The organism is Paenirhizobium cremeum (assembly GCF_047553425.1).
Lineage (GTDB): Bacteria > Pseudomonadota > Alphaproteobacteria > Rhizobiales > Rhizobiaceae > Allorhizobium > Allorhizobium cremeum.
In genome coordinates this window covers 170084-260340 of sequence record NZ_CP180219.1, presented here as the reverse complement: position 1 = coordinate 260340, position 90257 = coordinate 170084, and the positions used below count along the sequence as shown (strand labels likewise).

79 protein-coding genes and 5 pseudogenes (1 of these 84 cut by a window edge) are annotated in these 90257 nt (G+C 61.3%); 57 read left to right on the top strand and 27 right to left on the bottom strand.

Going from position 1 to position 90257, the window contains the following annotated elements; genetic code table 11:
• Both argE and ACLBKR_RS22665 read right to left on the bottom strand, forming a co-directional pair.
• Positions 1-1125 carry an acetylornithine deacetylase gene (gene argE / locus ACLBKR_RS22670; RefSeq protein ID WP_113446818.1) on the bottom strand — a complete coding sequence of 375 codons (1125 nt, stop codon included), beginning with the start codon at positions 1123-1125 and terminating at the stop codon, positions 1-3.
• Positions 1126-1132: 7 nt separating this feature from the next.
• Entirely contained in the window at positions 1133-2461 is a 1329-nt protein-coding gene (locus ACLBKR_RS22665; protein ID WP_113446819.1) for an NAD(P)/FAD-dependent oxidoreductase, read from the bottom strand.
• A 260-nt stretch (positions 2462-2721) separates the two neighbouring features.
• Between ACLBKR_RS22665 and ACLBKR_RS22660 the strand changes: the two genes are divergently transcribed.
• A complete protein-coding gene (locus tag ACLBKR_RS22660) occupies positions 2722-3624 on the top strand; it encodes a GNAT family N-acetyltransferase (RefSeq protein WP_113340085.1) in 903 nt (300 codons plus the stop codon).
• Here the strand turns inward: ACLBKR_RS22660 and ACLBKR_RS22655 are convergent.
• Positions 3594-4039 (bottom strand): annotated as a pseudogene (locus ACLBKR_RS22655) (IS6 family transposase); the annotation flags it as partial. The gene ACLBKR_RS22660 and the pseudogene ACLBKR_RS22655 sit on opposite strands and share 31 nt — an antisense overlap.
• Before the next feature lie 131 nt (positions 4040-4170).
• Entirely contained in the window at positions 4171-5073 is a 903-nt protein-coding gene (locus ACLBKR_RS22650; protein WP_113446820.1) for a LysR family transcriptional regulator, read from the bottom strand.
• A gap of 176 nt (positions 5074-5249) precedes the next feature.
• On the opposite strand from ACLBKR_RS22650, the gene ACLBKR_RS22645 reads away from it, so the two are divergent.
• The 6 genes from ACLBKR_RS22645 (at position 5250) to ACLBKR_RS22620 (ending at position 11938) form a co-directional block, all read left to right on the top strand.
• Positions 5250-6341 carry a hypothetical protein gene (locus ACLBKR_RS22645; protein WP_113446821.1) on the top strand — a complete coding sequence of 364 codons (1092 nt, stop codon included), beginning with the start codon at positions 5250-5252 and terminating at the stop codon, positions 6339-6341.
• A gap of 113 nt (positions 6342-6454) precedes the next feature.
• Complete coding sequence (locus ACLBKR_RS22640) at positions 6455-7642, top strand: MFS transporter (protein ID WP_113486430.1); 1188 nt, start codon at positions 6455-6457, stop codon at positions 7640-7642.
• Between the two features lie 48 nt (positions 7643-7690).
• Complete coding sequence (locus ACLBKR_RS22635; RefSeq protein WP_113486428.1) at positions 7691-9178, top strand: carotenoid oxygenase family protein; 1488 nt, start codon at positions 7691-7693, stop codon at positions 9176-9178.
• Positions 9179-9317: 139 nt separating this feature from the next.
• Positions 9318-9980 carry a glutathione S-transferase family protein gene (locus ACLBKR_RS22630; RefSeq protein ID WP_112829710.1) on the top strand — a complete coding sequence of 221 codons (663 nt, stop codon included), beginning with the start codon at positions 9318-9320 and terminating at the stop codon, positions 9978-9980.
• Positions 9981-10034: 54 nt separating this feature from the next.
• Positions 10035-10469, top strand: a complete 435-nt coding sequence (locus ACLBKR_RS22625; protein WP_112829711.1) for a GlcG/HbpS family heme-binding protein — start codon at positions 10035-10037, stop codon at positions 10467-10469.
• 23 nt (positions 10470-10492) lie between these two features.
• Positions 10493-11938, top strand: coding sequence for an aldehyde dehydrogenase (locus tag ACLBKR_RS22620; RefSeq protein ID WP_113486426.1), 1446 nt, complete (start codon positions 10493-10495; stop codon positions 11936-11938).
• An 80-nt stretch (positions 11939-12018) separates the two neighbouring features.
• On the opposite strand, the gene ACLBKR_RS22615 is transcribed toward ACLBKR_RS22620, so the two are convergent.
• The gene (locus ACLBKR_RS22615; RefSeq protein WP_113426675.1) at positions 12019-12720 is read right to left on the bottom strand and encodes a GntR family transcriptional regulator; all 702 of its coding nucleotides are present in this window, start codon (positions 12718-12720) and stop codon (positions 12019-12021) included.
• A 124-nt stretch (positions 12721-12844) separates the two neighbouring features.
• On the opposite strand from ACLBKR_RS22615, the gene ACLBKR_RS22610 reads away from it, so the two are divergent.
• The 6 genes and pseudogenes from ACLBKR_RS22610 to ACLBKR_RS22585 all read left to right on the top strand — a co-directional run.
• Positions 12845-13888, top strand: a complete 1044-nt coding sequence (locus ACLBKR_RS22610) for an amidohydrolase family protein (RefSeq protein WP_113426676.1) — start codon at positions 12845-12847, stop codon at positions 13886-13888.
• Positions 13889-13892: 4 nt separating this feature from the next.
• Positions 13893-14786 carry a VOC family protein gene (locus ACLBKR_RS22605; protein ID WP_113426684.1) on the top strand — a complete coding sequence of 298 codons (894 nt, stop codon included), beginning with the start codon at positions 13893-13895 and terminating at the stop codon, positions 14784-14786.
• Positions 14787-14817: 31 nt separating this feature from the next.
• Complete coding sequence (locus ACLBKR_RS22600) at positions 14818-16395, top strand: bifunctional 3-(3-hydroxy-phenyl)propionate/3-hydroxycinnamic acid hydroxylase (protein WP_113446824.1); 1578 nt, start codon at positions 14818-14820, stop codon at positions 16393-16395.
• Between the two features lie 52 nt (positions 16396-16447).
• The gene (locus ACLBKR_RS22595; protein ID WP_113340076.1) at positions 16448-17758 is read left to right on the top strand and encodes an MFS transporter; all 1311 of its coding nucleotides are present in this window, start codon (positions 16448-16450) and stop codon (positions 17756-17758) included.
• A gap of 37 nt (positions 17759-17795) precedes the next feature.
• The gene (locus tag ACLBKR_RS22590) at positions 17796-18644 is read left to right on the top strand and encodes a fumarylacetoacetate hydrolase family protein (protein WP_112829717.1); all 849 of its coding nucleotides are present in this window, start codon (positions 17796-17798) and stop codon (positions 18642-18644) included.
• A gap of 30 nt (positions 18645-18674) precedes the next feature.
• A pseudogene (locus ACLBKR_RS22585) lies at positions 18675-18861 on the top strand (DDE-type integrase/transposase/recombinase); the annotation flags it as partial.
• A 391-nt stretch (positions 18862-19252) separates the two neighbouring features.
• Here the strand turns inward: ACLBKR_RS22585 and ACLBKR_RS22580 are convergent.
• A pseudogene (locus ACLBKR_RS22580) lies at positions 19253-19513 on the bottom strand (acetamidase/formamidase family protein); the annotation flags it as partial.
• 176 nt (positions 19514-19689) lie between these two features.
• A complete protein-coding gene (locus ACLBKR_RS22575) occupies positions 19690-20433 on the bottom strand; it encodes an SDR family oxidoreductase (RefSeq protein ID WP_113466136.1) in 744 nt (247 codons plus the stop codon).
• A 139-nt stretch (positions 20434-20572) separates the two neighbouring features.
• On the opposite strand from ACLBKR_RS22575, the gene ACLBKR_RS22570 reads away from it, so the two are divergent.
• Positions 20573-21466 carry an AraC family transcriptional regulator gene (locus tag ACLBKR_RS22570; protein ID WP_112829719.1) on the top strand — a complete coding sequence of 298 codons (894 nt, stop codon included), beginning with the start codon at positions 20573-20575 and terminating at the stop codon, positions 21464-21466.
• Between the two features lie 60 nt (positions 21467-21526).
• On the opposite strand, the gene ACLBKR_RS22565 is transcribed toward ACLBKR_RS22570, so the two are convergent.
• The 4 genes and pseudogenes from ACLBKR_RS22565 to ACLBKR_RS22550 form a co-directional block, all read right to left on the bottom strand.
• Positions 21527-22360: an oxidoreductase gene (locus ACLBKR_RS22565; RefSeq protein WP_113486418.1), complete on the bottom strand. Its 834-nt coding sequence runs from the start codon at positions 22358-22360 to the stop codon at positions 21527-21529.
• A gap of 50 nt (positions 22361-22410) precedes the next feature.
• Complete coding sequence (locus ACLBKR_RS22560) at positions 22411-22557, bottom strand: putative quinol monooxygenase (RefSeq protein ID WP_414902238.1); 147 nt, start codon at positions 22555-22557, stop codon at positions 22411-22413.
• A gap of 86 nt (positions 22558-22643) precedes the next feature.
• Positions 22644-22736, bottom strand: a pseudogene (locus tag ACLBKR_RS22555) (SDR family NAD(P)-dependent oxidoreductase); the annotation flags it as partial.
• A 77-nt stretch (positions 22737-22813) separates the two neighbouring features.
• The gene (locus ACLBKR_RS22550) at positions 22814-23275 is read right to left on the bottom strand and encodes a VOC family protein (RefSeq protein WP_112829884.1); all 462 of its coding nucleotides are present in this window, start codon (positions 23273-23275) and stop codon (positions 22814-22816) included.
• Between the two features lie 117 nt (positions 23276-23392).
• Between ACLBKR_RS22550 and ACLBKR_RS22545 the strand changes: the two genes are divergently transcribed.
• From ACLBKR_RS22545 to ACLBKR_RS22500, 10 genes are all read left to right on the top strand, one after another.
• Positions 23393-24277: a LysR family transcriptional regulator gene (locus ACLBKR_RS22545; RefSeq protein WP_113446828.1), complete on the top strand. Its 885-nt coding sequence runs from the start codon at positions 23393-23395 to the stop codon at positions 24275-24277.
• Between the two features lie 252 nt (positions 24278-24529).
• Entirely contained in the window at positions 24530-25045 is a 516-nt protein-coding gene (locus tag ACLBKR_RS22540) for an RNA polymerase sigma factor (RefSeq protein WP_414902144.1), read from the top strand.
• A gap of 155 nt (positions 25046-25200) precedes the next feature.
• Positions 25201-26193 (top strand): FecR family protein, encoded by a 993-nt coding sequence (locus tag ACLBKR_RS22535; RefSeq protein ID WP_113446829.1) that lies wholly within the window; start codon positions 25201-25203, stop codon positions 26191-26193.
• 178 nt (positions 26194-26371) lie between these two features.
• On the top strand, positions 26372-28828 hold the full coding sequence (locus ACLBKR_RS22530) for a TonB-dependent siderophore receptor (protein ID WP_244711524.1): 2457 nt from the start codon (positions 26372-26374) through the stop codon (positions 28826-28828).
• Between the two features lie 2 nt (positions 28829-28830).
• Positions 28831-29805, top strand: a complete 975-nt coding sequence (locus tag ACLBKR_RS22525) for an ABC transporter substrate-binding protein (RefSeq protein WP_112829723.1) — start codon at positions 28831-28833, stop codon at positions 29803-29805.
• A 1-nt stretch (position 29806) separates the two neighbouring features.
• Positions 29807-30649, top strand: a complete 843-nt coding sequence (locus ACLBKR_RS22520; RefSeq protein ID WP_162748332.1) for a siderophore-interacting protein — start codon at positions 29807-29809, stop codon at positions 30647-30649.
• A gap of 17 nt (positions 30650-30666) precedes the next feature.
• Positions 30667-31722: an iron chelate uptake ABC transporter family permease subunit gene (locus tag ACLBKR_RS22515; protein ID WP_113340071.1), complete on the top strand. Its 1056-nt coding sequence runs from the start codon at positions 30667-30669 to the stop codon at positions 31720-31722.
• Positions 31719-32804: an iron chelate uptake ABC transporter family permease subunit gene (locus ACLBKR_RS22510; protein ID WP_113340070.1), complete on the top strand. Its 1086-nt coding sequence runs from the start codon at positions 31719-31721 to the stop codon at positions 32802-32804. The genes ACLBKR_RS22515 and ACLBKR_RS22510 overlap by 4 nt, the downstream gene beginning before the upstream one ends.
• On the top strand, positions 32801-33655 hold the full coding sequence (locus tag ACLBKR_RS22505; protein WP_113340069.1) for an ABC transporter ATP-binding protein: 855 nt from the start codon (positions 32801-32803) through the stop codon (positions 33653-33655). The genes ACLBKR_RS22510 and ACLBKR_RS22505 overlap by 4 nt, the downstream gene beginning before the upstream one ends.
• The gene (locus ACLBKR_RS22500; protein ID WP_113486416.1) at positions 33652-35382 is read left to right on the top strand and encodes an ABC transporter ATP-binding protein; all 1731 of its coding nucleotides are present in this window, start codon (positions 33652-33654) and stop codon (positions 35380-35382) included. The genes ACLBKR_RS22505 and ACLBKR_RS22500 overlap by 4 nt, the downstream gene beginning before the upstream one ends.
• Before the next feature lie 409 nt (positions 35383-35791).
• Here the strand turns inward: ACLBKR_RS22500 and ACLBKR_RS22495 are convergent, their stop codons facing one another.
• Positions 35792-36508 (bottom strand): FadR/GntR family transcriptional regulator, encoded by a 717-nt coding sequence (locus ACLBKR_RS22495; RefSeq protein ID WP_112829728.1) that lies wholly within the window; start codon positions 36506-36508, stop codon positions 35792-35794.
• Positions 36509-36665: 157 nt separating this feature from the next.
• Between ACLBKR_RS22495 and gudD the strand changes: the two genes are divergently transcribed.
• From gudD to ACLBKR_RS22465, 6 genes and pseudogenes are all read left to right on the top strand, one after another.
• Entirely contained in the window at positions 36666-38039 is a 1374-nt protein-coding gene (gudD, locus tag ACLBKR_RS22490; protein WP_113444183.1) for a glucarate dehydratase, read from the top strand.
• A gap of 77 nt (positions 38040-38116) precedes the next feature.
• Positions 38117-39085: a tripartite tricarboxylate transporter substrate binding protein gene (locus ACLBKR_RS22485; RefSeq protein WP_113446832.1), complete on the top strand. Its 969-nt coding sequence runs from the start codon at positions 38117-38119 to the stop codon at positions 39083-39085.
• A gap of 100 nt (positions 39086-39185) precedes the next feature.
• Positions 39186-39650 (top strand): tripartite tricarboxylate transporter TctB family protein, encoded by a 465-nt coding sequence (locus ACLBKR_RS22480; RefSeq protein ID WP_414902136.1) that lies wholly within the window; start codon positions 39186-39188, stop codon positions 39648-39650.
• Between the two features lie 10 nt (positions 39651-39660).
• Positions 39661-41160, top strand: coding sequence for a tripartite tricarboxylate transporter permease (locus ACLBKR_RS22475; protein WP_113446834.1), 1500 nt, complete (start codon positions 39661-39663; stop codon positions 41158-41160).
• Positions 41161-41321: 161 nt separating this feature from the next.
• Positions 41322-42227, top strand: coding sequence for a 5-dehydro-4-deoxyglucarate dehydratase (gene kdgD / locus ACLBKR_RS22470; RefSeq protein WP_414902134.1), 906 nt, complete (start codon positions 41322-41324; stop codon positions 42225-42227).
• A 121-nt stretch (positions 42228-42348) separates the two neighbouring features.
• Positions 42349-42795 (top strand): annotated as a pseudogene (locus ACLBKR_RS22465) (substrate-binding domain-containing protein); the annotation flags it as partial.
• A 167-nt stretch (positions 42796-42962) separates the two neighbouring features.
• Here ACLBKR_RS22465 and ACLBKR_RS22460 read toward each other — a convergent pair.
• Positions 42963-44042, bottom strand: a complete 1080-nt coding sequence (locus ACLBKR_RS22460) for a LacI family DNA-binding transcriptional regulator (RefSeq protein ID WP_414902132.1) — start codon at positions 44040-44042, stop codon at positions 42963-42965.
• Between the two features lie 115 nt (positions 44043-44157).
• On the opposite strand from ACLBKR_RS22460, the gene ACLBKR_RS22455 reads away from it, so the two are divergent.
• The 8 genes from ACLBKR_RS22455 to kduD all read left to right on the top strand — a co-directional run bounded on the left by ACLBKR_RS22455 (position 44158) and on the right by kduD (position 54095).
• Positions 44158-45258 (top strand): glycoside hydrolase family 88 protein, encoded by a 1101-nt coding sequence (locus tag ACLBKR_RS22455; protein WP_113340062.1) that lies wholly within the window; start codon positions 44158-44160, stop codon positions 45256-45258.
• Positions 45255-46091, top strand: a complete 837-nt coding sequence (gene kduI / locus ACLBKR_RS22450; protein ID WP_113340061.1) for a 5-dehydro-4-deoxy-D-glucuronate isomerase — start codon at positions 45255-45257, stop codon at positions 46089-46091. Before ACLBKR_RS22455 ends, kduI begins: the two co-directional genes overlap by 4 nt.
• Entirely contained in the window at positions 46088-48574 is a 2487-nt protein-coding gene (locus ACLBKR_RS22445) for a hypothetical protein (protein ID WP_414902129.1), read from the top strand. The genes kduI and ACLBKR_RS22445 overlap by 4 nt, the downstream gene beginning before the upstream one ends.
• 89 nt (positions 48575-48663) lie before the next feature.
• Entirely contained in the window at positions 48664-49932 is a 1269-nt protein-coding gene (locus ACLBKR_RS22440; RefSeq protein WP_113444189.1) for an ABC transporter substrate-binding protein, read from the top strand.
• A gap of 247 nt (positions 49933-50179) precedes the next feature.
• A complete protein-coding gene (locus ACLBKR_RS22435; RefSeq protein WP_113425657.1) occupies positions 50180-51208 on the top strand; it encodes a carbohydrate ABC transporter permease in 1029 nt (342 codons plus the stop codon).
• Positions 51205-52257 (top strand): carbohydrate ABC transporter permease, encoded by a 1053-nt coding sequence (locus ACLBKR_RS22430; protein WP_113446838.1) that lies wholly within the window; start codon positions 51205-51207, stop codon positions 52255-52257. Before ACLBKR_RS22435 ends, ACLBKR_RS22430 begins: the two co-directional genes overlap by 4 nt.
• Before the next feature lie 10 nt (positions 52258-52267).
• Positions 52268-53353, top strand: a complete 1086-nt coding sequence (locus ACLBKR_RS22425; RefSeq protein ID WP_113446839.1) for a sn-glycerol-3-phosphate ABC transporter ATP-binding protein UgpC — start codon at positions 52268-52270, stop codon at positions 53351-53353.
• On the top strand, positions 53337-54095 hold the full coding sequence (kduD, locus tag ACLBKR_RS22420; protein ID WP_113340057.1) for a 2-dehydro-3-deoxy-D-gluconate 5-dehydrogenase KduD: 759 nt from the start codon (positions 53337-53339) through the stop codon (positions 54093-54095). The genes ACLBKR_RS22425 and kduD overlap by 17 nt, the downstream gene beginning before the upstream one ends.
• A gap of 118 nt (positions 54096-54213) precedes the next feature.
• Here the strand turns inward: kduD and ACLBKR_RS22415 are convergent, their stop codons facing one another.
• On the bottom strand, positions 54214-55338 hold the full coding sequence (locus tag ACLBKR_RS22415) for an ROK family transcriptional regulator (protein WP_113446840.1): 1125 nt from the start codon (positions 55336-55338) through the stop codon (positions 54214-54216).
• 111 nt (positions 55339-55449) lie between these two features.
• On the opposite strand from ACLBKR_RS22415, the gene ACLBKR_RS22410 reads away from it, so the two are divergent.
• The 5 genes from ACLBKR_RS22410 to ugpQ all read left to right on the top strand — a co-directional run bounded on the left by ACLBKR_RS22410 (position 55450) and on the right by ugpQ (position 60734).
• Complete coding sequence (locus ACLBKR_RS22410; RefSeq protein WP_113446841.1) at positions 55450-56823, top strand: extracellular solute-binding protein; 1374 nt, start codon at positions 55450-55452, stop codon at positions 56821-56823.
• A 67-nt stretch (positions 56824-56890) separates the two neighbouring features.
• A complete protein-coding gene (locus tag ACLBKR_RS22405) occupies positions 56891-57802 on the top strand; it encodes a carbohydrate ABC transporter permease (protein WP_113425651.1) in 912 nt (303 codons plus the stop codon).
• Positions 57802-58881, top strand: coding sequence for a carbohydrate ABC transporter permease (locus ACLBKR_RS22400; protein ID WP_113446842.1), 1080 nt, complete (start codon positions 57802-57804; stop codon positions 58879-58881). Before ACLBKR_RS22405 ends, ACLBKR_RS22400 begins: the two co-directional genes overlap by 1 nt.
• Positions 58882-58886: 5 nt before the next feature.
• The gene (locus ACLBKR_RS22395; protein ID WP_113486412.1) at positions 58887-59999 is read left to right on the top strand and encodes an ABC transporter ATP-binding protein; all 1113 of its coding nucleotides are present in this window, start codon (positions 58887-58889) and stop codon (positions 59997-59999) included.
• Between the two features lie 12 nt (positions 60000-60011).
• Positions 60012-60734, top strand: a complete 723-nt coding sequence (gene ugpQ / locus ACLBKR_RS22390) for a glycerophosphodiester phosphodiesterase (RefSeq protein ID WP_113340053.1) — start codon at positions 60012-60014, stop codon at positions 60732-60734.
• Between the two features lie 345 nt (positions 60735-61079).
• On the opposite strand, the gene ACLBKR_RS22385 is transcribed toward ugpQ, so the two are convergent.
• Positions 61080-61766 (bottom strand): TetR/AcrR family transcriptional regulator, encoded by a 687-nt coding sequence (locus ACLBKR_RS22385; protein ID WP_113486464.1) that lies wholly within the window; start codon positions 61764-61766, stop codon positions 61080-61082.
• Between the two features lie 183 nt (positions 61767-61949).
• Here ACLBKR_RS22385 and ACLBKR_RS22380 point away from each other — a divergent pair, with 183 nt between their 5' ends.
• From ACLBKR_RS22380 to ACLBKR_RS22365, 4 genes are read left to right on the top strand one after another with little or no spacing between them, the layout of a single operon-like run.
• Entirely contained in the window at positions 61950-63014 is a 1065-nt protein-coding gene (locus ACLBKR_RS22380) for an efflux RND transporter periplasmic adaptor subunit (protein ID WP_113444196.1), read from the top strand.
• A gap of 1 nt (position 63015) precedes the next feature.
• Positions 63016-64116 (top strand): efflux RND transporter periplasmic adaptor subunit, encoded by a 1101-nt coding sequence (locus tag ACLBKR_RS22375; RefSeq protein WP_113457702.1) that lies wholly within the window; start codon positions 63016-63018, stop codon positions 64114-64116.
• Positions 64109-67159 carry an efflux RND transporter permease subunit gene (locus ACLBKR_RS22370; protein WP_113457703.1) on the top strand — a complete coding sequence of 1017 codons (3051 nt, stop codon included), beginning with the start codon at positions 64109-64111 and terminating at the stop codon, positions 67157-67159. The genes ACLBKR_RS22375 and ACLBKR_RS22370 overlap by 8 nt, the downstream gene beginning before the upstream one ends.
• 59 nt (positions 67160-67218) lie before the next feature.
• The gene (locus ACLBKR_RS22365; protein ID WP_113446846.1) at positions 67219-68436 is read left to right on the top strand and encodes an alpha/beta hydrolase; all 1218 of its coding nucleotides are present in this window, start codon (positions 67219-67221) and stop codon (positions 68434-68436) included.
• Positions 68437-68497: 61 nt separating this feature from the next.
• Here ACLBKR_RS22365 and ACLBKR_RS22360 read toward each other — a convergent pair whose 3' ends face one another.
• Complete coding sequence (locus tag ACLBKR_RS22360; RefSeq protein WP_113446847.1) at positions 68498-69382, bottom strand: MurR/RpiR family transcriptional regulator; 885 nt, start codon at positions 69380-69382, stop codon at positions 68498-68500.
• 572 nt (positions 69383-69954) lie between these two features.
• Here ACLBKR_RS22360 and ACLBKR_RS22355 point away from each other — a divergent pair.
• The 7 genes from ACLBKR_RS22355 (at position 69955) to ACLBKR_RS22325 (ending at position 76478) form a co-directional block, all read left to right on the top strand.
• A complete protein-coding gene (locus tag ACLBKR_RS22355) occupies positions 69955-72108 on the top strand; it encodes a TonB-dependent siderophore receptor (RefSeq protein ID WP_414902121.1) in 2154 nt (717 codons plus the stop codon).
• Between the two features lie 223 nt (positions 72109-72331).
• Positions 72332-73813: a nitrogenase cofactor biosynthesis protein NifB gene (nifB, locus tag ACLBKR_RS22350; protein ID WP_113446848.1), complete on the top strand. Its 1482-nt coding sequence runs from the start codon at positions 72332-72334 to the stop codon at positions 73811-73813.
• Positions 73814-73855: 42 nt separating this feature from the next.
• Positions 73856-74050, top strand: coding sequence for a 4Fe-4S dicluster domain-containing protein (locus ACLBKR_RS22345; protein ID WP_112829755.1), 195 nt, complete (start codon positions 73856-73858; stop codon positions 74048-74050).
• Between the two features lie 142 nt (positions 74051-74192).
• Entirely contained in the window at positions 74193-74978 is a 786-nt protein-coding gene (locus ACLBKR_RS22340; protein ID WP_113340046.1) for a 4Fe4S-binding leucine-rich repeat protein, read from the top strand.
• 6 nt (positions 74979-74984) lie between these two features.
• Complete coding sequence (locus ACLBKR_RS22335) at positions 74985-75296, top strand: nitrogen fixation protein NifZ (protein ID WP_112829757.1); 312 nt, start codon at positions 74985-74987, stop codon at positions 75294-75296.
• Entirely contained in the window at positions 75293-75505 is a 213-nt protein-coding gene (gene nifT, locus ACLBKR_RS22330) for a putative nitrogen fixation protein NifT (RefSeq protein WP_112829758.1), read from the top strand. Before ACLBKR_RS22335 ends, nifT begins: the two co-directional genes overlap by 4 nt.
• 43 nt (positions 75506-75548) lie before the next feature.
• Positions 75549-76478, top strand: coding sequence for an SIR2 family NAD-dependent protein deacylase (locus tag ACLBKR_RS22325; protein ID WP_113446849.1), 930 nt, complete (start codon positions 75549-75551; stop codon positions 76476-76478).
• Here the strand turns inward: ACLBKR_RS22325 and nifA are convergent.
• The 11 genes from nifA to ACLBKR_RS22270 form a co-directional block, all read right to left on the bottom strand.
• Positions 76465-78201: a nif-specific transcriptional activator NifA gene (nifA, locus tag ACLBKR_RS22320; protein ID WP_113446850.1), complete on the bottom strand. Its 1737-nt coding sequence runs from the start codon at positions 78199-78201 to the stop codon at positions 76465-76467. The genes ACLBKR_RS22325 and nifA overlap by 14 nt on opposite strands.
• Positions 78202-78351: 150 nt before the next feature.
• On the bottom strand, positions 78352-78651 hold the full coding sequence (locus ACLBKR_RS22315; RefSeq protein WP_112829761.1) for a ferredoxin family protein: 300 nt from the start codon (positions 78649-78651) through the stop codon (positions 78352-78354).
• Between the two features lie 42 nt (positions 78652-78693).
• Complete coding sequence (locus ACLBKR_RS22310; protein WP_113486410.1) at positions 78694-80001, bottom strand: FAD-dependent oxidoreductase; 1308 nt, start codon at positions 79999-80001, stop codon at positions 78694-78696.
• A 13-nt stretch (positions 80002-80014) separates the two neighbouring features.
• Positions 80015-81124: an electron transfer flavoprotein subunit alpha/FixB family protein gene (locus tag ACLBKR_RS22305; protein ID WP_112829763.1), complete on the bottom strand. Its 1110-nt coding sequence runs from the start codon at positions 81122-81124 to the stop codon at positions 80015-80017.
• A gap of 13 nt (positions 81125-81137) precedes the next feature.
• Complete coding sequence (locus ACLBKR_RS22300; RefSeq protein ID WP_113486462.1) at positions 81138-81992, bottom strand: electron transfer flavoprotein subunit beta/FixA family protein; 855 nt, start codon at positions 81990-81992, stop codon at positions 81138-81140.
• Positions 81993-82258: 266 nt separating this feature from the next.
• Positions 82259-82642 carry a nitrogenase stabilizing/protective protein NifW gene (nifW, locus tag ACLBKR_RS22295; RefSeq protein WP_112829764.1) on the bottom strand — a complete coding sequence of 128 codons (384 nt, stop codon included), beginning with the start codon at positions 82640-82642 and terminating at the stop codon, positions 82259-82261.
• Entirely contained in the window at positions 82635-83363 is a 729-nt protein-coding gene (gene cysE, locus ACLBKR_RS22290) for a serine O-acetyltransferase (protein ID WP_414902235.1), read from the bottom strand. Before cysE ends, nifW begins: the two co-directional genes overlap by 8 nt.
• An 80-nt stretch (positions 83364-83443) precedes the next feature.
• Positions 83444-84616, bottom strand: coding sequence for a homocitrate synthase (gene nifV / locus ACLBKR_RS22285; RefSeq protein ID WP_113446852.1), 1173 nt, complete (start codon positions 84614-84616; stop codon positions 83444-83446).
• A gap of 10 nt (positions 84617-84626) precedes the next feature.
• Positions 84627-85817: a cysteine desulfurase NifS gene (nifS, locus tag ACLBKR_RS22280; protein WP_414902114.1), complete on the bottom strand. Its 1191-nt coding sequence runs from the start codon at positions 85815-85817 to the stop codon at positions 84627-84629.
• Between the two features lie 12 nt (positions 85818-85829).
• Positions 85830-86228 carry a NifU family protein gene (locus ACLBKR_RS22275; RefSeq protein ID WP_414902112.1) on the bottom strand — a complete coding sequence of 133 codons (399 nt, stop codon included), beginning with the start codon at positions 86226-86228 and terminating at the stop codon, positions 85830-85832.
• A gap of 10 nt (positions 86229-86238) precedes the next feature.
• On the bottom strand, positions 86239-86559 hold the full coding sequence (locus ACLBKR_RS22270; protein ID WP_112829768.1) for an iron-sulfur cluster assembly accessory protein: 321 nt from the start codon (positions 86557-86559) through the stop codon (positions 86239-86241).
• Between the two features lie 391 nt (positions 86560-86950).
• On the opposite strand from ACLBKR_RS22270, the gene nifH reads away from it, so the two are divergent.
• The 3 genes from nifH to nifK all read left to right on the top strand — a co-directional run.
• Positions 86951-87841: a nitrogenase iron protein gene (nifH, locus tag ACLBKR_RS22265; protein ID WP_112829892.1), complete on the top strand. Its 891-nt coding sequence runs from the start codon at positions 86951-86953 to the stop codon at positions 87839-87841.
• Between the two features lie 85 nt (positions 87842-87926).
• The gene (gene nifD / locus ACLBKR_RS22260) at positions 87927-89438 is read left to right on the top strand and encodes a nitrogenase molybdenum-iron protein alpha chain (RefSeq protein WP_414902109.1); all 1512 of its coding nucleotides are present in this window, start codon (positions 87927-87929) and stop codon (positions 89436-89438) included.
• A gap of 153 nt (positions 89439-89591) precedes the next feature.
• A protein-coding gene (nifK, locus tag ACLBKR_RS22255) for a nitrogenase molybdenum-iron protein subunit beta (protein ID WP_414902107.1) crosses the window boundary here: on the top strand, positions 89592-90257 show its start. The gene runs 876 nt beyond the window's last position; the window shows 666 of its 1542 coding nt (coding positions 1-666); the start codon lies at positions 89592-89594; its stop codon lies off the right edge, out of view.

Genomic DNA, 90257 nt, shown 5'->3' with positions numbered 1-90257 from the left:
TCAGGCCCGGCAGCGGGCGGCCAGCGCGCCGATCATCGCCCGGCAGGATTGCAGTTCCTCAATCAGGATGAATTCGTCGGGCTTGTGAGCACGACCGATATCGCCCGGACCGCAGATGATCGCGTCGATGCCTGCCGCCTGGAACAATCCGGCCTCGGTGCCGTAGCTGACCGCCGCGAGCGGAGGCGTTGCCGTGAGTTCAGTGAGCAAGGTGGCGAGCGGAGTATCTGCCGGGAGCGACAGCGCCGGATAGCTGCTGGTCTCGACCCAGTCGACGGCGAAGCCGCAGGAGGAAAGGGCACTGGCGGCAGCCTTCACCGGCGCAAGCAGGGCCGTCGGATCGACGCCGGCAATGGCGCGGGCCTCGAGTTCGGCAACGCAGCGGTCGGCAATGATATTGACGGCCTGCCCGCCGCTGATCGTGCCGACCTGAAGCGATGAGTAAGCAGGCTCGAAGGCCGTATCGAACGGCCCCTGCGTCAGCCGCTCGGCCTCCTCGACGGCGGCCGTGAGGATGGAGGCCATGGCATGCACGGCGTTGAGGCCGAGATCGGGACGCGAGGAGTGGCCGGAACGGCCGCCGATGGTGATGCGCGCGGCCGCCTTGCCCTTGTGGGCGAGGATCGCGCGCATGTTGCTCGGCTCGCCGATAATGGCGCCGGCAGGCGTCGCGCAGAGTTCCGGCAGTTTCGCGAGCATGTGCGGCACGCCGCGGCAGCCGGCCTCCTCGTCATAGGAAAAGGCGAAATGGATCGGCCGCGCCAGCGGCGCTCCCGCAATCTCGGGAACGGCGGCAAGCACGGCCGCGAGAAAGCCCTTCATATCAGAGGTGCCCCGGCCATAAAGGCGGCTGCCTTCGGCGCGCAGGCGGAAGGGATCGGAGGTCCATTCCGGTTCGCCGGCGGGAACCACATCCATGTGGCCGGAAAGCACATAGCCGGGCACATCGGCCGGACCGATGGTGGCGAAGAGGTTGGCGCGGTCGCCCTCCGGCCCGTCCAGCACATGGACGCGCGCGCCGTGGCTTTCGAGATAATCCCGCACCCAGCCGACGATTGCGCCGTTCGGCGTTCCGACGACGGAGGGGAAGGCGATGAGGCGTTCGAGTATTTCCGTGATTTGCATTGTCACCTCACAGCATGCCCGGCTTGCCGAGATCGGTGCCGTCGATCATGCGTTCATAGCGATAGGGTTTCGGGTCGACGCAAGGCTTGTCGCCGCGAACGAGATCTGCCGCCAGTTGGCCGGCCGCCGGGCCGATGCCGAAGCCGTGGCCGCTGAAGCCGGACGCGATGAACAGCCCGGGCTGCGACGCGACGGATGAGATGACCGGAATGGCGTCGGGTGTCGAGTCGACCATACCGCCCCAGCTTTCGGCCACCCTGATGCCCGCAAGCGCCGGATAGATCTCCTGAAGCTTCCGCAAGCCCTTGGCCACCAGATGGGCATCCGGCTTCGGATCGAGGATACGGGTGCGCTCGAAGGGCGAAATGCCGTCGGCGCTCCAGCGGATGATTGCCTCCGGCCCATCGAGGAACTGCCGGCCGATGCCGAATGTCAGTCCCTTGCGGCGAAGCTTGAAGGTCGGCCAAAACGGCTTCGCTTGCAGCAGTCCATAAGGCGTGATCTGCAATTGACCCTGTCCGCTGAGACCGACCGTATAGCCGCCGTCCAGCCGGCGGCGCAGCGTGACGTCCTGCATGGATACGCCGCCCTCGGTCACGGCCGGAGCCGCCGTCGTATAGAAGGAGGTCGATTTCACCGAGGCTTGCAGGAACCTGAAGCCGTGGTGGCGCAGGAACATGCCGCTCCAGGCACCGCCGGCAACCACGACCGCGGAGCAGCGGATCAGCCCCTGTTCGGTGACGACGCCCGACACGCGGCCGGCGGTGGTTTCAAAGGCGCGAGCGGCGCAGTTCTCGACGATCACGGCGCCGGCGCGTTGCGCGGCGCGGGCAATGGCGGGAACCGCAAGCTGCGGCTCGGCGCGGCCATCGGTCGGGGAGTGCACACCGCCGCGCCATGTGCGGCTGTTGCCCGGCAGCCGGGCGGAAACCTCCGTGCCTGAGAGCATGCGGGTATCGACCCCGAAACCATGGGCAATCTTGCCCCACTTTTCCCAGGTGGCGATGTCAGCGTCATTGTTGGAGGCATAGACGAGGCCGCTGCGCACGAAACCGGTTTCCTCGCCGGTCTCCGCATTCAGCGTTTCCCATATGCGGATGGCAAGCTGGGCAAGCGGCAGTTCGCGCGGGTCGCGGTTCTGCTGGCGGCACCAGCCCCAGTTCCGGCTCGACTGTTCGGCCGAGACGCGTCCCTTCTCGATGACGGCGACGGAGGTTCCGCGTCGGGCCAGATGCCAGGCGGTCGCGATGCCCGCCATGCCGCCGCCGAGGATGACCACATCGGCCTGGGGCGGGATCCTTGCGGCACTGTCGATGGAAGGAAGGGGAGGCGTCATGCTCGAACTCTTCATTCGTGGCTGCGGGCGGTCGAAAAGGCCCCCGACGGTTGTTTCTGCCCATGAAGCTTAAGGGCGGGGCGCCCGATTGCATGCCGAAAGCGGACTTGTTTTGGTGGATTGTTGTGTATGCTCGGCGCTCTCAAGCAATTTGTGTCGATGACGCCGGCGTATTCTTCGGGAAACTCAGTGAGATGCCGAATTCACCGGGTCGCGCGGCGCGGTACCGGAATGAACGGCACGGGAAAGGGAGATGGCGAATGGAACCCTCGGCGTCCGAGTCTCTGTTGGTCGATACATTTCAGGCGCGGATGGTCGATATCCACGACGCCAGTCTGGAACAGTTGCATGCCCTTTCCATCGCGGTCGGCTGGCCGCATCGGGCGGATGACTGGCAGTTCCTCAGGGAAATGGGTCAAGGGTTCGTGGCGCTGGACGAGATCGACCGTATCCTCGGCTCGGCCATGTGGTTCTCCCATGGCGACAGCTTCGCCACGGTCGGCATGGTCATCTCTTCCCCAAGGCTGCAGACCAACGGTACCGGCAACTGGCTGATGCAGCGGGTCCTGGCCGAGTGCAAGGAACGCGGACTTCGCCTCAATGCCACGCGCGCGGCGCGCCGTCTTTACCAGTCGCTCAACTTCGCGCCGGAAAAGACCGTCTACCAGTGTCAGGGCGAGGCAACGCGGCCGGCGACACCTGTGCCGCTTCCCGGGGGGGCGACGATTTCAACCCTGGGTCCCGAGCACCTGAACCGGGCGATCGAACTCGACGCCGGCGCCTTCGGCGTCGAGCGGCGTGTGCTGATGGAAAAGCTTTTCGAGCAATCCGTCGGCTACGGTCTCTTCCGTGAAGGCCGGCTCGAGGCCTTCGCCCTGTGTCGCCATTTCGGCCGGGGTCATGTCGTCGGCCCTGTTGTCGCCGGCGATGACGAGGATGCGATCGCCGTGGTCCAGCCGCATGTGCTCGACCACGAAGGCGCGTTCCTGAGGCTCGATACCCATCGGGACGGTGGCGCTTTCGCCACCTTCCTCTCCCATGCCGGCCTGCCGGTATTCGACACGGTGCTGACCATGTCGCTCTCCCATGGCAAAGCGGTCCCTCCGGTCGCGACATCCGAGGGACCTAAGACCTATGGCCTCGTCAGCCAGGCGCTCGGCTGAAACAGGCCGCCGGCCGCTGCATTCCACTGCGCCTTGCGCGGATCCGATGAATGTGGATGACGAGGGCTGAGCGTTTCTGGTGCGGCGGGACGAAGAGATTTCGGACTGCTGAAATGACTGAGATGAAACGTTGCAAGGCGCCGGCAGATCGAAATCCCTGCATCATTCGGTCCCGTTTTCGAAGTGGCACATGCAAATTCTCCGCGCGATTGTTCAGCCCCTTGTGCGAGCGATGTTCGACAGCCGACATCACGTCGCGTCTTGCCGCTCCATATGAGCGCAGCTTGTCGGTGAAGATCCGCTTCGGCGCCAAGCCTTGCTTCTTCAGCAGCCTGACCAGCAATCGCTTGGCAGCCTTGCTATCGCGCCGCGCCTGGACGATCTCGTCGAGAACATAACCGTCCTGGTCAACGGCACACCTGACACGGCATCACACTGCAATTTTCAGGAACGAGCGGGTCGAGATCCAGGAGGCCGGCAAACCCGATAATCCTTCGATTGTTGTCGATATTGCCGCCTGTTTCGCCTGCGCGTGCTATTCAGTTTTCAAGATCCAGCCATCTGGACCTCCGTCCGTAGCCATCGGTGCGCTGGATCCTCATCCAGATAGCGTGGCCAGACCATGACCTCACAAAGCGGTTGCATTTCGAAGGGTGCCGGAAACAGAGTAATCGGGAAACGCTTTGCCATCTCCTCTGCCATGCGCCGATGCATGGTTACGATCCGTCCCGTGCCGATGACCAGCAAGGGCGCGATGCTGAACTGGTCCACCGTGCATTCGACACGTCGTTGACGACCGTAGCGCGGGAGGAACCATTCCTCGAAGGCAAGGCTCGCTTGGTTGCCGAGACGTATGGAGATATGGCCTCGATCGAGATACTCCTCCATCGTCAACTTCGTGAGACCTTTAGCATGTTCTGCACACATCATGCAGACATGCTCATCCCGCAGAACTTCGATTTGAGGATGTTGAAGCCGGCTCGCATATTGCTCGGGGATGATTAGCATATCGATGGTTCCCCGCTCGAAGGCTTCCAAGACATCGACCGGCGTCCGCCGGATATCCAGCCGCATGCCCGGCGCGCTGGCAGCGAGACGCCGAACGGCCTCTGCCAAGAGAACATCGAGCATGTAGTCAGACGCGGCGACCGAAAAAGTCCGAGAAATGGCAGCGGGTTCGAAGATCGGCCGGATCGAAATGGCAGAACGTGTCCGCATCAGGGCATCGCGCACTGGACCAATCAGGCTCTGCGCCAGTGGCGTTAGCTCCATTCGTCGGCCGACCTGCACCAGAAGCGCATCACCGAAATAATCCCTGAGGCGAGCAAGCGCTGCGCTGGTCGCCGATTGGCCGATGCAAAGACGCTCGCTGGCACGCGTGACACTGCGTTCATCGAGCAGGGCATCGAGGGCCACGAGGAGATTCAGATCGAACCGATCCAGACGCATACGTTATGACCTCCAGCCATGTATTAACGCCATCGATACATGGAATGAATCTAATCTGATTTTCATTTCTTTGACAGACGTTAATTTTTCCCCGTCGCCCCGGCACTGGAGGATGGTGCCGCGGCTTGGAAAGAACCGATTAAGCGGCTTTCCTGGACTATCAATTGGGAGGGGAAATGAACATTTCGCGTTGGGCGGCTGTTGCCGCCGTTTCATTCTTGTCGACAGATGCCTTCGGCGCCGATGGCGACCAAGGGGGTGGTCAGCCACCGGCATCCGCCGTTGCTTTGTCCACTCTGGGAAATGCCGGCCTGCTCAGGTCGTATTTCGAAAGCGATCAGTTCGGTTCGGTCCAGTGGCGGGTCGGTCAAGGCCGCGTCACGATTGGCGCGGCCGAAACCTCAGGCCTGCCGGACAGCCACTATCGGGACGGCACGACCGACACCGTCGTGCCCCTGAATTTCATATTCGGCTTGCCGGGCGGTCAATCCGCAATTCGTCTCGGCGTGAGGGGCACGTTCTCGAATGGTGCCAACTATCCCGTGGAACTCGACGGTGGGACCGGTCGGGCGGATCTGCAATATCTCTATTTTCCAGATGCCCGCACGATGTGGGGCTTGGGAGGCTTCTACGAACAAACCGATCTCGACATTGAAGGGTCCGGGTCTGTCAAGCGATCAGCGGGTGGCATTCGCGCTGATTTTCTGAACGAGTTCAGCGAGCATTGGGGTGTCGCCGCAAGGGCGGAGTATTCTTGGGGCGAGTCTGATCTCAAGGTCAATGCCGGTCCGGGCCTCGTCATGGAGCACAAGCAGGGAGACGACCATCTCTACACGCAGGCCGAACTGATTGGGCAGTATCGCAGCGAGGATTTCGCGATCATCCCGGAAAACTGGGTTTTCCATCCGGTGCTTGGCATCCAGTTCCAGCGCAGCTTCATCGAGTCGACCGCCAACAGTTTCGGCGCCGTGTCGTCGGGCGTCGTCGGCTCGACCGAGGACTATGGCACGGCCTGGGCGCACATGCGGCTCGAAAAGGAAGTCCCGCCCGGCGGCTGGTCACCCAATTTCCTTCTCGGCGTCGAGCAGGAGTTCGTCAACGATCTCGACGTTGTTGTCGAAGAACCGACCTATGCCGTTTTCGGGGCAGGCATTTCCAAGACCTTCGGTCGGGGGAAACGGTTCGAGGTGTCCTATACCCGCCATCAGGGATTGGAAGGAAACCGGTGGAACGAGGCCATCGTCGGTACGCTGACGATGAGCTTTTGAAAGTTTGACAAGGCTGCCGCTCTTCGAGCGGTGGCCAACATCGAAGGGAGCCGCGCCATGGGCAGGAGACGGCGTGGAGGCAACGGGAACGATCAGCGTTCCGGGAGGATGCAATGACGAAACTGAACAGCTGGAGTGGTCAAGCGACCCTGAGCGTCGGCCACATGGCCGGCATGATCGACCTGGCGGCCTTGCCGCTATGGATCGGCAGTCTGATGAAATTCTATGGACTGGCGGCACCGCAGGCCGGGCTGACGGTAACCGCCTTTCTGGCTGCGGTGGTCGTTTCGAGTGTCATATTCGCGCCGATGTTCACCCGGTTGAGGCATCGCCTTTTCGCGTGTCTCGGCTATTGCGTGGCCGGCTGCGCCTTCCTGGTCGCGTCATGGCAACCAGTGTCACCGGACAGTCTTGTCAATTTCATGCTCCTGCATGCGGTGGCCGGCTTCGGCGTCGGCGCGGCGCTTTCTGTCACCCACGGGGCCATGGGACGCTCGGCCAACCCGCATCGCCTGTTCGGTATTGCCAACGTGGCGATGGGCATTCTGGCCGTCATCATGTTTGCGATTCTGCCGGGCATCATCGCCGCCTACGGCGGACAGACCATCTTTCGAGCCTTTGCCATCACCATGGCTTTCGGTGCCGTCGTGACGCTGCTGTTCTTCCCCGAGGTGCCGCAGGCTGAAGCGCCGGTGTCGGGCAAGCAGGCGGTAATCGTAAAGAAGCCTCTCTCCAAGGCCGCCTGGCTGACGATTGGCACCATCGTCTGCATCGCGCTCAACCAGGCAATGGTTTTCGCCTTCGTGGAGCGGATCGGTGACATGCGCGATTTCGGCGAAGGCGCCGTCCAGAACGTCCTGATCGTCACCGGTTTCGTCAACCTTTTGCCGGGCCTTCTCGCCGCCGTGCTGCAAAAGAAGTTCGCGCCGGCCGATGTCGGCATCGCCGGCCCCATACTTCAGGCGGTATTTGCACTCTCCGTGACCGGAGCAACGACCTACGCCGTCTTCGCGGTTCCTGCGACGCTCTACGTTGCGCTGGTGATCTTCACTCACACCTTCATGTTCGGTCTTCTGAGCCGCGTCGATGAGACCGGACGCGCCGTCGCCGCAACACCCGCGATGATGATGATCGGCTCCGCTGCCGGACCAGCACTCGGCGGTTTCATCGTCGCCGGTGTGGGGTATCCCGGTCTCGGCTGGGCCGTCACCGGATTTGCTCTCGTTGCGGTGATTTTCATGTTGATGACCCGTCGCGAGCTTGCGCGCCAACCAGAACAGGTGGCGGTCGTTGCCACCTGATTTCAAATCCTCCCAAAACTTGAGAACTGTCAAAGATTGGAGTTTGACATGAACCAGCACACAAATTTGAAGCCCGACCTGCAGTTTCCGGATGACGTCGTGTTCAACGGCTATGCCGCGCCGGTACGGATCGAAGGCCAAGTTCACGATCTTGAAGTCATCGGCCGGATCCCGCCGGAACTGGAAGGAATGTATATCCGCAACAGCGCCGACCACACTTACCCGCCACTGCATGGCAAGGACATCTTCCTAAACGGCGACGGCATGGTCCACTCTGTTCGCATCCAGAACGGCCATGCGGATCTCACCATGCGCTATGTCCGCACCCGCAAGTTCCAGCTAGAGCGTGAGGCCCGGCGCGCCCTGTTCGGCGCCTACCGCAATCCCTTCACCGACAGCCCGGAAGTGGAGGGCGAAGATGCCAATACGGCGAACACCTCCATCTTGTGGCACCATGGCAAGCTTTACGCCCTGAAGGAATCCGGGCGCCCTTATGAACTCGATCCCAACGACCTGACGACGCGTGGCGAGGTGGACTTCGGCGGCCAGCTGAAGAGCCGTACCTTCACGGCCCATCCGAAGATCGATCCCGTCACGGGAGAATGCGTGGCCTTCGCCTACAATTGTGAAGGTGTCGCCAGCGACGAGATCGAGGTCTACACAATCGACAGGGCAGGCCAGTTCACGCGCACGGAGCGCTTCAAGGCCCCCTACTGCTCGATGGTTCACGACTTCCTGGTGTCGCGCAATTTCATCGCATTCGTGATTTGCCCGATGGTCTGTGAATGGGATCGTGTGAAGCGCGGCGAATCCTACTGGCACTGGGACAGCCACAAGGAGACGTACATCGCCGTTATCCCACGAGATCGGGGGGTATCCGCCATCCGCTGGTACACGGCGCCAAAGGTCGCCATGCAGACTCATACCTTCAACGCCTGGGATGATGGAAGTCGGCTGGTGCTCGATCATTTCGTCAACGAGTCCGGCTGGCTCAGCCAGTTCCCGGACATCCATAACCCGCATGCGCATGAACTGCCGCCGTTCGGCGAACGCTGGATTGTCGACCTCTCCACGCAGGGGGGCGACGTCAAGGTGGAGCGCTTCATCGACCACATCGGCGAGATGCCGGTGGTCGATTCTCGCTTCTCAATGCGCCGCACCCGCCATTACTGGTTCGGCACCAATCATCCGGAAAAATGGCCGATGCTGCAGCCCGGTCCAAAGGGCCCTCCCTTCACCTGCCTCGGCCATTTCGACGAGGAAATGGGCAAGATCGAGCTCTTCTATGCCGGTCCCGACGCCTCGCCGGAAGAACCCTGCTTCGTGCCGCGTAGCGCGGACGCGGAAGAAGGCGACGGCTGGTTGATGACGATGGTCGGCCGTCGCGCCGAGAACCGCACGGACCTCGTCATCCTCGATGCACGCAATCTGGCCAAAGGTCCGGTCGCCATCCTGAAGTTCCCATGCCGCGTGCATGAGGGCTTCCACGGCATCTGGGTGCCGGGCACCGCGCTGGGCTCGGATCGCGGCTTCTAGGCCGCTTCCGGTTCATGCGCCGACCTCGGCTGGCGCATGAACTCAGGATCTGTTGGCTGTGATTTGGCGCAGGATGCTTGACCCCAATATCGGGCACGGGCTCGGCACTGACTGACCCGCTCTTGAAGGATGGCATGAGATGATTACGCTTTACGGCGACGTGACGAAAACGCGCGCAAACAGATGTAGCTGGATGCTGAACGAGATCGGGATCGAGCATTCCCGTGTGCCGCTCGCCTTCCGGCCCGGCGAAACCAGGCCACCGGAATTCCTGGCTCTCAATCCCAACGGCAAATGCCCGACCCTCGTCGACGGCGACTTCGTGCTGTTCGAATCGCTGGCGATCAACCTCCATCTGGCGCGACGGTATGGCGGCCTGCTCGGGCCGCAAACCCCGGAGGAAGATGCGCTGATGGCGCAATGGTCGCTCTGGGTTGCGACAGAAGTGGAGAAGCCGCTGCTTTTGACATCTGCCGCCAGATACCTTTTCGCGCCTTGCGAGCCGGGAGGGGAAGAGGAGGCCATTGCGTTGAAGAAGCTCGCCCGCCCTTGGTCGGTTCTGGATGCGCATCTGAGAGATCGAGACTTCATTATCGGGGACAGGCTGACGGTAGCCGATATCAATGTCGCCGCCGTCATGCATTTCATCCCCATCGCGGGCGTGGACGTGTCACACTGGCCGGCGATGAAGCGCTGGCTGGAAGCCTGCCTTGAGCGTCCTGCCGCAATCGACCTGAGGAGTGTGGACTTCCGCGTTCCCAGACCCTCGACCTCGCGGGATGTCTTCGCGATGTTCCTTTGATTCCACCGCCTGTGCGGCGCAGATAGTCCCTCAATTCACGGAGTTTGTAAGATCATGCTGCCCCTGTCCAAGGCCAACCAGATCATCGATTTAGCGCTTGAAAAGGCGAGGGCGGAGAACTTCGCGCCTCTGGCGGTCGCAGTCCTCGACGCCGGTGGCCACTTGGTCGCCTACAAGCGCGAGGATGGCGCCGGTATCATTCGTTTCGACATCGCTTTCGGCAAAGCCTGGGGATCGCTCGGCATGGGTTTCGGTTCGCGCGAACTGACGGAACGTGCGGAGAAAAACGCGACCTTTATCGGTGTGCTCTCGACCGTGAGCGGCGGGCGAATGGTGCCGTCACCGGGGGGCGTCCTGATCCTCGACGACAACCGTATCGTCGTGGGGGCCGTGGGAATATCGGGAGACGTTGGTGGCAACGACGAAATCTGTGCCGTGGCCGGCATCGAGCTGTCGGGCTATGCGGCGGCCACCGGTATTCCGAAATAACAACAAAATACGGAGGATCGAACATGAAGATTGAATTGCTGATCGACGGCAAGCAACGGTTCGCGGAAGGCTGCCGGAGCTATGATCGTCTGGATCCGGTCACGGGCGAGGTGGCCACCACTGCGGCGGCGGCGAGTGTCGCCGACGTCAGGCTTGCCGTCGAATCGTCTGCTCGTGCCTTCGAGACATGGTCCAAAACGGGGCCTGGGGAGCGGAGAAAGCTCTTGATGAAGGCTGCGGACATCATGGATGCCAAGGCCGGGGACTTCATCGCGGCGATGATTTCCGAGACGGGTGCGACGGGCCTCTGGGCGGGCTTCAACGTCAAGCTCGCAGCCGGGATGATCCGTGAGGCCGCCGCTCTCGTCACCCAGATCGGCGGCGAAATCATCCCGTCCGACAAGCCGAATACGCTTGCCATGGGCGTACTGAAGCCGAAGGGCGTCTGCCTTGGGATCGCGCCCTGGAACGCGCCGGTCATTCTCGGCACGCGCGCTGTCGCTGTACCGATTGCCTGCGGGAACACGGTGGTGCTCAAGGCCTCCGAACTCTGCCCGGCGACCCATCGTCTGATCGGCGAGTGCTTCGCCGAAGCCGGCATGCCAGAGGGTGTCCTCAATGTCGTCACCAACAAACCGGAAGAGGCAGCGGAGATCGTTGAAGCGCTGATTGCCGATCCGCGCGTACGCCATGTCAATTTTACCGGTTCTTCGAAGGTTGGGCGGATCATCGGCCGGCTCGCCGGCGAACACCTCAAGCCGTCGCTGCTCGAACTCGGCGGCAAGGCGCCGCTGGTCGTCCTCGACGACGCCGATATCGACGGTGCGGTCAATGCGGCAATCTTCGGTGCGTTCATGAATCAGGGCCAGATCTGCATGTCGACCGAACGGATCATCGTCGATGAGAAGATCGCCGACGAGTTCGTTGACAAGCTGGCGGCGCGTGCCGCCGCCCTTCCCGCCGGAAATCCGCGTGAGCATGTGGTGCTTGGCGCGCTGGTAACGCCGGAAGCGGCCTTGAGGATGGAGACGATCATGGCGGATGCGACGGCCAAGGGCGCCAGGATCGTTGCCGGTGGCAAGCGCGACGGGGCCATTGTCGAAGCGACCGTCATCGACCACGTTACCCCCGACATGACGATCTATTCGGAAGAGTCGTTCGGGCCGGTCAAACCGGTCATCCGTGTGAAGGGCGAGGCTGAGGCGATCCGTATCGCCAACGACACCGAGTATGGATTGTCGTCGGCCGTCTTCAGCCGCGATGTCCAGAGGGCCATGCGCGTAGCCGACCAGATCCAGTCGGGTATCTGCCACATCAATGGCCCGACCGTCTCCGACGAGCCACAAATGCCTTTCGGCGGCGTCAAGGCCTCCGGCTATGGTCGCTTTGGCGGCAAGGCCGGGATTGCCGAGTTCACCGACCTGCGCTGGGTGACGATCGAAGACGCCCGGCAGCATTATCCGTTCTGATCCGCTGGCCGGGGTGGCCCGGACGCGGGCACCCTGCCAGCGCCGGATCGGCGCGGACGATGCTGGCCTTGCACGCCTTGTCAGCTGGTTCCATCGGCCTGCAGGTCGGCCCTGATGAATTCGGCCGTCTGCTCGTAGTGTCGCTGCAACAAACGCACGGCTTCTTCCGTATTGTGTTCGAGAACCGCCTTTGCGATGTCGGCATGTTCCTGGCTGACCTTGCGCACCCGGAACGCCTTGCGGCTGGAGAGCGCGCGATAGCGGTTGAGGCGATCCGCCAGCTGCTCGCAGAAGCCGATCAACGGGCGCGAGCCGCAGCCGCCGATCAGAAGCGCGTGAAAGGCCCGGTGCAGCCGCTCCCATTCCGGATTGCTTTCGAAACGGTCCGGATTGAGCGAGCGGGGTGCCCGGTCCAGCCGGTGATGCGCGACGAGAAGGGCTTCCTCCCACGCCGGGTTGGAGTTTGCGATTGACTCGCGCAGGGCAAGCCCCTCGACCCAGCATCGGGTTTTCGTCAACTCCCCCAGCTCTTCCAGGCTGATCGGTTTGACGAAGAATCCGCGTTGCTCTTTGCCGATCACCAGGTCCTCGGTGGTGAGCCTGTTCAGCGCCTCGCGCAAGGGCGTCTGTCCCGCCTCGTAATGCTCCATCAGAAAACGCAGCTGCAGCTTGCGGCCTGGCTCAAGCCGCGCCGAGAGGATATCGGCCTTCAGCCGCTCGTAGATGCTCGTGGCAAGCGTAGCGGGGCTATCCAGTCCCTTGTTCAGCGCATCGACGTTCATGTGGCTCCCACCGGTCAAATCGGTTTTTATATACACGAATATATCGAAATCTCAAAATTTATAAATTATGCCTTTACCGATCGAAGTTTGTATATTATTTGGATGATGAACACAGGAGGAGAGTGTGGGCGAGGAAAAGGCAAAACGCTTTAGAAGCGGTTGCGGTTGCGGCGGCATCGACGTTCACTGTCATGTGGTGCCGGCTCGGTTTCCGCATGCCCCCGGCGGCGCGTCGATCCGCGGCTGGCCTACCATGACGCCCGTCAGCGACTGCCACGCGACGGTCATCATCGACGAAAAGCCCTATCGTGCCGTCAGCGATGCCTGCTGGGTTGCTGAACGGCGGCTGGAAGACATGGACCGCAGCGGCATCGACATGCAGGCGCTGTCCCCGATGCCGGAACTCTTCGGCTACTGGATCGATGCGAAACCGGCCAACGACCTCGTGCGTCACGTCAACGACGTGATTGCGGCGCTGATCGTGAAAGGCAAAGGTCGCTTCGTCGGGCTTGGCGGCCTGCCGATGCAGGACATAGACCTTGCAATCGTCGAACTGCATCGCATCGTCGGCGAACTCGGTTTCCGGGGCGTTGAGATCGGCAGCAATATCAACGGCGTCCCTATCGGCGACCCGCGCTTTCATCCGTTCTTCGCGGAAGCGGAGAAACTGGGCGCCGCCGTCTTCGTTCACGCAGTGCGGCCGACCGGCATGGACCGCCTCGTCGGTCCGGCACCGCTGCAGCAGGTTCTCGCTTATCCGACCGATGTCGGCCTCGCCGCCGCGTCCGTCATCACCGGTGGGCTGCTGTTGAAATTCCCGAAGCTGCGGATCGCCTTCAGCCACGGCGGCGGCACCTTCGCCTCGCTGCTGCCGCGCCTGGAACAGGGTTATTCCACCTTTCCGGCCGTCACGGAAATCATGCCTGAAGCGCCTTCGGCGCAGGCGCGGCGCCTCTACGTGGATACGCTCGTCTTCGACCGGGATACGCTGCAGCGCATCGTCGCCATCTTCGGTGAGGATCGCGTGCTGCTCGGTACCGACTACCCCTTCAATTTCCGTGAAAAGGAACCCGTCGGCCGTATCGAGGAAGCCTTCGTCGATACGGGCCTTCGCGAGCGCCTGACATTTGAAAATGCGCGAGCCTTCCTCGCGCTGGATGAGGTTTGACCCGATGACAGACTTTCCCGTCTCTGCCCTGCGCAGTGTGGAACTGGGCACGCCCGATCTCGCCGGCTCCGTCGACTTCTATACCCGCGTCTGGGGTCTGGAAGCGGTGGCCGAAGTCGGTGACAAGGTCTTCCTGGCGGCAACCGGTGACGATTTTCATGTTCTGGAACTGAAGCAGAGCGACCGTGCGGAACTGCGCAAGATCACCTTCCGCGTCCGCTCCGCCGAAGACCTGGCATCGCTGTTTGCCAAGACCGCCGCTGCAGGCTGCACCGTGATGCGCGAGCCCGAAGCCGCCGACGCGCCCTCCGGCGGCACCCGTTTCGTCATCCGTGAGCCGCAGGGCTCGGTGCTTGAGTTCGTTTTTGGCGACCAGCGCAGGCAAGGCGCGATCGTCGCCAACCGGCCTTATCGCCTTGCCCACGTCAACATAAACAGCGCCCACATCGAAGCGTTGTCGAGCTTTTACAGGGATGTCCTCGGCTTCCGCCTGACGGACCGCTCCAAACTCATGGCCTTCCTGTGCTGCAATACCGACCATCACGCGGTGGTCTTGGCGGAAGCCCCCTCGAACGGCCTGAACCACGTGGCATTCCTGATGCCGGATCTGGAATCCGTGATGCGCGGTTCCGGACTGGTCGTGGACAAGGGGTATCCGATTGGCTGGGGTGTGGGGCGGCATGGGCCGGGTGACAATGTTTTCGCCTATTTCATCGATCCGCAGGGCGTGGTGATCGAATACACCGCCGAGGTCCTGCAGGTCGATGACGGCTACCGTGTCCGAGGGCCGGAAGAATGGGTGTGGCCGCCCGGCCGCACCGACCATTGGGGCATTGCGCCTCCGAAAAGCGACGCCTGCAAGAAGGCGCAGATTTCCATCGGATTTTCCGGCGTCTGACACCGCCGATCCAGTTTGCAGAGGCTTTCCCGTGACGAACGAGACCGATATTTCGAACCGTTATGACGTGCTGGTGGTGGGCTTCGGCCCGGCCGGTGCGGTCGCCGCCGGCATGCTTGGCGCGCGCGGTCACTCCACGCTGGTCGTCGACCGGCTGACCGAGATCTACGACAAGCCGCGCGCCATCGCGCTCGACCATGAGATCATGCGGCACTTCGATAACATGGGCATTGCCGATTCCGTCCTGCCCTATATCGCACCCTTTACCGCGTCCCAGCACTTCGGCGCCGAGGGACAGCTCATTCGCCGCATCGACATGGTGCCGGAGCCCTATCCTCTGGGCTACACGCCGAGCATGGTATTTACCCAGCCGCCGGTTGAGGCCGTGATGCGGAAGCACGCCGAAAGCTTCGATTGCGTGACCGTCGAGCTTGGAATGGAAATGACCAGCCTCGATCCGCACGCGGATGAGGTCGTCGCGGTGCTGAAGGATGCTTCCGGCGAGACCCGCAAGGTGGCCGCGAAATACGTGATCGGCTGCGACGGGGCCTGGAGTCAGGTGCGCGAGCAGTCGGGCATGAAGTTCGAGGATCTTGTCTTCGACGAGCCTTGGCTGGTGGTCGACGTTCAGGTTCATGAAGACGCGCTTGGCAAGCTGCCGCAGACATCCGCGCAGTTCTGCGACCCGGCCCGGCCGACCAGCTACGTCATGGGGCCAAAGAACCATCGCCGTTGGGAAATCATGCTCCTGCCGGGCGAAAACCCGCGCGAAATGGAAAAGCCGGACAATGTCTGGCAACTGCTGTCGCCCTGGCTGACACCGGAGGACGGCAATCTCTGGCGCGCTGCCGCCTATCGCTTCCACGCCTTGGTGGCCGACGACTGGCGCCGTGGCCGCGTCCTGATTGCCGGCGACGCCGCGCATCAACAGCCGCCCTTCATTGGACAGGGCATGTGCCAGGGCCTGCGCGATGTTTCCAATCTCGTCTGGAGGCTCGACCGCATCCTGAAGGGCAAGTCGTCCGAGGACCTGCTCGATACTTACACCGTAGAGCGCAAGCAGCATGTGCGCACGCTCACCGGCAAGATCAAGGCCATTGGCCAGACCATCTGCGAACGCGATCCGGAAGCGGCTGCCGCGCGCGACGCCAAGATCCTCGCCGAGGGTGGCGGCAAGCCGCTCACCATTACCCGTCAGGAAATCGTCCCGCCCATCGAGGATGGATTGATCGCAAAAGAGGGCACCCCGGCACGGGGGCTGCTCTTCCCGCAGCCGGCCATCGTTAAAGGCGATTCTCCGCGCCTGTTGGATAAGTTCACCGGACCGGAGTGGCGGCTGATTCTCGACGGTCGCCGGATCGGCGCAGGAGAGGGCGAAGCACTGGCCAAAGCGATCGACGGCATCGTAGTCAGGGCCGTTGTCCCCCAGGGCGAAAAGAACGCCGACCCGACAGCGCTGCGCGAGAAGGACGGTGTGCTTTCCGCCTGGTTCGACCGGCATGGCGTCATCGCAGCCCTTGTCCGTCCGGACCATTACGTGTTCGGAGCGGCAAGATCGCTCGCCGATCTCACTGAACAGCTTTCGGATCTGCACCGGCGTCTCGCATGAGGCGCGGCGCGATCCGCTGATGTCATCTTGTTACGGTTATTGGGAGGGAAACATGACCGATTCAGCAGTCCAGAAAGGAAGTCCTTGGCGTCCGTTTGCGGTGCTCGTCCTGCTCTTCCTATTTCAAACCCTAAACTTCTTCGACAAGCTCGTCTTCGGCCTATCGGCGGTGCCGATGATGAAGGAGCTGCAGATCACGCCGCAGCAGTTCGGCCTGATCGGCAGCAGCTTCTTTCTGCTGTTTTCGATCTCGGGCGTGCTTGTTGGTCTGTTCGTCATCGGTCGCGTACCGATCAAGTGGATCCTGGTGGCGCTTGCAGCGATCTGGTCGCTGACCCAGATCCCGATCTATTTCACCAGTTCCGTGACGGTTCTGGTGGTCTGCCGTATCCTTCTCGGTCTTGGCGAGGGACCGGGTCTGCCGACAGCGCTTCATGCAGCCCATAACTGGTTCAGTCCGGAGAAGCGAAGCGTTCCAAGCGCTGTCGTTCTGCAGGGCATCAGTGTCGGCCTGCTCGCGGGCGGTCCAATCCTTACCTACATCATTGTGCAGTATGGCTGGCGAACCGGCTTTCTGTTCTGCGGCGTCATCGGCATCTGCTGGATTGTCGCCTGGATGTTCATTGGCGGCGAAGGCCCTTACGCGGCGAGCAACGAAAAGACCGCCGCAAGTCAGCCTTCCGAGGCACCAATCCCCGCCCGCAAGCTGTGGCTCGATCCGACCGTCATCGGTGTCATCATCATGTCGACCATGTCCTACTGGATCGTCGGCATGTCCGCGACTTGGCTGCCGCCATTCCTGCAGCAAGGGCTGGGCTATAGCCAGGTGCAGACCGGCAGCGTGATTTCCGCGGTGTATATCTTCCAGTCGCCGCTTCTGCTGATCGGCTCGTGGATCGCGCAGCGGATGCTTCAGCGCGGTGTCAGCAAGCGTAAGACGCTTGGCAGCGCCTCGGGTTATGCCCTGCTCGTCAGCGGTCTCGCCCTGATCGGCTCCGTCCATGTCAGTGGCGTGTTGCAGCTTGTGTTGATTGCGATCGCCTTCGCGGCACCGAGCCTCACCACCATTTATGGCCCGATCACGCTCGGTGCCGTCGCTCCGGCCGTTCAGCGCGGCAAGCTCATCGTGGTCATCTATTCCGCAAATGCCGTCTCGGCCCTCGCATCGAATGCGATCACCGGCATGATCGTCCAGCAGGCCGGTCCCGAGCATCTGCCTGAAGGCTATGCGAACGCGATGATGTTCACGGCCGCAATCCTTATCATCGGTGCGATTTCTGCCTTCGCGTTGATCTTCCCGGACCGCACCATTCAGCGTTTCAGCGAGCGAAGCCGCGTTTCGGATCACATGCAGCGGGCTTGACGGCCCGCCGCTTCCAAGCACTCAAGGAGAAGACAATATGAGACTGTCAACTGTCAGAATAGCCGGCCGCGCGACTTGGGGCGTGGTCGATCAAGATAGCTTCCGCGACGTCGGAACCGTGCTCGCCAGCCGTTATGCCGACCTCAAGGCAGCCATTGCGGCCGGCCTGGCAGGCGTGGCGGAGGCTGCTGCCTCCGCCGTCGCGACACCGCTTGCGGATATCGAATGGCTGCCCGTCGTCCCTAACCCGGACAAGATCCTCTGCGTCGGACTGAACTACGAAATGCACCGCCAGGAAACCGGCCGTTCCGAGGTCGAGAACCCGACCATTTTCGCGCGTTACGCCAATAGCCAGATCGGTCATCTGGCGCCGATCGTGCGCCCGAAGGTATCGACCGATCTCGATTACGAAGGCGAACTTGCGATCATCATCGGGAAGCCCGGCCGATATATTTCGCGCGACGAAGCGCTCAGCCACGTCGCCGGCTATGCGATCTACAACGATGGCAGCATCCGCGACTTCCAGCGGCATACGCATCAGTTCACCCCGGGCAAGAATTTCCCTGGTACTGGCGCATTTGGTCCCTGGATGATGACGCCGGATGAACTCGGCCCGCTGCCGGATCTGCGGATACAGACACGCCTCAATGGCCAAGTGGTGCAGGATGCGACCTTTGGCCAGATGATATTCGATATCGCCCGCCAGATCGAATATTGCTCGAGCTTTACCCGTCTCGAAGCCGGCGACGTCATTGCCAGCGGAACTCCGGGTGGCGTCGGTGCCAAGCGCAATCCGCCGCTCTGGATGAAGCCGGGCGATGTCGTCGAGGTCGAGATCGATCGCCTCGGGATTCTGCGCAACCCGATCACGGACGAAGCGCACTGACAGAAATTGTTGTGCGTGCCGGTCGGTAGAGGTGGCCGCCCCTCCGTCGGTGTCGACAATACGCTCGACCGGCACCGACATCACCTATATCCGGACCTGCGAGGGGTTTGCCTATCTGGCGGTCGTCATCGATCTCTATTCCCCTCGCGTCATCGGTTGGGCAATGCGGTGCCGTCAAATCACGCACGTCGTGATGCAAGCTCTGTTCATGGCGGTTACGACCGCGTTTTTGAGAGACCCAGTTTCCCGACGACCCGCAACGGCTATCGGTTGATGCTAGCCTGGATGCGGACATTCGGTGAGTTGCAGCATATCGTTGAACGGGCCTGCGGGGTCGGCCCAGCGCACTTGCCGAGGTTGTGGCAATGCTCGCGCGCAATCGCCACGTCAAAACCGCGTAACTGGGGCATAGGAAAGCATCCTCCAGCCACTCGGAATTCTTGCAACAGAACCCTTTGGGTTGCCTCGATTTGAGATCGTGGCAGGCGCAATGGGCCTGGGCGGTCTTGGCACGCTCGCGGACGCCGGTTCCAGACCCCGGAACCGGCAGAGATCGTAAATCCACTCGGACACACCTGCACCGCAGCCAAACTTGGGACTCAATCCGTCTACTCGTACACGATACGCGGGAAATAGAAGCTGACCACCCAGTTCGGCATGTCGACGATTTCGCTGATCCTGAGATCGGCGCAGACCGAACACAGCATGTAGGCGTCGACCGGGTTCAGTCCGTGTTCGGCACAGATGAGGTCGATCATGCGTGAGACGGCCTCGCGGGCGGCGGTCATCAGGTCCGGGCCTATTCCGGTCGTCACCTCGTAGCCGGCGCCATCGAGGTGGCGGGTCACTGGCCCCGGCGTGGTGAAGCGGCCGTTCTTCCCGAAACCCTTGAGGACGGGATCGCCGGGTGCCCCATCCCTCCCGTCATAGTCCAGGCGCTGGGTGATGCCGAGCGGAGCAAGGGTTGCGGTGTAGAAGGCAATCGAGTGTTGGACGCTTCGGAAAAGGTGAGGATGATGTGATCGAGCATCGGGAGCCTCCCTTTTCAGATGATGTAGCCGCCGGCTACTTCGATGTCCTGGGCGTTGACGTATCGGTTGTCATCCGAGAGCAGGCCGGCGATGGCATTGCCTATATCGTCCGGCTCGCCCACGCGGCCCAGCGCGATCATCCCTGCGAGCATGGCTTCAAACTCCTCGTTCAGGCCGCCGCCCAACTCGGTGCGGATGGCGCCGGGCGAGATGGAATTCGCCCGGATCTTCCGGTCGGCAAACTCCTTTGCCATATAGCGGGTGAGGACTTCGAGGCCGCCCTTGAAGGACGCGTAGGGCGCCACGCCGGCAAAGGCGACGCGCTTGGTGGCGCTGGTCAGGTTGATGATATGGCCGCCGTCGGCGATCAATGGCAGCAGGGTCTGTGTAAGGAAGAACGGACCTTTCAGATGCACGGCGAACAGGCCGTCGAACTCCTCTTCGGTGACGCCGACGATCGGATTGTAGAGGCCGTGGCCGGCATTGTTGACCAGGAAATCGAAGTCGACGCGGGCGAAACTTGTCCGCAGAACGGATGCGACCTTGTCCCGAAACTCGACGAAAGAGCCGACATCGCCGACATCGAGCTTGAGTGCGACAGCGGCGCCGCCGCCAGCCACGATCGAGGCGACGACCGCGTCGGCCGCAGCCGGATTGCTGTTATAGGTGAGGATAACGCCCATGCCGCGTGCGGCGCAAATTTTTGCCGTGCTGGCGCCAATGCCGCGGCTGCCGCCGGTTATGATGACCACCTTCATTTCGCTTCTCCATTGTGTCTGTGACGATGTCCAACGGATAATCGCAGCCTTGAAGAGGCGCTGTCCGGATTCTCTTTCGTTATTGCCTATTTCTGCTTCACGCTTGCGGCGGGGCGACGGCCATGCCAGAAATCCGGCCATGAATGACAAGCTCGAAGAATTGAGATCGTTGGCCGCGAGGGCTGAAAATCGCCGCACCGAGACAGGAATTCCTCGCGTCGCGATGGTTCAGGGACGGATACCGGAACACCAATTGGCCACCGTCTATGAACCGATGGTCAACCTGATTCTCTCCGGGTCGAAGACAATGACGGTCGGAGAGCGCACCTTTCGCTATGATCCCGCGACCTATTTCGTCATGTCGGTGGATCTGCCGGCTGTCGGCTCGGTCCATCCAGACGCAGACGGCCGACCTTATCTGGCCGTCAGCCTGACGCTCGATCCGCACGTGGTCGGCAATTTGATTACCGATCTTCCAAAGCCTGTCGGTGGGACGCTCCGTGATGGGGGCTTCTCGGTGGCTCCGATCACTGACGACATGTTGGATGCCTGGCTCCGTATGCTGAGATTGATGCTGCGCCCCGACGAGATCGCGGCGCTGGCGCCGGCCTATGAGCGCGAGATCCTGTTCCGTGTGCTGCAGGGGCAGTTGGGCTGGATGCTGCGTGACATCGCGCTGCCGGAGACGGCACTGTCGCGTATCGGCGTTGCCATCCGCTGGATCAGGGAGAATTTCTCCAGCCCGCTGCGGGTCGATGACCTCGCTGGCATGGCGGCGCTGAGCGTTTCCGCGTTCCATCGTCATTTCAAGGCGGTCACCGCGCTTAGCCCGATCCAGTATCAGAAGCGGGTGCGTCTGCTTCATGCCCGTTCAATGCTGCTGGCAGGGGAGGGCAACGCAACCTCTGTCGCCTTCCGTATCGGCTATGAGAGCGCAAACCAGTTCAGTCGGGAATATGCCAGATTGTTCGGCCGCCCACCCCTGAAGGATATCGCGAACCTGAGCCAAGCGCTGGGACGCAACGCAGCCTGACTTCATGCGGCCGGAACCGGTAGCCCGAAGGCGGATTCTGCTCCGCCTTCGGGCTGTGGCTTACGCGCTAGCGAAGTCGGTCGACATCGAAACGGTGCGCCATTCGGCGAGAATGGCAGCGTCCTGCGCGTGCTTCTTTTCAATCGCGGCCACAGTGTCGCTGCCGAGCGGCAGGCGCACCGGCGGATTGGGAGCTTCAGCGAAGGCGATCAGGACCTCCGCCAGCTTCTGAGGATCGCCGGGTTGATTATGGCTGAGCCCCGCCGCTATCGTGCGCACCTTGCCGGCGGTCGCTTCGTAGTCGCCGATGATGTTGCCGCTGACCGACAAGGACGAACTGTCGAGGAAATCGGTGCGGAAATAGCCCGGTTCGATGACGGTGACATGGATGCCTAGCGGCGCCAGTTCGTCATGCAGAGCTTCGCTCAGCCCTTCGACGGCGAATTTGGTCGAGGAGTAGACACCGAAGCCTGCTGCGCCGCGATAGCCGCCGATCGATGAGATATTCAGGATGCGACCTGAGTGGGCCCGGCGCATGACGGGCAGGACGGCGCGGGTCACGTTGAGGAGGCCGAAGACATTGGTGCGATAGACAGCCTCTATTTCGGATGCCGTCGCCTCCTCGACAGCGCCCATCAGTCCGAAACCGGCGTTGTTGAGCAGGATATCGATCTGGCCGAAGCGATCGATCGCGGCTTTCACAGCTGCGGCCGCCTGCGTGTCGTCGGTCACGTCGAGGGCGACCGGTAGCAGGTTGGGGTGCTCGCCGAACCGATCGGTGATCGCTTTGAGATTGCGGGCGGTCGCGACGACGGCATCGCCCTGTGCGAGCGCGCGTTTGGTGACGAGGGCGCCAAAGCCACGCGAGGCGCCGGTGATGAACCAGATTTTCATGAGAATGTTTCCTTGATGTTGTGTTGATGAGGAAAGTGGCGTGCGGGGCCTCAGAGGCGCGGCGACGTCATCGTGCAGAATGTCAGTTCCATCTCGCGGGCCGGCAGTTCTGGAAAGCGCGCCATGACGGCTTCGGTGTAAGGTTGCTGGAAATGCGCATCGAGATCGGCGCGCGATCGCCAGTTTTCATAGAGAATCCAAACCGTCGGATCATGGTTGTCGCGGTGCAGGTGAGGTGGAGACCCTGTTCGGAAAGGCTTCTGGACAGACCGGCAAGGCGATCGGCATTGCGCGCGGTGAGCACGACATGCCAGCCTTCCCGACCGAATTTCTCCGCGACGGCCTGCCCGATGCCCTGGCCTGCGCCGATAATCATGATGGAGTTCGTCATGGGATGTTCTCCTGATGTGCTGGCTATCGAGATGCCGTGACGGCCAGCCGGGTGAGAAAGGGTCACGGCAGGACTTCTGCCAGCTCGATCAGATTGCCGAAGGGATCGCAGAAGAAGGCGAGGCGGCGGCTGATTGCCAAAAGCTCGAACGGCTCGGTGACGATGGTGACGCCGCGTGCCCGCAGTTCCTCGAGAGTGGCGTCGACGCTTGCGACATTCAGGCAGAAATGGTGGTAGCCGGCATAATTGAGGCTATCGCCGAGATCGGTATAGGGGCGGACGTCTTTCGGCGACGGATCGCCGCCGCCCAGGATTTCCACATAGAAATGGTCGTCGGTGGCGGGCGCCAGATAGGCGAGTTGTTCGTCGGCATAGTCCCATTCGGCGACGACGCGAAAGTCGAGCTTCTCGACATACCAGCGCTTGGCGGTTTCGAGGTCCGGCGTGCGGACGGCGACGTGATGACCACGCATGTCGGCGAAGGGCGATGCAGTGTTGTGGGCGGCAGGAATGAAGTCGGCCATTGTCTTATCTCCTATTTTGTCCGGCGCCAGCGCCGGCTTGCGAGGAGAAATCTGGATCTTTTCGACGATCAGGATTAGAGAGATAATCCTCTTCTCAATGATGAGCAAGATTTGATAATGCGTAGCACGGATCTCTCTGAACTGGCGGCCTTCGACGCAGTTGCCCGTCACCGTAACTTTCGTCGCGCCGGCGAAGAGCGCGGGGTGACGGCTTCAGCCATCAGCCATGCGGTGGGCAATCTGGAAGCGCGCGTCGGCATTCGCCTGCTCAATCGCACGACCCGCAGCGTGTCGCTGACTGATGCCGGCGCAATGCTACATGCGCAACTGTCGCCGGCTTTCGGGGAAATCGGCTCGGCGCTGGATGCGCTCAACCAGTTTCGCGACACGCCGTTTGGAAAGGTTCGCATCAATGCGCCCAATTCAGTCGCGCCTTTTGTCTTCCGATCGGTGATTGGTCCGCTTATCGCAGAAAATCCAGGTCTCCAGCTGGAAGTCGTCGCGACCGACCGCCTTGTCGATATTGTGGAGGAGGGGTTCGATGCCGGAATTCGGCTTGGCGAGAGCCTGCGCGATGGCATGACGGCTGTGAAAATCAAGCCGCGGCTGCGCTTTGCCGTCGTCGGTTCCACGGCTTATTTCGAGCGTCATCCGATCCCCAAAACCCCGGAGGATTTGCGTCAGCATGCCTGTATCCGCAATATCTATCCCAGCGGCAAACCCTATGCGTGGGAGTTCAGCCGCGCCGGCAAAATCATCGAGTTCGAGCCGAACGGAACTCTTTCGCTGGACGATCACGAACTGATGGTCGAGGCGGCTCTATCGGGCGTGGGACTGGCTTATGTCTGGGAGGAACGGGCGCGTCCCTATGTTCAGAACGGCAGCCTGATCGAATGCCTGGCATCCTGGCGTGCGCCCGAGGACTGGCTCTATCTCTATTACCCGACGCGAAAATACCTTTCGGCCGGCCTGCGCGCCGTCATCGATGCGCTCCGTGTTTGAAAGGACTGGTGCGCCGACGGTTCGGTTCCCGTCACGACCTCCGGTCTTCAGACGAAATAACTTGCTTCGAACAGTCAAGTATATGTTGCGCCGTGTTGGTGTGCAATCTATGAAGGAAACACCGACGGCGACAAACAAATGTTTTGAGTTCCAAATGCCCCTGGAGCGGATCAAATGGCGACGGGTACCTCATCGAAGAGATGATTTTATCTTCCCGGATTCGCTGCAACAGAGGCGGGGGAGTCAATAGGCTTGCCTGCCATTCTGAACGCCATTTTTGCTGCCCATCGGCGCTCCCTGCTGTGGACCGTCATGCGCATTGTGCGCGATCCGCAGACGGCGGAAGATTTGGCGCAGGAAACGTATCTGCGGGCCCGCAAGGCGGTCGCGAGCGGCCGGGTCGAGCATATCGAGGGCTTTCTTCACCAGACGGCGCGCAATCTTGCGCTCGATCATCTCCGGCGCCGAAAGACCCGGTCAGGGGCCGAGTTGGAGGGGCTGGACGAAGCTTTCCTGGCCAGCGTCTCGGCCGACATTCCCTCCATCGAGCAGGCCCTGATCGAGAAGCAGATGTTCGGCGTCTTCCAGCAGGCGCTTGCTGCCTTGCCGAAGCGCGCGCAGGCCGTGCTGGTCCTCAGCCGCATCGAAGAGTGGTCGAATGTTCGTATCGCTGAACATCTCGGCATTTCTGAACGTACGGTCTTCAACGATCTGAAACTCGCCATGGCCCATTGCCGGGATGCCATGGCGCGTCTGGACGGGAAGTGAGCAACAGGATGGCGCTTCCTTCAACCGTCTCGACCGAAGAAGCTACCGTGAAGGGAGCCCGGCTGTCCGTTCCAGCAAAGAATTTTGCCGGGTTTGACGTGCTCATGCGTCAAGGTATCAGGAACCCGCAAACAGGCTTCGATCGGATGGGCTAAGTGGGACATCAGGACGCGCAGGACAAGGACCGAATGGTCAGCGACTTCAGCCATGCCGATCCTGTGGCGGATCAGGCTCTGGACTGGTACGTGCGGCTGCGCGATGGCAAGCCGGATGCGGCGACCCGCGCCGATTTTCTCGCATGGTTGGCGGAGGATCCTCGCCATGAGGAGGAATATCGGGGGCTCCAGATCCTGTGGAACTCGAAACCCTTCCTCAATGCGGTGAAAGCACTGCCTGTCGACCGGTCCGAGCTGATGCGACCGAGACGCCGCAGCTGGCCGCTGCGGGTTGCTGCTCTGGCCGCTTCGGTTCTGCTAGCTGCGGGCATCTGGCAATATTCGTCGCTGACGGTCGCGTTCCAGGCAGATTACATCACGGCGACCGGAGCCCAGATGCACATTCCCCTGCCGGATGGTTCAACGATGCTGCTGAATACCGACACGGCGGTGGCGCTCGATTTCGATGCCGGCCGGCGTCATGTCCGCCTGCTACAGGGCGAAGCCTTTTTCGATGTCGTTCACGATCCCGCTCACCCCTTTACCGTCAGCGGCCAATACGGCGAGGTGGAAGTGCTGGGCACCGCATTTGCCGTCAGAACCGGCGCTGACGAAGATGAGGTCGTGCTGGAGCGAGGCCGCGTGCAGGTTCTCTGTCTGTGCGATGGCAAGGACAAGGCGGTGCTGGCGCCGGGTGAGACGGTCAGCATCACGGCGTCGGCCGTGTCGCCCGTTCATGCGGCTGACCCATCCGCGACGCTTGCCTGGCGCGAAGGCCGTATCATCTTCGAAAACGCGCGTCTTGGAGATGTTCTCGAAGAGCTGCGCCGCTATCATCGCGGAGCAATTCTCGTGGCGGACGATCGGGTGAACCAGATGAAGGTCACCGGCAATTATCGCCTCGACGATGTCGAAGGTGCGGTTCGGACTCTCGCCGACGCGGCGGAGGTTGGATTCTACCGCGTTCCCGGCGGGCTTATAATCCTTCGATAAGCTCTCAACTTTTTTTGCCGGTTTTGAAACCCTGCTGCGTCCTTGCTGACGGAGGGGTTGGAAATGCGTGGCGCGCGGCCAATCCCATGTCTTGAATGAGGGTAGGACGAGTATGACAAGGGGCAAGAATTCACGCGTTGGGATCATGACTGGCGAGCGTCGCCGTCAAAGGACAAGGGTGCTTCTCGCATCCAGCATGCTCGCCTGCATGGCCGGCTTTGATCCGGGCGCCGCTTATGCCCAGGCGCGGACTGTCGCTGGCGCCACGGAAACCATCAGCTTCCACATCCCGGCCCAGCCGCTGTCGGCAGCCATAAATGCCTTCATTCGCCAGAGTGGCTGGCAGATCAGCTATTCGGCGAACCTTGCCGCCGGCAAGACCTCGACGGCGGTTTCCGGTAGCATGACGCCCTCGGCCGCCTTGCAGCAACTCGTGCAGGGTACAGGCATTGCGGTCAGGATCAGCGGTGCAGGTTCGGCGGCTCTCGTCGGCCCGCAGGCGACGGACGCAGGTGGAGCGGCGGCCGATGGATCGACGGTACTGGATACGATCACTGTGCAGGGGCAGCGTGGCGGCACCACGGAAGGAACGGGATCTTACACGACAGGTCAGATGAACACGGCGACCGGCCTTCCGCTTTCCATCCGGGAGACCCCGCAATCGGTGACGGTGGTGACGCGCCAGCGAATGGAGGATCAGGCCAGCAATTCGTTGCAGGATGTACTCGAAACGTCCAGTGGCATTTCCATCCAGAAGTATGACAGCGATCGGACCGAATATCTGGCGCGCGGCTTCACGGTTGGAGAGTTCCAGTATGATGGCGTGGTGATCCAGAACGAAGGGATCTACGATTTCGGTCTCACCAATCCCGACACGGCAATCTACGACAGGGTGGAAATCGTGAAGGGGGCGAACGGTTTGCTGCAAGGCTCGGGAAGTCCCGGTGCCGCCGTCAATCTCGTGCGCAAGCGACCGACTGACACCTTCCAGGCCTCCGTCACCGGAACGGCCGGATCCTGGAATGCCTATCGCACGGAGGCAGATGTTTCGGGCCCGCTTAACCCCGATGGATCGTTGCGCGGTCGCCTCGTCGGCTCGTTCGAGGATGCCGAATCCTACCTCGATCATTACGAGAAGAAATCGTTCAGTCTCTACGGCATTCTGGAAGCCGATATCACCGACAACACGACGCTGTCGCTCGGAGCCGACTATCAGCAGACCCGGCCACGGGGCTCGAGCTGGACCGGGCTGCCGATGTTCTTCAGCGACGGCAGCCGGACGGACTTCGACGTTTCGACCAATCCGGCAACCGACTGGAGCCGGCGCGACACCTTTACCAACAATATCTTCGTGACGCTCGACCACGAGTTCGACAACGGCTGGCAAGCCGACCTGACCTACAATCATCGCCGCAACGGGCATGACAGCGTGCTGGGTTCCGCCGGTAGTGGCTACCCGGACCCGGTAACCGGAGAAGGAGTCTATCAATATGTGGGCAAGTATTCCGGCCGACTGGTCCAGGACACCATCGATGCCAAGCTTTCGGGTCCCGTCGAACTTTTCGGTCGCGAGCACGACCTGATGTTCGGCGCAACGGCGTCTCATAAAACCACTAAGGGCCCGCTCTACGGCTATGGCGGCGTCAATTACGACCCCGCAGTCCCGAACTTCTTCACCTGGGACGGCAACACCGACGAGCCTGATTTCGATCTGACGGGGCGATACGAGAACAGCCTGACGCAGTACGGCGCCTATGCCGCAACGCGACTTCGGCCGACCGACGATCTGTCCGTCATCCTGGGCAGCCGCGTCAGTTGGTACGATTACGATGACCAGGGATCTTACGATAACGCTACGGGGACCTGGAGCGGCGCCAGCCAGTATTCGACGAATGGCAAGATTACCCCTTATCTCGGTGTGGTTTACGACCTGAACCAGGACTGGTCGGTCTATGCGAGCTATACTGGCATCTTCAAGCCGCAGGGAAACCAGGACGTCAACGGCGCCTATCTCGATCCTGAAGAAGGCCACAGCTACGAAGCCGGCGTGAAGGCCGAACTGTTGGATGGCAGGCTGAATACAAGTGCTGCGGTCTTCATGATCAAACAGGACAATCTGGCCGAGACGGCCGGTTACGACCCGGTATTGGGGCAAAACTACTATGAGGCTGTAGACGGTGTCACGACGAAGGGCTTCGAAATCGAGGCCTCCGGCGAGATCATGGCGGACTGGAACCTCTATGCGAGCTACACCTATTCCCACGCCCGAAAGGCGGATGGCGAGAGGGTCTATTCCTTCATCCAGACGACGGCCCCGGAAAATGTCGTCAAAATCTACACGACCTACACGCTGCCCGGCGAGTGGGACAAACTGACCATTGGCGGCGGTGTGCGTTGGCAGGACAAGATCTACGGCTATGTGTGGAGCCCGGCGAATGTCTATGAGGACATCACCCAGAAGAACGTGTTTCTGATCGATCTGATGGCCAAGTACAGGCTGAACGAGAAAGTCGACATAACGTTCAACGTGAAGAACCTGTTGAACGAAAAGTATTATGCCGGTCTCGGCAACTTCGACACCGGCTATTACGGCGAACCGCGCAGTTTCAGCGTTTCGACCAAGTACAAGTTCTGATCATGAGGCCGGTGACGCGACGCGCCTTGACGATGAGTGCGGCGGCAATGCTCTTGCCGCCTTGCCTCGCATGCGCGAATGTCGGCACCTATCCGCGGGTTATCGGTCACGCCTTCGGGCGCACCGAACTGCGCTCGGAGCCGCGCCGGCTGGTCACGATCGGATATGGCGACGAGGCGCCCTTTCTCGCACTCGGGCACAGGCCGATCGCCATCGTCTATTCCGGGATGTTTGCCAGCGGCATGACGCCCTGGTGTGAGCAGAAATTCAGCGCCATGAAGCCGGCGCTTCTCGATGGCAGCATCATCGATTTCGAAGAGATCGCGCGCCTCGATCCCGACGTCATCGTCGGGGTCTTTTCGCAGCTCGATGCCGCGTCCTACGACAGGCTGAGCCGGATCGCCCCGACGATTGCCTACCGCAGCGGACCCTATAGGGCAGGCTGGAAGGAACAGACGGAAATCGCGGGTGCGGTTCTGGGACTGGACGAGAAGGCGAGGCAGCTCATTGTCGAGACCGACCGTCTTCTGGGCAGTTATGGCGATGTCTATCCCGGGCTCAAGGGCCGGAGCTTCACCTTCGGTTCCTATTTCGCAGGCAGCAGCCGGATCGTCGTTTATCTGCCCGGCGAAACGCGGGTCGACTGGATGATCGGGATCGGCATGCAGCCGTCCCCGGGTGTTCAACGGCTCGCCACGGCATCTGGCGGTCATGTCTCGGCCGATGCCAGCCTCGAAGATCTGGACAGCGTCGCCGCCGATCTGCTTGTCATGTGGTACGAGCCCGGAGCCCGTACCGCTCTGGAAGGCCAGCGCCTGTTCCAGATGTTCCCGCCCGTCCGCGAAAGACGGTATGTCGGGCTCGATGATCCCGCAGAGATCTGGGCGGCATCCTGGCCGAGCGTTTTGGCCATTCCCTATGCATTCCCCAAAATCCTTCGTCGGATGGAAGCCGCCGTCAAGGCAGAGGCACACTAACATGCATGCAAACGCGCAAGCTCTTTCGGGCGTGCTGGATCACGATCACGATGCCTATGTGGAGGACAACTTTTTGGCCTCCGTGGTGTCGATCGGGCACCTGACGCCGGCGATGATCCGGGTCGTCTTGAGGCTGGAGGGCGGCGAGCGGTTGCTGCCAAGCGGGCATCCGGACGAGTGGGTGCGCCTTGCGGTGCCGGCGGATGACGAGACGCCGGTGGTGCTGCCGGTGCTCAGGGAGAATGGCCGGTGGGAGATGCCGGAGGGGGCGGACTATTCGCCGAACCGACCATACACCGTGCGCCGCTGGTATCCTGAGACCTGCGAGATGGTGCTCGACATGGTGGTGCATGAGGGCGGCGTGGCAGCCAACTGGGCGATGGGGGCCAAGGTCGGGGATATCGTCGGGATCTGCAATCCGGAGGGCCGGTTCTGGTTGCCGAAGGGCAGCCGGTGGCTGTTGATGCTGACGGATATTACGGGCTTGCCCGCGGTCGGCCGGGTGCTGGAGGAACTGCCGGAAGGGTTCAGGGTAATCGTGCATGTGGAGGTCCCGTCCGATGCCGACCGGCAGGAGATCGGGGAGATAATTGAGACGGTGGCGGATTTGGAGATATCTTGGCACACCTGTCACGGACTGAAGCCGGAGCGGCCGGGCTATACCGAACTGCCGCGCATTGCGCGGGAGATCCGGCAATTGCCGGATGGGCCAGGCTATATCTATATCGCAGGCGAAGCCAAGGCGGCGGCCGAGTGCCGCAAGCACTTCAGGGATACGCTCGGCTTCGACAAGCGTTGCATCGATGCCGTCGGCTACTGGATCGAAGGGCAGGCGCGGGTGTGAAGACTTTCCGCACTGCCATGTCTATCGAAACCGCTGCTCGAGCTGCTGCGCCCAAGCCGGGGCGGGCGCCTGGGCTGGCGACGGTAATGCTTGGTCTCGTCCTGCTGGCGGGCCTGTCGATCGCAAGCCTTTCGCTGGGCGTCCGATCGATCTCTGTTCAGACGATGGTCGATACCCTCCTGGCCTTTGACGATCGTCTGGTCGATCATGTCGTCGTGATGGATTACCGCCTGCCGCGGACCCTGCTGGCGCTCTTGTGCGGATCGGCCTTCGGCGTGTCGGGGGCGCTGATCCAGGCGGCGACGCGCAATCCGCTGGCCGATCCGGGGATCTTGGGCGTCAATGCGGGGGCGGCTTTCTTCGTGACGCTTGCGGTCGGGCTTTTCGGCTTTCAGTCGATCAACGCCTATCTGGGGTTTGCTCTTCTCGGCGCGGTACTGGTAACGCTCGCGGTCTACGGGCTGAGCATGATGGGGAGTGGACTGGCCGGGCGCGGTGGCGCAACTCCGGTGCGCCTGGTGCTGGCGGGGGTGGCGCTGTCGGCGTTGTTCGGCGGGATCGGCTCTTCGATCACGCTCTTGAACCCGCAGGCCTTCGATGCCATGCGCCAATGGTCGATCGGCGCGGTCGCCGGGCGCGACATGGCAGTGGTCGCGGCGGTTGCGCCCTTCATCGGGATCGGTCTTCTCATCGCATTGTTGAGCGCCCGCTCGCTGAATGCCGTGGCACTCGGCGAGGATCTTGCCGCCGCGTTCGGGGCCAGTCTTGTCCGCACGCGCATCCTGACACTGATTGCCGTGACGCTGCTGTCCGGAGCAGCCACGGCGGCCTGCGGCCCGATCGGCTTCATCGGCTTGATGGTGCCGCATGCGGTGCGCTGGCTCACCGGGCCGGACCAGCGTCGGATTATCCCCATGACCATGATCTATGCGCCGGTGCTGTTGCTGGCTGCCGATATTGCCGGGCGCTTGGTTCTTTATCCGGGCGAGTTGGAGGCGGGCATCGTCACCGCCTTCCTTGGCTCGCCGGTGCTGATTGCGCTGGCACGGCGCAGACAGGCGGGCGGATTATGACGATGCCATCCTCTCGCTCTCGTTCACCGTGTCCAACCGTACGGCTGGAATCTGGTCGAACCATTCTCACCCTTCGCCTCGCAGGTGATCGTCTGTCGTTCCGGTTCGAAAGACGCTTGCTCGCCATTCTGATGGTGCTGGTCCTGCTCATCGCGTCCCTTGCGGCGCTGTCGCTTCTGAGCGGCAAGTATCCGATTGCACTTGTCGATGTGTTGAGGGCTCTGGCGGGCCGGGGCGAGGATATGGTGCGGATGATCGTGGTGGAATGGCGTCTGCCGCGCGTGGCGCTTGCCGTTCTGCTTGGTGCCGCTCTCGGTGCAAGCGGTGCCATATTCCAGAGCCTGACGCGCAATCCGCTGGGAAGCCCTGATATCATCGGCTTCTCGGCGGGGTCCTACACCGGCGCGCTTGTCGTGATCCTGCTGTTTTCCGGCGGGTATTACGAGACGGCGCTCGGCGCGCTTGTCGGCGGGATGGCAACGGCTGCCGCCGTCTACCTGCTGGCCTGGCGGCGGGGCGTGGAGGGGTTCCGGCTCATCATCGTCGGCATTGGCGTTGCCGCCATGCTGTCTGCCGTCAATGCCTGGATGATCCGCGAGGCGAATCTTCAGGTGGCGATAGCCGCGGCCATTTGGGGGGCGGGATCGCTGAACGGGCTCGGAATCGAGCAGCTTGTGCCCGTCTCGCTGGTGCTCTGCATTCTGTTGCCGTTGACGCTTCTTCTGTCGCGCCCGATGCGCCAGCTGGAACTGGGGGAGGATCTCGCGCGTGCCTCTGGTGTGGATGCAGGCCAAACGCGGCTTTTGCTGATGGTGCTCGGCGTGGCGCTGACGGCGCTTGTGACCGCCACGGCGGGGCCTATTTCCTTCATCGCGCTCTGCGCCCCGCAGATTGCCCGCCGCATGACCCGCTCGGCCGGTGTCGCGCTCCTTCCCTCTGCACTGACCGGCGGGCTGCTGCTGCTGGCCGCAGACTGGGCCGTCCAGCATGCGCTTGGCATACAGCTTCCCGTTGGCGTGATGACGGTCGGCATCGGCGGGTTCTACTTCCTCTGGCTTCTCATTCGCGAGGGTCGCAAATGACCAGTTCCCAATCCGGCTCTGGCCGCCTGCATGCCGATACCATCACCCTGCGCTACGACGAGCGCACGATCTCCCGCGATCTCTCCGTTGCCATTCCCGATGGCGCCTTCACCGTCATTGTTGGGCCGAATGCCTGCGGCAAGTCCACCCTGCTGCGCGCGCTGTCGCGGCTGCTCGCCCCTGCCGCAGGTCAGGTGATCCTCGACGGCCGCAGCCTGCGCGATCACCCGTCAAAGGAGGTGGCTCGTCGCCTTGGCCTTCTGCCGCAGTCTTCCAGCGCTCCGGAGGGCATCACGGTTGCGGATCTGGTGGCGCGGGGCCGCTATCCGCACCAGTCTTTCCTGCGGCAATGGTCGAAGGCGGACGAGGAGGCGGTGGTTGACGCGATGGCGGCAACCCGTGTGACGGATCTCTCCTGGCGGCTGGTGGATGCGCTATCCGGTGGGCAGCGGCAGCGTGTCTGGATCGCCATGGTGCTGGCGCAGCAGACGCCGATCCTGCTGCTCGACGAGCCGACCACCTTCCTCGACATCGCCCATCAGATCGAGCTGATGGACCTGCTGGCCGATCTCAACGCTCAAGGTCGCACGATCGTCGCCGTGCTGCACGATCTCAATCAGGCCTGCCGTTATGCCACGCATCTGATCGCCATGAAGGATGGAGCAGTCCTTGCCGAAGGGCACCCGTCTTCGATCATCACGGAGCGACTGGTCGAGAAGGTCTTCGGCTTGCCTTCCGTCATCATTCCCGATCCCGTCACCGGTTCTCCGCTCATCGTGCCGAAGGGACGCACCATGCTGCCGGACACCTCTTCGGATTTTTGCGTAGACAAGGAAGGGACGGCGTCGTGAAGGACCTCCTAACGCGGTTCGCCGCCTATTACCGCCCCCATCGCGGCCTGTTTGTGCTCGATTTTTCCTCCGCCGTTGCCGCCGGGTTGCTGGAGCTCGCATTTCCCGTGGCGGTGACGGTCTTCATCGACAGGCTGCTTCCCACAAACCAGCTCGGTCTGATCGTGCTGGCGTCGCTCGGCCTGCTCCTTATTTACATTCTCAACGCCGGGCTACAGGTTATTGTCACCTACTGGGGCCATATGCTCGGTCTGAGGATCGAGACAGAGATGCGCCGCAAGGCCTTCGATCATCTTCAGAAGCTCTCTTTCGGGTTCTTCGACAACATGAAGACCGGCCATCTGGTGGCGCGGCTTACCAAGGATCTGGAGGAGATCGGCGAGGTGGCCCATCACGGGCCGGAGGATCTCTTCATCGCCTTGATGACGCTGATCGGCGCTTTGCTGCTGATGCTGTGGGTGCATGTACCATTGGCGCTCATTACAGCGATGCTCGTGCCGGTCACTGCCATTCTCACGACCGTCTACGGTCAGAGGATGACGGAGACCTGGCATGCTCTCTATGGCCGGGTGGCGGAATTCAACGCCCGTATCGAGGAAAATGTCGGCGGTATCCGCGTCGTGCAGGCCTTCGCCAACGAGGATCACGAGCGGGCGCTGTTTGCGCAGAACAACCGCAGCTACCTTGCGACCAAGCTCGAAGCCTACAAGGTGATGGCGGCCTCGATGTCGCTCTCCTATCTGTCGATGCGCTTCGTACAGGTCGTCGTGATGCTGGCTGGCGCATGGTTCGTGATGCGGGGGGAACTGACTGCGGGCGGCTTCGTCGGCTTCCTGCTCCTGCTCAACGTCTTCTTCAGCCCGCTCGAGAAGATCAACTCGATCATCGAGACCTATCCCAAAGGTCTCGCCGGTTTTCAGCGCTATTGCCATTTCCTCGATACGAGACCGGATATTGGCGATCACGACACCGCACAAACCGTCGCGCGGCTGGAAGGAGCCATTGATTACCGTAACGTGAGTTTCGGCTATCAGGCCGAAAGGCCGGTGCTGACGGGGTTGAACCTGTCGATCAAGGCGGGCGAGACGGTTGCTTTTGTCGGTTCGTCGGGGGCGGGCAAGACAACCATCTGTTCGCTTCTGCCGCGCTTCTACGAGGTGACGGAGGGGGCGATCCTGATCGACGGGATCGACATTCGCGACATGACCCTGAAGTCGCTGCGATCGAACATCGGCATCGTTGCTCAGGATGTATTTCTGTTCGCCGGCACGATCCGTAACAACATCGCCTACGGCCGTCTGGACGCCACGGAAGCGGAGATATTCGAGGCAGCCCGTCGTGCGCGGCTGGACAGCCTGATCGCATCGCTTCCGGCGGGCCTCGACACCGTCATCGGGGAGCGGGGGGTGAAGCTATCGGGCGGTCAGAAGCAGCGACTTGCCGTCGCGCGCATCTTCCTCAAGAACCCGCCGATCCTGATCCTCGATGAGGCGACCTCGGCGCTCGACACCGAGACGGAACGCGCCATCCAGCAATCTCTGGCGGAGCTGGCGGAAGGACGCACGACCCTGATCGTGGCCCACCGGCTTGCCACCGTTGCCCATGCGGATCGCATCCTCGTCGTGGAAGACGGCCACATCATCGAACAGGGAACCCACTCCGAGCTGATCGCCGGTGCGGGTGGTCGCTATAGGCAGCTTCACGCAGGGCAATCGCCGGTCAAATGATGGCTGTTAACCATCGGAATCTAACCGCTGCATCGCTTGCGGCTTAGTGTGAGCAAGGGGAGGAATACGACTGAAACGCGGGCCTCCCAGAAATAGTCACCGCCATCCCGTCTTCTTTCGCAGGCGCGGCGCACACAACGGTTCCTAAGTGAGGCACGATGCGCACTGTCCGCCGGGTGACGTCTGACATAGCGTAACGCGACGGCCGCTTGTAGTTCCGGAGCCACATGCGTTGTGTGTTCACCGCATACACCGAAGTCCTGCCAGGAGATTGCCGGACAAAGTCCGTACCTTCGCGTGAACTATCCAAGCGGGTCCCCGGTTCGTATCCCTTCAGACCTTCTAAGGAATGATCCGTCCCTGAAGTGCTGGCGACTGGACAAACAGGCTTCCACGACACCCTGATCAGTCACTCTTCCTCGAGAAGTCGGACCACGCTCTGCTTCATGTGGAAGTTCATGGCCGAACGCGCGCCTTCAACGTCACCGGCCTTGATCGCTTCCAATATAGCTCTGTGCTCGTCAACGACGCGCGGCACGACCTGATCGGGCGGACGATCCTGGAGCTTCCTGGTAAATTCGATGGTGAGGCGGATCTGGTCTTTCAGCGATCGCAAGGTGAAAGCGAAATAGGGATTCGCGGTAGCCTGAGCAATCGCAAGGTGAAAGGCAAAGTCTGCCTCAAAGACGCTTTCTCCCGGAGGCAGCGCAAGCATTCGATCATACGCCGTCTGGATGGCGGCGGTTGCGTGGGGATCATGCACCCTTGCCGCGTCTTCGGCTGCGGCACATTCGATGACCTCGCGGAAACGCAGGCAACGCCTCATGTCGAAAACGGTCTGGATCGACGGGCCCTGTCCGTCGGCGGCAGCCGGCAGGATATCGGCCTTCGGCTGAACGAAATTGGCTGAGCCGCGCCGCGAGACAATCCTTCCCGCGTCACGCATCTGAACAAGCGCCTTGCGCAGCACCGGTCGGGAAACGCCGAACTGTTGCGCCAGTTCTGCCTCGGGCGGAAGGCGTCCCCCATTGTGCCAAGCTGGCTGTGCCAGCATGGTTTCAAGCTGCGCAAGGACATGTGAGGACATGTCCCTCAGGGGTCGAATCTGCTGGCTGCTCTGGTTCATCTTTCCACTCTAACGTCTTCTGGACGAAAGCTCCATAGCTCTCAAATTTACACATTGTAACTAATATTGACAAATTAGTTACGATGCGTAGGATCGGGGCAGCTGATGAGGACATCTCTCTTTCTTGAGATGATTGGAATGACGGAGGAGGACCTAAATGTTTGCGGCGTCAGTAGAAGCGCAGGATAACGCGTTGTATCCAGTAGCGGGCGCTCCGGTCATCAAGTCGTTGAAGGCCATCCCGGTTGCAGGCCGCGACAGCATGCTCCTCAACCTCAGCGGAGCTCACGCACCATTCTTCACGCGCAACCTCGTGGTCATCACCGATAGTGCCGGCAATACGGGAATTGGCGAAGTCCCGGGCGGCGAGGCGATCAGGAAGACGCTCGAAGAGTCCGAGCCCTTGTTGGTCGGGAAATCGATCGGGAACTACAAGGCCCTGCTCGAGGCCGTCCGCGTCGCTTTCATGGATCGCGACGCCGGCGGTCGCGGTCTGCAGACCTTCGACCTGCGCACGACAATCCACGTCGTGACCGCGATCGAGGCGGCGCTTCTGGATCTTTTGGGCAAGCACCTGGACGTTCCGGTCGCGGCGTTGCTCGGCGATGGGCAGAAGCGGGATCGCGTTCAGATGCTCGGCTATCTGTTCTATGTCGGAGACAGTGGTAAGACCGATCTGCCGTATCGCAACGGGGAAGGAGCCGTCGATGAGTGGACCCGGCTCCGTGACCGGGAGGCGCTCACTCCGGAAGCCATCGTTCGCCTCGCCGAGGCCGCACAGGAGCGATACGGCTTCCAGGACTTCAAGTTGAAGGGCGGTGTCCTTGCCGGCGAAAAGGAGATCGAGGCGGTAACGGCCCTGGCCAAACGTTTCCCGGGAGCGCGCATAACCCTCGATCCGAATGGGGCTTGGTCACTCGAGGAAGCGATCCGTCTCTGCAAGGGCCGCAACGATGTCCTGTCCTATGCGGAAGACCCTTGCGGGGCGGAGCAGGGTTTCTCCGGCCGTGAGGTGATGGCCGAATTCCGCAGAGCCACCGGGCTGCCCACGGCGACCAACATGGTTGCAACCGATTGGCGACAGATGGCGCATGCCATCCAATTGCAGTCAGTCGATATTCCCCTGGCCGATCCGCATTTTTGGACGATGCAGGGATCCGTACGAGTGGCTCAGCTTTGCGAAGCATTCGGAATGACCTGGGGGTCACACTCGAACAATCATTTTGATGTCTCACTTGCCATGTTCACCCACGTTGGAGCGGCAGCACCCGGACGGGTCACGGCGCTGGATACCCACTGGATTTGGCAGGACGGTCAGCGGTTGACACGTGAACCCTTCGAGATTGTGGACGGCTATGTGACGGTGCCGACAAAGCCAGGCCTTGGCATCGAACTCGACATGGACCGCGTGGAGGAGGCGCATCAACTCTATCTGAAACATGGGTTGGGCGCGCGCGATGATGCGGGGGCAATGCAGTATCTCGTCAAGGACTGGCGCTTCGACAACAAGCGCCCATGCCTCGTGAGGTAGCCGCCGAAAAGTAATGCCGTGTCGGCGCAAGCCGAAGCGGAACGGGAGACCAGCAACACTTAAGGAGGAGAAGTGGCATGACGAAGAGGACACTACTGGGACTGGCCTTCGGCCTGACGATCGGCTTTGCGGCTCAACTGGTTTCGGCAAATGCGCAGGAACAGGTAACGATTATCGTTCCGTTCCCGCCGGGCGGCGCAACCGACACGACCGCGCGTTTTATCGAGCCGAAACTTTCTGCGACACTCGGGCAGCCGGTCGTCATCGACAACAGGCCGGGTGCCACCGGAGCCATCGGCGCAGGTCTCGTCGCTCAGGCCGCAGCGGATGGAAAGACGCTGCTGGTCGCATCGCTCGGCACGTTTGCAACCAATCCCTTCCTGCAGAAGAACCTCTCCTACGATCCGCTCAAGGATTTCGACCTGCTCACAGTCGCGGTCAGCACGCCGAACGTCTTGGTGACGCATCCCGGCTTTAAAGCGACGACGGTCGAGGAGTTGGTCGCCACCATGAAGGAAAATCCGGATACCGTGAGCTTCGCCAATTCCGGTAATGGCTCGTCTGACCATTTGACGGCCGCACTCTTCTTCCAGGCGACAGACACGAAGGGCGTTCACGTCTCGTACAAGGGCGGGTCTGCTGCGCAGGCCGACCTGATCGGTGGTCATGTCGACGTTTCTTTCCAGAATCTTGGCGCGATCATCAATTACGTCAAGGAAGGGCAGATGAAAGCGCTGGCCCAGACGGGTGAAACCCGTCACCCGCTCCTTCCTGACGTACCGACGCTGACAGAACTTGGCTATAAGGACATCGTTGTCAGCGCCTGGCAGGGTGTTGCAGCGCCGAAAGGTCTGCCTGCCGAAACCAAGGCCAAGCTCAACGAAGGCCTCAAAGCAGCGCTCTCCGATCCGGACGTCATCGCCAAGTTCAACGAGATCGGCTTCCAGGTCGTCGGAAATTCCAACGAGGAGTTCTTGGCCTTCCTTCAGGAGGATATGGCCCGCTGGAAGAACGTCATCGAAACCGGAAACATCACAGCTGAATAAGCTAGGCGGGCGTGGTCGCAGCACGGCGGCCACGCCTCCTCATATCGACAAACGTGGTGAGAGGTCTCTCAGGCCTGCCCGCTGCGAAGGGAGAAATGTGATGCTTTCCTTTGTAAATGGACCGAAAGATTTCTGGGCCGGAATAGTCTACGTCTGCCTCGGCACAGGGTTTGCCCTCGTGGCCCGCGACTATTCCCTGGGAACGGCAACAAGAATGGGCCCAGGCTATTTCCCGACCGTATTGGGAGGCCTCCTCGCATGCGTTGGTCTGATCTCGGTCGTCCGAGGGATCACCCGCAGCGGAGAACCGCTGGAAGCGTTTGCCTGGCGGCCAGTCGTCTTCGTATCGCTCTCCCTCATCTTGTTTGCCGTTCTCCTGATGGGAGCCGGATTGATCCTCGCATTGGCAGCGCTCCTGCTCACCGCTCCCATGGCGGCGCAGTCTTTTAGATACTCCGTTACCGGCGCGTTGGCGGCGATCGCCCTGATTGCATTTTGTGCGTTGGTCTTTGTCGAAGCGCTTGGGCTTCCATTGCCGTTGATCGGCAACTGGCTTGGAGGCTGAGGGAACTGTGATGGACTTTTCAGGGATCATCCTGGGCGCAACCGCGGCCTTCAGCGCCTATAATCTGCTGTATTGCCTGATCGGGTGCTTTCTCGGCACGGCTATCGGCGTTCTCCCCGGACTGGGGCCAGTCGCCACGATTTCGATGCTGCTACCGATCACGTTCGGCCTTCCGCCCGAGACCGCCTTAATCATGCTGGCTGGCATTTTCTACGGCGCACAGTATGGCGGCTCCACGACGGCAATTCTCGTCAATCTTCCGGGCGAAGCCTCCTCAGTGGTCACCGCTCTGGACGGCTACCAGATGGCTCGACAGGGAAAGGGGGGGCAGGCCCTTGCGACTGCTGCCATCGGATCCTTCATTGCCGGTACGCTGGCAACACTGCTGGTGGGGTTTGTCGCGCCGATCTTGTCCCTGTTCGCGCTTAAGTTCGGTCCTGCAGAATATTTTTCGCTGATGGTTCTCGGATTGATCGCGGCGATCGTTCTCGCTCACGGCTCGGTGCTGCATGCTTTCGGGATGATGCTGCTTGGTCTGCTTCTTGGCCTTGTCGGAACGGACGTCAATTCCGGCGTGCAGCGCTTCACCGGCGGGACGCCGCAGCTTCTGGATGGCATAAGCTTTGTGATCGTTGCGATGGGCATATTCGGCATCGGCGAGATCATCGCCAATCTCGGTGACCGCAAAAGCGAAAACACGCAACTGGCCCAGATCACGAGACTGATGCCGACCCTTTCCGAGCTTCGCGCCATGCTACCGCCGGTATTGAGAGGCACAGCCTTGGGCTCCGTTCTGGGCATCCTGCCGGGCGGAGGCGCGACTTTGGCCTCGTTCTCCGCCTATGCGCTGGAGAAGAAAGTCTCCTCGAAACCCGAAGAGTTCGGTCACGGGGCTTTGGCAGGACTTGCTGGCCCGGAATCGGCAAACAATGCCGCGGCACAAACCTCGTTCATTCCGATGCTGACGCTCGGCATCCCGTCGAACCCGGTCATGGCCCTGATGATCGGCGCGTTGATCATGCAGGGCATTCAGCCCGGCCCTTCGGTGATCCATGAACAGCCGATGCTGTTCTGGGCCATCGTGATCTCGATGTGGATCGGCAATGTCATGCTGCTGGTTTTGAACCTGCCATTGATCGGGATCTGGGTAAGGATGATCTCGGTGCGCTACAGCCTGCTGTTCCCGGCGATCCTGGTGTTTTGCGCAGTCGGTGTGTTCAGCATCAACAAGTCTCTTTTCGACGTCTACCTTATGGTCGGTTTTGGTGTCGCGGGTTACATGCTCCGCCGCCTGGATTGTGAACCCGCACCATTGCTGCTCGGCTTCATCCTGGGCCCGATGATGGAAGAATATCTTCGACGGGCCATGCTTCTCGCCAAAGGCGATCCGACTGTCTTCCTCACGCACCCCATCAGCGCGGTGATGCTCATGATTGCTGCGGTTCTTCTGCTGACTATGGCAGCACCGGCGGTCAGGCGCAAAAGGGAGGAAGCCTTCGTGGAGGAATAGAATTCGGCGCCTGAGGCAAACGAGCCGCGATCAATAGCGGCAGGACAATGACCCTTTCATCATCAGTCCGGCGACCAGGCTCGGCAGCGTGTGCAGTCGTGCCAAGGGCCCTGCACGTCATCAATCAAGCACTACCTCGAAACGGAAAGGATTTTGATAGAATGGAAATTGAACAACTCAAGCAGGTACTCGGTGACGGCCTACTGTCGTTCCCAGTCACCCACTTCCACGGTGATGGAAAGTTCAATCCAACCAGCTACGCCGAGCACGTCAACTGGCTTTCCGGCTTCGAAGCCTCCGTTCTGTTCGCCGCAGGCGGAACCGGCGAGTTCTTCTCCCTGACACCGGAGGAAATTCCCGCTATCGTCAGTGTTGCCAAGGCGGCGGCGGGTAAGACCCCGATCGTGTCCGGGTGCGGCTATGGAACCGACATCGCCGCCTCGATCGCGCGATCGGTTGAAAAGGCAGGAGCTGACGGGATCCTCCTTCTGCCCCATTATCTGATCGATGCGCCGCAGGAGGGGCTCTTTCAGCATATCAAGAAGGTATGCCAGTCCACCGGCATGGGTGTCATGGTCTACAACCGCGACAATTCCGTTCTCCAGGCGGACACGCTTGCACGTCTCTGCGATGAATGCCCGAACCTCGTGGGGTTCAAGGATGGAACGGGCGACATTGGGCTGGTTCGCCAGATCACAGCCAAAATGGGTGACCGACTGACCTATCTCGGCGGCATGCCCACGGCCGAACTCTTCGCGGAAGCCTATCTTGGCGCCGGCTTTACAACCTATTCCTCTGCCGTCTTCAACTTCGTTCCTGGCCTGGCTGTTGAATTCTACAAGGCGCTGCGGGCCGGGGAGCGGAAGAAGTGCGAGCAGATCCTGAATGACTTCTTCTACCCGTTTATGGCAATCCGGAACCGTGACAAGGGCTATGCCGTATCGGCCATTAAGGCGGGCGTTCGTTTGCAGGGCTTTGACGCGGGTGGGGTTCGGCCACCGCTGAAAGACCTCACCTCGGAGGAGTGCTCCATGATGGAGGCGCTGATCGATCAGCATAAACGCTGAAGTCCCGCATGCGCTTCCGGTGTGGGCGGTACAATACTTTCGCCTCAGCGATAACGCGTCGGGCACCAGTCCGACGCATTATCGCTGCTGGTAAAGTTCGCTCCGTGTCCACACTTCTGACATGCTGCTCCAAACCAGTCTGCTGATAAGCACTGTGGCCGAATTGCGCCGCATCTTGCTTGCCTTTTGCCGGCCGGAGTTTGCCAGCGATCAACTCAACCGTAATTGTTTCGGGATGGCTCCCTCCCAAACCGGTTGTTCTTTCGCAGATCGCGAACCTAAACAACTTTTCGTATGGCTAATTAAGGGATCGACGGTTCATATCTTTTCAAGACCTGATGTTCGCTCCTTCATCAATCGATTTGTGGCGAAACTCGCAGGCGTGACGATTTCCTTCATGAGCAGGATGAAAGAGGTGGGGCTCGCCATGCCGGGCGATCTTTCGATCGTTTCCTTCGATGGCTCGCCTGTCTGCGCCTTCTGCTCGCCGCCGCGATCGACGATCGAGCAGCCTACGGAAGAAATGGGTAAGACCGCCGTTGAAATGCTTCTTGAATCTATTGAGAATATGGAAAGCCCATCGCCCATGCGCAGGGTTATTCCCAGTCCCCTGATCGTTCGGGAGAGCAAGGCCGGTGATCCTGCAGCGGTTATTGTATCGTCCTCCATCGACGATCAGCGAATTCGTGGATTGAGGGGCATCCGCGTCCGTCCGCCCGAGGGCGATGAAGGTATCTACTGCCTCGTCGTGATATCGCTCAAGGCAATACCGCGCGGCGGCGCAGTTGAGGCGCGGGGCACGAGATGGCATGCAAGCTCCACGCGTCGTGGCGGCGCCGGGATACCGGAGAGCGTGTCGCGCAGCAGGTCGAGCGCGACCGAGCCGATCTCGCGCATGGGAATATGCATCGTCGTCAGTGGCGGATTGAGGAACGCCGCCTGCGGCAGGTCGTCCATGCCCATCACCGAGACATCTCCCGGCACCGAAAAACCCTTCTGCTGGATGCCGAGCATGGCGCCCACTGCAAGACTGTCGCCGGCGGCCAGAACCGCGGTGAAATCCAGTCCCCGCTCGGCGATACGCTGCATGATCGCCTGCGTCGCCAGTTCCGGCAGCCAGTCCTCGACGGTCATGAGCAGGTCATCCGAAACGGGCAATCCCTTCGCCAGAAGCCCGTCGCGCCAGCCATCGTAACGCCGCTCGATGGTCCGGCGCCCCGGCCGCATCAGAAACAGGATGCGCTCATGTCCGAGTTCGGTAAGATGATCTGTGGCAAGCCGCGCGCTCGAGCGATTGCAGGGCGTTACGCTTGAAAGCCGCATGAAGGGATCGTCGCCGTTGAGCAGCACGACCGGCTTGTCGAAGCCGCTCGTCGCGGCGAGCATGTCTTCGTCGTCTATGGTGAGAAACAGCAGGCCGGCGACATTGTCGGTCTCCTGGGCTTCGGCGAGCACCGCCAGTTCCTCGCTCTGGTCCGCGATCGGCCGTGTGACGATTTCGAGGTCGAGAGCCTGAGCCCGTTCCTTCAGCCCTTCCAGCACGTAGTGGGTGAACTGGTTGCGCACATAGTCGATCATAGCGGCACTGGATGCGGCGACAATGACCTGCTGCCCGGCAACGGCCGTCGGTACGACGTAGTTGGCGTTCTTGGCTGCCTCCAGCACCCGTTGGCGGATTTCCGGACGGACGCCCTTTTCGCCGGCGAGCGCCCGCGACGCGGTGCTGAGCGACACGCCGCAGGTTTCGGCAATGTCCTCAAGTCTAACCCGCTTGCTTTTTTTTCCACGTTTGCCCGGCTGCGGTTTTGCAGTCATTGCGTCCTCCATTGCGACAGAATGAGAAAAATTTTCATGTTGCGCAAGAAAAATCTTCATGCCTTTAATCGCTCCAACAGACCGACGGAAGAGCGGCATAAAACGGAGGAGCGCCATGGGCCCGAACGCCCACGACATTCGCATGGGTCTCGATCGTCTTGTCGGCGGCATGACCGGCCTCAAGCATGACGGCCGGTTCGTCGAGCCGAACCTTGACGGAACCGCGGGCGACTATATCAGCTTCGACAGTTGGGAATGGCCCCAAGGCGTCGGCCTCTATGGCCTGATCCGGCTCTGGCTGTTCACCGGTCGCGGCGATCTGCGCCAGTTGATCGAGGGCTGGTACGAGGCAAGGCTCGCTGCCGGCCTTCCGGAGCTCAATGTCAACACGACAGCGCCGATGCTCGGACTTTCGGTGCTCTGGGCGAAGACGGGTGATCCGCGCTGGAAACCGCTTCTCGACGACTGGGCGGACCGTGTGATCGGAGAGATGGGACGCACCTCGGAAGGCGGTTTCGAACACCACGTTTCCGACAAGGTCAACGACAACGAACTCTGGGACGACACGCTCTACATGGTTGCGCTGTTTCTGGCCTCTTATGGCCAGGCAAGCGGCCGGCGCGAACTCGTCGACGAGGCCTCGCGGCAATTTCTCGTGCATGCCCGTTATCTCGCGGACACCCATTCCGGCCTCTGGTTTCACGGTTGGACCTTCGACGGCCGGCATAATTTCGCAAGGGCCCGCTGGGCGCGCGGTAACGCCTGGATCACTGCTGGCATGCTCGACTTCTTCGACCTCGCCGAGATTGCCGTCCCGGTCAAACAATATCTGCTCGGCGTGCTCGTCACCCAGGTTGAGGCGCTGCTGCCATTGCAGACCGCATCCGGCGCCTGGCGCACGCTTCTCGACGACGCCACGTCCTACGAGGAAATATCCGCGACAGCCGGCATCGGCTACGGCCTGCTCAAAGGCTATCGCCTGGGCTACGGCACGCCGGCCTGGCGCGCTGCCGGTCTCAGGGCGCTTGAGGCGGTGATGCGCAACATCGACGAAAGCGGCACCGTGCTCAACGTCTCCTACGGCACCCGCATGGGCCACGACCTGCAATTCTACAAGGACATTCCCATTCAGCCGACCGGCTACGGCCAGGCACTGGCAATCCTGTGCCTGTCGGAAGCCTTGCACCATGTCGGCGAGCAAGGACAGGCAGCATGACGATGAAGGTTCTCTACGGGGCGAACCCCGATGACATCAAGGCTTTTGATACGCAGCGCCTGCGCCGCGAGTTCCTGGTAAGCAATCTCTTCATGCCGGACGCGGTGAGCTTCACCTACACCCATGTCGACCGGCTGATCCTTGGCGGCGCGATGCCGATGACCGGGAGCGTATCCTTCGGGTCGGGCGCCGATATCGGAACGCCCTTTCTGCTTTCCGCCCGCGAAATGGGTATTGCCAATCTCGGCGGCACCGGCACCGCCACCGTCGACGGAAAGAGCTTCGTGCTTGAAAACCGCGACGTTCTCTATGTCGGGCGCGGCGCGCAGGAAGTCGTCGTCGCCAGCCATGCCGCCGACAAGCCGGCGCGCTTCTACATGAACTCCGTGCCGGCCGGCGCGGACCTGCCGCACCGGCTGGTCAAGAAGGCCGAGGCAAAAGCGATTGAACTCGGAGACGCCAAGCGTTCTAACAGGCGCCGTCTCGCCATGTACATCCATCCGGAAGTGATGCCGTCCTGCCTGCTCTTGATGGGCATTACCGATCTTGCCGAAGGCAGCGCGTGGAACACCATGCCGCCGCATGTGCACGAGCGGCGGATGGAGGCTTACTGCTATTTCGACATGGCGCCCGAAGACCGGATCGTCCACCTGATGGGCCAGCCGGAAGAGACACGGCACCTGATCGTCGCCGATGGCGATGCGGTGCTTTCGCCCGCCTGGTCGATCCACATGGGCGCCGGCACCGGACCCTATGCCTTCGTTTGGGGCATGACCGGTGAGAACCAGGAATACAACGACGTCACCCCCGTAGCCTTGGCTGAACTGAAATGACCGATATGACTTTCCATATGAAGAAGAGCCTCGTTGCGGGGCAAGCGATCAGCTACTGGCAACTCGGCACGATTGCCGAGGAGCGCTTCGATGTGCCCGACCAGCCGATGAAGGGCGAAATGGACCCCTTCTTCTTCCTGACCAAGCACAAGAACTTCATTCCGCACGAATATCCCTGCCGCACGATCTTTGCCGAACGGTATCGCGACAAGCGGCCCGAGGTGCGTGGTTCGTTTGAAGCCAGCCGCTGGTGGCTGCCCTTCGGTTCGCCGCGTCTCGATCTTTCCGGCTTCTGGTTCCGGCCGACGCGGCTTGCCACCTGGGCTCGCACCTCTATCGAGGCCGACACCGCAGGGCCGGCGACGGTCCGCCTCGGCACCTGCGGCGGTGCGGTGATCTGGCTGAACGGCGCTGAAGTCGGCTGGATGGCGCCCTATAGCCGTAACCTCGAGGCCAAGGCGGAATTCGAACTGCCGCTCAAGGCCGGTCTCAACGAGATCACGATCTTCTTCGACGACCTTGCCGAACGGGACGCCCGCTATTTCTTCGAACTCGACTATCTCGACGGACCGACCGCGCGCGTCGCGTTGCCTGTTCCCTGCCAGAGTGCAGCGGCCGCGGATATCGAAACCGCGCTCGACGGCATGCATTTCGATCGCACCGCCTATTTCGAGGGTGATATCACACTCAACTTCGCCAAGGCACTGCCGCTAGACGTCAAGGTCAATGTGGCGGTCGAAGGCGACTTCATGTCGACGGAGCGCTTTGACCACGACTTTGTTGTGAAGGCCGGCGAGATGAGGCTGACGGTCGGTCCGTCGGAAGAGACGCCGGCAGATTTCCGCCATTTCCGCATCACGCTCGACGCCGGCGGTTTCGTCGCCTCGCGCTCGCTCGGTGTCGAGATCTGCCATGCCGGCCGCCAGGGCAAGCCCCCGGAAACGCTTGCCGGCCGTATTCGCGAAACGCTTGACGAAATCTCCGGTTTTTCCGAGCGGGATACAGTGCGGGCCTTTGCACGGCTTGCCAGCGGTCGCGGCGGCGCCGACACCGACGCGATGATCGAGGAGATCCTTCCCTCGATCGAGGACTGCCACGACTGCGCCGACTTTTCGCTCGTGCCGCTGATCTGGTCGCGCACGGTCTGGGGCCGCGACATCGGCGAGCGGACCCGCGACCGCATCGACCAGGCGATCCTGAATTTTCGCTACTGGATGGATGAGCCCGGCAATGACGTGCAGTGGTATTTTTCCGAGAACCACGCGCTGCTGTTCCACACCTCGGCCTATCTCGCCGGCCATCTTTTCCCCGAGGCGACCTTCCGGCGTTCGGGGCGCAAGGGACGCGAGCAAAGCGCCGTCGGCGCCGCACGGGTTCGCGCCTGGCTCGATCATTTCGAGGCGTGGGAAATGGCGGAATTCAACTCCGCGCCCTATTTCCCGATCGATCTCAAGGGCCTGACGGCGCTCGCGGCGCTCTCGCCCGACGCCGATATCGCCGAACGGGCGAAGAAGGGCATTGTCCGGCTGTGCGAAATCATCGCCCGCTCCGCCCATCACGGCATGGTCACGGCCGCTCAGGGGCGCTCCTACGAGCACACGCTCTGCGCCGGTCGATCGCTCGAGCTTTCGGGTGTGGCCCGCCTGCTCTGGGGCCGGGGCTGGTATGGCCGCCGTGTGCACGCGCTGCCGCAGCTTGCCGTCTGCCTTCGCGATCATGACCTCGTCGTGCCGGAAGCGCTTGCCGCGGTTGCCTGCCATGAAAACGAGGACACCCACCAGGAATGGCGCTTTGCCCAGGGCGAAAACCGCTTCGCGGCGCTTTACCATTACAAGGGTCGCCACTTCGCCATCGGATCGGCGGCGCATTATCGCTGGAACGAATGGGGTTACCAGGAAACGGTGCTGCACCTGAGGCTTGGCCAGCGTCCGGAAGCGGCGATCTGGATTAACCATCCGGGCGAAACCATTCAGTTCGGGTACGGCCGGCCCTCCTATTGGGGTGGTTGCGGCACCCTCCCACGTGCCCACCAGTATAGGGGGCTGGCCGTACTCGATTTTGTCACCGTTCGCGAGCAGCCGGATTTCACCCATGCGTGGTTCCCGGTCGCCGAGTTCGACGAGAGCAGGGTCGAGGGCAGGCTTGCGCTTGCCCGCAGCGGCCGAGGTGCCGTCGCCCTGATCGGCGGTGGTGAACTGGTGCCGGTCACCGATGGTCCGTCGACGAATGCGGAGTTGCGTCAATCCGGCCACAGGACGCGATGGATCGTGCGGATCTGCGAAGCCGAAGAACTCGGCGACGTCAAAGCCAGGTTCGCCGCGCTCGCGGTCGAGGAAACCGCCGATGGCGCCTTCGTCGTCGACGACCCCGAATACGGCCGGGTCGTCTTTCATGGCGACGGCAGGACGGAAGCCGAGGGGCGCACGCTTATCGCCAGGGATTTCACCGTAATAGGCGAGGTTACAATGTTGCCCGCCGCCTAGCGGGACGAGGAGTTGCGCCGGCCGGGAGAAGCCGGTGCGAAACAGAACGAGCGGGAGGACGCTCGTCAACGGACAAGAGGAGGAAGACAATGACCAAGACCAGAACAATGCTCGCGGCTCTTGCCGTCGGGCTGATGACATCGACGGCAGCGATCGCCGGCGACGTGCGCATCATGTGGTATTCCGATGGCGTCGAGGGCGAGGTGCTGAAGGATTTGCTCGATCGCTTCATGAAGGAAAACCCCGACATCAAGGTGACGCTCGACAACGTCTCCTACAGCGTCGTCCGGGAGCAACTGCCGGTACAGCTCGAAGCCGGCAACGGGCCGGATATCGCCCGTGTCACCAACCTCAAAGCCCTCAGCCAGCACTGGTTGGACCTGAGGCCGCTGGTCGCCGATCCCGCCTATTGGGACGAGAATTTCGGTGGACAGGCCGATTGGATGCGTCCGGATGGCACCAACCAGATTTCCGGCTTCATGACGCAGATCACGATTGCCGGAGGCTTCGCCAACAAGACGCTGTTCGACCAGGCCGGCGTTCCGATTCCGGGCAAGGACGCGACCTGGGACGATTGGGCGAAGGCTGCAAAGCAGGTCGCGGAAAGCCAGCAGGTTCCCTTCCCGATGGCTCTTGATCGGTCCGGCCATCGTCTCAGCGGTCCGAACCTTGCCTATGGCGGCAACTATATCGGCGCCGACGGCAAGCCGGCACCGCTTGACGAGGGCTCGAAGAACTTCCTCAAAACCTTCGTTGGCTGGGTTGCCGACGGCACGATGAGCAAGGATGTCTGGGTTTCTGCGGCCGGTTCGACCTATCGCGCCGCCGCCGACGACTTCATCAACGGTCAGCTCGTCTATTATTACTCCGGCTCCTGGCAGGTTCCGAACTTCTCGACGAAGATTGGCACCAACTTCGACTGGGTTGCGACCGGCAGCCCCTGCGGCCCCGCCAACTGCACTGGCATGACCGGCGGCGCGGGATTGGTTGCAGTCAAATACACCAAAAACCCGAAGGACGTCGCAAAGGTGATGGACTACCTCGCGAGCGAGGCCGTGGTGAAGGAGTTCTCCGAGCGCACCCTGTTCCTGCCGGCGCATAAGGGCGTCCTTGCCAAGGGGCTCGACTTCAAGACCGACGATGCCCAGGCAAAGGCGGCCCTCAACGCCTTCGTCGAGGCGAGCAAGTCGCTCTCCGAGCTCGCACGCAAGCTGCCCGGATGGCACTGGTCCGACACTTTCTACGGCGCGCTCGTCACCCGCGTCAGCCAGGCGGCTGCGGGCGAGATGGAGATTGACGAGGCGTTCAAGCGCATCGACTCCGATATCGCGGCAAAGGTGAAGGATTCCGGGAACTGATCGGCGCTGCCGACACCCGTTGCCTGGCGGCGCAGCATATGCTGTCGGGCCGGCGTTTCGCACCCGCGACGGCGACGCCACCTGCTTGAGCAGGCATTGAGTTGCCGGGAGCACTCGATTGGCGCCCCGTCCTCCCGCACATCTGCGATTGCCTGCCCTTGCAGGCAGTCGCTCAAGAAATCTGGCGACGATATTTGCTTATAGCTCAGGCCACCACGCACGGGGCCTGTAGGGTGAGGAGGCTGCAATGAAGGCAGATGTACCAATACGAAGTGGCTCCGGCCTCGGCGAAGCGGCCATGATGCCCTTTCGCCTCCTGATGGGCGCCATCGATGCGCCGTTGCGCTGGGTGCAGCGACGGCTTGGCATCGGTGGTATGGCGACCTTCTTCCTGCTGCCGAACATGCTGATCTTCGGCGTTTTCGTGCTGCTGCCGTTTTTCATCAACTTTGCCTATTCCATGACAGGAGGCACCGCGCTCTTCCTGTCGGACAGGAGCTTCGTCGGCGGCGAGCAATATGCGCGCCTGTTCGACTGCGTGAATTACACCGATCCGAACAGCTGCACCGAGGACACCTTCTGGACCGCCGTCGGCAATACGGCCTGGTTTGTCGTGCTTCAGGTCAGCCTGATGATCCTTTTCTCGCTGGTGACCGCCCTGATCCTCAACCGCGATCTGATGGCGCGCAGTTTCTGGCGGGCGGTCTTCTTCTTTCCCGTGCTGCTCTCGCCCGTGGTCGTTGGCCTCATCTGGAAGTGGATTTTGCAGCGCCAGGGCCTGCTCAATTTCGGTCTCTACAGCCTGGGCTTCGAGCCCTATACCTGGCTCAACGATCGCAACTGGTCCTTTGCCGCGACTGTCGGTGTCTCGATCTGGGCGCATATGGGGTTCTACACGCTGATCCTGCTGGCCGGCCTCCAGGCGATCCCGAAGGATCTCTACGAGGCGGCCGAAATGGACGGCACCCGCCCGGCGCGCGCCTTCTGGCGGATTACGCTGCCGCTTTTGATGCCCAACCTGCTCGTCGTCGTCGTGCTCGTCCTGATCCGGGCAGTGCAGATATTCGACGAGGTCTATGTGCTGACCGGAGGCGGGCCGGGCACCAGCACGCTCTATCTCACCCAGTATATCTACGAGACGGGCTTTGCCACGCAGTTGCGCAATCCCGGCCTTGCCGCGGCGGCTTCGATCCTGATGGGCATCGTGCTGGTGATCCTCACCCTGGTCCAGCTTGGCCTCGGCCGCAAAGGCGAGAAGAAGGGAGCCCGCAAATGAACCGTGTAGTCGAGTTTGTCTTTCGCCGCCGCGGCGGTCGGGGCTGGCACTGGACCGATATCTTCACCTGGGTCTGGCTGATCGGCGGCCTGTTCGTCATGTTCGGCCCGGCGGTCTGGCTCGTCGGCTCATCGTTCAAGTCGCCGGCCGCCCTTGCCGAATTCCCGCCGACGATCATGCCCTATGTGACGCAGAAGGCGACCGTAGAAGGCTACGACAAGCCGCTCGACCTTTACGAGGTGACACTGCCCGACGGCAGCAAGGCAGTGCTCGCCGAGGTACGCCGCATCGGCATCGTCAGCCAGATGGTCGCGCCGGACAAACCGACCGAGATCGTCAAGGTCAACATCGCCGAGCGGACGCCGGTGCGCACCATGTCCTTCGCGACCAACAACTACACGGAGCCTTTCACCCATTTCGATTTTGTCCGTTATCTCTGGAACTCGGTCTTCGTCACGGTGACGGCGACACTGATTACGCTGGTGGTCAATTCGATGGCCGCCTTCGCGCTCAGCAAATACGAGTTTCGCGGCCGAACCTTCGCCATGCTTCTGATCCTCGCGACCCTGATGGTGCCCCTGTCGGTGATTATGGTGCCGCTTTACTCGATCGTCTCGGCTCTCGGCCTGTTCAACAATCTCTGGGGTGTCATTCTGCCGACAGTGGCCACGCCGACGGGGGTCTTCATCCTGCGCCAATACATGCTGACCATCCCCGACGAGCTGATCGATGCGGCACGCATGGACAAGGCCTCGGAATGGCAGATCTACTGGCGCATCATCCTGCCGCTGACCGCGCCGGCGCTTGCCGTGCTTGCGATTTTTTCCATCGTCTGGCGCTGGAACGACTTCCTCTGGCCGTTGATCGTGCTGTCGCGCAAGGAACTCTACACGCTGCAGGTCGGACTCAGCATCTATTCGGGCGAACTGAACGTCCAGTGGCACTTCATCCTCGCCATGACCGTGGTGACGATGATCCCGGTCGTCCTGGTCTTCATTTTCCTGCAACGCTTCATCACCACCGGCATCGCCGGGACCGGACTGAAATAAGGGGGGCACCATGGGCCACATCCAGCTAACCAACGTGACCAAGTCTTTCGGCGCCATCGACGTGCTTCATGACATCAACCTGGAGATCAAGGACGGTGAATTCGTTGTTTTCGTTGGGCCTTCAGGCTGTGGCAAGTCGACGCTCCTGCGCATCATCGCCGGCCTGGAGAAGCCGAGCGGCGGCGAACTTGCGATCGACGGCAAGGTCGTCAACGACGTGCCGGCCGCCGACCGGGGTCTTGCCATGGTCTTTCAATCCTACGCGCTCTATCCGCATATGAGTGTGCGCCAGAACCTCGCCTTTGGCCTCGAAAACACCCGGATGCCGAAGGGGGAAATTGCCGAGCGCATCGCCGAAGCCGCGCGCATGCTCGAGATTGAACCCTATCTCGATCGTCGGCCCGGCCAGCTTTCCGGCGGCCAGCGGCAGCGCGTTGCAATCGGCCGCGCGATCGTTCGGCGCCCCGTCGCCTTCCTGCTCGACGAGCCGCTGTCGAATCTCGACGCGGAGCTGCGCGGCTCCACCCGCGCGGAGCTCGCTGCCTTGCACGCTCGCCTCTCGGCGACGATGATCTATGTGACGCACGATCAGGTCGAAGCAATGACGCTCGCCGACCGGATCGTGGTCTTGCGCGCCGGCCGTATCGAGCAGATCGGGACGCCGATCGAACTCTATAACCGGCCGGCCAATCGGTTCGTCGCCGGCTTCATCGGCTCGCCCCATATGAACTTCCTCGAAGGCACGCTCGAAGCGGTGAACGACGACACGGCGGTCGCGACACTCAAGGGGGGGCACCGGCTTCGGGTTCCGATCCGGGGCGGTATGGTTGCCGTCGGATCGCCTGTGACCGTGGGCGTTCGACCGCAGCACATCACCCTCGAGCGCGGTGAAAACAGCATTCCCGCGACGGTCCGCCTCGTCGAGGCGCTCGGCCACGAAACCGTGTTGCATGCCGATGTCGCAGGCCAGAAACTTTTAGTGGTCGCCCCAGGCCAACACGACCTCGCGCCGGGCGCCGACATCAATCTCTCGCTGGCCGCCGCCCCCATCCATCTTTTCGACGATAAGGGAATTCGCCTTGAATACGCTGTTTGACCTCACCGGCAAGACCGCCCTCGTGACCGGGGCGCGGACAGGCCTCGGCCAAGGCATGGCGCTCGCGCTGGCGCGGGCCGGCGCCGATATAACGGCGCTCGGTTCGTCGCCGATGCCGGAAACGGCAAGCCTGGTCCGGGAAGCCGGTAGGCGTTTTCACAGCCTGATTGTCGACCTCTCCAAACCCTTCGATACGTCCGCGATCGTCACCGAAGTCTCGGCAGCATTCGGTGGTGTCGACATCCTCGTCAACAATGCCGGCATCATCCGCCGCAGCGACCTGCTCGACTACTCCGAGCAGGACTGGGACAGCGTGCTCGACGTCAACCTGAAGGCCGCTTTCTTACTGTCGCAGGCCGTTGCGCGGCACATGGTCTCGACCTCGCGTAAGGGGCGGATCATCAATGTCGCCTCCATGCTGACATTCCAGGGCGGAATTCGCGTGCCCGCTTATGCCGCGTCGAAGCATGGTATCGCCGGCCTCACCAAGGCCATGGCCAACGAATTGGCGCCCCATGGCATAACCGTGAATGCCATCGCGCCAGGTTATATGGCGACCGACAACACGGAAGCGTTGCGCAACGATCCAGAGCGCAATGCGCAAATCTCCGCTCGTATTCCGATGGGACGCTGGGGAACGCCGGACGACCTGGCGACCGCGGTGATCTTCTTCGCCGCGCCGGCCTCCGGTTACGTTACCGGCACCGTGCTGCCGGTCGATGGCGGCTGGCTGGTCCGCTAGGGCAATTCAGGCAGTAGTGGAAGTCGGTCTCGCCCGAAATACCGCGATACTTTTTACGGTTGAACGGGATCGAAGCACTGGCGTTTTCTGGTGGGTGGGGAGCACCGGCCGGGCCGGTTCACCAATCCAATTGCGCCAGATTGTGGAGGATCATCGCGGCGGCTCCGAACGCGACCGCATCTGTGGCCGAGACCTCCGGCAGCAAAAGCTCCGGCTGAACGACGCGCGCCCCGTCGAACGGATCGGAGTTGGCGAAATCCAGCCAACGGAGGAGTTGCTCGCGCACCAGGCGCGGCAGCGTCCCCCCGATATAGATGGCGGAGGGGGCGAGGATTGCCGTAACCGCAAAGGCCAAGCGTGCTGTTTCCGGTCCCGCGCGCTCAAGCCAGGTGTCGAGAACGGTCCGGTGGGCGGTCAGATAATCCATCCAGGATTCAGGCGATCGGCCGGTCGGAACATGACCGATGTGGCCGGCGCACCATTCGGCAAGATCCTCAAACGAGGGCCTCGACAAACCACGAGGGCGCAACGCTCCGATCTCGCCGGCATTGCCGAAATTGCCTCGATAAAGCTCCCTGTCGATGATGATGCCGCTTCCGATACCCTCCGAGAGATAGAGATAGACAAAGTTTTCGTGGCCGACGCTGTTGCCGAGCGTGAATTCCCCCATGGCGGCGGCATTCGCATCGTTTTCGATGACAACCGGACAGCCAAGCGCCTGGCGCAGCGAAATGTTCAGGTCCGATCCGGCCCAGGATATCACCTCCTGCGCAAGATCGAGGCTCGCGGTGCCTCGCCGGAAACGGGTCGGCATGGCTATGCCCGCGCCAATCAGCAGGTCGCCTGCAATCTTGTTTCTGCAAAGCAGTTCTTCCTTGCCCTCTTGGATCTTCGATTGAACATCGGCGAAAGTGTCGTAGCTCCCCGGCAATTGCAGTTCGCCCACCATCTCGCCGCTGAAATCAAGCAGGGTGAGCGTGACCATGAAACGGTTCGTATGGGCTCCGAGAGCGTAACCGACTGAGGGATCGAGCGTGAGATCGATATACGGTGCGCCGCGGCCGGCTTGGCGACGGGCGCCTTCCACCACGATGCCGCGCTCGATGAGATCGCGCGTCATCATGCTGACGGCAGCCGCAGTGACGCCGCACAATTCGGCGATTTCGGCGCGCGATGCGGATCGTTTGCGGCGAAGATAGCGCAGCACGGCTGCCTGAGTATTCCCTATTCCGTCAAAAGGCATGCGTCTGTCAGTTGCCACGATCCGCTCTCCACATCACGGGATCGGCGATGTCATACTCTCGTTACTTAAGCAACTTAATTAAATAAAAATCATCAACCGGATTGACGCACCATGACCAAATCTCTTGCCTTCCTCGCCACTGTGGCGATCTCCGCTCTTTCCGCTGCGTCGGCGCATGCCGAAGACATCAAGATCAAGATCTCCACGCTGGCGGAGCGCAGCGCGCCGGGCCGCGTCACCAATATCGAAGGTGCCGCGGAGATCATGAACCGGCAGTTCAAGGCGGCCGGCGTGGACAAGCGCATCGTCATCGAGGCCAACAACAGCGCCGTCAAGGGCTGGGACGATCTGGCGCTCGAAACCCTGAAGGCGCTTTCTGTCGGTCAGGGGCCGGATATCTACGTCTTGCCGCATGAGTGGATCGGCCAGTTTGCCCAGGACGGATATGCCCTCGCGATGGACGACAGGATCGCTGCCGCTCCCTGGGTCTATGGCGATATCCTGCCGGTGCTGTGGGATGCGGCCAAGGCCACGGATGGCAAGATCTATGGCGTACCGCAGGATGCAGAAATCCGCATGTTCTTCTATAACAAGGACATGCTGCGCAAGATCGGCAAGGACGAAACCTTTATCGAGGGCCTGCCGGCCAAGGTCGAGGCGGGTGAATTCACGCTCGATGACCTGACGGCCCTTTCCAAGGAAGTCGTCGACGGCAAGGCGGCCCAGTACGGCATGCTGCATCGTCCGAATGTCGGCATCGATTACCTAATGGTCTTCCAGTCTTATGGCGTGAAGTTCATGGACGAGAAGACCGGCAAGCTGGTGTTTCCGAAGGCCGAGATGACCAGGGCGCTCGGCTGGTACGAGCGCAATGCCAAGGAAGGCGTGACCCCGGTCGACAACACTGCCATGAGCTGGGAGGCCATCCAGGGCGCCTTCAAGCAGGAAAAGGCGTTCGTCTTCCATCAGGGTGTCTGGGCGGTTGCCTGGCAGCTCGGCGAAAAGAACGGCGCGACCTGGCCGACAGACAAGGAAGGTTATTTCAACAAGATAGGCTGGATTCCGGCGCCGGCCGCCGAAAAGGGCGGAAAGCCCGCCAACCTGTCGCATCCGCTGCTCTACACGGTCAATGCCAAGAGCAAGAATGCCGACATTGCCGCCGATCTCGTGGCGCTTGCCTCGCTGCCGTATTTCAACAATGAGCATGCTGTGACGTCCTACCACACTGCGATCAGCAATGCGCAGACGGCCATGCCGAAATACAAGGACAACTGGGTGTTGTCGGCGGCTTCCCCGATGATGCAGCATGCCCGGTTCGTGCCGAACCACACGAAGTTCGGCAGCTATAACAAGGTCCTGTTCAGCGGTCTGCAGGCTGTGGAGACCGGCAAGATGACGGCCGAGGAGGCTGTCGAATTCATCGCGGACGAGCTTGATCTGCAGTTTGGCGACGACATCGAAATCCGCGACGCCGCCAGCAACTAAGCCAGGTCGCGATCCCTGCCGTCCGGCCCCGAGTCGGACGGCATCGACTTTTCACCGGTATTCCAGAATGTCGAACTTCCAGATCAGGCCCCATCGGCCGGCTCGGCCGCTATTCTATCTCGCGCCAGCGATTGCGCTTCTCGCCGTGTTTTTCCTGGCGCCGATCGTCGTCAATACGGTGATCGCCTTTACCGATATGGGCCCAAATCTTCGGGTCGGCGAGTTCACGTTCCAGAATTTCGAGCGGATCGTGCAGCGCGACGCGCGCATCCCGATCGTTCTCCTGACGACGCTGATCTATGTGGCGGCCACGCTTTTCGTCTTCAATGTCGGCCTCGGTGCGCTCCTTGCCATGACCTCGACGGCGATCCCCGACCGGCTCGGCAATTTTTTCCGCGGTCTGTGGCTTCTGCCGCGCATGTCGCCGGCCGTGCTCTATGGTATCTTGTGGATCTGGATTGCCGATCCGACGCCCTCGGGCCTGCTCAATCAGGTCACTGGCACGCTCGGCCTGCCGCCGGTCAATCTGCGCAACGATTTTCCGTTGTTTCTGGTCATCCTGGCGAATGGCGTCGTCGGCGCGTCCTTCGCCATGGTCATCCTCACCTCGTCGATCCGCTCCATCCCTTCCCATCTTGCCAATGCCGCGCGCGTGGACGGCGCAAGCGAATGGGGTGTGCTGCGCCATGTCGTGGCGCCGGCGCTGTCGCAGCCGATCCGCTTCATTACCATCTATCAGGCGCTCTCGCTGATGACGACCTACGAATATATCCTGCTGATTACCGGCGGGGGCCCGGTCTACGATTCCACGCCTTACGCGCTCTACATCTACCGTCGTGCCTTCGAAAACGGCGCTTATGCCTATGGGGCGGCGCTGGCGCTCGGGCTGATGGTGATCGGCATCACCTTTACGCTCCTGCAATGGCGCGTCACGAACATGCGCTCCACCTTCGCTGCTCCCAAGATCGAGGTGCTGTGATGGCCGTTTCTCAAACCGGTACGCTTCTGCCCGCGCCCGCCACGTCGGACCATTGGGCACGTCTCGAACGCCGGGGAGCCGTCAATCGCGTCGGCTTTCTGTCCGCGATCATCCTCTTTCTGACCATCGTTTCCGTGCCGGTTCTCCTGCCTTATCTCTGGTTACTGGTAAAATCGCTGACTTCGTCGGACGATGCCCTCGGCCGCCTGATCCTCTGGCGCAGCACCGCAATTGCCGCCGTCGCCTATATCGGGGCCATCGGGCTCGCATTCCTGGTGGACCGGCTGCGCAAACCGGCGCTCTGCTGGGCCGGGCTCGCTATTGTGGTTGTCATTCTGGTGGCGATTTTCCTTGCGCCGCACCTGACCTTCAACAACTACCGTTTTCTCTGGAATCGGGACATCGCCGATACCGGTACCAGCCGCATGGACCTGATGCCGTCCATATGGGCAGCGCTCGGCAGCTCGCTTGTCTTTGCCGTGGCCCAGACGCTGATCGTGACGGTCATCGCCACGCCTGCGGCCTACGCCCTATCGCGCTTCGCCTTCGCAGGCCGCGAAAACTTCCTTCGCGGCCTTCTGTTGCTGCACGCTTTTCCGGCGCTGGCGCTCACCGTCGCCATCTTTATCCAGCTTCATTACATGGGCCTGCTCAACAATCTGATGGGCGTCGTGCTGGTCATGAGCGCGCTGGAACTGCCGTTTGCAATTTTCGTGCTGAAGGGCTTCTTCGATAATGTGCCCTGGGACATCGAAATGAGCGCGGTGACGGACGGCGCCACCCGCGCGCAGGCCTTTCGCTTGGTCGTGCTGCCACAGGTGCGCAGCGGCCTGATCGCAGTCGCCACCTTCACCTTTTTGAAGGGCTGGGAGGAATACGTCTTCGTCCAGACCCTGCTCATCGACAAAAGCCAGATGACGATGAGCCTTTATCTTTTCTTCGTCGCACAGGACAACATGGGCGCGGATTACGGCATGATCGCTGCCGTCGGTGTCGTCTATCTTCTGCCTGTGCTGGTCCTCTACACCTTTTCGCAAAAATACATCACCCAGATGAGTTTTGGCGGGATCAAGGGATAACAATCATGGCCAGGATCACCCTCGACAACGTCACGAAAAACTGGGGCGAAACCCAGGTCCTGAAACCGATGAACCTCGCCATCGAGAACGGCGAATTCGTTGCCATTCTCGGTCCTTCCGGTTGCGGAAAGTCGACGACGCTTTTTCTGCTCGCCGGCCTTTATGCCCCAAGCGGCGGCGAGATCGCCTTCGACGGGCACAATGTCAACCGCATTGATGCCCGGGACCGCAATGTCGGCATCGTCTTCCAGTCCTATGCGCTTTATCCGAACCTGACGGTGCGCGAGAACATCGCCTTTCCGCTGCGCTTCAAGGCGATGGAAAGGGACGAGATTGCCACACGCGTGGAAGAGGCCGCAAAACTCGTGCAGATCGACGCCTTGCTCGACCGCTGTCCTTCGCAGCTGTCCGGCGGCCAGCAGCAGCGCGTGGCGCTGGCCCGCGCGCTCGTCAAGGAGCCGAATATCCTCCTGCTTGACGAACCGCTGTCCAATCTCGATGCCACCTTGCGCATCACTATGCGGGCAGAGCTGAAAAACATCCAGAAGCGTCTCGGCTTCACGACGCTGCTCGTCACCCATGACCAGATTGAGGCGATCACCATGGCGGACCGGATCATCTGCATGAACAACGGCGAAATCGTCCAGATCGGTACGCCCGACGATCTTTACCGTCGTCCCGACAATCTGTTCGTCGCGGGCTTTATCGGTACGCCGCCGATGAACCTGCTGAAGGGGCAGGCCAATGGACGCCGTTTGCAGCTCGGTGAAGCCGCGCTCGGTCTCAATGGGGAATGCGATGGCGCCGTGATATTCGGCCTTCGCCCGGAAGACATCACGCTTATCACTGCTCAGAAAACCTCGCTCCGGGGCGAGATCGTCACCGTCGAACCGATGGGCCGCGAAGTCTTCTATTCGATCGCCACACCGGCCGGCCTGATCCATGCCCTGGAATACGGCGAGGCCGTGCAGCATGCACCCGGCGCCAAAGTCGGCATTACCTGCAAACCCGAGCTGACGCTCGTCTTCGACGCTTCCGGAAATCGCCTTGCCGATCTCCACGCACATTTCTCACACCACGCCGAACGTCAGGCCAGAGAGCTCGAACCGGCAAACTGACAGGATTTTTCAGTGACCAAGATCGTATCGCATCGCGGCGCCAACACACGGGCGCCGGAAAACACCTTTGCTGCCGCCGACCTTGCCCTCGAACAGGGCGCCGACTACATTGAGCTCGACGTGCGCGAAAGTGCCGACGGCGTGCTTTACGTCATCCACGACGAAACGCTTGATCGTACGACCAATGGCACCGGTCCGGTCGGACACATGCTGTCGAGCGAGATTGACATGCTCGATGCCGGCGAATGGTTCCATGAGAAGTTCAAGGGTGCGGTCGTACCGCGGCTCGATGCGTATCTGGAACATCTGCGCCACCGCGCCGGCGTCTATATCGAATTGAAGCATTGTGATCCGGCCAAGGTCGTGGCCCTGGTGCGCGATCTCGGCATGGTGCGCGACACGTTCTATTTCTCCTTTTCCGAGGAGATGCGTTTTCAGCTGCAACAGATCGCTCCGGAATTCCGGAAGATGATGACGCTCAATATCGCCAAGTCTCCTTCTCTTGTCGGCGCCGTGCATCACGCTTCGATCATCGAGATCACGCCGGAGCAGATGCGTCGCCCCGCTATTGTCGAGGCAAGCCGTATGGCCGGTCTTGAGATAATGGTCTATTACGGCGGTGATGACATGGACGTTCACCGCGAGATCGCAGCCGCCGGCGTCGACTACGTCAATCTTGACCGCCCGGACCTGTTCGCCGCCGCCCGCCGCGCCCTGAACGGCGTCGCCGCCTAGCGCGGACTCAAAGGGGTAACGGCACGGTCGGCAAGATCGTTTCTGCGTAAATGACCGTTGAACAGGGCTGTCGTATATCCGGCATTCCGTGTGTTCCCGAGGGGTTTCGCACGGCGTGCAGAGACGGTACATGCTTCCGGGCTGGCGCCGATCTATAAATCAGCATGCCGCGATGTGTTGTTTCTGTTTCCTCCAACCCCATACGGTAAGCCGACCGCTACGGATTCAGCCGTCTTTCCGCCTGTTTCCCTAACAACGCTCCCATCGCTTGACTGGATGGGGCGCTCAAAATGGCCGAATTGTTCGGGTCGGCTGCCACCATGCTCTCGCGGGGGAGGCAGGGTTCTACTCGCGGGGGGGAGGGCCTACCCACACGCCCGCCGGTATCGAGGGAATGCTGTTCGCCAGTCCATTCAGCATGCCTTGCAGGACGCTTTCGCTCAGCTCATCCATCTTCTCGCGAGGTCCGACGAGGCGGTCTACCAGCAACAATGTCAGGCCATGCATCTGTGACCAAAAAATGAGAATTGCGCCGTCAATCTCACTCTTGTTTGCCGCGAAGGTTGGAATGAGGCGCCCGAGAGCGCCGTTACTTATCGCGTCTACCAGAAGCGTTTTCATGTTCTCAGCCGCAGTTCTTTCAACCGCGGGCCGTCTATCGTCCTGACCGGTGAGATAACCGCCAAACATCAACCGGTAGAGCGCGGGATTTTTGACGCCGCCGCGCACATAAGCACGCGCCATGGCTGCCAGCCGCTCGCGTGGACTGTCGTGTTTCTGCGTCGCTTCGGTCATCTGCTTTGCGAGGAGCTCAAAACCAGCGGCCGAGACGGCCGCCAGCAAATCGCGCTTGTCGGCGAAGTGTTTGTAAGGGGCATTATGACTGACGCCCGCTCGGCGGGAGAGTTCACGGAGCGAGAACTCCGTGCTCTGGGATTCGCTCAGGACATCCAGCGCGGCATCTACGATTGCCCTCTGCAGGTCACCGTGGTGGTAGGGGCGCGGATCTGCGGTGGTCGTGGATTTGGTCATACCCATCTGTCTAGGTCTTCATGTTGCGCGCGTCAACATTTTCGCCGAAGCAATGTTGACGTCGTCTACTTTAATCTATAAGTGGACGATGTCAACATAACCATGGCCCTGAAAACCATCAGATTTGAAGTTTGCAGAATGACTGTCGGCTCTCTGAGGGTTGCAAACGGCATCGGAGAAAAAATGAAACCCCTTCGAATTCTGGGAATTGGTCTCGCCTGCGCCTGTCTCGCGGCATGCGATGACACAACTGAGGCCGCACCGCCGCCGCAACAGGTGCGGGTCATCTCGGCGGCTTCGGCTCAATATCAGCCGATTGCGGAAATCACAGGTGAGGTAAAGGCGCGAATCCAAACCGAGCTCTCATTCCGTGTCAGTGGCAGGGTGATCGAGAGGCGGGTTGATGTGGGTGCGCATGTTCGCGCCGGCGAGGTTCTCGCACGCCTCAACGATACCGAGCAGCAAGCCGATGTCAGCGTGGCCAGAGCTGCTTTGGAGTCGGCGCGGGCGGTGGTCAAACAGAGGACGCTGGCATTCGAGCGAGCAAAGGGCCTCGTGCAGTTGCAGGTCATCTCTCAAGAAACCTTCGACGAAGCTCGAAAGGATCTGACGAGTGCCCAGGCCTCCTTGGAGGCGGCTGCGGCCGGGCTGGCAACAGCCGAGGATGCACTGTCCTACACGGAATTGAAGGCTGAGGCCGACGGGATCGTCACGGCCCGCAGCCTGGAAGTGGGGCAGGTTGTTTCGGCGGCGCAGTCGGTCCTCACGCTCGCTCATGACGGCTCGAGAGATGTGGTGTTTGATGTCTTCGAGGCTTTCTTTCTGGGCGGCCCGCCATTGACGGATGTCGCGGTGGCCCCGGTTGGCGACCGTGCGCAAGAGGTGAAGGGGAAGATCCGCGAAGTCTCCCCGGTCATCGACACCAAAGCCGGCACAATCAGGATCAAGGTGGCGTTGCCGGAGGCCGCGCGGTGGCCTCTTGGCACGCCTGTGGTTGGCAAACTGCGCTCAGCACCGGCTGACGGGATCGTACTGCCCTACAGCGCGATGACTTCCGCCAGGGGGGAACCCGCCGTGTGGCTGGTCAACTCCGACAATAGCTCCGTATCGCTCCGCAAGGTTTCGGTCGCCCGCTATCGCAGGAGCGACTTCGTTGTGGCTAACGGCCTTTCTCCCAACGATCTGGTCGTGAGCGAAGGCGGAAAATTTCTCAGGGAAGGCCAGGCGGTCGCTTGGGAAGGTAAGTGAGATGACGCTAAACCGCCTATACAGTTTTCTTCCTCTTCTGCTGTCGATTTCGCTCCTTGGTGGCTGCGATCAAAGCTCGGCCGCAGGCGAAGAGGCAGGTCCTCGTCCGGTAAAAACCATCACGGCGACAGCCGCGCGGGAGCAAGCGGGAAGCTTGCCCGGCGTTGTGCATGCCCGCGTGGAGACCGACCTCGCATTCCGCACACTCGGGCGGATCATATCGCGCAAAGTGGAGGTCGGCGACCTCGTGCACAAAGGCGACCTTGTCGCCGAGATCGATCCGCTGACGCTCCAACTCGCCGTCAGGAGCGCGGAAGCCGATCTGCGGGAGGCTCAAGCACAACTCGATAATGCGGTCATGACCGAACGGCGTAAGCGGACTCTCTCACACACGAGCGCCGCCAGCGTTGCCGATTACGATCTTGCAGAGCAGCAGCTGAAATCGGCCGAGGCAAACGTCGAGAAGGAACAGGCCAGTCTCGCCAAGGCGCAAGAGCAGCTCGCTTACGCGGAGCTGAAGGCAGAGTTCGACGGCGTTGTCACCGCCACGTTCGCGGAAATGGGACAGACGGTCGCGGCAGGTCAACCGATCCTGAGACTGGCGCGTCCGGAAGAGCGCGACGTGGTTCTCGACCTGCCCGAGGCGCAATTGCGATCCACGCGCCTGAACGACAGGTTCGGCATCGCCCTCCAGCTCGACAGCAATCTGCGGGCGGATGGCATCGTACGCGAGATTGCGCCGCAGGCGGAACCCAATACCCGCACCCATCGGGTGAAGATTGCCATTGACGATGCCCCGGAGGTGTTCCGCCTGGGTGCCGTCGTGACCGCAACGCCGGTGGCCATAGAGGGAAGGCAAGCAATCACCCTGCCGAGTTCCGCAATCATCGAAAAGGAGGGTGTCACGGACGTCCTGGTCGTGGACCGGTCGACGGCAACGGTCCGGCTGAGAGCCGTTCAACTCGACAGCCAGACGGCCGATGGCCTTGTCGTCCGGGTCCGGTCCGGGCTGCGGGAAGGAGAAGAAATCGTGGTGGCCGGCGTCAATGAACTGGCCGATGGACAAAAGGTGAAACTCGAAGAGGAGCCCGCCAGTGAGTAAATTCAATCTTTCAGACTGGGCGCTCGAGCATCGCTCTCTCGTCTGGTATTTCATGGTCATCTTCCTGGTGGCGGGCGCCTATGCTTATCTGGCCCTCGGCCGCGAGGAGGACCCGTCCTTCACCATCAAGACGATGGTCATCCAGGCCCAGTGGCCCGGCGCTTCCGCCCAGGAGGTGACGCAGCAGGTAACCGATCGTATCGAAAGGAAGCTCCAGGAACTTGGCAATCTCGAACATACCCGCAGCATCACCACCGCTGGGCAGACCATTGTCTTCGTCGATCTGCTGCCGAGGACGAATGCCCAGGATGTGAAACCGACATGGAGTCGGGTGCGCAACCTGATCGACGATATCAAGCACGAGTTCCCGCAGGGCGTCATCGGTCCTTTCTTCGATGATGCGTTCGGAGACGTCTACGGCAATATCTTTGCCTTCACCGCCAACGGGTTGAGCTTCAGGGAACTGCGCAACTTCGCGGAGGATGCCAGAACAGAGATCCTCAATATCCCCGATGTGGGCAAGGTCGACATCGTTGGCGCCCAGGACGAGGTCATCTATCTCGAATTTTCGACGCGCAAGATGGCTGCCCTCGGTCTTGACCGTGCGGACGTCATCTCCACGCTGCAGGCCCAGAATGCCGTCACCCAGTCGGGGTTTGTCCAGACGGGGCCGGAACGAATCGCGCTGCGTGTTGGAGGGCGGTTTATCTCCGAGGATACGCTGCGCAACATCAACCTCAGGGTAAACGACCGGTTCTTCCCGCTGACGGATATCGCCACCATCACGCGCGGATACGTCGATCCGCCGGCATCGCTCTTCCGCTTCAACGGAAGGCCGGCGATCGGGCTGGCGATCGGCATGAAGACCGGCGGCAATGTGCTGGATTTCGGTGAAGCTCTCGAAAAGACGATGGTCGGGATCGTTCAGAAGATGCCGGTCGGAGTTACGGTCGAAAAGGTATCCGACCAGCCGAAAGTTGTGGAAGAAGCTGTAGGCGGCTTCACGAAGGCCCTGTTCGAGGCCGTCGCCATTGTGCTCGCGATCAGTTTCGTCAGCCTTGGCTTCAGGGCAGGGCTGGTCGTCTCGATCGCCATTCCGCTGGTGCTTGCCATCACCTTCGTGGTCATGCTCGATGCGGGCATTTCGCTGCAACGCATCTCGCTCGGGGCGCTCATCATCGCGCTCGGCCTTCTGGTCGACGATGCCATGATTGCGGTTGAGATGATGGTGGCGCGGCTGGAGATGGGCGACAGTCTGAGGAAGGCCGCCACCTATGTTTACACATCGACCGCATTCCCGATGCTGACGGGAACCCTTGTGACCGTTGCAGGCTTCATTCCGGTCGCGTTCAACAAAAGCAATGCGGGCGAATTTACCTTCACTCTCTTCGTCGTCATCGCCGTATCGCTCGTCGTTTCCTGGGTCGTTGCGGTGGTTTTCACGCCGCTTATCGGTGTGACGATCCTGCCGAAGTCGATGAAGAAGCATGCCGAACACAAGAGCTTTTCCGCGAAGGTGTTTTCGAGCCTGCTGCATTTCTGCCTGCGGTGGCGCTGGATGACGATCGCCGCGACCGCCCTTCTTTTCGCGGCATCCTTCGCCGGCCTGTCGATGGTGCAGCAGCAGTTTTTTCCGAGTTCGGACCGGCCGGAACTGATCGTCGACTGGAATCTGCCGCAAAACAGCTCGATTGCCGAGACGAGCCGCCAGATTGGACAGTTTGAGCGAGAGATGCTGGCAGGTAACGCTGCGATCGACCATTGGTCGACATATGTGGGGCGAGGCGCGCCGCGCTTCATTCTTTCCTTCGACGTGCAGCCGGCTGACGCTGCTTTCGGCCAGACTGTCATCGTCACAAAGGGGCTCGCCGAACGGGACAGGCTGAAGGAAGAAGTGGAAGCTTATCTCCAGAAGACGTTTCCCGGGACCGATGCGTATGTGAAACTACTGGAAGTGGGCCCCCCCGTCGGCAAGCCGATTCAGTATCGTGTATCCGGCGAGGATCTCCAGACGGTGCGCGAACTCGCGCAAAAGCTGGCATCCGTTATCGGCACCTATCCGTCGCTAAAGAATCTCGCATTCGACTGGAACGAACCGGCGCGCGTCGTGAAAATCGACGTCTTGCAGGACAAGGCGCGACAGCTCGGCGTGTCCTCCCAGGATATCGCGATGGCGCTCAACACCGTTGTACAGGGCAATGCGATCACCCAGGTGCGCGACGACATCTATCTGGTGAATGTGGTGGGCCGGGCTTCGGAAAAGGAACGCCGGTCGATCGACACCCTGCTCGATCTGCAACTTCAGGGCAGTGGCGGCCAGTCCGTCCCGCTCTCCTCGGTGGCCACCTTCCGCTATGAACTCGAGCAACCCACGATCTGGCGGCGTGACAGGATCCCGACGATTACGCTTAAGGCGGGCATCCGGGACGCGACGCAGCCGGCCACCGTTGTGAAGGATCTCGCCGAGAAGGTTGCCGCCTTTGAAAAGGCGCTGCCGTCCGGATATTCCCTCAAGATTGGCGGCGCGGTCGAAGAAAGCGCCAAGTCGCAGGGGCCTATTGCACAGGTGGCACCCGCCATGTTCCTCATCATGGCGACCCTGCTGATGATCCAGCTTCAGAGCTTCCATCGCCTGTTCCTGGTCTTCTCGGTTGCTCCGCTTGCGCTTATCGGCGTTGTCGCAGCTCTGCTCGTCAGCCATACACCGCTGGGCTTTGTCGCGCTCCTCGGCGTGCTGGCGCTGGTTGGCATTCTCATCCGCAACTCGGTCATCCTGATCGTACAGATCGAGGAACTGCGAAAGGAGGGAATGTCGCCATGGAAAGCCGTTGTCGAAGCGACGGAACATCGAATGAGGCCGATCATGCTTACCGCTGCGGCCGCGACGCTTGCGCTGATCCCGATCTCGCACGAGATCTTCTGGGGACCCATGGCCTACGCCATGATGGGCGGTATCGTCGTGGGCACGGCGCTCACGCTTCTTTTCCTGCCGGCGCTCTACGTTGCCTGGTTCCGTATTCCACGTGAGGTCGAGACATATTGATGGCCGTAACCAGACCCTTTGTCCCCGGGCGAGCCGCCCGGGGATTGCAGGCATGTTCGATGTATCGGAAAGCTTCGCGAAGAGCGGTCGCTCTCCTGCTTGTGACATGCCTCGTCGCGCCAGGCTGTGCAAACCGGGTGCAGGATGTATTTCAACCGCTTGCTTCGGCACCCAGCGACACGAGCAGGATCTCAATGTTGGTTGCGACGACACGCAAATCGTCGAAAAACCCGGGCCAACTCTATTCGGGAGACCGAGGCACCGCGATTTCGCTCAACAGCGTCACGGTGTCGATACCGCCGGATAAGAACCGAAAGATCGGGGAGGTCCAATGGCCGTCGCGCCTGCCGCCGAACCCGGAAAGGGAATTTGCGGTGCTGGACGTGGCCAAGGCCGAATCCGAGCGCCAGATACTGGAATGGTTCCGCCAGCATCGGAACTCCAAGCGTCAGGTGCTTATCTTCGTCCACGGCTTCAACAATAGCTATAGCGACGCCGTCTTCCGCTTTGCCCAGGTCGTGCATGACTCCGGAACCGATGCAGTGCCTATTCTCTTTACCTGGCCGTCGCGAGGCCGGGTTTTCGACTATCTCTATGACAAGGAAAGCGCCAACTATTCACGTCGGGCGCTGGAGGATCTGATTATCCAGGCAGCGAAAAGCCCGGATGTCGAAGACGTTACCATCCTTGCCCACTCGATGGGAGGCTGGCTGGCGGCGGAAGCGCTGCGCGGCGTTGCCATGCGTGAAAAATCGATCCCGGCCAAGGTCAAGAACGTCATTCTGGCATCGCCGGATATCGACATCGACGTATTTCGTCGCCAGTTCATCGAGATGGGGCCGAAGCGGCCGCATTTCGCAATCCTCACTTCGACGCGAGACAAGGCCCTCGAGATTTCGGGATGGCTGTCTGGCGGCATCGACCGTGTGGGCGGTTCTGATCTCAGGCCCTACGCCCCGATCATGGAAGAACTTGGCGTGACGGTCATCGACACCAGTTCCATCGCGGCGAGCGATCCGTTGGGCCATAATGCCTTTGCCGACAGCCCCGAGGTCGTACGCCTGCTGGGGCGGCGGTTGGCAGGGCAATCTCTGGAGGGAAGCGAGGTAACGTTCGCCGATCAGGTTGGTGTCGCTGCCGCCAATTTCGCCGGCTCGGCGGCGCGCGTGGCCGTCGCGGCTCCTGTCTCGATCATCAGCGGCGAAGCTCGCGAAGTGTTGAAACGCGAGTTGACGCCGTCGACCGACCGGATGGTGGACGGGCAGATCGCTTACTAGGTGTTGAGGCCTCGCATTGGAGAGATTGGATCGGGCCTGAAACGGTCGCGCTTCTGTCCGGTCACTTCGAATTCGGCCGGACCATGCCCCGCAACTCGATAAGGCGCTCCAGCGATTGCAGCGTCTCGTCCGGCTGCACGGCGGAATAGGCGACGTGCAGCAGTTCCGCTGCGATCAGCGACGGAGCATGGAGGGCAATGCGTTCCGACTTTGCCCGAGGAAGGATCACGGCCTCGCGCGCGTGGTCCCGCAAAGGGCTGTCCTGCTTGCCGAGGAACATCACGATGGGAATGCGGAGCCGCTCTGCTTCTGCGATTGCGGCCATGGCTTCACGATGCGCCCGCCCGTGCAGCATCATGATCAACAATTGTCCCTCACGCATCACCATAAGCTGCTCTGCGAGCGCAATGCCCGTGGCGTTCAACACATGGCTTCGCAGTCCGGATCGGGAAAACAGGCGTGCGGCGTATTCTGCGATCAGGCCCGAGGCGCCGATCCCGAAGAAGCAGATTTCCTGCGCCTCGACGAGGAGGCGTACCATCCCGGCAATCGCCTTCCGGTTTTCTGCGGATGCCAACGCCTCCATCGTCTGCGCGTTGGTTTGGAGCACAAAATCGATTGCCTGGTCCGACTGTCCGTCCACGTCTCGCAAGGTAGCGGCCATCTTTTCGATCGGGCTGTCGGTCTCGCCGAGCCAAGCTTCCAGAACATCCTTCAGCTCGCGCAATCCGCTGTAACCGAGGGACTGGATTGCACGAATGACGGTGGCGTCCGAGGCACCGGTTTCAAATCCGATTTCAAGCGCGGAAAGTCCGAGCACACGGTGCCGGTGGGCATCGATGAATTCGGCCACTCTCAGTAGGCTTGGCGACAGGCGATCACGGCGCTTCGCCAGCTGTTCGGCAAACCGGTCCTTGACGCGTGGGGAACTGTTGATATCGGACATGAAGCTTCCTTGGGGAGCACGCCTCATCCCTAACGGACGACGTATTCAATCACAATAGCAGCTTTGTAGGACTGGCCTCCACTAGCCGTGGGCCGCCCTTACCATTGTTGTCATGTTGAAACGCGCGGCGCAGGAGTTCGAAATCGCTCCTCCGGCCCGTGCTTTTCAGCGATCTCTTGTTTCCCTTGGGCCCAGAGGTCGAGAATCCACAGGAATGTAGTAGTCGACCATTTAGGGGCGCATTTTTCCAAAACGGCGAGAGACCATGCGGATTGCGATAGCGCCCGGCCGAGCAGCAGGGGTCTTGTGCCCGATGGTTCTGGAGTGGGCGGAGTCAGGTGCGCCCGATAGAGCGTTGTGATAAAACATTGTTTTTTCGCGTGAATTTCATGTGTCCCGGTTTTCGTCTATGGCCTGGCTGCATAATGTCAATGCCGACCGTGCCATTGGCAGAAAGGCTAGACGGCTCGGCAATGTCGCTTGCTCATGACAATGCCGGTGAGGTAAAACTTGACTACTACATTCCACTATTCGAGAACCGCGCAATCTTTTCCGATATCGCTCGAAGTGGCATGAACATGATACCCCGCAATTCCGTTTCGATCTTGTACGGCACCCTTGCCGTTAGCGTTTCCGCCCTGGCCCTCAACAGTCACGCTTTTGCGGACGACACCACGACGACAGAACTGGGCGAGATCGTTGTCAGAGCCGATACCGGCACGGCGAATTCGAAGTCTTACAAAGCCTCGCGCACGTCAACGGCAACCCGCAGCGATGCATCCGTTCTGGAAATTCCCCAGGTCGTGACAACGGTCACTTCGCAAGCGATCAAGGACAAGGCGGCGAACGATCTCGACGACGTGTTGTCGGATGTTAGTGGCGTCACGCAGACCAACACGATCGCCGGCGCCAATGACGCGATCATCCGTCGGGGTTTCGGCGAAGCCGGAGACGAGTCGATCCTGACCGATGGATTGAATACCGTGCTCCCGCATAGCTTCAATGCGACCACGGACTACGTAGAGGTTCTCAAGGGTCCTGCATCCACGCTTTATGGCATTCTCGACCCTGGCGGAATGGTCAATGTCGTGACGAAAAAGCCGGAAGATGCGTTCTCAGCCGAGGCCTGGTCGACCTTTTCCGCCTATGGTGCCGGTCGCTATTCCAGCAAGGCCGGTTTCGATGTCACAGGACCGGTCGGCGACACCGGCTTTTCCTATAGGCTGATTGCCGAAGGCGAAGACGGCGACTATTGGCGAAACTTTGGAACGAACAAGACCTGGCTGATATCACCCTCTCTCAAATGGGAGGGCGACGACACGGAGTTGCTAGTTTCCTATACCCATCAGGACTACCTGAACCCTTACGACCGGGGAACGATCTACGACACTGCGAATGGAAGCTTTCTCGATATCAGCCCTCGCCAGCGGCTCGACGAGGCGTGGTCGGAGGTCGATGGCGAAGCTGACCTCTTCAAGGCCTCCCTGACACGTCAACTCGGTGGCAACTGGGAATTTTCGCTCAATTATGCCTACAGCAGGAACGACTTTTCCGCCGACCAGACACGTGCGCTGTCCTACAACGCGGCGACAGGCTTGTTGGCCAGGCGTTCGGATGTGCGTGGTTATGACGAGACGACGGAACATGCTGTTCGCGCCGACCTGACCGGTAGCGAGACGCTCTTCGGTCTCGAGCACGAATTCCTTTTCGGTTCCGCCCTGCGCTATGAGGAAGTTTCGCGCTCCGAGCTTCAGCGCTGCAACACCCGCGCTTCTCTCGATGTATATGATCCCACCTACGGCACGATTTCGCCCTGTGTGTATGACGCTTCGAATTCGGTGCGGGAATACGAATACATGCGCACACAATCGCTCTATGCGCAGGATCGTATCCACCTGACGGAGCAACTCACGGCGGTCGGCGGTATTCGTCTCGAGCACTACGATATCGAGGCGGGAAGCGGAGATACGGTCAACACCGATACAGACGGTTACGCTTTGGTCCCCAATGCCGGTCTGGTCTGGCAGTTCCATCCCGACATGTCGCTTTATACGAATGTCGCCAAGACCTTCCGGCCGAACAGTTCGATCAACAGTGCCTATGGCAGCCTCGATCCCGAGGAAGGAATTTCCTATGAAGTCGGCTCTAAGGTCGATTTCACCGATTGGCTGAGCGGCACTCTTGCCCTCTACTATTCGGAGAAGAAGAATGTCGCCTATTCCGAGACGACGACCTCTGGCGATACCGTTTACCGCACGGCCGGCCTCGTTCGCTCGAAGGGGATCGAACTGGATCTTGCAGGACAACTCACCGACGATCTGCAACTGGTGGCAAGTTACGGCTTCACCGATGCGGAAGTGGTCGATGATCCCGATTATGCAGGAAACGCGCTTGCCAACGTGGCACGCAACACGGCCGCGCTACGTCTTGCCTACGACTATGGCGAGGTATTCGGTGGCGCCGGCAGTTTGCGCTTCGGCGGCGGCATCAGGGCCGTGGGCAAACGCGCCGGTGATGCCGACAACAGTTTCTATCTGCCGGGTTATGGCGTGGTCGATCTCTTTGCCACCTACACGATCGAGCGGGAACATCCAGTCGAGATCCAGCTCAGTCTGAATAACATCTTCGACAAGACCTATTATACCTCGTCGATTGGAAATTCGGCTTACGGCATCGCCGTTGGCGAACCCTTCAACGCTGCCTTGAGCCTGCGGGTGAAGTATTGAGCGGAGCTCCTGCCATAAGGCAGGAGACTCATCGCCCGGCTTTCTCCGGATAGGGTCTCTTGTCGGTCCGACATCCGTGTCGCGTCCCCGACAAATCGGTTGCGGCATCCGACAATTGTTCTGGCAGTTCTGATGCTGTGAATTGAAATCATTTGGTAAATTGAAATGGCACGGTGATTGCTGCTCCTTTCGGCATGGTTCAACCACGTGAAAGGAGATGCCGATGTCAGCCCCGATGATCTCGCTCGATAGTCTCGCTCCCGCCTCATCCATGGATGCCATGCTGGCCAAGGCGACATCCGGCGGCTGCTCGTCGTCTTCCTGCGGCTCTTCCGCCAAACCGGAGGACATGGACACCGCTATCTGGGAAAAGATCAAGGATCATCCCTGTTATTCGGAAGAGGCGCATCACTATTTCGCCCGCATGCATGTCGCCGTTGCGCCCGCCTGCAACATCCAATGCAACTATTGCAATCGCAAATACGATTGTGCCAACGAGAGCCGACCCGGCGTCGTCTCCGAGAAACTCACTCCGGACCAAGCCCGCCGCAAGGTGATCGCGGTGGCAAACGAGGTGCCGCAGCTTTCCGTCCTCGGCATCGCAGGCCCGGGCGACGCCTGCTACGACTGGCGCAAGACCAAGGCGACTTTCGAGGAGGTGTCGCGCGACATTCCCGATATCAAGCTCTGCATCTCGACGAACGGTCTTGCCCTGCCGGATCACGTCGATGAACTCGTCGAGATGAATGTCGATCACGTGACGATTACCATCAACATGGTCGATCCCGAGATCGGCACGAAGATCTATCCTTGGATCTTCTACCGGAACCGCCGTTACACCGGCCTCGAGGCTTCCCGGATCCTGCATGAGAGGCAGATGCTCGGGCTCGAAATGCTGACCGCCCGCGGCATTCTCACCAAGATCAATTCGGTAATGATTCCCGGCGTCAACGACGAGCACCTGCTGGAAGTGAACAAATGGGTAAAGGAACGCGGCGCCTTCCTGCACAACGTCATGCCGCTGATCTCGGACCCCGCGCACGGCACCCATTTCGGGCTCACCGGCCAGCGTGGCCCGAAGGCGATGGAACTGAAAGCCCTGCAGGACAAGCTGGAGGGCGGAGCCAAGCTTATGCGCCACTGCCGCCAGTGTCGTGCCGATGCGGTCGGGCTTCTGGGCGAGGACCGCGGCCAGGAGTTCACCCTCGATCAGATCCCCGACGAAGTGGCCTATGATCCCGCTGGGCGCGAGACCTATCGCGAAGTGGTGGCGCGGGAACGGGGAGACCACGCCGCGGCAAAACAGGCCGCCGTCAATACCGTGAAGGAAACCGAGGCCGCCGGCTCGCTGCTGGTTGCCGTCGCCACAAAGGGCGGCGGACGTATCAACGAGCATTTCGGCCACGCCCGGGAATTCCAGGTCTATGAAGCATCGCCCAAAGGCATCGTCTTCGTCGGCCATCGCAAGGTCGAGCAGTATTGCATGGGCGGTTTCGGAGAGGATGCAACCCTGGACGGGGTGATTGAGGCGCTCGAGGGCATCGATGTGGTGCTTTGCGCCAAGATCGGCGACTGCCCGAGCGACAGCCTTGCTGCCGCGGGAATCCGCGCCACGGATGCCTATGGATTTGACTACATCGAGGCCGCGATCGGAGCGCTCTATGCCGCGGAATTCGGGCTGGAGTTGCTGGCCGAGAGTGCCTGATGCACCGGTTCTCTGACTGAAGCTGCCGAAAGGAGATGGAAAATGGCTTTCAAGATTATCGCTTCGCAATGCACCCAGTGTTCCGCCTGTGAGTTCGAATGCCCGACCGGGGCGATCAAATTCAAGGGGGAGACCTATGTCATCGATCCGAACAAATGCACCGAATGCGAGGGTTACTTCGATACGCAGCAATGTGCGGCTGTCTGTCCGGTGCCGAAAACTTGCGTTCCCGCCTGATTCCATCCAGGCGGGAAACACCCGGCTGCCGCTCTCGGACCTTGAATCCTTGTGGGGGTAGCCGGGCTCGTCTTTCGGCCGGCTGACTACCGGCATCCCCGGTGACGTCGATGCAAAGCGACGGCGGATGTGAGGAGATGGCATGAGCGCAGACAGCAGAGGCTCGAGGCATAGGGACGATGAAATGCCGCCGGCTGTCGATTGGCTTGGCAATCCCGTTTCCTGCGCGGACTGTCCGCACGAGGAAAATCGTGTCTCGGGTCTTTGCGATCTCGGACGGGCCTGTGTTCGCGACCTGCGCGCGCGCCGGATCGACCGGTTTTTTTCGCTCAATCCGGCGCTTGCCGACAACTATCTCGATCATCCGTTCTTCGAGGTGCGCAGCATCGCCGCCCGTTACGCAACGCCGTTCAGATTGCTGCCGCTTTTGTTCGATGTCGAGCCGGATGTGCGGGCCATGGCGCTGAGCCGACTGCCGGCGGCGCGTGTACTTGCACTGCGGTCCGATCCCGATCGCCGGGTAAGGATCGCCCTTGCCCGCAAGCTTGCCGGAGAGGATCTGCTGCCCCTGCTGCGCGATCCCGACTACCAGGTGAGGTTGACTGCGGCGCGATCCGCCACCGAAGCATTGCTGGTCGGGCTGCTTGACGATCCCGAACCGGATATCCGGCGCGAGGCGGCACGGCGGGTTCCGCTCACCCATCTGCCGGCAATGATCGCCGATCCGGAGCCGCTGGTGCGGATCGAGGTCGCCCGCAGGCTGGAGCCGGCGCGGCTGCATCTTCTAGCCGGCGATCCGGATTTTCGCGTGCGCTATGTGATCGTCGAACGCATTGCCCTCGATGAACTCGGTCCGTTTCTGAACGATGGCGACGAGGCGGTTCGGGAACTGGCGCGAGACAGGGCGACACTGGAACACAAGGAGTAACCCGGCATGGGGCTTGGACGAGAACAGGAAGTCGAAATCCGCAAACCGCCGGTCTTTCGGCCCGGCGAGCATGTTAGGGCGACACGGCATGTCAGGAACGACGGCACCTATCCCGGCAAGGAAATAGGGGAAAACCTCGTACGCAAGGGGGATGTCGGCTATGTGCGCGACATCGGCACCTTCCTGCAGCAGTTCTACATCTACTCGGTCGAATGGGTCGGCCGGGGCACGCTGGTCGGCATGCGGGCGCGGGAACTCGCCAGTCTCGACCGGCCCGACGCGGCAGATGCCGCCGATACGCAGGGAAGCGAACGATGAAGGTCATGATCCGCAAGTCCGAGCGCGGTTTTTCCGCCTATGTGCCGAAGAAGGATCTCGAGGAGCCGATCGTCGGTTCCGAAACACAGGAACTCTGGGGCGGCGTGGTCACGCTCAAGAACGGCTGGCGCCTCGATCTGCCGGCGATGCCGGCGGATACGCGACTGCCGATCACCGTCGAGGCCCGCAAGCTCGCAGACGACGAATAGGACAACCGACGAACGACCCACCGGGACCGGAAGGAATGAGGCCATGAACGCGATACTACACAAGGATTTCCTGTTCTGCGTCAGCGGCGACGAGGCAAGAAGCACCCTTCTCGATGTCAGGGCCGGATTGGAGAAGGGTGCGATCGCTCCCTATCTCGGGCCGGGCCTCGTTGCGCTTGCAGCCAGCGAGGCATCCGTGCCCGCTTCACCCGAGGCCGTTGCGGCGGCTCTCAACACCAAAGCGCCGGCACCGTCGCGCATCCGCACGAATATGTGGGGAGTAGCCCAGTATATCGAACAACGACGTCACAGGAATACGCTCAAGGCGTGGATGGCCGAAATCTTCGCTGCCGAGCCGAGGCCGTTGGCGCTGCATCGCTGGCTGGCGACCCTCTCACTGCCGCTCATCGTCGACAGCTGGTATGACGGAGCCATGCGTGCGGCGCTGAAGGAAAGCGGCCGGCAGGACTTCATCAGCGTCCAGGGAATAACCCGGGCCGGGGAGGTTCGCGACATATGGAGCCGGGTCTATCGCGCAGACGATACACCTGCCGGGGACGCTTCCGTCCCGCAGGCCGATACAGTCCTCTATGAGCCTCACGGCAGCGCACGCCCGGCCGGCAATTTTCTGGTGGCCGATTCCGACTACGTCGAGGTTCTGACCGAGATCGACATCCAGACACCGATCCCCGACAGCGTCAAGGAGAGGCGCGGGAACCTTGGTTTCGTGTTTCTCGGCTGCCGGTTCCACGACCAGATGTTGCGCACCTACGCCCGGCAGATCATCAAGCGTTCGAAGGGGCCGTATTATGCGGTCATGGACGGGGTGGCCCTGAGCAAAAACGAACGTCGCTTCCTTGCCGAAAACGGTATCACCCTGATCGACATGCCACTCTCCGATGCGGCTGCGGTACTTGCAGGAGAAGACGATGCACCCGGGTTGGCGCCCGGAGTACCGGTCAAAACTTCTTGACCGGTATGTCGTGGCGCCGCAGGGCGTAACCTACCTGGCGCGGGGTAAGGCCGAGAATGCGGGCGGCCTTCGCCTGCACCCATCCGGAACGCTCCATCGCTTCGACCAGACGTTCGCGTTCGGTGAGGCGGCTGCCATTGGCGGGACAGGCGGGATCGGCCGGATTGCATGGGTTTCCGCCAGGCATGATGGCCGTTTCCCGTGACTTCGAGGACGGTGCCGGAACGCCGGCCGGCAAAATATGGCCACTGGCGAGCATGTCGATATCGTTGTGCTGGACCTTGCCGTTGCCCTTCCACAGAAGGGCGGACAGACACTGCCCGCTGCTGCAGGCGAAGTCGTTTGGGCCGATGACCTCCGAACGGGTGAGCGTCGCGGTGCGCTGCACGCAGTTTTCCAGTTCGCGGACATTGCCGGGAAAATAACAGCGGGAAATCAGATCGAGCGAGCTCCGGCTGAAACTCAGGCGCCGGCTGTTCTGGCGGTTGAAGCGTTCCAGGAACGCCTCGGCCAGCCGCGGAATGTCGCCCGGCCGTTCCCGAAGAGGCGGCAGTGCAACCGGCACGACACTGATCCGGTAGTAGAGGTCGGCGCGGAATTCCCCCTTGCGCACGGCGTCCTCCAGATCCCGGTTTGTCGCACAGATCAGCCGTACGTCCACTTTCAGCGTCTTGTTGCCGCCGACACGCTCGAATTCCCCCTCCTGCAGAACCCGCAGCAGCTTGGCCTGGAAGGCGGGAGAAATCTCACCGATCTCGTCCAGCAGCAGCGTGCCGCCATGGGCCAGCTCAAAACGGCCGGCACGCTGGTTCGTTGCGCCGGTGAAAGCGCCTTTTTCATGCCCGAAAAGTTCGGATTCGAGCACGGTTTCAGGAAGGGCGGCACAGTTGAGTTTGACGAAAGGCTTGTCGTGGCGAGGCGAAAGTTCGTGAATGGTCTGGGCGAACAACTCCTTGCCCGTGCCGCTTTCCCCACGCAGCAGCACTGTTGAATTGGTTTTGGCGACGATGTTGATGATGTCGAGAACGTTCTTCACTGAGGGGCTTTCGCCGACGATGCGACCGGTCTTGCCGGCTGCCCGGCGGGGACGTGCCTCGGCATTGCCGTCGAAGGATTTTTCCAGCCGCCGCTTTTCATCGATCAGGCGTTGTCGGTCCTCGCTCAAAATGCGGTGGAGACGGATGGTCTGGCCGGCAAGGTTGGCGACCATGGTCAGGAAACGCATGTCGTCATCGAGTGTGAAATCGGCGCCTTCCTTACGGGTCCTGTCGATCGACAGCGTACCGAGCACCGTGTGGTTGGCCTTGACCGGGATGCCGATGAAACAGACACCCGGCTCACTTCCGGGAAAGAGCTGCGAGCGGCCTGTATCGGGAATGACCAGCGGCGTCGCCGTCGCCACGATCTGATCGATAACCGTTTGCGGGATCGGCATGAAATGGTCTTCGCCGGGCTTGTGGCAATAGCCGGCAGTGGCGACGATCTCCGGCAGGCCGTCGTCATCAAGCACGATCAGCGCGCCCTGGCGCATCTGCAGGAAAGAAGAGAGAATGTTCACGACATTGGCGAGCGTGATCTCGAGACGTGCCGGTTCCGCAAGCACCTTGGAGATCTCGTAAATGCCACTCAGGGAAACAGTCGCACGCCGGCTCGACTTGACGGCGTCGTCGGAAAGAGCCTTTTCCCTGCCCGGTGGACTGACATGCTCGACGTAACGGTTCATCCGAAGACCTCTTGGACTATCCCATACTGGACCGTTCCAAGGGCAACCTCCCCAAACCGAATTTTGTTATATGACAAAGCAGAGTACGCCTATACCATCGGTTGTCAATTCGATTCAGGCCGGAGCCCGTTTCAGCAAAACCTACGGAAGTCATCCGAACTTGAAGAGCACGCCGTAGCCGCCTCTCGGATAGTTCCATTCGATCTCGCCGGACGGTTCGCAAAGCACTCGGCAGGTGCCGCATTCCATGCAGCCGTCAGCGGTAATCTCCACCTGGCCCTTGTCGTTCTGCTCGTAGCATTTCGCAGGGCAGATCCTTGTCAGCGCGAGAAGATTGGGGCTCGGCGTTTCGTGCGGTCGCACCGTGATGTGCGGACGGCCGACATCCACGAGGTAGCGGTTCTGGAAAAGCTTGTCCTCGACCCGGACATCCTTGACGGCAATGGTCATTTCGGAACTCCTCGTTCTATAGGTTGGGTTTTGGAGCCTGCATCAGCGCCAGGCGAAGGCGAGTCTGACGGCATCGGATACCATGCCCCAGCGGCTGCGGTTCTTCACGAACTGGGCGACCGTCGCCTTTTCCTTGTCTATCTTCGGCGTGCCGTCGACCCTGACGAAACTCTGTGCCGCCGCCGAGATGAGCTGCGGATAGGTCATGAAGAAATTCTGCGAATTGGTGTGCAGCAGGGCGGGCATGTCCTTGTGCTTTTTCAGGTCCTTCATGACGAAGGATTCCTCCAGCATCTTCCTGTAGAGCGCGAGGTTTTCGGCGGTCATCGGATCTTTGCGACTCTTGATCTGGAAGATCGTCTCCGCGGCGATCCGGCCGGAGGTCATGGCAAGGTTGGAGCCCTCGCGGTGGACGGCGTTATTGAGCTGTGCGGCATCACCGACCACGACCCAACCGTCGCCGAAGAGCTGCGGGATCGCCTTGTATCCGCCCTCGGGGATCAGATGCGCGGCATATTCCTTAACCTCGGAGCCGGCGAGCAGCGGCCTGACCGAGGGATGGTTCTTGAATTCCTCCAGCAGCGCATAGGGGCTTTCCATGGTTTTGGCATAGTCGGACACCAGGCAGCCGACGCCGAGCGAGATCGATTCCTTGTTGGTGTAGAGAAAGGCCAGGCCCGTCATGCCCTGCGAAAAGGTGCCGGCGGCCTCGATCACGCAACCCTCGTTACCGGTGAGGCCGAAGCGCTGACAGATGACTTCCTCCGGCAGGAAGTGCATTTCCTTGACTGCGAGCGCCACCGTCTCCGGCTTCGGCATGTCGCGCAGGCCGGCGCGGGTTCCGAGCAGGCCGTTTACGCCTTCAGCAAGCACCACCACGTCCGCGAAAATCGCGCCGCCGCGGCGGTCGGTATGGACGCCGATCACCTTGCCGGTGGTATCGCGGGCAAGCTCGGTCACCGTCGTTTCGCAAAGCACTGTCGCGCCCGCTTCCTTGACCTTGCTCGAAAACCATTTGTCGAACTGGGCGCGGATGATCGTATAACGGTTCGGCTTTTCCTCGTTGAAGTCGGAGGAGCGGTAATGCATGCCGGTATGGGAGGTGTCGTCCATCATCCAGAAGCGCTGTTCGACCAGATGCCGTTCGAGCGGCGCATCCTCGCGGAAATCCGGGATAATCTTCTCCAGCATGCTGGCATACATGATGGCGCCCTGGACATTCTTCGAACCGGCATATTCGCCCCGTTCAAGCTGCAGCACCTTCAACCCGCGGCTTGCCAGCGTATAGGCGGCGGCATTGCCGGACATGCCGGCTCCGATGACGATGGCATCGAATTTTTCCTCGATCATGGTCGCATCTCCGTCAGCTTGCGAGCTTGTCGCGGTTATGGGGCGAGAGGCGCCGGACGAAGGCCTCGGTGAGCGCTGGCAGGAAGCGCACGGCGTCCGTGACGAGGCCGACATGGGCGAAATCGAAGATCGGCGCGTTGGGATCGGTGTTGATCGCGACGATCAGGTCGGCGCCCTCGACGCCGACACGATGCTGGATGGCGCCAGAAATGCCGGCGGCGATGTAGAGCTTCGGGCGGATCGTCTTGCCGGTCTGGCCTATCTGGCGTTCGGACGGCATCCAGCCCTTCTGCACGACCGGCCGCGAACAGCCGTATTCTGCGCCAAGCGTAGAGGCGAGATTGCGGATCAACTGGAAGTTCTCGGCGGCGCCGAGGCCAAGGCCACCCGCCACGACGATATCGGCATAGGCGAGGTTGACCTTGGAGGACTGGCCGTCAGGAATGAAGCTCAGCACCTTGGTGACGATATCCTCCTCCGTCATCGACAGCTTGTGCTGGATGACGCGGCCGACCGGCCTTTCCTGCCGCTCCGGCATCGGCATGACGCGGGGCCGGACGGTCGCCATCTGGGGCCTGTAGTTCAGCGTGTAGATCGTGCAGAGCAGCGAGCCGCCGAAAGTCGGCCGGGTGGCAGCGAGCGACTTGTCGTCGTCGACGTCGAGTTCGGTGCAGTCGGCAGTGAGGCCGGTCCTGAGGGTGGTTGCCACGGAACCGGCGAGGTCGCGGCCGAGCGTGGTTGCCCCAAGCAGCAGGATCTCCGGCTGGTAGGTGTTGACGAGGTCGGTCAGTGCCTTCGAATAGGGCTCGTTGCGGTAATCCTTCAGGATCGGGTCCTCAACCAGGTAGACCATGTCGGCGCCGTAGGCGAATGCTTCCGCCACTGCATGCCATGTCGCCTCCCCCGGCGGGCCGATCACGGCACCCGCCAGTTGAACCCCGAGCTTGTCCGCGAGCGTGCGGCCGCAGCCGAGCAGTTCATAGGAGACCGGGTGCACCTGTCCTCGTTCCAGCTCGATCGCCACCCAGACATGCTTGTAGGATTTGAAGTGCTCGGGCAATTCCTTCTTCATGCCCGCCCGGCCGGCGGCCGGCGCTGCTGGTTTTTTTGCCTCTTCGGTCATGTCCTCATCCTTCCTAGGCGGCGCAGTTTTCGACGGCGAGGGCCGTTTCAAGGGCGGGTTTGCGCGTGAAGATCTCGCTGATCAGTCCATCGGCGAGATCGCGCGTGCTGTCGCCCGGCTCCCCGAGGATCTTTGCCTTCTCCTGGCGGGCCGTCGGCGCGAAAACCCTTTTCACCACGGTCGGAGATCCGCGCAGGCCGCATTTTGTCAGGTCCTCGATGCCCGCATCGGCTGCGCTCCAGGTGATGATCTCTGCGCGGGCGGCGCGCAGCGCATCGTTCAGCGTGCCCCGACGGATCTCGTTCGAGCCTTCCAGCATGGTAACGAGACAGGGCAATTTCGTCTGGAGCATCTGTGTGCCGCCCTCCGCGCGTCGCTCGACGGTGATTTCGCGCGCGGCCGGATCGACAGATGCGATCTTCGCCACGTAGGTCAGCTGCAGGAGATCGAGGCGTTTGGCGATGCCGGGACCGACCTGGGCGGTGTCCCCGTCGATGGTCTGCTTGCCGGCGAAGATCACGTCCGGCTTGCCGTAAACCTGGCCGATCTTCTGGATTGCCGCGGAGAGGGCGAATGAGGTGGCAAGTGTATCGGAGCCGGCGAAGAAGCGGTCCGTCAGCAGTACGCCGCGATCGGCGCCGAAGGTCAGGGCTTTGCGCAGCGAGTCCGAGGCCATCGGCGGTCCCATGGTCAGCACCGTGACCTCTCCGCCATGGGCGTCACGCATCCTCAGCGCTTCCTCCAGCGAGAAGAGGTCGAAAGGGTTGATGATGGTCGGAACGCCCTGTCGCATGATGGTATTCGTCACGGGATGGACGCGGATCTGCGCCGAATCCGGCACTTGCTTGATACAGACGACGATATGCATGCCGCGCACCTCCATCATGATTGCTTGAAAGCTCTGACGTTTCATCAGCATAAACCGTGCCAGCCTTGGAAGAAGACCGTAAATATTTGAAAAGAAAGACGATATTTTCTGACGTTCCGGTAGGTCGGAGTGTTTTGTCGCGTTCTCGACAATGTCGCGTCGGGTCCGCGGCAAGGATATGGTGCGACATAGCCTGTCGGGCGATCCACAAAAAAAGGCCGGCCGCGAGGGCGGTCCGGCCGAGTCGGGGGTCAAGTGGCAGGTGCTTACTGTTCGGCAAAGGGCTTGAGCGCGGCATCGAGCGAGACGAAGGCGCCGCGCCTTTCGGCCGGCTTGTCCGGATCGTGATCCTTCAGCACCTTGAACAGCCGCTGGGAGAGCGGCGAGGTTGCCTCGAAGTCGGAATAGGCGCGCTCCAGAGTCGAGCGGGCCCGGGCGGCGATCACCCGGTCGGGAAGACCTTCGAAATCCTCTTCCGCGAGATATTGTCCCATGCGTTTGAGGATATGCAGGCGCGCGACGTTCAGCACCCTCTCGTCATAGAGAATGCCGAGCGCGTGGAAGAAATCCTCCGCCGAGGACAGGCCGCGCAGGCGCTCGAGAATGTTGTCGACCTCGATCGGGCGGGAATTGGACGAGCAGTCACTCATGATGGGCTCCCTGGGGTTGCAAAGGGTTGGCGATGAATGCGGCCGGAACTTCGGCGTTTTCCGGTTGCCGGCGGTTGAACTGGGCCTGCAGGTGAGCGAGACGCACTTCAAGGAAGTCGATGCGGTCGACGAGGGCCGCGATCGCTTCGCCGACGGGATCGGGCATCAGGTGATGCTCGAGGTCGATGCGGCCGTTGCCTACGCGCCGGCGGTCTTTCGCCGGCTTCACCACTCGGCCGGGAATCCCGATCACCGTCATGTCAGGAGCGACATCCTCGATCACGACGGAGTTGGCGCCGATCCGGCAACCGGCGCCGACGGTGATCGGGCCGAGGATCTTGGCGCCGGCGCCGACCAGTACGCCCGATCCGAGTGTCGGATGCCGCTTGCCGGGAGACCAGGACGTGCCTCCGAGGGTTACGCCGTGATAGAGCGTGACGTCGTCGCCGATTTCGGCCGTCTCGCCGATCACCACGCCGGCGCCGTGATCGATGAAAAAGCGCTCGCCAATCGTCGCTCCGGGATGAATGTCGATATTGGTGAGAAGCCGCGAGAACCACGAAAGGAAGCGCGCCGGAAAGCGCAGTCGCCTTTCCCACAGCCGGTGCGACATGCGATGCCAGATGATCGCATGCACGCCCGGATAGGTCAGCAACACCTCGAGGGCGAAGCGGGCCGCCGGATCGCGCGCCCGCACACAGGCAATATCGTCGCGGATCATCGCAAACGCGCCCTTCCGGCTCGGGGGCTCGGGGTCCTGCCTGTCGCGTGATCTGCTATCGCGCGCCTTGACGCTGCTTGTCAGCATGACGAACGACATGTCCGCTCCTTCACGTTTTCGGAGGTCCGCATGCGATCGAAAAGGCGGACGAGGTCGTCGGGCGGTATCGTCGCCTTCATCTCGACGGCAAGCCGTCTGACATCCGCAAGAAGTCCCGCGAGCATTTCCCGGTCTCCCGCCCTGCCATTCTGGCCGAGGACATGGGCGAGTGCGGCCGCGCCCGAATGCTTGCCGATGGCGATACGGTGATTTCGCCCGAACTCCGCCGGATCGAGTCCCTGGTAGGTCTGGCGATCGCTCAGCAGGCCGGCGACGTGAATGCCTGACTCATGCGTGAAGACATTGGCCCCGGTGATCGGTTTGGCCGGAGACAAAGCCTGCCGCGCACAACGGGCGACGAGGGCGGCAAGGCCTGGAAAGGCGGTAAGATCGAGCCCTGTCGAAATACCGTACATCAGTTGCAGTACGGCTGCCACTTCTTCCAGCGGGGCATTGCCCGCCCGTTCGCCAAGTCCTGACACGGTGACGGAAAGGTGTCGGGCGCCGGCCCTGAAGGCGGCAACCGAGTTCGCCGTCGCGAGGCCGAAATCGTTGTGGGCATGAAATTCGAGCGGCACAGGTGCGCGCCGTGCCAGCGGCTCGATCAGCGCGACGGTCGAAAAGGGATCGAGAATGCCGACGGTGTCGGCAAGCCTCACCCGGTCGGCGCCGGCGGAAGCGGCAATCGTTATCACCCGTTCCAGGTGTTCCGGATCTGCGCGCGATGCATCCTCGCAGCCGACCGCCACGAATAGGCCGGCCTTCGAAGCCTTCCGGACCATTGCCTCAATGATCCTCAGGGCTTCGTCGCGGTCGATGCCGAGCTTTGCGGAAAGCTGTAGATCCGAGGCGGGCAGCGACAGATTGACCGCCGCAACCCCGCTGCGAAGGGCCGCGTCGAGATCCGGTTCCGTCATCCGACACCAAGCCATCACCCGCATCGGCAGATTGAGTGAGACGACGGCGCTGATCGCGGCCACCTCATCTTCCCCCATGGCCGGTGTGCCGACCTCGATCTCGGGAACGCCGGCAGCCGCAAGCGCTTCGGCAAGCTCGAGTTTCTCCGAAAGGGAGAATGCGACGCCCGGCGCCTGCTCGCCATCGCGCAGGGTCGTGTCGTTTAGGAATACTGCCGGCTTCGAGGCGGTGTGCATTGGATTTCCCTCAGGCATGGACAAGACCGGAAGGCTGGTTGAAAGGCTGGCTGGGCATCGGCTTGCGCAGCCGCCCCACGATCTCGGGCATGACGGCGAGCACTCTTGCGATGTCGGCTTCGCCGGTATCGCGAGACAGCGAGAACCGCACGGCGCCGCGCAGGAATTGCGGCGGTACTGCCATCGCTTTCAATACGTGGCTGGGTTCCGTCGAGCCGGAAGTACAGGCTGAGCCGGACGAGCAGGCTATGCCGGCGCGGTCGAGCAGCGCCACCAGGGCATCGCTCTCAACGCCTTCGAAGGCGATATTGCAGGTGTTCGGCAACCGCGCGGTCGTATCGCCGTTCACATGCGTACCGTCGATGCGTTGTTGCAGCCCCTGTTCGAGCCGATCGCGAAGCCTGGCGATCCGTGGCCCTTCGGCGCTCACGGTGTCCATGGCGCATTCCGCAGCCTTGCCGAGACCGACAATGCCCGGAACGTTTTCCGTGCCGGCCCGTCGTGCGCGCTCCTGGCGACCGCCAAGGATCGATGGAGCAAAGGGCGTGCCGCGCCGGACATAGAGCGCGCCGACACCCTTCGGCCCATGCAGTTTGTGTGCAGACAGCGACAGCATGTCTATCCCGGTCTCCTTCAGGTCGACCGGAAGCCTGCCGACGGCCTGGACGGCATCCGTGTGAAACAGGGCTCCGACCGTCCTCGTCATTTCCGCCAGTTCGGCGACCGGAAAGATCACGCCGGTTTCATTGTTGGCCCACATGAGCGACACGATGGCCGTGCGCGCCGACAGCACCGCCTGAAAAGCGTCGACATCCAACCGCCCGCGACCGTCCACCGGAATAATGCGGACCTTTACGCCACGGTCGGATTCCAGATGCCGGCAGAGCGTAAGGACCGCGGGATGCTCGACGGCGGAGACCACCACCTCGTCGCGGCCGGCCATGACATTGAGCGCCGAAAGGATGGCCGTATTGTCGCTCTCCGTGCCGCCCGAGGTGAAGACGATCTCGTGGTCATGAGCCGCGCCCACCAGGGCCTGCACCCGTTTGCGCGCGCTGCGGACAGCGGCAGCCGCGGCCGAGCCGAAGGCATAGCCCGAGGAGGGGTTGCCGAAGCATTCGGTGAAGCAGGGCAACATCGCCTCGACAACCGCCGGATCGGTCCGGCTGGTGGCGTTATTGTCCAGATAGACGGGCTGCATGATCGGGCTCCCTCAATTGACCGGAATGACGCGAAGCGGCATGCCGACCGCCTCGATCAGCTTCTGGCGAACGCCGTTGACGGTGACGGCGGCGAGCTGGCAGCCGACACAGGCGCCGGAGAGGCGGATATACACCGCATCTCCGTCCAACCTGACTAACTGGCAATCGCCGCCGTCGCGCTTCAGGTTCGGGCGGATCGCTTCAAGAGCTGCCTCGATCAGGGGTTTGCGGCTGGCAAGGAGCGCGGCGCGCAGAGCCAATGCGTCGCGATCGGCAGTCTCGAGGGGTTGCGATGGCGGTGCGTGGCCCCGCGGACCGATCGGCTGCGGCGTTGCGGTCGGCCTTGACGATCGGCCGGCCAGCCCATCGAACAGGGTGATGCGCGCCGTACGGGCTTGTTCGTGCATCATCGTCTCCCGCTCAGCCGAAGGATTTGCCACAGGCACATTTGTCTGCGGCGTTCGGGTTGTCGAAGACGAAGCCGGAGGATTCGAGACCGGTGACGAAATCGACGGTCATGCCCGCCACATGGGGCTGGGAGCGGGTATCGACATAGACCTTGACGCCGTCGGCATCGATGACGGCGTCGCCGTCCCGAACCGTCGATTCCAACCCCATCATGTATTTGAAGCCGGCACAACCGCCGGCCTCGACCATGATACGGAGCCCTTCGGCGGGCTCCAAAGCCTTCGACAATGCGGACTTGACGGCGGAAATGGCATTCTCGGTGAGAGTGATCATGGTGCATTTCTCCTTTTCGTCAGGACGACGCAAGAAACCATGCATCAGGCGTGCCAGAGAGATTTATCGTTTTAAAGCAGATTGTTACGAAAAAGTGCGTTTGTCGGTTTTGCGACAACGTCTCCAATCCGACATCGCATGTCGGCACCCTACAAAAGATCGAAAGCCTGTCGGGTTTGTCACGTCTGCGACAGGTGGGTGTCGCGCTGGCCGGGGAAGTGTAATTTCAATTAAACTATTGAAATATATGTATAAAATAGAAAAACCTTCGGTCTTTTGGCAAACTGGCACGGCTTTTGAAACGGAAGGAATGGCGGCGGTCGAGCCTGCCGATCCGATATCCAGCCCTGCGGGAGAGGCCGCGGGTGCTTCAGCGAAGGAAGGAAAAGTCATGACAGCTCTGCGTCAGATCGCATTTTACGGGAAGGGCGGGATCGGCAAGTCCACGACCTCCCAGAACACGCTCGCCGCTCTTGTCGATCTCGGACAGAAGATCCTGATCGTCGGCTGCGATCCCAAGGCGGATTCCACCCGCCTGATCCTCAACTCCAAGGCGCAGGATACGGTCCTGTCGCTTGCAGCCCAGGAAGGTTCCGTCGAAGACCTCGAGCTCGAGGATGTCCTGAAGATCGGCTACAAGGGCATCAAGTGCGTGGAATCCGGTGGTCCCGAGCCGGGCGTCGGCTGTGCCGGTCGCGGCGTCATTACCTCGATCAACTTTCTCGAGGAAAACGGCGCCTATGACGACGTGGACTATGTGTCCTACGATGTCCTCGGCGACGTCGTCTGTGGCGGCTTCGCCATGCCGATCCGCGAGAACAAGGCGCAGGAAATCTACATCGTCATGTCCGGCGAGATGATGGCGCTCTACGCCGCCAACAACATCGCCAAGGGCATCCTGAAATACGCCAATTCCGGCGGCGTGCGTCTCGGCGGCCTGATCTGCAACGAGCGTCAGACCGACCGCGAACTCGACCTCGCCGAGGCGCTTGCGGCCCGGCTCAATTCGAAGCTGATCCACTTTGTGCCGCGCGACAACATCGTGCAGCACGCCGAGCTGCGCAAGCAGACGGTCATCGAATATGCGCCGAACTCGCAGCAGGCCCAGGAATATCGCCAGCTCGCCCAGAAGATCCATGACAATTCCGGCAAGGGTACGATCCCGACCCCGATCACCATGGAGGAACTGGAAGACATGCTGCTCGCCTTCGGCATCATGAAGACCGACGAGCAGATGCTCGCCGAGCTTGCCGCCAAGGAAGCTGCCGCTGCAGCCCATTGAGTGAACGATTCAACCGGGCGCCGGCCTTGACCCGGCGCTCCAGTCGAAACGGCGGTCAGCCGCCATCAGCGAGGGATCGCAAGCCATGAGCCTCGACTACGAAAACGACAGCCAGCTCCACGAAAAACTAATCGAGGAAGTGCTGTCCCAGTATCCCGACAAGACGGCCAAGCGCCGCAAGAAGCATCTCAATGTCGCCAAGGCGGGCGGTGAGGTCGATCAGGAAGAGGGCAGACCTCTCTCCGAATGCGACGTGAAGTCGAACATCAAGTCCATTCCGGGCGTCATGACCATTCGCGGCTGCGCCTATGCCGGCTCCAAGGGCGTGGTCTGGGGACCTGTCAAGGACATGGTCCACATCTCCCATGGCCCGGTCGGCTGCGGGCAATATTCGTGGTCTCAGCGCCGCAACTACTACATCGGCACCACCGGCATAGATACCTTCGTCACCATGCAGTTCACCTCCGATTTCCAGGAGAAGGACATCGTCTTCGGCGGCGACAAGAAGTTGGAAAAAGTTATCGACGAGATCGAGCAGCTCTTTCCGCTCAACAACGGCGTGACGATCCAGTCCGAATGTCCAATCGGCCTGATCGGCGACGATATCGAAGCCGTCTCGCGCAAGAAGAAGAAAGAGCTGAACAAGACGATCGTGCCCGTCCGCTGCGAAGGTTTCCGCGGCGTCTCGCAGTCACTCGGCCACCACATCGCCAATGACGCGATCCGCGACTGGGTGTTCTCCAGCGAGGACAAGCATGCCGAATTCGAGACCGGTCCTTACGACGTCAACATCATCGGCGACTACAATATCGGCGGCGACGCCTGGGCGTCCCGCATCCTGCTTGAGGAAATGGGCCTGCGCGTGGTCGGCAACTGGTCCGGCGATGCGACGCTCGCCGAAATCGAACGGGCACCGAAGGCCAAGCTCAACCTCATCCATTGCTACCGGTCGATGAACTACATCTGCCGCCACATGGAAGAGAAGTACGGGATCGCCTGGACGGAATACAATTTCTTCGGTCCATCCCAGATCGAGGCGTCGCTGCGCAAGATCGCCAAGCATTTCGGCCCCGAGATCGAAGCGAACGCCGAAGCCGTCATCGCCAAGTACCGCCCGCTGGTCGATGCGGTGATCGAGAAGTTCCGCCCGCGTCTCGAAGGCAAGACGGTGATGCTCTATGTCGGCGGTCTTCGCCCCCGCCACGTCATCACGGCCTATGAAGACCTTGGCATGGAGATCGTCGGTACCGGCTACGAGTTCGGCCACAACGACGACTACCAGCGCACCAGTCACTACGTGAAGAACGGTACGCTGATCTATGACGACGTGACGGGCTACGAACTCGAGAAGTTCATCGAGGGCATCCGCCCGGACCTCGTCGGCTCCGGCATCAAGGAAAAGTATCCCGTCCAGAAGATGGGCATCCCCTTCCGCCAGATGCACAGCTGGGACTATTCCGGCCCCTACCATGGCTATGACGGCTTTGCGATCTTCGCCCGCGACATGGATCTTGCGATCAACAATCCGGTCTGGGGCCTCTACGACGCACCCTGGAAGAAAAAGCAGGCCGAGCCGCTACCGATTGCCGCCGAATGACGGTTCCGCCCTCGCCGCAGGGCGGGGGCAGGGGCTCGTGCGAGCCCCGGTACATAAAGAACGCCCACGGGAAAACCCGTTCGGGACCTGTCGAAACGTCATTGTCCCGGTGCCGCCGTATGGCGCGGCCCGCAAGGATGGAGGTGACCAGTCATGCCGCAGTCAGCCGAAAAAGTCCTCGACCATGCTCCGCTCTTCCGCGAGCCTGAATATGTCGAGATGCTGAAGAACAAGAAGGAAAACTTCGAATGCCCGCATCCGGGCGAATGGGTCGACGATCAGCGCGAGCTGACCAAGACCTGGGAATATCGCGAGAAGAACCTCGCCCGCGAGGCGCTCGTCGTCAATCCGGCCAAGGCCTGCCAGCCGCTTGGCGCCGTCTTCGCCGCTGCCGGTTTTGAGAAGACCATGTCCTTCGTGCACGGTTCTCAAGGCTGCGTCGCCTATTACCGTTCGCACCTGTCGCGCCACTTCAAGGAACCGTCCTCGGCCGTCTCCTCGTCGATGACGGAAGACGCGGCGGTGTTCGGCGGGCTCAAGAACATGATCGACGGCCTAGCCAACACCTATACGCTCTATGAGCCGAAGATGATTGCGGTGTCCACCACCTGCATGGCGGAAGTCATCGGCGACGACCTGCGCAGCTTCATCGAGAACGCCAAGAACGAAGGCTCGGTGCCGGTCGACTACGACGTACCCTTCGCCCATACGCCGGCCTTCGTCGGCAGCCATGTCGACGGCTACGACAACATGGTGCGCGGCGTGTTCGAGCATTTCTGGAAGGGCCGGACACGGACCGAAGTAAAAGGACGCTTCAAC

What these genes read in the sequence shown, in the direction of transcription:
- argE (WP_113446818.1), bottom strand. Translation starts at nt 1,125, where the DNA reads ATGCAAATCACGGAAATACTCGAACGCCTCATCGCCTTCCCCTCCGTC.
- ACLBKR_RS22665 (WP_113446819.1), bottom strand. Translation starts at nt 2,461, where the DNA reads ATGACGCCTCCCCTTCCTTCCATCGACAGTGCCGCAAGGATCCCGCCC.
- ACLBKR_RS22660 (WP_113340085.1), top strand. Translation starts at nt 2,722, where the DNA reads ATGGAACCCTCGGCGTCCGAGTCTCTGTTGGTCGATACATTTCAGGCG.
- ACLBKR_RS22650 (WP_113446820.1), bottom strand. Translation starts at nt 5,073, where the DNA reads ATGCGTCTGGATCGGTTCGATCTGAATCTCCTCGTGGCCCTCGATGCC.
- ACLBKR_RS22645 (WP_113446821.1), top strand. Translation starts at nt 5,250, where the DNA reads ATGAACATTTCGCGTTGGGCGGCTGTTGCCGCCGTTTCATTCTTGTCG.
- ACLBKR_RS22640 (WP_113486430.1), top strand. Translation starts at nt 6,455, where the DNA reads ATGACGAAACTGAACAGCTGGAGTGGTCAAGCGACCCTGAGCGTCGGC.
- ACLBKR_RS22635 (WP_113486428.1), top strand. Translation starts at nt 7,691, where the DNA reads ATGAACCAGCACACAAATTTGAAGCCCGACCTGCAGTTTCCGGATGAC.
- ACLBKR_RS22630 (WP_112829710.1), top strand. Translation starts at nt 9,318, where the DNA reads ATGATTACGCTTTACGGCGACGTGACGAAAACGCGCGCAAACAGATGT.
- ACLBKR_RS22625 (WP_112829711.1), top strand. Translation starts at nt 10,035, where the DNA reads ATGCTGCCCCTGTCCAAGGCCAACCAGATCATCGATTTAGCGCTTGAA.
- ACLBKR_RS22620 (WP_113486426.1), top strand. Translation starts at nt 10,493, where the DNA reads ATGAAGATTGAATTGCTGATCGACGGCAAGCAACGGTTCGCGGAAGGC.
- ACLBKR_RS22615 (WP_113426675.1), bottom strand. Translation starts at nt 12,720, where the DNA reads ATGAACGTCGATGCGCTGAACAAGGGACTGGATAGCCCCGCTACGCTT.
- ACLBKR_RS22605 (WP_113426684.1), top strand. Translation starts at nt 13,893, where the DNA reads ATGACAGACTTTCCCGTCTCTGCCCTGCGCAGTGTGGAACTGGGCACG.
- ACLBKR_RS22595 (WP_113340076.1), top strand. Translation starts at nt 16,448, where the DNA reads ATGACCGATTCAGCAGTCCAGAAAGGAAGTCCTTGGCGTCCGTTTGCG.
- ACLBKR_RS22590 (WP_112829717.1), top strand. Translation starts at nt 17,796, where the DNA reads ATGAGACTGTCAACTGTCAGAATAGCCGGCCGCGCGACTTGGGGCGTG.
- ACLBKR_RS22575 (WP_113466136.1), bottom strand. Translation starts at nt 20,433, where the DNA reads ATGAAGGTGGTCATCATAACCGGCGGCAGCCGCGGCATTGGCGCCAGC.
- ACLBKR_RS22570 (WP_112829719.1), top strand. Translation starts at nt 20,573, where the DNA reads ATGAATGACAAGCTCGAAGAATTGAGATCGTTGGCCGCGAGGGCTGAA.
- ACLBKR_RS22565 (WP_113486418.1), bottom strand. Translation starts at nt 22,360, where the DNA reads ATGAAAATCTGGTTCATCACCGGCGCCTCGCGTGGCTTTGGCGCCCTC.
- ACLBKR_RS22550 (WP_112829884.1), bottom strand. Translation starts at nt 23,275, where the DNA reads ATGGCCGACTTCATTCCTGCCGCCCACAACACTGCATCGCCCTTCGCC.
- ACLBKR_RS22545 (WP_113446828.1), top strand. Translation starts at nt 23,393, where the DNA reads ATGCGTAGCACGGATCTCTCTGAACTGGCGGCCTTCGACGCAGTTGCC.
- ACLBKR_RS22525 (WP_112829723.1), top strand. Translation starts at nt 28,831, where the DNA reads ATGAGGCCGGTGACGCGACGCGCCTTGACGATGAGTGCGGCGGCAATG.
- ACLBKR_RS22520 (WP_162748332.1), top strand. Translation starts at nt 29,807, where the DNA reads ATGCATGCAAACGCGCAAGCTCTTTCGGGCGTGCTGGATCACGATCAC.
- ACLBKR_RS22515 (WP_113340071.1), top strand. Translation starts at nt 30,667, where the DNA reads ATGTCTATCGAAACCGCTGCTCGAGCTGCTGCGCCCAAGCCGGGGCGG.
- ACLBKR_RS22510 (WP_113340070.1), top strand. Translation starts at nt 31,719, where the DNA reads ATGACGATGCCATCCTCTCGCTCTCGTTCACCGTGTCCAACCGTACGG.
- ACLBKR_RS22505 (WP_113340069.1), top strand. Translation starts at nt 32,801, where the DNA reads ATGACCAGTTCCCAATCCGGCTCTGGCCGCCTGCATGCCGATACCATC.
- ACLBKR_RS22495 (WP_112829728.1), bottom strand. Translation starts at nt 36,508, where the DNA reads ATGAACCAGAGCAGCCAGCAGATTCGACCCCTGAGGGACATGTCCTCA.
- gudD (WP_113444183.1), top strand. Translation starts at nt 36,666, where the DNA reads ATGTTTGCGGCGTCAGTAGAAGCGCAGGATAACGCGTTGTATCCAGTA.
- ACLBKR_RS22485 (WP_113446832.1), top strand. Translation starts at nt 38,117, where the DNA reads ATGACGAAGAGGACACTACTGGGACTGGCCTTCGGCCTGACGATCGGC.
- ACLBKR_RS22480 (WP_414902136.1), top strand. Translation starts at nt 39,186, where the DNA reads ATGCTTTCCTTTGTAAATGGACCGAAAGATTTCTGGGCCGGAATAGTC.
- ACLBKR_RS22475 (WP_113446834.1), top strand. Translation starts at nt 39,661, where the DNA reads ATGGACTTTTCAGGGATCATCCTGGGCGCAACCGCGGCCTTCAGCGCC.
- kdgD (WP_414902134.1), top strand. Translation starts at nt 41,322, where the DNA reads ATGGAAATTGAACAACTCAAGCAGGTACTCGGTGACGGCCTACTGTCG.
- ACLBKR_RS22460 (WP_414902132.1), bottom strand. Translation starts at nt 44,042, where the DNA reads ATGACTGCAAAACCGCAGCCGGGCAAACGTGGAAAAAAAAGCAAGCGG.
- ACLBKR_RS22455 (WP_113340062.1), top strand. Translation starts at nt 44,158, where the DNA reads ATGGGCCCGAACGCCCACGACATTCGCATGGGTCTCGATCGTCTTGTC.
- kduI (WP_113340061.1), top strand. Translation starts at nt 45,255, where the DNA reads ATGACGATGAAGGTTCTCTACGGGGCGAACCCCGATGACATCAAGGCT.
- ACLBKR_RS22445 (WP_414902129.1), top strand. Translation starts at nt 46,088, where the DNA reads ATGACCGATATGACTTTCCATATGAAGAAGAGCCTCGTTGCGGGGCAA.
- ACLBKR_RS22440 (WP_113444189.1), top strand. Translation starts at nt 48,664, where the DNA reads ATGACCAAGACCAGAACAATGCTCGCGGCTCTTGCCGTCGGGCTGATG.
- ACLBKR_RS22435 (WP_113425657.1), top strand. Translation starts at nt 50,180, where the DNA reads ATGAAGGCAGATGTACCAATACGAAGTGGCTCCGGCCTCGGCGAAGCG.
- ACLBKR_RS22430 (WP_113446838.1), top strand. Translation starts at nt 51,205, where the DNA reads ATGAACCGTGTAGTCGAGTTTGTCTTTCGCCGCCGCGGCGGTCGGGGC.
- ACLBKR_RS22425 (WP_113446839.1), top strand. Translation starts at nt 52,268, where the DNA reads ATGGGCCACATCCAGCTAACCAACGTGACCAAGTCTTTCGGCGCCATC.
- ACLBKR_RS22415 (WP_113446840.1), bottom strand. Translation starts at nt 55,338, where the DNA reads ATGCCTTTTGACGGAATAGGGAATACTCAGGCAGCCGTGCTGCGCTAT.
- ACLBKR_RS22410 (WP_113446841.1), top strand. Translation starts at nt 55,450, where the DNA reads ATGACCAAATCTCTTGCCTTCCTCGCCACTGTGGCGATCTCCGCTCTT.
- ACLBKR_RS22405 (WP_113425651.1), top strand. Translation starts at nt 56,891, where the DNA reads ATGTCGAACTTCCAGATCAGGCCCCATCGGCCGGCTCGGCCGCTATTC.
- ACLBKR_RS22400 (WP_113446842.1), top strand. Translation starts at nt 57,802, where the DNA reads ATGGCCGTTTCTCAAACCGGTACGCTTCTGCCCGCGCCCGCCACGTCG.
- ACLBKR_RS22395 (WP_113486412.1), top strand. Translation starts at nt 58,887, where the DNA reads ATGGCCAGGATCACCCTCGACAACGTCACGAAAAACTGGGGCGAAACC.
- ACLBKR_RS22385 (WP_113486464.1), bottom strand. Translation starts at nt 61,766, where the DNA reads ATGACCAAATCCACGACCACCGCAGATCCGCGCCCCTACCACCACGGT.
- ACLBKR_RS22380 (WP_113444196.1), top strand. Translation starts at nt 61,950, where the DNA reads ATGAAACCCCTTCGAATTCTGGGAATTGGTCTCGCCTGCGCCTGTCTC.
- ACLBKR_RS22375 (WP_113457702.1), top strand. Translation starts at nt 63,016, where the DNA reads ATGACGCTAAACCGCCTATACAGTTTTCTTCCTCTTCTGCTGTCGATT.
- ACLBKR_RS22365 (WP_113446846.1), top strand. Translation starts at nt 67,219, where the DNA reads ATGTATCGGAAAGCTTCGCGAAGAGCGGTCGCTCTCCTGCTTGTGACA.
- ACLBKR_RS22360 (WP_113446847.1), bottom strand. Translation starts at nt 69,382, where the DNA reads ATGTCCGATATCAACAGTTCCCCACGCGTCAAGGACCGGTTTGCCGAA.
- ACLBKR_RS22355 (WP_414902121.1), top strand. Translation starts at nt 69,955, where the DNA reads ATGAACATGATACCCCGCAATTCCGTTTCGATCTTGTACGGCACCCTT.
- nifB (WP_113446848.1), top strand. Translation starts at nt 72,332, where the DNA reads ATGTCAGCCCCGATGATCTCGCTCGATAGTCTCGCTCCCGCCTCATCC.
- ACLBKR_RS22345 (WP_112829755.1), top strand. Translation starts at nt 73,856, where the DNA reads ATGGCTTTCAAGATTATCGCTTCGCAATGCACCCAGTGTTCCGCCTGT.
- ACLBKR_RS22340 (WP_113340046.1), top strand. Translation starts at nt 74,193, where the DNA reads ATGAGCGCAGACAGCAGAGGCTCGAGGCATAGGGACGATGAAATGCCG.
- ACLBKR_RS22335 (WP_112829757.1), top strand. Translation starts at nt 74,985, where the DNA reads ATGGGGCTTGGACGAGAACAGGAAGTCGAAATCCGCAAACCGCCGGTC.
- nifT (WP_112829758.1), top strand. Translation starts at nt 75,293, where the DNA reads ATGAAGGTCATGATCCGCAAGTCCGAGCGCGGTTTTTCCGCCTATGTG.
- ACLBKR_RS22325 (WP_113446849.1), top strand. Translation starts at nt 75,549, where the DNA reads ATGAACGCGATACTACACAAGGATTTCCTGTTCTGCGTCAGCGGCGAC.
- nifA (WP_113446850.1), bottom strand. Translation starts at nt 78,201, where the DNA reads ATGAACCGTTACGTCGAGCATGTCAGTCCACCGGGCAGGGAAAAGGCT.
- ACLBKR_RS22315 (WP_112829761.1), bottom strand. Translation starts at nt 78,651, where the DNA reads ATGACCATTGCCGTCAAGGATGTCCGGGTCGAGGACAAGCTTTTCCAG.
- ACLBKR_RS22310 (WP_113486410.1), bottom strand. Translation starts at nt 80,001, where the DNA reads ATGATCGAGGAAAAATTCGATGCCATCGTCATCGGAGCCGGCATGTCC.
- ACLBKR_RS22305 (WP_112829763.1), bottom strand. Translation starts at nt 81,124, where the DNA reads ATGACCGAAGAGGCAAAAAAACCAGCAGCGCCGGCCGCCGGCCGGGCG.
- ACLBKR_RS22300 (WP_113486462.1), bottom strand. Translation starts at nt 81,992, where the DNA reads ATGCATATCGTCGTCTGTATCAAGCAAGTGCCGGATTCGGCGCAGATC.
- nifW (WP_112829764.1), bottom strand. Translation starts at nt 82,642, where the DNA reads ATGAGTGACTGCTCGTCCAATTCCCGCCCGATCGAGGTCGACAACATT.
- cysE (WP_414902235.1), bottom strand. Translation starts at nt 83,363, where the DNA reads ATGATCCGCGACGATATTGCCTGTGTGCGGGCGCGCGATCCGGCGGCC.
- nifV (WP_113446852.1), bottom strand. Translation starts at nt 84,616, where the DNA reads ATGCACACCGCCTCGAAGCCGGCAGTATTCCTAAACGACACGACCCTG.
- nifS (WP_414902114.1), bottom strand. Translation starts at nt 85,817, where the DNA reads ATGCAGCCCGTCTATCTGGACAATAACGCCACCAGCCGGACCGATCCG.
- ACLBKR_RS22275 (WP_414902112.1), bottom strand. Translation starts at nt 86,228, where the DNA reads ATGATGCACGAACAAGCCCGTACGGCGCGCATCACCCTGTTCGATGGG.
- ACLBKR_RS22270 (WP_112829768.1), bottom strand. Translation starts at nt 86,559, where the DNA reads ATGATCACTCTCACCGAGAATGCCATTTCCGCCGTCAAGTCCGCATTG.
- nifH (WP_112829892.1), top strand. Translation starts at nt 86,951, where the DNA reads ATGACAGCTCTGCGTCAGATCGCATTTTACGGGAAGGGCGGGATCGGC.
- nifD (WP_414902109.1), top strand. Translation starts at nt 87,927, where the DNA reads ATGAGCCTCGACTACGAAAACGACAGCCAGCTCCACGAAAAACTAATC.